The organism is Chroococcidiopsis sp. TS-821 (genome assembly GCF_002939305.1).
In the GTDB taxonomy this organism is placed as follows: domain Bacteria; phylum Cyanobacteriota; class Cyanobacteriia; order Cyanobacteriales; family Chroococcidiopsidaceae; genus Chroogloeocystis.
The window spans coordinates 1,556,197-1,671,539 of sequence record NZ_MVDI01000001.1 but is presented as its reverse complement, the minus strand read 5'-3'; the positions used below and the strand labels follow the sequence as shown (position 1 = coordinate 1,671,539).

The window sequence follows — 115,343 nt, the reverse complement described above, 5'->3', positions numbered from 1 at the left end:
TACGCTAACTTACCAGAAACTGGTGATGTGTCGCTCTTTTTACCAGAATTATCTTTTGGCGGGGTCAGAGGTTAGGGAACATTTTGCAACTAGAAATTGGATGCGAACGCGTTGCGTATCCATCTAAATATAATGCTCTCTTTACGACTAAAGCTACATCGAACCTCTGAAAATGAGTCTTTTCCTGACCTCTAACCCTTTATCCCTGACCTTGTTCTTGGTTATAACAAAAACTTTGGTGGAGTCAACCAAAATAACTGGGCTTGACCAATAAGTACTTCTGTTTCTGGTAGCGCTAACCCAATGATACCTGCTTTTTTTAGTATTAGCTTAGCACGGTCTTCTCCCCATACAAGAATTTCTGCCCATTGTCCTAAATTTGGTTGATGACCGACGAGGGCTAATTGTGTTGCTTGGGGGTATTGTTGCGCTTTGAACCAGGCTAACCAATCATAGATACTACCGTCAGGCGCAAGGAGAGCTGATTCAGTCATGTTCTGACTTAGTTTGTACTGATGCAAAATTTCTGCAGTTTGCCGCGATCGCACCAAAGGACTCGTCAATATCACATCAAACCGCACGCCTAACTCGTACAAGCGTGCTGCCACTTGTCGCGTTTTATCTTGCCCTTTAGTAGTCAGCGATCGCGCTTCATCGGGGATACCAATTTCTCTTTCTTGCGCGATGCCGTGCCGAATCAAATAGATTTCCACTGCTGTTATAGTCGTAGGCTACGGGTAGGACACTCAGCTTGTTTGTCTTACTTTATTCGGTTTGAATTGGATTATCTTTGGGGTTGACAAGCCGCAAGAGTTTTTGTTTGATTTGAGCGTCAAAGACTTCCCACTTTTTCTTAGCGTACTCTGATGTTTCGATATACCCCGACAGAAAACCAATTGGGATTTCAAAACCTCCCGCACTTGTCCGACCACCACCAAAAAAGCGTCCGTGACTATCTTGTCCAAATGCTTCTTTGATAAACTCATCAGGGTCTAGTGTTAGTTTTGTTGTGCGTAACGAACCGACAACAATTTCGAGTTCTTCGTCTTCGTCGTGCACAATTCCGTAAACAACTGCGGTGTGTACGTTTTCTTCTGTTACCAGAAAATCTGCCGCTTGGGGGATGGCGTCGCGGTCATCATAGCGTAGGTAACCTACACCTGCGATGGAGAAGTTATTTTGCACTATGCGGTTTTTTAGCGATCGCTCGATGACGTCCATGACGCGTTTTGAGCGATTTGCTTGTAAAATGGCGTTGAGTAACTGCGCGTCATAAAACCGACTGAGATAGGCAGCCGCTAAAAAATCTTCTTCTTGGGCTTGCATTAAGCGGTCTGTATCTGAACGCAAACCATGCATTAATGCAGTCGCACACTTGATGTGCTGGGCAACACTACTATCGAGTTTGAGTAATCCTGCTTGGAGATATTGCGTAAAAATTGTTGCTGTGGCGCGAACCGTCGGGCGCAAATCAATAAACTCGGCTTTTAAATCTCCCTGGAAACTATGATGGTCAATAATTGCTGTAATTGGAATTCCACTTTCTTGGACAACTGATAGTAGCTGGCTCGTTGTTCCCTGATTATCGATCAGAGCACAACCTGTGTACATTGATAAATCTTTGCTTTTAGCTGCCTGTACTGTCCAGCGTTGTGCAGGTAAGCCAGTCAACTTAACAAGCGCAATGTTTTCTTGATGACTGAGCGTACCAGCATAGACAATATCACAGTGAATTTCGTATTCCTGCGCGATTAATTGATAAGTCCAAGCACTCGAAAGCGCGTCTGGGTCGGGAAAATCCTGTAGAATGACAAGCTGACGCTCTTGCCGATGTTGTTCTAAGGTTTGCCGCAACGCATCTGCTTTTTGCATTATCAAAGAGTGATTGCGCTGGGCTTGATAGTTGCCCAGTTCACTCGTGGCAATTGGGGAGGTATCAGGAGCCGGTAATTCCACCGTTGCTACTAAATGAGGATCTTCTGTCAGCTCTTGAGGGTACGAACTATTTGACAAGTGAGACGAATTCAAATTCATAAACTGAATTTTTGTGAGTGTGAGGCGCGATTGAGGCAGTCAATAACTTTTTGATATTAACTAGCTATTGAGGCTACACACTACTAATTGTCGCAAAAATTTGGGCGTGCGACACTGATCCTTCAAGCCTATTTCTTTTTGGAGGTAAATTCTGTATTAAAAGTTGCGATTGACTTACACCGTAAATTGCTTTGTATTCAATCCCTTCTCCATTTTATTAAGTACTAATACTTAATTGAACTTAGCCAAGCATGATTAAGAATATAAAAACAACGAGCACTTAAAACTACAATTTATTTATGATTTAAAGACCAATAATGTATTTTTGCCATTCATCATGTAACCCACTTTTGAGATGCTTGCTAACTTCAAAATACAAGCTACTGTAAGGTTTACGGGGAAGATGATGAAGGTACATATGCGCTTCATGGGGAGTGCGATTGCCTTTTTTGACGTTGCAACGAACGCAGGCGGTAACGATATTTTCCCACGCATCACCCCCGCCGCGCGATCGCGGTACAACGTGATCCAGCGTTAGGTCATCTCCTGTATAGCCGCAATATTGACACGTATGGCTGTCACGGTGAAGAATATTACGGCGAGTTAAAGGAATTTCTTTATAAGGCACTCGTACGTAGTGACGCAGCCGGATAACAGTTGGCAGGGGAAAATCGGCATAGAGATGCTTACCGTTATGTTCTACCTGCTCAGCTTTGCCTTTGATTAACAGAACAACTGCGCGCCGCCAGCTCGTAATATTGAGCGGTTCGTAAGAGGCGTTCAGGACTAGAACCTTAGCCATTGATGGTCGCTCAAGCCAATATTTTTTACAGATAGTAACACAACTACACCACGCTATGCAGCCTTTAGCGGCAAGTCCGGTCAATTCTTTTACAGACATATTGCCAGGAAAACTTGCACTTACAGGTTTATAAATTCAAGCAGGACTTGTGACAATCACAGTTTGAAAGCTACACTTCCTAATCAAATCAACGAATAGCCGAGCGCTAAATGCCGAGTGCTTTCATTCGAGTGTGGATGTGGAGGAGCAAAAATGACTTTAAGTCAGCAGCAACCAATAGCAACGATGCGATGCGATCGCGCCTGGGTAGAAATTAGCCTAGGAGCTTTAGCACACAACGTCGATCAGCTAAAAAGTTTACTATCTACAAGAACGCAATTGATGGCAGTTGTCAAAGCAGATGCTTACGGTCATGGGGCTGTCACCGTAGCACAGACAGTGTTGCAAGCTGGGGCGAGTTGGTTAGGAGTGGCAACTGTTCCTGAAGGCATCGAGTTACGAGAAGCAGGAATTAGCGCACCAATTTTGATTTTAGGCGCAGTGCACGCGCCAGAACAAATCAAAGCGATCGCGCATTGGCAACTTCAGCCGACACTATGTAGCTTCAAGCAAGCACTTGTTTTTGCGGAGACATTGAAATCAACGAATCAAGCATTACCTGTACACCTCAAACTCGATACAGGAATGTCACGACTTGGACCACCTTGGCAACAAGCTGTCGAGTTTGTCCAGTTAATTCAAGGGTTACCTAACTTAAAAATTGCCAGTATTTATTCGCACTTAGCAACCGCAGAAAGCCTCGACCAAACAATTTTAAGGCAGCAACAGCAAAATTTTGAGCAGGCGATCGCGCGTCTCAAACGCTCAACTCGACAATTTCAGCACAAGCACGCTCAACCTGCGTTGCATTTGGCAAATTCAGCTGCGACGCTCACCGCCCCAGATTTACACTACGATATGGTTCGTGTTGGTTTAGCAATGTACGGACTGTATCCCGCTGCGCATCTATCGGTGATTGACCTCAAGCCGGTTATGCAAGTCAAAGCACGCATCACACAAGTCAAATCAATTCCTGCAGGAACCGGAGTCAGTTACGGTCATAAATTTGTGAGCGATCGCGCAATGCAGTTAGCTGTCGTTGGTATTGGTTATGCAGATGGAGTTCCGCGCAACTTATCGAATCACATGACAGTATTAATTCGCGGTCAGCGAGTTCCGCAAATTGGTGCAATTACGATGGATCAACTGATGTTGGATGTTAGTGCGATCGCAGATGTTCGCGAAGGCGAGGTTGTGACGCTACTTGGTGAGGATGGAGACGAAAAAATTTCAGCCGACGACTGGGCAAATCAGTTAAATACGATTTCGTGGGAAATTCTTTGCGGTTTCAAACATCGCTTACCACGCGTTGCTATGCCATAAAGTGGGTAAGCAAAAGAAAAGGTCAGAGTTTGGAACAACAGTGTTAACAGCTCTTTAATTGGGGAACTGCACCTGTTGGGCGAGTTTGGCAGTGAAGTATCTTTTTGTCTAGCTCCTAGTTTCCACAAGAAGGCAAGAATTTTGTTGTAGAAACTGGCGCGAACCTCCCGTCCACGCCAGGGTTGAGAAATTTGTTATCTAATCTACAAAATCTGTGGATATATCAGATAAAGCTTCGTCTGCGGCGATCGGACGGTTTCCATCAATGTTGAGTCTACCTTTGACTTCAAAATTATCTGCAGCAATCGGGCGTTCTCCATCCACATAAACAGTATCTTGTACTTTTAGATCGCTTGGGTCGATTGGACGTTTACCATCTATATTGAGCGTTTCCTGACCGCTAAATTCATTCGCAGCAATCGGACGTTCGCCGTCTTCCTCGTAGGTATCCTTGACAACAAAATTATTTGCTGTAATCGGACGTTCGCCATCATCAATAAATTTGCCTTGAATCTCAAGGTTATTTGTGTCAACGGGACGGCTATGAGAGTTTTGCTTAGAGGTTCGATCTTTTTCCATTTTTAGGAATTGCCTTAATGTTGAAGTTTTAACAGTTGGGTATCGCGCTCGCAACGTACCTGGAAAGTGGATTAGTAACTGGTCATTGGTTTGAATGTTGCTCAACTTTCCATTACCGATTACCGATCTCAACAAGCATGATGTTTGTCTTTAGATTTAACTTACATTGCTTTTTAGCTGTTTTTATGCTTGGTGGGGGTGACTAGCCGATAGTGCATCCCTGGCTCTGGAGTTGGTGGAAATGGTTCTCCCTTCGTTGCTGTAACTTCTTGTCCTTTGTGACCGCCGCGCGGACCTGTGAGTTCATACAAACCGCTTTCAGGAACTATTTCGCCAGGTTTATATAATTCATTGGCAATCGAGCTTGATTTATCAGTTGTGGCTGTAGAAGATTTGTAGCTAAGACGAAATTGGCGTTCTATTAAAAAACCAGGAAGAAAACCGCCATGGTAGCGAACTTCTTCTAGCCTGCCAAAAGCGCCTTTAATCTGCGTGATAGGAGAAAGTAGTTGTGTATTCTGCTGACTCCACGCGACTAAACAGTTATCGATCATTTCTTGAAACTCTATTGCCAAAATCATTGCATCATCAGCGCTAAGCTGAGGATCGACAATAATGGAGAACTTTAAAGTAATTGATAGCGTTATTTGTAATTGCGCTGCGCGATCGCCATTGACCTCAGTAGAAGATTCTTCTGCATGAAAACCAAACTGCGATCGGAAGTGAGCAAATTCATCAGTTGCGAGTCGGCGATGTATGTATGGCAATAAACCTTGTTCTGATGACAGGATTTGACGAACAGTTGAGCTAGCGGTCATAACTTCTTTTAGCCAATGAGTCTGTGTTGCAATGTTAACTTCAACAATTTCATAAACTGTACTGCAATGCTACCCCCCGATTGGATGAAGTCTGCACGCCAATTGGTATAAGCCTAAAAACAGAGAAAGCTACGCGCCTATCTTTGGCATATGTATAACCCTATTCAATAGAGTTAGGACACGATCAAAGCTCTGATTGATTTTCCTAAAGGAAGATTAATTCTGACCCTCGACCTCTGACTTCTAACTCCTGCTATATCTTGTTGCGATCGCCAAAACTCTCAATTCCAAAATAGTAGCTGACAACTATGTAGCTGCCAGCTAAAAACATAATATTAAAGCTATGAGTGCTGAATATTAAGTTGTAACGAGCGCAATCTAAACTAAAACTCAAAATTCAATGCTCATAGCTTCGCCTACGCTGTTGCTACAGCTTCATCTTTTGGGGAGACCGCCGGTTGTTCTAGGAGTTTGACATACAACTCGCTAAGTTGAGTAGCTACGCCATCCCAACTAAATTTGTCTTCTACGCGTTTTCTAGCAGCGCGACCTAGTTGATTTCGCCACTCAGGATGACTCAATATTCGGTCAATCGCAGCTGCAAAAGCATCGTTATCTTTTGGTGGCGCCAGTAATCCAGTTTCTTCTGGTACCACAGTGTATTGTAGACCTCCAACATCGCTGGCAATTACTGGCGTTCCACTTGCCATTGCTTCAATGGCGACTAAGCCAAAGGGTTCATAATGGCTAGGAACAACACAAACGTCAGCTGCTGCATAGTAAATAGGTAGATCTTCATCACCAAGTCGTCCAGGAAAGACTGTCATGTCTTGCATTCCTAGTTCATTAACAATTCCTTCGATGCGATCGCGTTCTTTGCCATCGCTTTGACCAGGACGGCTACCACCACCAATAATCAGCTTGAGATCCGCTTTACCTCTAAGTTGCGATTGGGCAACCGCGCGTACGAGTGTTTCTATACCTTTGCGAAAATCAAAACGACCTACATAAAGAATAACTTTAGTGTCTGCATTGATTCCGAGTTGTTGTCTTGCTTGTTGTTGGTCAACTTTACCGAAGCGATGAATGTCTGTTCCACAAGGAATAATGTCGATATTACCTTTTGTGGAGACGAGCGATCGCATGTGCTCTTGTTCTTGAGGACTTGTGGCAACAATGCAGTTTGCGGTTTCGAGAACTTCTTTTTCTACTGCTAAGCGCGTTTTCGCAATCAGTGGAATCGTGGAAACTGATTTGTACTTAACTGCCCCTAGCGAATGATATGTGTGAACCTGCTTACAACCCTGGATTTTCTTTAATTCCATTCCTACCCAGGCAGAAAGCCAATAGTTTGTATGGACAAGTTCGTACTCAATCCCTGATTCTTGCTGAAACTTGAGCATTTGCTGCACAAATTCAGGTGCGTGTTTAAATAAGTTGTCGCGCGGAATGAATTCTTCTGGACCTGCAGTAATCCGAATTGTCCGACAATTTGGAGCGTGTTCAACAATCTTTGCTTGATCTGCACTTGCTTTACGGGTAAACATATCAACTTGCCATCCCAATTCAGCAAGTGCTTCTCCTACTTGGCGTACATATACGTTTTGTCCTCCGGCTTCTTCCTTACCGATTTCAACCGCAGGGTCTCCGTGGACTGAAATCAGGGCAATATGCTTTTGGCTTGCAGAATTCATGATGTAGTTATTGCAACAATTTAGTTAGGTTTGAAGTGGTTTTCCTGGCAGTCTTACCTACCTCTAAAAAACCAAGAAAGAATATTGGATATTCTCAAGTTTAATTTATGCGATTGCATATTTCTTCACATCCCCTACGGGAAGTACTGTAATCCCCATAAAGATGAAATTACCTGCGATCGTCATTGCTCGCTCGCTCTATGCGACGATTGCGCTTCTACCTTTAGTTATATTTTTTCTAGAATGCCCTATTCTCTTCACAGCAAATGGAGGTAACTTTCTTTTGATTGCATGCCCGCTGATACTCGAGAATGTACGGATTTTATTCTGTACCTATACGTTACTCAATCTACTGATGAAATTCTGTACAATTCTTATACAAAGCTACTTTTAACTTTATCCTTCCAGTTAGCAGCTTGGGTTTAGAGTTTATTTTTACTTTTTAACGGTTTTGTCTTAATCAAGACAGTATATCTCAAGACAGAAAAGTAGTTTATCAACTAAGTTAATAGTAGCAATAAGATTTTCTTAATTTGTTTTTCTTGATAATTATTAACAACAAAAAAGGATACAGTTGCTCTGCCAGCTAACTGTTAAGTCAAACAAAGCTTGTGTATTTCCTATGGATATTAATAAGCAAACTTTGAGCCAGCGCTAGTCATCTCATTAATAACTGCTGTTATGCTGAAAGCACTGGCTACGTTTCGTTTCATATGGCAGCACAAGCAAAAGGAGCTAAAGCGTCAGCCTAAAATTTGTGGTCGCTACAACCCTTATTATCCAAACAAAATTTATCCATTACTTGTCTGAGCAGATAACATTTGCTTGAGTTTTTCTAGTTCAGACGCCCAACGCGGATCTGGCTGAATCGTATCGGATGTATTAGACGGCTGATTACTTGTGTTACTACTACGACGTGATTTTTTGTTGCTACGACGATTTGAGGTTTTTTCTTGGTTTCCTCCCTCTGAAGTATTGGTAGCAGTACTAGAGTGAGATTGCTCCTCATCTTCTTGACCCTTTGAGCGAGGTAGCGCTTTCTCAATTTTGAGAGGAGTGTCTTTGAACATATAACCATTGAATTTTTCAATGATTTGATCGGCTTGTTCGTCGCTATTAACGGTTACAAAGCCAAAGCCGCGACATTTACCCGTTTTTCGATCTTTGATAACTTTGGTAGTTACTGAGTCTCCGGCTTCTGCAAAAACTGCTTGTAGTTCTTGACGTTCTAACTCTTCTTTCGGCAAATTGCCAATATATAGACGAACTGACATGGAAGATACCTCCGGACTTGGGTGCGAATAGAATTGGTAACAAGAATGTTTACATGAGGAAGGCTAAATACCTACTGGAATTGACGCACATTGCAACAAACCAATTTTTCACTTTGATAATCGCCAACCTTTAAAATATAGTTCTTTGCCTAACTCAAGGCTATAGCTTTTTGTAACTAATCTGCTAGTCAACTGGTTTCTAAGTATATCTTCCACCAGTTAGCAGCTGTTTTGCTACGGGTGATGCTTTTGAGTTGCTGGCATATTGACACCATTCTTTACAGTATCACGGCTTTTGCTATACCAACACTTAAAAATTAACATTTCAGTCCTTAGCAATATTTTTAACTCGGTAGCAGCGTCGTTATCCCTCTGTAGCGAGGGATTTTCTATCTTTTTAGGATGAGAAATAAAAACCAGCCTATGGCTGGTTAAGCTGCTGTGTTGGAACAAGGAAAAGATAACCGTAAATTGAGCTATATCAGGCAATTGAACTAAGCTTGTCAGCTGTCATTTACCCTAATGAACTTTTGCTCTTACTGTTAAATAATGTAACACAAGCGAGCGATTGTTAGCAATATTTCTTTACACTAAAACGGCTCGCCACGTAAAATAATGTAAGTTCCCCAAATAGCAGCTGCACAAGCTAAAACTGCAGACAAGATTTGGTGCTCGCTACGTCCAGCGCTGCTTGGCGTACGCCAAGTGTCAAGATCTAACCAGAGTGTAGCTCCACGACGGCACCAACCAGTGGTGGCAATATCTTGACCAATCATTTTCTCAATCGCGCGTGCTTGATTGTTAAAGAATCGAGGCAACAATGTTAGCAGTGCTTGGTGGTGTAGTCGAATTAAACGAGTGTTTGATTGTAAAATCAAATCTTGTGCTAGCCAATTACTAATGCCATAGCGTCCTAGGAGTTTACCGTGAATGCGTGTAGGCTTGCTATCTAAGGGTAGTGTATTGGTATTAGCTAAGAACTCGCCAAGCTCTACGGAAGCTAAACTAGAAACTTTGATATCTGGAAAAAAAGCATTAAGGCGAATAAACGTGCCAATACTAAAGCCGATTGGTAAAGAGCCTAAAATTAAAGACCAGTCGCCATACATCCAAGCTATTTGCGGTGCTCTTAACCAAATTCCTACTCCACCCATTAGCCAAGTTAAACAGCCGAACATAAATCCTAGGATGATGCCTAAAAAAGGCGCAATTTGGAGAAAGAATGTTGAGCGAAAAGAAGTAGAAGGTGTTATGTGATTCTTGAGTAATGCTAATTCGGGTTCTAAACGCCAACTTTGAGCGATGCGTGCAAGACGTTGTAAGCGATCGCCCACAAGCGGATGAGTCTGAAGCAGATTGAACCAATAGCGATAAGGATTGTAACAGTCCCAAGCGAGCACAGACTCAAAGTCACTAGTCGTTTGACAGCCGCTCAGTGTCAGTGCTTGAGTACGATTGAGAGGAATGAGTAATTGCCAACTTTCTAATAGCCAACTTGTAGATTGTTGCTGACGAATATCTGTAGAAATACCTCGAGCAATTTTGAGTAAAGCACGGGTTAAGCCATTCGGATTTCCAGTAATTTCGGTTGCTAGGCGATCGCTGTAGTAAATTCGCACCTGCGATAGCCAAATTGCCGGAATGCAAAGAAGATACCAAACAACGTAGGCAAAATTAGCGATAACTCCAGCAATAAACTGTAAGTAGGAATAAGGAATTTTGTTACCCCATCGCGATATTTGAGAATAAACAACATAGGGGAGTTGCGTCACAACCATAACGAGAGACATCACCGCAACATCTTTATGGGTAATGTGTCCTAGCTGAGTTGCATAGATTGTGGCAATTTCATTCGCTGCTAATTGTTCGAGAAGTCCTTGAGTCACGACAAGCCGAGCATTTCTCGGTAAGTTACCATAGGTAAAAGCGAGTGGTACGGATATTGGCAATAGTTTGAGTTGAGGCGATCGCCAGTTTTGTCTTTGATAGTAACGTTCTAGTAATTGGCGGGCTTCTGGGCTATAGGTAGCCAGTGTATCGAGTGATAGCGGTTGCAAGTTATCGAATCGTAGCAATCCATCAAGTAACCAGGGAGAGAAGCCAAATAGTAAAAGCAGCGTGACGAGAACAAACTGTGTTGGATCGCGGTAGAAAAGTTGAATTGGTTCTAAATAGGGCAAGTTGACTAATAAGTCGTTGGTGACGCGCATGAACAAGCGTAGTAATTCGCAAATTAGCCAAAAAAAAGCGATCGCACATCCGGCTTGTAGCAACCACAGCGGTAGTAAATTTATTTTTGGCAACCGTTGTAGTTTTTTAAGTCGTTTGGCATGTCCTATTAGTGGTTTGGATAGTTGAACAGTGTTTTGTTGAGCTTCTGTTATTGGTTTGGATGGCTCGATCGAGCGTTTTAACTCTTTGTAATGACGTAGTGCCCATGCTTGAATTTGCGGATCGCGATGTTGTATCAAAGTTTCGCATAATGCGATCGCGCGTTCGTCCCCGACACTCTTATAGGCGATGACTAAACCCATCTGTACTTTTACAAGTGTTGTTGGATCGCTTGGCGTTTGGTATGCAGCTTCGAGTTGTGCGATCGCCTGACGATAGTCTCCTTGATTTAAAGCTGTTAGTCCAGCTACTACAGATGAGTTGGGAGAAGCCATGATCTTAATTGTGTCAAATTGATTAAATTGTGACGTTATGAATTTCTCTTGTAGCAGTGCGTTTGTCACATTGGCAGCTAGGGATTTAGAAAAGTTAGTGCTTTTCTACAGCAATTTACTAGACATAACACCACAGCAGTACACTCCCAATCGTTATGCTGAGTTTGAGTTACCAGGTTTGCGACTAGGTATTTTTCAACCAAAACAAACACGTCAACCTGAGTTTCAGAATTCCAGTAGCGCAATGAGTTTGTGCTTAGAAGTCAGCGACCTCGAAAATGCCATTGCACACCTTACTCATCTAGGTTACCCACCACCAGGCGAAACATTAACAGCTTCTCACGGCAAAGAGATCTATGTTTACGATCCAGAGGGCAATCGCTTAATTTTGCATCAGTTTAGCTAATGTCAATTTGATAGAAAAGGCTGAGCAGTCAGTAGCTGCAGCTACATAAGTAAAAAGCAGGGTTTGTGGAGCCGCGACTTTATTCGCTGGGCGTTCCCACCATTTTCAATACCAATTCAAAAATAGTGAATCACGTCTGCCAAGCCGTAGACACTGATAATCAGCATTAAAACTGCGGTGACTTGAGTCGCGCGGATATAAGGTGAAGGTGCGATTGCTTCGCGAATCAAAATTGAGACTGACGCACCAATCACGAAACTGAGACTCAACACTAAGTAAGGCCAGAACGGTAAAATACTCCAAACGGCGAGTAGGGCTAGCGCTATCCACAGCATCACAAGCTCTACAAAGCGGGGAGGGTTATACTGACTCGATAAAATTAAAGTATTCAGCCAAAAGCGCCAAATTGCCATTTTGTCCCTACCAGTCAAGAGATTTTAGCGACGTCCACTCATTTGAGCTATCCCGTTTGATTGGGCAGCCTCAGTAGTGTCTTCGATACCAAATACGCGATTGAAAGCTTTTTCTACTTTGTAACCAGAGTCAATTGCTTCCAAGGGATCTTTGCGTAAGCGGTGGCGCAGACATAAAGTAATAACGCGACGAATATCATCAACGGTGACTTCAGTACGTCCTTCAAAGGCGGCTAAAGCTTTTGCTGCACGATTTGTGACAATATCACCGCGCAAGCCATCAACATCAAGTTCGGAGCAGACTTCTGAGATTTTCACTCTCAAGTCGTAATCAATATGAACTGAGGGTAAAAGTGCTTGAGCTTGAATTAATTTTTGTTGCAATTCTTGCTGCTGCGGTTGATATTTTTCTATAAACTGCTGTGGATTTTGGTCAAATTCGGCTCGCTGTTCGACAATTTGGACGCGTAATGCAGGTTCTTTAACGGTATGAATTTCTGCGTGCATTCCAAAGCGGTCGAGGAGTTGCGGACGTAATTCACCTTCCTCTGGGTTGCCCGAACCAACTAAAACAAAGCGTGCAGGGTGACGAATCGAGATCCCCTCGCGTTCTACAGTATTCCAACCACCTGCTGCAGAGTCGAGAAGGACGTCTACCAAGTGATCGTCAAGGAGATTGACTTCATCGACATAGAGAATACCGCGATTTGCTTTGGCAAGCAGTCCTGGTTCAAACGCTTTGACGCCTTCTGATAGAGCTTTTTCAATATCAATCGTGCCACACACCCGGTCTTCGGTTGCGCCTAAGGGCAAGTCAACCATCGGCACCTTTTTGCGCGCGATCGGAATTTCAATTTGCTTTTCAAGTTTTTCCCTAACAGCGTCGCTCATAAGTTCAGGATCGCGCGGATCGCTATTAAAAGGGTCATCTGCAACCACTTCAATTTCTGGAAGCAAATCAGCTAGTGCCCGAATCGTTGTTGATTTACCAGTGCCGCGATCGCCCATGATCATGACACCACCAATTTTGGGGTCAATCACGTTCAACAACAAGGCAAGTTTCATTTCTTCCTGACCAACAATGGCAGTGAAGGGAAAAACGCGGCGGGTAGCTTGGGCAGTTGAACTCACAGAAAATTACCTGAAAATGTCGGGACACCGTTTTTCATTGTGCCATAGTATTAGGGTTTAGGGGTGAGGGTTAAAAACTTATCTTTAATTAAGGTAGCCAGAAGTTCGGCAGTACATTTTGCGCTAGGTTGCGGAAACTACGGTTGAGCGATCGCCCAAGCTGAATGTGTGGTTCGTCAGGTTCGACAGGAATAATTGCGGCTGGAATACCGCGTCCAAAACGAGAGATGACTAAGTTAGCAGCTTCTAACCCTGTGACATAAGCCTTTTCCTGCGACCAAGAACCGTGACGATTAATAATCCAGTCACCGCTCATAAAGACATTGTTGATACTCGTCGTTGCGGGCAACATATATCGGTAACTACCTGGGGCAAAATGCGTAACAGCGCGTGGTAAACGAATCACGTGACTGTCAATAACTTTTGCTGTACCAAATGCTGGAATACACGTTGCTAAGTCGCGTTGGACTAGGGAGACAATTTCTGTGTCGCTTAAAGGCAGAAATTGATTGGCGTGGTAAAAATCAGCTTCAACGACGGTACCCGGGGAATCGCGGTACTCATCATGCAGCGCATTTAAATCGAAGAATGTCCAGCCTGTTGTTGCATTAAACCCAAAACACGCATTTGAAGGACGCGGAATTGCAATTTTGCGGTCAAACCACAACCTTGTTGCTAGAACATCAATTGCACCTAAATTCATAACATCGCGGAATTCTTGACGACTTTGCAGGCTGCGACTATTGCTAATAATCTTTTGCATTCCACTAATTCCTACTGCAAAAATGACTGCATCAGCCCTAAAAACTTCCTCTCCACAAACAACACCTGTAGCTTGACCATTGTCATCAAGCATCAAATCGCTTACCCGCTGATTTGCCACCAATTTACCACCAGCTTGTTCGATGCGTTTGACCCAAGGCTGAAAAATCAGTTCGCCGACGGTTCCGCGACACCAAACGACGTCAAAATTTGGTTGATGCGCCAGGATAAAGTAATACAGCATTCCTAAAGTTGCTGCAGCAGAACACTGTTCGCCAGGGGCAAATAAACCAACTAAGAGCATCGGCTCAAAGGAATCGCGGTATAAACGTGCAGAAACACCAAAATCTTTAAATAACTCTCTAGCGGTGACAGAATCGTAGCGTCGCCACGCGGCGTCAGAGTTATCAAAATCAATCACAGCATAAAGTAGCGGTAAAGCACTCAAGCGATCGAGTAGCGGTAAACGCTGAAACTGTGTATACAAAAATGTTCCAAGCGGCGAAGGAAGTCGCGGTAAATCTTGAAAAATCGGCGATACGACTTCTAATCCGGCTGGAGAATATTGCGAGGAACGCGTAAACGGCGTAAACGGATTAATGCCTAATTCGCGGACGAGGGAAAAGGTATTACTGTAGGGATACCAAAAACCATGAATTCCGGCTTCTACTGAACGTTCTGCGGCTTTCCAGCCTGCAACAAGCCCACCAGGATAGGGACTTGCTTCTAAAAGCGTCACGTCGTAGCCTTGCTTTGCTAAATGATAAGTTGCTCCTAACCCAGCCCAACCAGCACCGACGACAATGATTTTAGGAGATGATTCTGATGTTGATTGCATATGTGGTAACGGGTAATTGGTGGTATGGCAATGGTCAATCTAGCTAGGACGCAATGGAAGCTTAGAACCGTTGTCTTGAAAACTCCCTGATGGAGGATAGCGCGCCTTTGCGGGTGTCCTCTGTTGTAGCAACTATTCTTGTTGACACAGCTGTAATAAGATCGTAACTCTTACTCGTACTCTGCTTTTTTGCTAGACATCTTTGTAGCCTCCTAGCTGCAAAATAATTATGCTTAAATTGGAAAACGCCTACGAGAAGTAAAGTTGGTGATAGAGTCGTGATGGATGAATCAGCCGCAACCGATACAGTAGCGGACACTACTTGTACGCCGCAAGATTTAGAGGAGTTGAATGCTTGCGTTCAAAGTCTAGGATTACCACAAATTCAACGACATATCTTTATTTGTGCCGATCAAACGCTTGCGCAATGCTGCTCTAAAGAAGCTAGCTTAGAATCTTGGGACTATCTCAAAAAGCGCTTGAAACAGCTAAAACTAGATAAGCCGACAGCAACCCGTCCGAGTTGTATCTTTCGTACTAAGGCAAATTGTTTGCGTGTTTGCACTCAAGGACCAATTTTAGTTGTTTATCCTGATGGAGTATGGTATCGACAAGCAACTCCGGACGTAATCGAGCGCATTATCCAAGAGCATATTATCGGCAATCGAGTTGTTACAGAATATGCCTTTTTGACGCATCCTTTACCTGAACCGACTGCTATGGTGCAGAATGCTGCGAGTGTTGAATAGTAGCAGCGATCGCTACCAATATTAGTCAACTTCAATTAAAACTCAGATAATTGCTGACTAGATACCTACAATTTCTGCGAATGCAGATATAATATCGCGTTAGATATACTGCCAAATCTTCGTATCGTTGTTAATATTTCACTGCCTCTGTCTCAGTTACGGCTTGTAAACCTTCTCAAAAAACATAATGTTAATATACTTTGTTCAGACAATAATATGATTAATAACATGCCAACAGGCAGAAAATATTGTAGAAAAGATTATTGATAAATACCTTTAGCTCAATTGTAGTGAGTAGCAGACACCATGAAAGAAACTACTGCCAAAGACAACAAGCGACTACTCCTGATTGACGATGACCCGAACTTAATTTTGCTCGTCAAAGATTACTTAGAATTTCGTGGCTACGAAGTGATTACTGCAGAAAATGGACGCGAAGCTTTGCAAATTCTAGAGCAAGAAATTCCAGATATGATTATCTGCGATGTGATGATGCCAGAAATGGATGGCTACACCTTTGTCAACAATGTCCGCCAAGATGAGCGCATTAGCTGGATTCCGGTTTTGTTCCTGTCGGCTAAAGGTCAAAGTCAAGATCGAGTTAAAGGTCTGAATACTGGTGCTGATGTTTACATGGTCAGGCCGTTTGAGCCAGAAGAACTCGTCGCACAGGTAGAAGCATCGCTGAAACAGGCATATCGGCGCACGCAGCAAACAAATAACGGAAGTGAAATTGCACCCAAAATTCAAGTTCCTTTTGACGTTCACTTGACGCAAACGGAGCTCAAGGTCGTGCAATTTGTTGCTAGGGGTTTGGCTAACCGTGACATTGCTGAAGAGCTCAATGTGAGTCAGCGGACGGTGGAAAGCCATGTTTCCAATATGTTGGGTAAAACGGGGTTACACAACCGAACCGAGTTAGCACGCTGGGCGATTGAAAATCAAATGGCGTAAGTCATTCCTAGGACTTGCTAAGTACGAAGTATGCGATCTACTACCCTAGTAGATCAATTTTTTGTCATGTGACAGCAGTGGTTACAACGGACTACAGTTGTCTACTTCCCCTGCACCTGATGCTTTCTAGCAAACTCATATTTTAGCTTGAGTGGAAAGCGCGATCGCGATCTACTCTTGCACGTCTTTGATACTTGTTTTGCGCTCTAGAATTTCTTTGAGTACCAAAGTGACTAATGCTAAACAAGCAAGTAGGACTGATGCAGCAAATGCCGCTTGAGATTCGTACTGTTTGTACGCTTCTTCAACGTATAGCGGCAGCGTTTGTGTTTTACGGATAATATTCCCTGAAACAACAGATACGGCACCAAATTCGCCCATAACTCTGGCATTCGTTAGAATTACGCCGTATAGTAGCCCCCAACGAATATTGGGAAGTGTGACGCGCCAGAATATCTGCCAATCTTTTGCGCCTAAGGTCTTAGCTGCTTCTTCTTGATCCGTACCAGCTTCTTCGAGTACAGGAATCACTTCTCTGGCGACGAAGGGCATAGTGATAAAAGCACTGGCAATAATCATCGCAGGAAGTGCAAAAATAATTCTGATATTTAGTGCTTCTAGCGTTGGTCCTAACCAACCACTTCTACCGTAGAGTAATACGAGCATTAAGCCTGCGACAACAGGAGAGACGGCAAAAGGTAAATCTATAATGCTAATAACTAAAGCTCGACCAGGAAATTTATGCCGCGTGATTGCCCAAGCTGCACATAAACCAAAAACAGTGTTGATGGGTACAACAATTAAAGCAATCAGTAGTGTGAGTCTAATTGCATTGATAAATGCTGGATCGGTAAAGTTGTGCAAGAATGGTCCAACTCCATTTCGGAAAGCCTGGTAGAAAACGTTAAGTGCTGGCAAAAATAGGACTAAGCCAAGATAACTAATGGCAATTCCAATTAATGCAATTCTTACCCAGGGGGCTTCTCGTGTTTGAGAACCTGCTTTATTTTGAGCAATTATATCGCCACCTAAGGCATTAGACTTCATAACGTCTCCTCCAAGCTTGTAACAAATTGATCCCCACGAGAATGAGGAGCGAAATTAGTAATAAAACGGTACCAATAACGGTTGCACCTGCATAGTCGTACTGTTCTAAACGCTGGAATATCAGTACAGATGCAATTAAATCTTTAAATGCAATATTAGAAGCAACAATCACAATTGAGCCGTACTCTCCCACAGCACGGGAGAAACCCAGGGCGACACCTGTTAACAAAGCTGGTAGTAATGGCGGTAAAACAACACGCCAAAAGGTTTGAATTCGAGAAGCACCTAAACTCCACGCGGCTTCTTCGACATCGATATCCAATTCTTGTAAAACAGGCTGTAGCGATCGCACGACGAATGGTAAGGAAATAAACAGCATTGCCACACCAACACCTAACCGTGTAAATGCGACTCTAATGCCTAAAGGCGCCAGTAAAGAACCGATCCAACCTGTTTCGCTATAAACTGATACCAACGTTAATCCGGCAACCGCCGTTGGTAAAGCAAAAGGTAAATCGATTGCTGCATCAATAAACCGCTTTAAGGGAAAATCGTAGCGGACTAAAACCCAAGCAATTAAAGTTCCAAATACGGCATTCACTGAAGCCGCCATAATTGCCGTAATAAACGTGACATCATAGGCTGAAAGCGCTATGGGGCTTGTTGCAATTTGCCAAAATTCTGCTGGTGATACTGTTGCTGCCCTTAAAAATAATGCGGCAACTGGTAAAAACAGCATAAAGGTCATGTAAGTTATCGTAATTCGCCAAGGCCATGACAAGTGAAACCGTTGGTTATTGCGCACAGGAACTGGGCGCGTAGAAGAGACAGCCATAAGTTGAACGAGTATAGGTAGAATTATGAGATGATTGAATGTCTGCGCGGTATTGTTAGTGTTGCAACTGCAAAAAGCGATCGCCCTTGGTAGAACTATCTTGCTCTAGCCAAACTTGCTTGAATCTTGTCAAACTCAGCGCCATCTTCAAAGAACTTCTGCTGTACGGTATTCCAGCCTCCAAGATCTTGCACTGTAAACAGCGTTTCAATCTTAGGATATTTGTTGGCAAATTCTTGTTCGACTGTTGGGTCAACTGGTCTAAATCCTACTTTGGCAAACTCGCGTTGCGCCGCAGGAGTAAAGAGAAATTGAACAAAAGCTTCTGCTACTTCGCGATTGCCGTGTCGGTCGACGTTTCTATCGACTACAGCAACGGGATTATCAATCGAAATGTTGACTTTTGGAACAACATATGGTAGCTTCTCTCCACGTTGTGCCGCTAATATGACTTCGTTTTCATAATTGATCAGAACATCGCCTTCTTCTTGGTTGAAAAAGACATCACTAGCTTCACGCGCGTCTCGCGGTAGTACAGGAGCGTTTTGATAAACTTCGCGAGTAAAGTTTAGAGCTTGCTCGTCACTTCCTCCAGATTTTTTAATTGCGCCCCATAATGCTAAGAAATTCCACCGCGCCCCACCAGAAGTCTTCGGGTTTGCTGTAATGACTCTAACGTTGTTTTTTGTTAAATCTGACCAAGTTTGAATGCCATGAGGATTGCCTTCCCGAGTTACTATAGCGGCTACAGACTTATGCACGATCGCGTTATTTGGTGCTTCTTTTTCCCATCCTGGTTGAATTAAGCCGGCTTTTTCAATTTTTTTCATGTCTAGCGCTAATGCTAACGCAACAACATCGGCGTCTAAACCATCTACTACCGCACGCGTTTGCGCACCAGAACCGCCGTAACTTTCGTTGAATAGTACGTTTTGGTTATGTTGCTGTTTCCACATTGCTGTAAACTGCGGGATGATTTCTTTGTACGCGGCTTTTGTCACGGCGTAGGAAACAAGTGTAATTTCTACATCGCGGTTTTGCGCACTCGAAGGCGCGCACGATGCGATTGCGACGCTCAAACCAACTCCTACGAGAAAGAGAGACACAATCTTCTTCCAGGATGCTCTTAGCCCCAGAAAATTTTGCCACAGCCCCATGCAATGCTCTCCTTTAAACCCCGGTTATTCGGTCGGGATACCGGATTTAATTCCCTGGAAGTCGATTATACACAGCAAATCACAGAAAAGCAACGAAACTTGGCACGGGCGATCGCTGAGTTTCTGTCATTAAAGTTCGGTTTAGCGTTAAGCGTTTGGAAAGGAACAACTCAGTTCTATTAAGGCTTCTCCATAAAAAATGCCTTTGGGCGATCGCGCAGGTCATCGATTTTTAAAAACAGCTATGGTTCTGATTCGCCCTGAATTTTGCGGTGAAAAGCTTCTTCCATAATTTTGAACCCTGCTTCATCCAAAGGCGCTGGATACTTTTTAGCATTTGGGTTACGACGATTCACGAACAACTCATAGATAGCTTCATCATCATGAGTAGCGATAATATAGGCTCTCAGTTCTGCTCTACTCATTTCTTTAAAGTTAAGTTTGTTCATCAGCAAACTCCCATAATCCGTTGCGATAAACGACAATTTCAAGATTTTCGTTAACTCTAGCCAAAATAGACACATTTCCAGTGGTGTCATCGTAGCGAAATAAATAGGCTGGAAGCAGTTAGAAAGCCTCTGACATACACGCAAACAAGCAAAAGCTTGTTCTACAGTCAGTTGAATGTGATTTACCTGCTACTATGTTAAAACTCTGCACTTAACGGAGTACGCGGGAAAGGAATCACATCGCGGATATTACCCATACCTGTCATAAATTGCACCAAGCGCTCAAACCCTAAGCCAAAGCCTGCATGCGGAACTGTACCATAACGGCGTAAGTCGAGATACCACCACAAATCAGCAGGATTCATACCTTGAGCCTTAATTCTCCGTTCTAGTATGTCTAATCTTTCTTCGCGCTGCGAACCGCCGACAATTTCGCCAATTTTGGGCGCAAGGATATCCATCGCTGCAACAGTTTTTTCATCATCGTTGAGCCGCATATAAAATGCTTTAATCTCAACAGGGTAGTCAGAAACAATGACTGGCTTTTTAAATAAGTGTTCGGCTAAATAACGCTCGTGTTCGGATTGTAAATCTAAGCCCCACTTGACAGGATACTCAAAGTGTGAGTCAGCTTTTTCTAAAAGTGCGATCGCTTCGGTGTAAGTAATGCGCTCAAACTCGTTGTGAATAATATTTTCAGCCGTGGCAATGACTGAGTTATCAATCCGCTGGTTGAAAAACTCCATATCTTCAGGGCAAGTTTCCAAAACATACTTAAAGATATGCTTGAGAAACGCTTCCGCTAAATCCATATTTCCTTGAAGATCGCAAAACGCCATTTCTGGTTCAATCATCCAAAATTCGGCTAAATGGCGCGATGTATTTGAGTTTTCAGCGCGGAAAGTAGGACCAAACGTGTAAACATTACTAAATGCCATTGCCATCACTTCGGCTTCGAGTTGCCCACTCACGGTGAGATACGCTTGTCCGCCAAAAAAGTCTTGGCTAAAATCAACTTCCTGGGTTTCTGTACGCGGAACATCTTTGAGATCAAAGCCTGTAACGGTAAATAATTCTCCTGCGCCTTCGCAGTCGTTGCGCGTGATAATTGGCGTATGTACCCATAAAAAGCCGCGTTCTTGAAAGAATTGATGTACGGCGGTTGCACATGCATTGCGCACGCGAAAAACAGCTCCTAAAGAGTTGGTACGCGATCGCAAATGTCCAATTGTGCGTAAAAATTCAAACGAATGACGTTTCTTTTGCAGCGGGTACGTTTCGGGATCGGCTTCTCCATAGACTTTCACGCTTTGCGCTTGTAATTCAATTCGCTGTCCTTTTCCTTGCGAAGCGACGAGTTTTCCAGTAACTTCAACCGACGATCCTGTATTGGCTTGCTTTAAAAGCGACTCATACTCTGGAAGTTCAGCATTGAGGACAACTTGCAGGTTTGCGAGTGATGAACCATCGTTCACTTCAATAAAAGCAAATCCTTTCAAGTCGCGTTTTGTTCTTACCCAACCTTGAATCATCACAGACTCATCTGGTTGACCGTGGCGCAAAATATCAATAATTCGTCGTTTCATGATCGCAAGTAGGGAGTGGAAAGTAAAGAAGCTTATTGTGCAGTAAAAACAGAAAAGGAGGGGGAGAATTAGTGAATAGTGACTAGTTGCTCGTTGTTAGCTGTAATAGCAAATTAAGTTAGCACGCGTGTCGAACTCTCAAAGCCTTGACTACTAAGTTTTCCGATCCTCAAAGCGTATGTCATTACAGTTAGCCACTCTTGACACTAACCTGTACAGGACTTTAACATCCAACCGATCAGCATTCCTAAGCCACCGAAGCGCACCGCTTGCCAAAATGGTTCTTTGAGACTTCCCCAAGAAAACAATTGACTTTCTAAATTTATTTCAATTTCGTCAAGTTCGGCTTGAATGCGCTTTAATTCAGCTTGAACCTCTGCGTTTTTAGTTTTACTGAGTTCTTGTTGACGCTGGTGAAGTGTTGCTTGACGTTGTAAGTCATTTTGCACTTGGGTGTATCGTTGCTTTAACGCAACGAGCGAGCGTTCGACCTTGGCAAGCGATCGCTCAATTTCACTTGATAATGGTTCTTGGGGCGACTGCGCCATCTTGGATTTTGAGTGAGGGTTCTGTGTATCTTGTATAGCAAACCTTAAACTAATTGGTATGCACTCAAAATTATAAGTAAGAATAAATAAAAATACCTTTTAATGAGTATGCTGCAAACTGACCAAGACAAGAAAGCTTCTCATATTCGAAACTTGAGTACTTTGGAATTGGCTCAAGCTTTGATGGAAAGACTTGCAATATCTCCCCAAGACTGGCATCAATTCAAGTCTAACCGCAAAGTACGTGCTAGCGAACAAGCGGCGGCGGCGATTGTATTTTTGCTAAAGGATCAACCTGAAGAAGCTCTACAACGGCTCAACCAAGCGTCAAGTTGGTTAGATCGCTCAATTTCCGCGCCACCTTGTCCTACACATGGACGCGCAACTAAGTCAGGATAGCTTGTTAGTGCAGCAGTGGTAGGCGGAAGCGATTATTAAAGTATTTACCGAGTCTTAATTCTGTTCCATCGGCGTTCCAATGAACGCGATCGAAAATTTTGTGTAGAATACATAATCCCCGACCATTTTCTGCTTCTTCTGGAGGTAAGTATTCGTGGGGATTGCCATTACATTCGCACGGAGGAGTAAACCCTCGACCTTCGTCGGAAATTAACCACCAATAGTGGTCGTCTTCGACCTTAAACTTAACGATGACTAGCTTACTAGGATCGAGATTGTTGCCGTGTTTTGCTGCATTAACTAATGCTTCTTGTAGCCCTAAACGTAGTTCTGCTTGCCATCTATGAGGTACTTCTGCCAAAAGTAAGTCCAAAATTGGACAAAGATAAAGAGTTGAGGCGAAACTTATTGTACCCCAAGGACGTCCTACTGGACGAGGTGAAATAGTAATCACAGATCAAAAACCTCGTAGCTTTTAGCTAGTAAATATCAGCTGATGTTTTGCCGATTTTAGTTACTTAAATCCAATTCACTTGGAGCAAAGATTAATTAGTTCTAAGGAAATTGGAACATTTCACTGAAAAGCCGTTTGCGATCTGATCGTGTAGTCTATTGCGATAAAGATGATTGTGCAGTCATTTAGTTGTATCAAGCTTTCAGCCCTCAAAAGCATAGATTCCCCGTCAGTTTTCTGCCAATCTAAAGTTGACTTGCTTGCGGATATACCCGTAAACCTTTTTTTCTAGCTAAAAAATGCAGGTTTAATTTTATTCTAACATTTATAAATGTAGAGACAATACTTGAAGTATTGGTATGTGCAATTGCAACTTGCGATAATGTTCAACAAAATTCAATTGTTGTCAATTACAAATTATGGTAACGCTGCAACTCAGTCAACTTGATATCTCACCAGGACAACGTATATTATTGCGAAATGTAAACTGGCAGCAATTTGAGGAGATTTTAGAAGATTTAGGCGAACATCGTGGCTCGCGAGTTGCCTACAGCCAGGGTACGTTAGAGATTATGTCACCGCTGCCAGAACATGAAGTAATTAAGGGAATCGTTGGAGATTTAGTAAAAATCTTACTCGAAGAATTAGAAATAGATTGTGAGTCTTTTGGTTCAACGACTTTTAAGCGACAGGATATGGAACGTGGAGTTGAGCCTGATGAGTCATTCTACATTGCGAATTACGTACAAATGATTGGTCGCAGTAGAATTGACCTGACGGTAGATCCTCCACCAGATTTAGTAATTGAGATTGACATCACTTCTAAAACTCAGCTAGAAGCTTACAAAGCATTACAAGTTCCAGAACTTTGGCGGTTTGAGAATGGCCAGTTACGAATTGATGTGCTGCAAAATGACCAATACAAAGAGTCTTCTATCAGTCCAACGTTTCCTGAACTGCCAGTTATAGCATTAATCACAGACTTTGTTGCGCAAGCACGTTCGCTGGGGAGAAGTCGTGCTTTAAAAGCATTCAGACAATGGATTCGGCAATGGCGCGCCGTTCGCGTTAATAAGAATAAATATGAATAATGACTCGTTATATTAGCCTTCTATATGCTTCTCAAACGCTTTTGATTCGGAAATAGAATTCGGCTGATGTTCTTAGTCAATTCAACTAACGACTAACTACTGACAAGAAAGGCTGCACATTCTACGTGCGATGTTTGTGGGAAGAAATCTGCGGGTTGGACGCGTACTAACTGATACATTCCTGTTTGACAGAGTAATTTGAGGTCGCGGGCGAGAGTTGCGGCTTTACAACTTACGTAGACAATTCGTGATGGTTGCACTTGCAATAAAGTTTCAATAACTGTGCGATCGCATCCTTTACGCGGCGGGTCGAGTAAAACAACATCAGGTACGATATCTAGCTGTGGCAGCAATTTTTCCACTGCACCTACTACAAAAGTGACATTATTGATGTGATTTAAATCTGCGTTGCGTTGTGCTTGCTGTACTGATGCTGGTTGTAGTTCTAAACCAATTGCTCGTCTAACTTGCTGTGCTAAAGGTAAAGTTAGCGTACCAATTCCACAATACGCATCGAGTAATATTTCGTGTCCTTGTAAATTGAGTTGCTGCGCGATTTCTGGCAATAAAGCTTCTGCGACTTCGGTGTTGACTTGAAAGAATGTCTCAGGGCGTATTTGAAATTGCAATCCAGCAAATTCTTCAATAAGATAGTTTCTACCTGCGACACACCGAGTTTCTTGCCCGAAAATTGCATTAGTGCGATCGCGGTTGCGATTGACGGCGACACCGACTAACTGGGGATAGCGATCCAACCATATTTGGGCTTGGGTTGCAACTTCTGGTAGCCAATCTTTGACGACAAGTGTGAGCAGCATTTCACCTGTGCGACGTCCAATACGTAGCGCTAAGTGACGAATTTGCCCTTGGTGGCGCTTTTCATCGTATATTTGCCACTTTTGGCGTTGAATATCTTGCTTAACTTCGCGTAGTAAGGGATTTAACCGCGAGTCTTGGATAGGACATTGATTAAGATTAATTAATTGATGGCTATTTTTTTGAAAGTAACCTGCTTGAACTTGTCCAGTTGCCGAAATTCCTAAAGGATAGGTCGCTTTATTGCGGTAGTTTAACGGTGAAGGTGCGGCGAGAACCGAATCAACAGGAGGGTTATTAAAGCCACCAATACGTTGTAAAGCCTGGATAACGAGATTGCGTTTAGCTTCTAATTGATATTTATAACTAATATGCTGCCACTGACAACCGCCACACTTATCTGCAACAATACAACTCGGACGAATGCGGTGTGGAGAGGATTCGAGTAACTTGTAAAGCTTAGCACGCGCGAATTCGGGTTTCGTATAAGTAAGGCGTACTAAGGCGCGATCGCCTGGCGCAGTATCAGGAACGAAAACAACGCGATCGCCAAATTTTCCTACGCCGTCGCCAGTATCGCTCAAGTCATGAATGACAACTTCGACTAAGTTACCTTGTCGCCACAAATTTTTTGACTGATTTTGAGCATCAATATTAGATAATTCTGTTATGGACACAGTATTCTCTCTCTTTCTTTGAGTGCCACTGACTCGTTAAACTACAAGTGATATTCTTTTGAAATTCTTTGAGATTCCCCTAATCATGAGTGTAGTTAGCCAAGTTATTCTTAAAGCCGACGACGAATTGCGTTATCCTAGCAGCGGCGAACTAAAAAACATCAAAGATTTTTTGCAAACCGGCGAACAACGGATGCGTATTGCGAGTACGCTAGCAGAAAATGAAAAGAAGATTGTTCAGCAAGCCAGTAAACAACTTTGGCAGAAACGTCCTGATTTTATCGCACCTGGTGGAAATGCTTATGGCGAACGCCAGCGGGCTTTGTGTCTGCGTGACTACGGTTGGTACTTGCGCTTGATTACTTATGGCGTGCTTTCTGGCGACAAAGAACCAATTGAAAAAATTGGTTTAATCGGTGTCCGAGAAATGTATAATTCGCTCGGCGTGCCTGTCCCAGGAATGGTGGAATCGATTCGTTGTCTTAAGGAAGCATCGTTGGGCTTATTAAGTTCAGAAGACGCTGCCGAAGCTGCGCCCTACTTTGATTATATTATTCAAGCTATGTCTTAGTGCTAATGTCAGTTCGACGAAAAAGTTGATTGGTTAAAACCGCAGCTAGAAAAACAAAATCTGTCTCTACAGATCTCTTTAGCACTAAATTTCGTTAGTTCACGCAGGTGAACTTTGTCTATCAAGCCGCGACTTTGGTCACTAGGCGACAATTCATTTCACCTAATACCCCACTATCTACGACTGCTGCTAGCATTTTTGTTAGAGCGATCGCAGTTGGTGGGGACTGTTTTTACTTACTCGATGTAGTCAAACAAGACGGTTGTCATATAGCGATCTGCCCATTCTTTGCCAAAAGCTTTTTCTAGAACCCGACGGGTTTTATCGTTTTGCTGCTGTTGGATGCAGTAGTTGCGTTGACCTGCTAAAATTTGTGCTTTTTGCGCTGCGGATACGGGTTGCGCTGCGATCGCCTGTGTTACGTGAATATCTAAGTAGTTTTGTACTTGCTGGAGAAAATGTGCTTCTTCGATTTCACCATTCGGGCGAACAAATAGACAAAATTGAGAGAAAATGTGTCCCCATTTTGGAAGTTCTCTTGGTTGTGAAAAATGAACTGCGGGAAGCGCAGCTAATGCTTGGGTATAGGTATTTGGTAAGTTACCATCCGCAACAGGAGATAGATCGGCGATCGCAGCACTAATTTGCCCTCTTCCGCCAACTAAATCGCAACCGAACATCGGTAAATTGTATTCGGCGCGAGGAAACATGACGCAATGCAAAATATCCAACGTTGTTCCTACTTTGGCGAGTTCGAGGTGCATTTTGCGAAATTGCGGCGCCTGATAGCAGCGATTTTCAATCGTGAGTTTTTCGCCTTCTAATCTTCCTTCCACATACCCAAACTCGTGCGGTAACTGGTAAGGCGAGAGTTCTAACCGCTGCCAAGTTGACTCGATGGTATCAGCTAATTGACGAATTAGGGGATGCTGTTGCGAGCGTAGCGAGTAAATGGTGGATGTCATAAAACAACACTTGCGTTTACTTGTCGTTTTAACTAGATTACCGCTAGCAGTCCTACCGCTCTCCTAAAAGTAAATTTATGAAACAACTTATGGCTGAAGCTGTACTTATGTATCATTGGTTACAGTATGTGTTTGAGAAATTTGAATAAGCGTAAATAGCACCGAGCCGACGCTGATAAAGGAACTTCTAATGCAGCTTGATGTGTAAGCAATTTCTAACGAACACTCGCAATGGTGGAGTATCAAACTTTTCTAAATCAAGTAAAGCCAGAAGAATTTACAGCAAATAGCTAGAACTACGCGAACTTCCTAGCGATTTTAGTCACAACGAAGCGTTGCTTTTGTGTCACTTATCCAGCGATGAATGAGTTGCATGGGTTGCGCACTACGGAGAAATTGTGCTTCACGCGCATCAGTGTTTATATATTGTTTATATATTTGTACTAATGCCAAAAATCCGTAACATCGTAGCCTAAGTCACTTAGCATATGGCGTAGTAGCGGCAAACTTAAACCAATGACATTGGTATGACACCCTTCTAGCTTCTCTACAAATAAACCGCCTTTGCCTTCTAAAGCAAAGCCACCAGCGCATTTAAGCGGTTCTCCTGTCGCAACGTAAGCTTCAATTTGACGATCGCTTGCTACAGCAAAATAAACTCGTGTCACTTGGCAGCGTACTAGTGTATGGCGTTGACGCAAGTCAATTAAAGCATGACCTGTATAGAGTTCGCCAACGTTACCCCGCATTTTTTGCCAGCGGGCGATCGCTTCAGAAACGTTAGCAGGTTTACCGTGAATTTCACCATTGATTAATAAAACCGAATCGCACCCCATAATTAATCCAGAATCAAATTGAGGTGCAACAGTTTCGGCTTTACTGCGTGCTAAAGTTTTGACTAACAATCGAGGATCGCGTTCTTTAACCTGCGATTCATCAAAGTTACTCGGCGCAACTGTAGGCTCAATTCCAACGCTTTGTAATAAACGACGTCGCGCTGGGGAAGCAGAAGCAAGTACAAATTGCATACCCATGGGTTAGAGGGGTGAGGAGTGAGAGATTAATAAACTGTAAATGATTTTACAATTGCATCGAAAGTTGGTTTAACTTTTGCCCAGCGTCGTTCGGGAGTAGAGGCGTTAAAAGTAAATAGCTTACCACGACTGACTGCGACACTGGCGATATTGTGGCGTTGTTGTTGGTTGGGAAGCTTGACTGTGTATTCGAGAAGGTAATACGTTTTTGCATCGGTTTCTAATTTTTCAGCGTTAACTAACTCAGCTTCTCGCCCAGATTCGGGAGGTGCGATCGCGCTTTTGCCTAGTTTGTAGCCTACTTCACTGGGGCTTCCGAGATCGCTTAAGGTTTTGCCTTGCGGAACCTCACTAATCACTACTGATACATTTTCGGTTGTTTCAATTAAATCGTGCAATACAATATCAGGACCATTTGAGACATTGACCGGAACCCAGCCATTCGGATACAAAAACTCATAGCCATCGGTGCTATCGACATAACTCTTCAAGCCGGAAACAGCTGACGAACAGCTTGTTAAACTGACGCTAAAAGCGATTAATAAAATTACCAGAATTCGTCTCAACATCTCTCCCTTTGAGGTTATGACACCCATTCTCTCTAAAATTTTCTGTGACAAAGAATTGCTCTTGCGCGGGACTAGCGAACAAATGTAGGTAGCAAAAATACTCCAGGCAATTTTCATTATCTCACCTTGGGATACTCGCGTTGAGAGATGTTGCTTGTCATGCTGAAGATAAAAAGTGCAATTGGGAATATTACTTATGCTGACAACAGCAGAATTACGCTGGTTTTATCCTGGTAAACTACCACAACACGTCTCTCAATGGTTTGAGCAAGAACAGCTTGGATATCTACCACCAGCGGAAAAACGCGAAGATATTTACTTGTATGTTCCTGAAAGTGATTTTGTAGGAATTAAACTGCGACAGGGAAGATTAGAAATTAAATGGCGCAAAGCACAATTGGGTGACTTGCAATTTGGCAAAATTACAGGCAATGCTGAGAAGTGGGCAAAGTGGTTGTGTGAAGATGCGAGTCATGAAAGCTTTCAGCCGCAAGCAGTTGTCGGTAAAAAAGCTTGGGTGAAGATAAAAAAGGTGCGTACTCAGCACAAATATCAACTTTCTCCAGAGCGGGAAGTCATCGCAATTGGGATCGATGAGGTAAGCGATCGCACTTGTAATGTAGAATTAACTGAATTAGAAGTCGATCGCGATCTTTGGTGGAGTTTGGCTTTTGAAGCTTCTACGACTGACGAATCTCTACTTGAAACTCTTAAATATGTCGCTGAATGGATTTTTAAGTCGTATCCTGGAGAACTGCATAGAAAAAATTCTTATGCTTATCCTACTTGGTTAGATCTTGTGTTGCAGTGAAGCAATCGCTGATTACTCTTAGCTAAATGCCTCTTTTAATTTTGGGTTTCTGAGAAACCTTCTAAATTCTGCACAGGGAACTTTGATAGATAGAGTATAATTTACTATTATTTCTCTACGAACGTTATATCAAGTAAATCAGCTTGAAAAACGATTTTGTTATTACGTTGTTTAATTAAGTCACTTAGCTTTAATTCCATACTGTTGCTAACCACAACGCGATCGTTTTCGTTACGCGAACCTGAAGAGATAGAAATCAGCCAATCTTTTAAATTACCATCAAATCCTTTATCAACTGCTTTTAGGTAATCGATACAGCGGCGGAAGAGTTTAGGTAAGATGAGTTGTCCGTTAGGTACTGTAATCGAAGTTTTGTCTTCTAACTCAAATTCATTTGTTGCATCTTCCGCCCAAATACCTAATTTATCTGTTCTCGCTTGTGTAGCTACTTTACGTAATAATTTTTGATGGCTCAAAGGTGTAGAAGTGTAGACGGTGTAGTAGGCGTTACCGTCTTGAATCATTTGGTAATTGATAGTTTTTTTTAGTCGCTTATCCTCGACTCGAATCCACTCAGCATCTTCTAGCTGTGCTGCATCTTCATCTAAAAAAATATAAGAAACTGGGCGACCATTAGCATCTGCAGCTTTTGATAAAATAGCTCCAGGTCTGCGGTCTGGATCGGTAGACTCTACACGGTTTCCTGTAAAGATGATATTTTTAAAACCCATCAAATCTAGGAGACGATCGCGGGCTTTATCGCCTAAGATTTGAGCGTCTCTACCATAATGCACTTCTGGTGCGTCAATACCTTCAAATCGTAGTTGTACGCTGCGATCGCGTGACAATTCAATACGATAACTGCGATGCAGTTCTTCATACAAGTTTGGATTATTAGCAATAAACCGAACAGAATCGCCGTCAGGTTCCTTACCTTTGATGACAAAGTTACCTTTAATGACACGATAAAATGGCGCTGACATGAGCAGGTATCCTACATCACAACTACTTCTTTCATCAACACGTTGTTACTATTTTCCGTACATTTGTTATGTATCTTTATAATTATGAAATTAATGATTATCGCAGTTTAACTTCAATTACTTTGAAAATTTTGAACACAAAGAGAATTCCTAACTAAATAATGACTGCATCAATAAAGAATACGTGAAAATAAATTTGTACGGGATATTTCCAAAGCGAGCTAATTCGAGTTTGCCAAGGAAAAAATGGTGGATAATATGCTTGGTTTTGAACAATAAAAGGAAACGGTAAATCAAACTTAACGCTCGCTAATTCTACTTGACTAAAAACTGTTGTAGGTAAATAAGTAGATAAAAATACCAGTATAATACTTGAAATAATGGCAATAGCTGTGACACGTCGCCTCATGAAAGTGGTTTTCCAGCTAATTGCGGCTCTGACTTAGATGTAACTTATACGCTGCTCTTAAAATTTGCCCAGCCAAAACTGCTGCACCGAAGCCATTATCGATATTCACAACACCAACTCCCGCAGCACAAGAATTGAGCATTGTCAAGAGGGGGGCTAATCCACCGAAACTTGCACCATAACCGATACTTGTGGGAACTGCAATCACTGGACAATCGGCTAAACCTGCAACAACACTAGGTAACGCGCCTTCCATTCCAGCGACGACGATTAAGACATCAGCAGACTCAACAACATGGCGATTACTCAGTAAGCGGTGAATTCCCGCGACGCCGACATCCCACAACCGATGAACGCGAAAGCCAGAAAGTTCGGCAGTTACAGCGGCTTCTTCTGCGACGGGTAAATCAGCAGTACCAGCGGAAAGAATACTGATCACGCCAGGGCATTGTGGTTCAATGGTCGTTGCGATCGCACAAATTCGTGCCATTGCGTAGTAGTGCAAATTTGGTACTTTTTCTTGGAGTTGGGCGTAAACTGCGGGTTCGATGCGCGTTGCCATCACAACTGAACCGCGATCGCGCATTGCGGTCATAATTTGAGCAATCTGATCGGGTGTTTTTCCTGGACCCCAGATAACCTCTGGAAAACCTGTTCGCAAGCGACGATGATGGTCAATTCGTGCAAAATCACCAACAGGTTCGTAGTTGAGATGTTTTAGTTTATCAAAAGCTTCTACTGGATTAACTTCACCAGCAGCAACAGATTCTAAGAGCGATCGCAAAGCTTCAGGTTGTGTCACTTTAAGAAATTAATACCAGATCCAACTATTTTTAATATAGCAAGTATACTTCTACCTTCTTAAGATTCTTATGCAACGTACTTCTTAGTTAGCGATCGTTATTTGAATATAAAAAAAGGCACTGCATTGAACCATGAAGTGCCGACAACCTGAAGCGAAACTCTTAAGTTTTGTTGTTCACTGCTTAGATACCAAATTAAATTTTTGCAGGAAATCGATATTTTCAGCTGGTAAAAGTTTTTGGAGAGCTGGAGTATTATTTAGGGTACTAATTTCTTCGTTACAAACTTGGCGGAGAATTTCTAGACAGCGATCGCGTTGAGAACCTGGAGGTAATTTCTTAACTAAAGACATTGCCATATTCAGTTTTGGTACGACGCTTGCTTTATTGCTAGCATAGTTTTCTAATTCTTGGACTTTTTGTTTCAAAGACTCAGCCCGTTCGCGTTCGTTATTATATTGTTGCATTACGACTTCTTGTTTAGCAAACCGAGAGGCGATCGCATTTAATAATTCTGTCCGTGAAAAAGGTTTAGTTAAATAGTCATCTGCACCTAATTCCATACCCCGTCGCATATCAGAACGATCTGCATTTGCTGTCAGAAAAATGAAAGGAATTGTAGCTGTGGCAACATCTTGACGTAATGCTGTGAGTACGTCATAACCATTTAATTCTGGCATTCTTACATCACAAATAATTAAATCAGGTAAATATTCTTGTGCCCATAAGGCTCCAAAAAAACCATTTTCTGCACCAACTACATGAAAATCTTCCGCTTCAAGCAGCTCAATAATATTAGCTCTAACATCTGCCTCATCTTCAATAACTAAAATCTTTTTCATTTTATTTATCCTTAATTATGTAATGGTAAAGTTACTGTAAAAGTTGTTCCGACGTTTACTTCACTATCTACAACAATTTTCCCCCCATGTAACTCGACAGATTTTTTGACAATCGCTAGCCCTAAGCCAGTTCCTGAGATGATCCCGACGTTACTCGCTCTATGAAAAGAGTTGAATAGTTGATTTTGTTCTGATTTAGGAATTCCAATTCCTTCGTCTTGAATAACAAAGATTACTTCGTCTTTTTGGAAAATTAAATCGAAATGAATAACGCCGCCTTGCGGAGAATATTTAATAGCATTTGATAACAAATTTGTCAAAATATGTCGTAACAACTTTTCATCTAAGCATGCCGAAAGCTTTTGCTCTTGAGCTTGAAAAATGATTTGATGTTTTGCCGTACTGATTTGTAATTCTTCTACTAAACTAGAACAAAATTGGATAAGCTCTAAAGGTTGAGGATTAAATTCTAATTTACCAGCTTCAGCTTTCCCAATTAATAAAACATCATTCAACAAACTCGTCATGTGATTAACAGCAGACTGAATTTTATGAATATGACTCAGCTTTTTTTCATCACTCCATTTATGACTGTAATGTTCAAGTAACTCTGCTGAAGATAAAATTGTCGCTAATGGAGTACGAAACTCATGTGATGTCATTGTCACAAAGCGCGATTTGAGTTCACTGAGTTCTCTTTCTTTTTTTAGGGCGTTGAATGTATCGCGCTCAATTCGTTTGCGTTCTGTAATATCATAAGCAATTCCTGTTGTTCCAATAATTTCATTATTTTCGTTATAAATTGGTGTTTTAATCGTTTCAAACCAAACTTCACTACCATCAGGGTTAGTTGAAAATTCTTCAAAATATTTTCTTTGACCTGTCGATAAAACTTCGCGATCGTCATTGATACATTTTTGAGCTAAATCAGGAGGAAACAAGTCATAATCAGTTTTACCAACAACGTCTTCTAATTTTTTATTGAATAGCTTTAGTAAAGGTTCATTAACTGCAATATACCTACTTTCGCTATCTTTCAGCCAAGCACTACCAGGAATATTATTTAAAATTGCTTTTAACTGACGTTCTTGCTGCTGTAGTAACTCTAAAAAAAGCTTAGTCTCTGTAACATCACGGACAATTGCCATGACTTCATTTTCGGCACTTACGACAATTCTAAATTCGTAGTAGCGTAACAGATTGTCTACATAAGCTTGCGATTCAAAAACTTGAGTTTCTCCAGTTGCAAGTGCTTTCTCAACACACGCCATTGCAGGTAAAGCAATATCTGAGGAGAGCACTTCGCATAAATGCTTTCCGACAAAATTGCTATCAGGTATTATCAGACTTTCATTTTTTGCGGCTTTGAAGTTAACAAAGTAGCCTTCTTTATTAATTCGTAGGAGAAGATCTGGTAAGGCATTAATTAGGGCACGGTTTGTCGCTACACTAGAACGTAATGCTTCTTCTGCTTGTTTATGTTGAATCAAAGAACCTAATTGAATTGCTACGGTTGAAATGATTTCAACTAATCGCTGATCCTCTTCATAAGCTTCGAACATAAAAAAGACGAGGATAGCTAAAACTTCGTTGCGATTAATAATAGGAATACCGACTCCTGCTTTAAATCCAACTTCTTTGACAAGTTGATAGCGCTGGCAAACTACCGGTGATGCATCAGAAACATCTTGAATCCATTCAGGATGCTTTGATTGCCAAACACGCCCTGGAATACCATCTCCTAGGGAAAAAGTAAATTGTTGACTTAATGTTCTAAATTGTTCTAATTCTGGACTAACACTATAACCAGCAGGACTGTATTCTAAGATGCGAGTTTTTGGGTTGGGAATCCATGCTTCACCAAAGATCCAACCTGTAAAGTCGCACACTTTACGTAAAGCAATTTCTAACGCTGACTGGAAATCTGTCGCTTCACCAATTGCTTGCGTCATTCTTTGTAAAAAAAGGACTTCTTCCTCTGCACGTCGTAAATCGATATTTTCTGCTTGCAATTGTTTATTAGCTTTTTCGAGTTCAACAATGCGTTGTTCGAGAATTTTATTATTAGAATTAATACTAGAGTGTATTGTCGTTATGGGGTGAGAATGATGGAGATCTGCCTGAGATTGTGCATCGACTAAGTTACATTGCTTTACTAGTTTGTGCTGTTGGTTTAGCGATTGATCTCTATCTACAATCATCATTTTACCCCTGCTACTGCTTTGGATGTCTCGAAAGGCAGATGAATTTATCAAAAGACTGAAACTATCCGCTCAATCGTATTCCGCAGATAGGCTAGTTGTAATCCGAGAAAACCAGTAGGTTATTTATTTGATAATCAGAGAATTTACTGAGATTCGGTGATAAGACTGGTATAGGTTAGGAAGTTAAGCTTGAGAAATTATTGTTTTAACAAGTCCTTTATTTCTACTTTTGTCTGAAGTTAATGCTTAAAAATTAAGTGATTAAAATCGTAGTAGGATTTTACTTATTGTTAATTGACGCACCCTTTGAACTTAGTTTTTAAGCTGCGACTTTAGTGGCAACTAAGATTGATTTACAAAAAAAAACAGGTTTTGATAACCTGCCTTGTATATTTGTATTCGAGACTTCAGTACTTTATTATTTGTTACCAATATTTGGCGCGCGGAAAGATAAAGTTGAAGCTTTTTGAGTCGCTATAGTTGGGACAGAATCGCGTAATCTCTCAGTAATTTGTATTGTTGTGGCATCGTAAACTTGAGTCAATATCTTGGGATACAGACCAATACCAATAATTGGTACTAACAAACAAGCAATGATAAAAACTTCACGCGGTTCGGCATCAATTAGGGCTTCGTGCGAAACTAGTTCTTTGTTTTCTGGTCCATAGAAAATTTCACGGAGCATTGACAGCAAGTAAATTGGCGTTAAGATAACGCCAACTGCCATGAGAAAGACAACGATGATTTTAAACGTGGGGCTGTAAGCATCGCTATTAGAGAAGCCAACGAAGACCATTAACTCAGCGACGAAACCACTCATTCCAGGCAAAGCTAACGAAGCCATCGCACAAGCTGTCCACATGGCAAACATCTTCCGCATTTTTTGCCCGACACCACCCATCTCATCCAACATAAGGGTATGGGTGCGATCGTAAGTTGCTCCTACTAAGAAGAACAGACTTGCACCAATCATGCCATGCGAGATCATTTGCAGCATTGCGCCATTCAAGCCCAAATCAGTGAATGAAGCAATACCGATCACAACAAACCCCATGTGCGAAATTGAAGAGTAAGCAATTTTTCGCTTAAGGTTACGCTGAGCAAAGGATGTTAACGCAGCGTAGATGATGTTGACAACACCTAAAATGACCAAAACTGGTGCGAAGTAGACGTGGGCATCGGGTAGCATTCCGGCATTCATTCGGATCAAAGCATAACCGCCCATCTTCAGGAGAATTCCTGCTAGTAACATATGCACTGGAGCAGTTGCTTCACCGTGAGCATCGGGTAGCCAGGTGTGTAATGGGAAAATGGGAAGTTTTACCGCGTAGGCAATCAAGAAAGCCGCATATACCCACAATTGAAAATTCAAGGCGTAGTCTTTAGCAGCGAGCGCCCGCATATCAAACGTCACGGTATCGCCGTAGAACGCCATTGTCAGGGCTGCAACTAAGATAAATAGCGAACCACCCGCTGTGTACAAAATGAACTTTGTCGCTGCGTACTGCCGCTTTTTACCGCCCCAAATTGCTAGCAATAGGTATACAGGAATCAGTTCGAGTTCCCATACCAGGAAGAACAGTAGCATGTCCTGGACGGCGAACACCGCGATCTGACCGCCGTACATTGCTAGCATCAAAAAGTAAAACAAGCGTGGTTTGAGCGTTACGGGCCAAGCTGCTAACATCGCGAGCGTTGTAATAAACCCAGTCAGAATGATTAATGGCATGGACAAGCCATCGGCGCCCACTGACCAATTTAAGTCTAGCTGCGGTACCCAAGAGTAACTTTCCACTAGCTGTAAATTGGGATTAGCTAAATCGTACTGAGAATAAAACGCCCAAACAATCAGTGCAAAATCAATCAACCCCACGACTAGGGAGTACCAGCGTACTGTTTTGCCGTCTTTATCAGGTAAAAACGGAATCAACAGCGACGCGATAATTGGCAACAGAATTATTGTCGTCAGCCAGGGAAAATTAGCGATATTCATAACAATCAGCGTTGAGCGATTAGCGTTTAGCAATTAGCAATTAACAATTAGCACTTTATTAAGCTAACAGTTAATGACTAACTGCCAAATGCTTATTTATGTCACACCAAAAACGATCGCCAAGCCTAACACAGCCCCAAACACGATCAGAGCATAGAATTGAGCGCGACCATTTTCCAGATATTTCAAGCCTTCACCGCTAATGAGTGTGAAGAAGCCTGTTAAGTTAACTGCACCATCAACAACGCGATAGTCAACTTCCATCACTTGTCGCGCAAGGCGGCGGCTACCTATGACAAAGAGTTGGTGGTAAATGTCATCAAAGTACCACTTATTGAGGGAAAGCTCATAAAGTGGTTTGATCGATGAGGCGATCGCTGCGGGGTCAATCTTACCGAATAAGTACATCAACGACGCTAAGGTGATACCGATCAAGGAAATACCAACTGAACTACCTGCCATGATGAAAAATTCAGTCTGGTTGAACTCGCTGACTTTTTCGATTACCTCAGCTAGCGATTCACTCGGAGGATAGATAAATTCCTCAAAGTAGTTAGCATACGGAGTACCTACCAAACCAATGAAGATTGAAGGAATGGCAAGCGCAACGAGCGGTAGCGTCATTGTCCAGGGTGACTCATGAGGGCGATCGCTATGTCCGCGATCGTGGGAGGATTCAGATAAAGCCTTGAGTTCGCGCGTGTCCATTGCCCCAGGACCAAAGTTCGGTGCTAGAGGCGAAGGACTCATCAATGTATTTGCTGCGCCAGATTTTAGCTTTTGGCGAATTTCAGTTTGATTACCACGAAATTTACCTTCAAACGTGGAAAAGTACATCCGAAACATATAGAAGGCGGTAATGCCTGCTGTTACCCAACCAACAAACCACAATAAGGGATTGGCAGCAAAGGCAGAGCCGAGAATTTCATCTTTGGACCAGAACCCTGCGAAGGGTGGAATACCGCTAATTGCCAACGTTCCGATCAAAAAGGTAATGGCGGTAATTGGCATGAATTTCCGCAGTCCTCCCATCATCCGCATATCCTGCGCTAAAGCAGGATCGTGTCCGACGACGGCTTCCATGCCGTGAATGACAGAACCCGAACCCAGAAACAACATCGCTTTAAAATAGGCGTGCGTCATGAGGTGGAATAACCCTGCACTATACGCGCCGACGCCCATTGCCATCACCATGTATCCCAACTGGGAAATAGTGGAGTAGGCTAAGCCTTTTTTGATGTCGTTTTGCGTGATGGCGATTGTTGCCCCTAAAAACGCAGTAAAGGCACCTGTAAAAGCAATAACATTCATTGCGGCGGGTATGCCTTCAAAGACAGGGTACATCCGTGCAATGAGAAAAACTCCAGCAGCAACCATAGTCGCAGCGTGGATTAATGCCGAGATCGGAGTCGGACCTTCCATAGCGTCTGGTAACCAGACATGCAGTGGAAATTGAGCTGATTTAGCAACAGGACCTAAGAAAACTAGAATGGCAAAAAGGGCAGCAAGGATGCTACTGAGCGAACCTGTTTCTACTAACGTTTGCAAGCGCTCGCCGATTGCTTCAAACTCAAAGCTGCCAGTTGCCCAGTACAGCCCAAGAATTCCTAGTAGTAAACCAAAATCTCCAACGCGGTTGGTAACAAACGCCTTTTGACAGGCATCTGCTGCTGCTGGGCGATCGTACCAGAATCCCACAAGTAGGTACGAGCACATCCCTACGAGTTCCCAGAAGATATAAATTTGGACGATGTTTGGGCTAACAACTAAACCTAACATCGACGAGCTAAATAGGCTCAGATATGCATAAAAGCGTACATACCCTGGGTCATGAGCCATATAGCCATCGGTGTACACCATTACCAAAAAAGCTACTGTGGTAACAATGACTAACATCAGAGCGGTAAGGTGGTCAATGGTGTAGCCCATTGTCAGATGAAAGTTTCCTGCGGCTGCCCATTCTAAAGTGCGGACGTAAGGCGCGTGTCCTTGGATTTGACTGACAAGCAATGCTACCGAATGAAACATTGCTGCACCTAACAAGGAGACAACAAATACCGCATTTAATTTTCGCGCGCGGTTCGTCACCTGATTGAACGAGATTAACCCAAGACCGACCAGCATTGCCCCGACTAAAGGTAACACCGGAACGAGCCAGGCATACTCATAGATTGCTTCCATCACTGACGCCTACTTTATATAATTCTTTTCTATTTTGACCAAACTGTTAACAATTGTGACACAAGGGTTTTACCATAAAATAGCCCACATGACTGAAATATCAGTGGGATTTCTCAAATCGTTGTTAGTTTTGAGCAACGCAACTAATGAGTAACTCAGCAAAGGATACGTAATATCTTTCTATCATCGCTTAAGCTGAGCGACAGTCCCACTCAGCGATTACGGATTTGCTGGCGCTAGCCATCGAACAGAGCTTTTTTTCCCGATTTTCACTAGATTGAAGTTGAATTTTTTCGAGTTCCGCACGTAGTTCTGCGTATCCGTGGAAACTCTCCCATCGGTGCTTGAGGTTTCCCTGGTCGACCAGAATCAATGTTGGCAGTGTCGTGAGCCGAAACGAATTAGCAAGTTTAAAGTTTTCATCAGCATTAACGCCGACAACTTTAACTTGATTTTTATTTTGTTCTTGGAATTGTAACAACAAAGGTTCAATGCTGCGGCACAGACCACACCAAGGTGCCCAAAAATGCACAAGAACAGGAATAGGAGATGCTAAAACTTCTTGAGTAAATGTCCGCTCACTAACCGACAACACCATGCTTCCTCTAAGTACCTGTATCGAGTTTTGCTATGAAATTAGCTACTTGACCTTAGCCGTTGAAATAATCTATTAAAAATTTGCCTTAATATAGCGCGCTGCCGCTAATTTTTAGTAGCTAGTTTGAACCATGCTACATCAATTTGGGATCAATTGGTAGACTAAGATTTTTGACTCGTGCTCGCTTGGCAAAAGAGCGGGATCGCTTGTTGTAGCGGTTTTGACAAATTTGCATAAAGTCAATGAACATGATAAATGAAAGCGTGCTTAGCAATCGCTTATAGTAAGCAATAGCTATCCTTTTGGGAGCTTATATCACCAATTGACTGTGCTACGCACTCACACAAAACTGGGTAAGACCACCACAGTAAAAGCACAAAATCAGCAATATTTGGGTAAGCAACACAGTGTAATTCTTGACGGTAAAGAACGATCGATAACGCTCAAAATTTCTTTGTAACGATTTGTAAAGGCACGGTCGCCACGCTAAATGCCAAATTTAATAAGGCAAGATGATTTCGCCGGAAGTTATGTATGTAGGTGCAGCGCCACAAATTATACCAGCTTCATCGAGATGAACGTAGGGGTTCTGAATGGTGGCAATTTCTAGTAGATTGAACGTAGCTGTATATAACTCAAAAGAAAACTGACAATACCCGAACGACTGATTTTACCCGCAGCCTCCTTGAAATTGCCCCACTTGCTAACTTCCACACTGTAAATAAAACCATGAATGATATACAGGACTAACAATGGCAAACTTACCAACGCAAAGACATCACAATAATAAACTCATACACCACCAAAGCGTTTTTTTGCCCAAAGCGGCAGTGCAGCTAGAGCACTGTAGGCGATCGCCGCGCAGAGAAGACCAAGAGCAAATTATCTCAATACAATTGTTAGAAGAAAACTAGCATGTGTTACAGCCGATAGCACAAAGTATTCAACAGGAGCGATTTAATCAGAATGAAATGAGTTGTGATAGTGTCAAGTTCTAGATTAAGTCTCCTACATAAGCAGGCTATGAACCATTTAGGTGTGACCGTTAAGCCAAAATTGGTTGCCTGAAGTCTCCTTTCATCTTCGTGGGTTTAGCCGTATGTCTGACCTTCCTTTTACTTTAGATCAGTTACGCATTCTCAAAGCGATCGCCGCCGAAGGGAGCTTCAAGCGTGCTGCTGATAGTCTATATGTCTCGCAACCAGCTGTCAGTCTTCAAGTACAAAACTTAGAGCGACAGTTGGATGTACCTTTGTTCGACAGAGGAGGACGCCGAGCACAACTAACCGAAGCAGGTTATCTTCTGCTGAGCTATGGAGAGAAAATTCTCACGCTTTGTCAGGAAACCTGTCGCGCCATTGAAGACTTGCAAAACCTCCAAGGCGGTACGCTGATCGTTGGGGCCTCGCAAACAACTGGAACGTATCTTTTACCACGAATGATCGGTTTATTCCGACAACAATATCCTGACGTTGCCGTACAATTACACGTTCACTCGACACGCCGTACAGCTTGGAGTGTCGCGAACGGGCAAGTCGATCTAGCGATTATTGGTGGTGAAGTTCCAACCGAATTGCAGGATTCGCTAGAAATTATTCCCTATGCAGAAGATGAACTAGCACTGATTCTGCCCACGTCGCATCCGTTTGCGAAGCTAGACACGATCTACAAAGACGATCTTTACAAATTACAGTTTATTGCGTTGGACTCGCAATCAACGATTCGTAAAGTTATCGATCAAGTTTTGACGCGCTGTGATATAGATACTCGTCGTCTCAAAATCGAAATGGAACTCAATTCGATCGAGGCTATCAAAAATGCCGTGCAATCCGGATTGGGTGCTGCTTTCGTTTCAGTTACAGCGATCGCCAAAGAATTACAAATGGGAGGATTACACTGTGCCAAGATTGAAGGTGTGGTTGTCAAGCGGACTTTATCGGTGATTGTTAATCCCAATCGTTACCGCTCAAAAGCCGCAGAAGCCTTCATTAACGAAATCTTACCGCAGTTTGCAAAACCAGGTTGGAACAAAGATGTGTTAAAACCGCAACGACCAATTGTACCTGAAACTTTTGATGAAGAAGAAATCACGCCCAACCCTACCGGAAGTTAATTGTGTGACGAGCATTTGGAGTGAAAACATGCCTAACCCCTAACCCTCGTTCATGGAAGTCTACTGCACTCGTTCGAGTTGTCCCCGCCCCCAAAACCAATTTGCAGATTTAGACGATAGCGCGACGCTAAAAACAATCCAACAAAAATACTGCATTACCTGCGGGATGCCGTTGATTTTGGTGGGGCGCTATTTGCCACTTCATCTGCTCGGAAAAGGGGGTTTCGGCGCAGCTTTTTTGGCACGCGATCGCTACACTCCTGGAATGCGCCGCTGTGTTGTCAAGCAATTTCAACCTGCTAGCTATTTAACGCCGACTCAACTCCAAATTGCGCAGCAATTGTTTGAACGGGAAGCCACAGTTTTAGAAGAACTTGGCAGTCAAAACGACCAAATCCCTGACTTGTATGCTTTTTTTGAAGTAACCGTACCGAGTTTGCAGCCTGGTGGACAAGATAAGTTTTTCTACTTGGTACAAGAATACATTGACGGCAAAAACTTAGAAGAGGAATTAGCAGAAAAAGGTAAATTTTCGCCCAATGAAGTGTTAGAAGTGTTGCAGGCAATTCTCCCTGTACTGCAGTTTGTTCACGAACACGGCTCAATTCATCGCGATATCAAACCTTCTAATATTATGCGCCATCGCAACGGGCGACTTTATTTGCTTGATTTTGGTGCAGTCAAACAAGTCACAACTGCAGCTACGCAAACAAAAGGTTCAACAGGAATATATTCGCAAGGATACGCGCCACCCGAACAAATGTCTGGTGGAGACATTTATCCATCAACGGATTTATACGCTTTAGCTGTTACTGCAGTTGTTTTACTTACGGGTAAAAAAACGATTGAACTATTTGATGTTTACAATAATCGCTGGAACTGGAGAGCGCACGCAGATATTGCTCCAGCGATCGCAGATATTCTCGATCGAATGCTGTCAATCGCACCTAATCAACGCTTTCATTCTGCTCAAGAAGTATTAACCGCAATTACCACCGCGACAGAGGCATCACCACCGGTAACACCACCGCCAACTACAGCTACCGTACCCTACTCCCATCAACCACCAGCTTTTTCGCTGTGGGAAGTCTTAGCAGGCGCTGGACTCAGTGGCTTTGCCGGAGGATTAATTGCGATCGCACTTTATAGCTTAGTACAATCGCCAGTTGTCACACTAGGGGTAGCCGGAGTCATTTTGGGGATGCTTATTTTTGCCCAAACTCGGCGTTGGCTTGATACTAAAGATGTATTAATTTTTATCGGTATTATATTAGCGCTCGTTTTGTTCGTACCAGCTTTGCAGAGTGAATTAACGATACCAACTATTTTGTTCTTTGCTTTAATCACAGGCGCAGCTGCGATCGCCCTAACAGCTTTATTTAGGCTGATATACAAACTACTTGCTGCAATCTTTTAACTCAATCGTGGCAAGACAAATTTTAGAGCAATGTTGATAGAGTTACATTGCCTGTTTCATCTCCCTCAAAAAAAACGCTGTCTAAGACTTGTTTGAGGTGTTGATATTGCTTGGGCAATGAAGTACCAATTTTCAGAAAAATTTACGATCGCACCTGCTGCTTTTGTGCTAGCGCCCAAACCTGTACAGGATAGTTCGGTTCATTGTGTAACGGTCTATACCATCCAAATAGTACCCAATCCTTAAAGTTTGCCTTAACACACTCGCGATTTCCCCATGAACTGGTTCTGATTGATTCGAGTGGAAAGCCGCACTCAGCCAATAGATATTTCAGACCTGTTTCAGTCCATCTAGAGCAGTCAACAGGGCAGTTGTGAATACGGACTAAAAATGGTGTAGAGATGAGAAAATATCCGCCTGGCTCTAACATATCATATACATTTTTGCCTGCTCTATAAGGCCATAGCAAATGTTCAAAGACTTGTTCAGCAATGATAATATTAAAAGTTTGTGGAAGCCGCTCTTTACAAATATCAAATTCTGGGTAATTTACTTGAGTATAAGATTGAAAACCTAATTGCCGGTATCGATTACCAGAAATTTCTAGAGCATTTAGTTTAGACAGTTCAAGTTCTTTCAAAAGCTTAAAACACTCTCGGTTAGTTATTATTCTTACCCACAAATTATAATCGTATCGAATCATTTTTAAAAATCTCATTACATAACTTTTATAAGGTTGTTGTAAAGATTTTAAAGAATTCTTCCCAATGTCTTGAAAGAAAATCACAAATTCACTCCTTAAAGTATAGATGTTTGGATATCTAAAGAAATTAGATGGAAGAGTTGAATGATAACCTGCTTTGCAACTTACTAATAAATGTAAGTATTACTTTAAGCGACCTCTAGATATTTTTATCCTCTTATGGAAGCTCCAATATGGCGATACAGAAAAGTTCATGAGTATTCAGTCAATCAGCATATTCTACGCTTTAATTACAAAACCACAATTTGTTAATGCTTGCAGCTGTGTAAATTGAAGGGAGGTATTTCAGAATTGTTGATGTGTTAATCTCAGTTTGGAAAGATAGTATCAGCAACTTTATTGGGAGTAGCCATAGCGGCATCATGTAGGTAAGCCTTAAAAGATGTTTGAGAAGTTGGAATCATTACGCTTGTTGCTTGAGCAGCAAGTGAATCATCTCTAAACAGGGATACTATAGTTGTATATAACTTTAGAGAGTTTGGGTACACTTGCGATAGTGATGGTAGCAAGCTAAAGCTTGATGAGTTCTGCGCCAGAAATATCAATCCAGGCAAAACTCCAAAGACAAGGGTGCAACTTTTGCAGATCTTGATATTCTTTGGCTGTCAACCATTCTATTTCTGCTTTGAGTTTTACTTGACGTGGTTTGGAATAATTGAAAGTCGCGTTGTCGTACGCTGATGTGCCTTACAAATAAATTGTTCGCTGAATTAGTTGACTATTACTTGCGGCTTGAAGGTGTGCTGTTTCTTTTTATGACTGTAAAATCTGTGTTTTTTCGGTCGTTCAATCAGACTTTCTGTCACATCCACTACTACTGCAATCTGGTACTTGTGGCTTTTTCCCTACCTTTTGCAAGAAGTCTAATTTCTTTCTTTTAGTACCCATGAGCTATTCTATTTTGCCAGTCCTTACTAGATAAGGGTTCTATCTTAACTTAGTGCCATTTTTGGTTAAACGTTATGTCACAAAAGAATGAAACTGCAGTTCTTGTATTAACCTTCTTGATTACGGTGGGAATCGTCGGTAGTGGTTTGTGGTGGTTTGCTAATCGTGGTATTAACCTGGGAATATTTGCGGACTCGCAATCGGAAGACACCGGTTCTGATATCAATGCACCACCGCCACGTTCAACCGAATCTACTAGTAATTTCGCGACCGTTCAAAATGTACCTAATGGATTATTCAACTATGGCGGTAGTACGACTTGGGCACCGATTCGCTTAGCAGTTGACTCAGCAATTCAAGCGGCGCGACCAGAGTTTCGCTTGCGCTACGTTGACCCTACTGGCGAAACACCAGGTTCAGCAAGCGGAATTCGGATGCTGATTGAAGGGAAAATTGCTTTTGCCCAGTCTTCTAGACCGCTATTAGATCGAGAAATTGCCCGCGCGCAACAACGCGGCTTTGGTTTAAATCAAATACCCGTTGCCATTGATGGATTGGCGATCGCGGTTAATCCGAATTTAGATATTCCTGGATTGACTATTGAACAAGTCCGCGCCATCTACACTGGCAAAATTGCCAACTGGAATCAACTCGGCGGTCCAAATTTAGCAATACTACCACTTTCGCGGCGAATGAGTGATGGTGGTACAGTTGAGTTTTTTGTGCAAGATATCCTTGCAAATCAATCATTTGGATCTAATGTAGAACTTGTTACCGACACGACTCAAGCGCTGCGTAGATTAGCGGTAACTCCTGGTGGTATTTACTATGCCTCAGCACCAGAAGTTGTCCCGCAATGTACTGTTAGAGCCCTACCTATAGGACGCGGATCAGGTGACTTTGTTCCGCCTTATCAAGAACCTCTCGTTCCTGTATCTCAATGCCCAAAATTACGCAATCGCCTCAATCTTGAAGCTTTTCAATCGGGTGATTATCCAATTACACGTAACTTGTTTGTCGTCGTCAAACAAAACGGTCAAATCGACGAACAAGCTGGAAATGCTTATGCTAATTTTCTCCTGACAGAACAAGGGCAAGAACTGATCGAGCAAACGGGTTTTGTCAGAATTCGATGACGTCATGCCTGTTGAGTACATTTATTTGCGCACAGAGATAATTTTACCGTTTAGCAATATTCACTGACTCAGCTGGCAAACAAATTAAATTATCGCCTTGAGTAATCAACAAATTACGTTGACGTAACTTACCCATTAACCGCGTAACAGTGACTCGTGTCGAACCAATCGCGCTCCCGATTTGGGCATGCGTGAGTGGAAATGGTAAGCAATATCCCCGCAGCACTTCCGGATCTTCTGGACTAAAAGACGGCTCGCCATACTCCTCAACTAAGAGTGTCAGAAATCCTAATAGACGATCGATGGTTCGTCTTTGCCCTAAGGCACTCAGCCACAATAATTTTCGTTGATGCTGATAACGAAAGGCATCGAGAACTTCGCGCCGGAAATGCGGCCAATTGTCTAGGTCGTGCCAGTACATCCACACTACCGAAGTTTGGTCAACATGAGCATAGGCTTGGAGTGTAAATGGCGATTGAGCAACGATTTCAAAGGGCTGTCCAGCACCAACAAAGCCTAAAAAAGCTTCCTCTGGAGTGCGGTTAACTCGGCGAGAAGTTAGCTGGCTAGCGGTGGCGCTGACTTGGGCAGTACCGACAAGTCTAATTGCACCGCGCTGTACTAGATACAGTAGCCCTGGTCGTGCAGGAATTCGCTCATCTTTGTTAAATGAACGAACTCGGTAGTGTTCTTGCGCCCAATCGAGAATTCGTTGCCAAGTTAGAAATGGTCTTGGTGTTTCTGAAAATGTTGGGGACTGCATAGATGGAGAATGCATAAGTCGAAGCATTTGGCTTTTAGCCGAAAACGTTACAACAAGATGCAGCCGTTACGGGTATGCTAATGCGATAAAGAGCACTTAACAGACCAGTGTAATTATCGGCTACTAGTTAGCTTAACTCTACATTTGTTTTATAGATCTTGCAAAGCAATCCTAGTATTAGATGTTACTTATTATTTACTAAATTTTGCAGTTTTTGATTTGAGCGATCGTGTATTTCAATTTTAAAGCAACATAAAGATTGCTAAAAGCGAAACATTCGCACGACAAGCAATGTCACTACAAAGAGTACAATATCTTGCCTGGAATATCTATCCTCAACAATTCTTCTGTCAGTGATCTTCGTCACAAAAACTATGTAACAAAAATCACAAAAATCTTTCAGTAAAATTTTGGTAGAGATTGTAACTAACTCAGTACGAAGTCACAACTGCGTTAACGATAGATTTGTACTAGCAATCAGCAGTGATACATTTAGACTAAATGTCATAGATGCTTGTCTTTAAAGAATTTTAGAGAGAACTTATTTGTCATCTGCTGACTACCTCACAACCAAACAAGTGTTATTGCCGCACCTGCAAGTAGCACTTAATTTATACCTATTAAGTTACAAGTTAACTCTACAACCGCAACTGAATGTTTCTTGGTGTCAAAAAAAAGACGGTGAATTCACTTATGTATGGGCGATCGCCTTACAGTTGAGTACTGCACAAAAAATACCGGCGATTCAAATCGCTACAAAAATAATTGGCATGATTAACACGCAGGCGATTGCGGATGATATACGGCAAAAATTAGCAACAGAAAATCTTGCTTGCTCAACCTTAATCGCTATCCGCGCAACACCATCAGGTTTAATTTATTTGGAATTAACAGATTGCGCGATCGCTGCTTGGCTACAGTACTCGATTGCGAACCCTCCAAAAATAGAAAAATATTGCTTGCAAAAAAACAAGACTTTGCTTCCCTTTATCCTTCAATACACTCATGCCCGCTGTTACTCAGTGTTACAGCTAGCTGCGCGTGAAGGGATTATTCCACCTGTGCTTACATCAATTTCTTTTCTAGATTCTCAACAGCAACTTCTTTGTCGTCATGCAGCTGAGCAAGCTTTAATTAAGCAATTATTAGTAACATCTGACAACTTATACGCTCCCAATGCTCATTTAAAACCGCACTGGCAAAAAATAGCTGTTGCTTTATGTCAATCTTGGCAAACCTTTTATGCCTACTGTCAGATTTGGGGCGAAGTCAAACGCAATAATCTAGATTTGGCACGAGTACGATTGGGTTTAACGCTATTGACTCAACGTCTTTTAGCTGTTTTGCTAAACGATAAGTTGGGAATTTATGCACCAACCGAACTATAGGAAAGAAGTGGTTAGGGATCAGAAAATATTGTCAAACTTATAAATTGTAAACAATAATCGCGTAAAAGTTTGAGTATTCTGATATGATGTTGGTAACTTCTGCCTTTAGGTAGAAAATTTTGTGCAAGGCAGTGACAAACAAATCGAGTTCATATAAGATTGCAAGTGTGTGAGGAGCGAACCAGTCAGGGTACCGAGACGAAACACGGCCAGTCGTCGGTACCCTTTCTGAGTTGGTAAGCATCATCACAAAGTTACATGCGCCTTTCAAAGCTTTTCCTTAATCAACTGCAACGATTAAACCCCGCCTTCTCGAGCAAAATGAACTCTTCAATTGCTGCTGCTACGCCATCTTCTTCAACAGTTGGCGCGACCCAGCGCGCAATATTTTTAACGGCTGATGGTGCATTACCCATCGCCACGCCAATTCCGGCATATTCTAGCATTTCCACATCGTTAAAATTATCGCCAATTGTCATCACGTTCGCCGCTTGAATACCCAAGCACTCTTCTGCTAAGTACCGTACAGCCGCAGCTTTGTTAACTAATGGATTGGTTGCTTCAAAAAAAGTCGCAACCGATTTTGTCATGTACAGTTCTGCTGGCGTATATCGCTGGCGCAAGCTTCCTAAAAGACGATCGATCAAAGCAACATCATCGCTAAGGGCTAGCACTTTTGTGGGTTCATCGGTGAGCACTTGACGCAAGTTGCCAACTGCAATTGGTTCAATTCCTGAACGTTCTGAGTAGAGTTGAGTTTCTGGGGTGAGTTCGCGCACATAAAGGCGATCGCGGATATAAAAGTGAACCGACAGCAGCGATCGCAATTGTGGTTGCTCAAAATAATCTAACAACTGATGCGCAGTGGCTTTGGCAACGGGTAAATGACGATGCATTTTTTGCGTATGCGGATCTTGAATCCAAGCTCCTTGGTATGCTAACAACGGCATTGTCGAACCAATATCGTGATGAAAGCGTAACGCAGAGCAATACATTCTTCCGGTCGCTAGTGCGACTTCCACGCCTTTAGCTTTTGCAGCTTGAATCGCATCGCGGACAGCAGGACGAATTGTATTTGATTCTCCGGCGATTGTACCGTCGATATCGAGTACCAGCAGTTTGATGTGAGTTTTGAGTTGGTAATTGGTCATTGGTAATTGAAACTCCCCATCACCTTGTTTCTTTATTCTCTAAGCTAAGAACAGGTGACATCATCAAGTAAATCATCTATTTACAGAAAAATTTTTGGGAAAGACTTTCACTGCCAAAGTATAAATTAACTTAGCTGTTACCTGCGATCGCTGACAATACATATTTTGTCAAAGTGTCATTTGTTTTGCGGCTCAAGTCGTTATTATCATTTTTTGTGCTCAAACTTACAGAAGTCAACTAGGCAAATTTGTGTGGATTAGGTGTAGTAGAAAATACTTAATATTGGCGTTTTTAATATAACAAAATCAGCTTAAAAGTAGATAAAAAAAAAAGTAGAGATAGATACACTGAAGCAATTGCTTTTTAGGTATAGGAATAAATTAGTATGCAGGGGATTGAGCGGATTGGGAAGCAAACAGCAGCCCACGCGAATGCATTGTTAGATGAAGCATCTATTGAGCCTTTAGTCATCGAGCCTCCTGCTACAGAATGTGAAGTATGCGTTGTTGTGCCGGTGCGCGATGAAGCTGAACATTTAGTTGCGACGCTCAATGCCTTGGCGCATCAAATTGATTTACAAGGAAAACCACTGCATCACAGCCGTTACGAAATTATTCTACTAGCGAATAACTGTTGTGATGATTCGGCAGCGATCGCGCGGGAATTTGCTCAGCAGCACCCATCATTAGCACTTCACGTTGTCGAAATCACTTTACCCAAGGCTGAAGCTTATATTGGTAAAGTGCGGCGGCTTTTAATGAACGAAGCGTATCGTCGATTGCAGAGTATAGGACGCGATCGCGGCGTAATTGCTTCAACCGATGGCGATACTCGCGTCGCCCCGACTTGGATTGCTGCCACTTTAGCAGAAATATCTCGCGGTGCGGACGCGGTTGGGGGGAGAATTATCACAGATCGTGCTGAACGCAGTCAATTAGATCCTTATGCGCGGTTGTGTCATTTACGTGAGGTAGGCTATCGCTATCTCTTAACCGAACTCGAAACTTATCTCGATCCTGAACCATACGAGCGCTGGCCGCGACATTATCAGCATTATGGTGCAAGTTTAGCCGTGACAGCCCAAATGTACGCTCGCGTAGGCGGAATGCCTGCGGTACGCACGCCAGAAGACGTTGCTTTTTATCAAGCATTAGTACGTGTTGATGCGAGGTTTCGTCATAGTCCAGCGGTAAAGGTCATCACTTCCGCACGACAAACCGGACGTGCCAAAAATGGTTTAGCACATCAATTGCGCGAATGGACGGCGATGGGACACAAACATCAACCATTTATTGTTGAGTCAGTAGCGCGAAGCGAACAAAAACTGCAAGCACGTCGGAAACTACGATTGCTGTGGATGCGATCGCGGCTTCACCAACTCAATGAATATGAAATTGCGCAATGCGCGCAAGAATGGGGAGTCTCGCTGGCTTGGCTCGCCGCCGAACTGTATCAATCGCCAACGTTTGGCTTGTTAAGAGAACGCGTCAGAGAAAAGCAAGTCATTGAATTAGAACGCGATTGTCACCAAGAAATTTCGCAGGCGATTGCCGAGCTGCGATCGCGTTTAAGTCATTTACGTAAAACCCCTCCCATTTATCTAAACCCGCTCGAACAAGTCAAGCCGATATTGCTCTTCCCGCTGTCCGTGCAAATGCCGCAAGTGCGAATCAGTTAATTCCATAAACGAGTCGTGAACTTCATCACCCCATAACGGGTAATCTTCGGCATATAGCGTCCAGTGAACAAGCAGCAAATGTCCTCCTGATTCTAGATGCTCTAGGATCAACTTTTGCGTTTTTCTTAAATCATCCCACGATAAGTAATAACCAACTTCAGAAACTAAAGTTAAATCAAAGGTTTCTTGCGGGTAATCGAGCGGCACTTGCATCAATTGAAATTTGACGTGAGGTTGATGCTGACAGCGTTTAATAGCGCGATTCAAGGCGATTTCTGACGCATCAATAGAAAACAGTGCATCGCAACGTTCGGCTAAACGCGAAGTGAGAACACCAATCGAACAACCAATTTCGAGCGCAGAGCGGTAGCGTTGTTTTGGTAGTGCGGCTAGAGTGTTTGCATATTTATTCGCCTCATATTCGCTCGTCTCAAATTGCCAAGGATCTTCATCAGCAGTATAGAGATCGTTAAAATATTGGGGCTGGAGTGACTCCATAGGTGGCTTCGGTTGATTCATCAAGTTTGCTCCAAGTAAAGTTCCCAAGGATGGGCAAAGTGTGCCAGCATTTCAGGTGTTAAACGAAAACCCTGTGGGTCGTCATCAATTAAATCAGTTGTTTGCGAACGGTATGCTGCGATCGCCTGTTGTTTTAAATCGAGTACCGTACTTATATCCAACCGCCACGGCTTAACATTTACAGGTAAGGTAGCATCTTTGCGTTGTAAAGGGTCCCAATCCCAAATTAGATATTCAATTTGCCGCAGCGATAAATTTGCCGTGTCGATTGCAGTTGTGAGCAGTTCCCAAGTCGCGCGGTGATCGGGGTGCGGATCGTATCGCCAAGGTAAAAAGACGGTTTGCAGACTGCGGCTTGAAAGGTATTTTTGCAAGCGAGTTACTACAAAATCAAAATCATTGCTATTTCTATTAGGAACCGCACCATCTTTGAGGCGGAAAAATGTTACTGCGACTTTATTACCAAGCACCGCGAGTGCAGCGAGAGTTTCTCGTTCGCGTAAGTCTCTCAATGCGGGTGCAGGGTAGCGAAGCGAGTTAGGATGCGATTGAGTTCCATCGCTAACAACAAGTACCTCGACAGAGATGCCAAGCTGATGTAATAAAGCGATCGCCCCACCACAACCAAGCGATTCATCATCAGGATGTGGCGCAACAATGAGCGTCGAACCAAAATCAGCAATCGCACTTGCAGGATATATTGAAATTTGCTCCGGATGAGCTAATAACGTTTGCGACACAATCTGAGTCATAGCATCCACAGCGAACTTGCAGGCTTTTCACTCCCTAACGCGTATTGCCCGACATTAGCGATCGCTGCATCAAACGCGGGTTGGCGTAGGTACAAAGTCAAGTCACGAATAACGCGTTCTATTGGATTTGGTGGAAGTAAGCCGCGAGTACCGACACAGCGTTCGCATAACTGCATGACATCCATACAAATTTGCTCAATCGCGGTACGTACCATATTGCTATAGGCGACAATTTTGCTGGCTTGGGGATGAACTTCAGAAGCATACCCGCCAAATACAGGCGCGTACTCATCGACTAAAGTTGCTGCACCGCGTAGCCAAAGATGACCACTTTCGAGGGCGATCGCCATTTTTCCTAAGCGTTCTTCCTGGTAAGGATCTTGCGTCCGATGGAGTGACTGGAGATATTCCCGCGTTAAATTAAACAATGCTTCTGCACCACCAAGTTGCACCGCCGCAAAGCGAATCACGCCACCTGTTAACCATGGTTGACGAAAGTAATCGCCAGGATTACCAATAACGTAAAGCGGCGCAAGTTCCACCCCTGTAAAGTCTACTTTGTAGCTCGCCGATGCGCGCATTCCTGAAGGTTGCCACCATGCGGGATCGACAACTGTCTCAACTTCATCCATCGGCACAATACACATTTGCCAGCTACCATCGGGTAATGCCCCATTCACAAACGGACGTTCGACAAAACCGCAACCCGAAGCAAAAGTTTTCGAGCCTTCTAGACGATAATTGCCATTGTCTAGCGGAATCACTTTGACTCCATCCGCAGCTTCAGCATTCCAGACGCCAAAGATTTTATGGCGATCGCGTGCAGCTTCTGCAAAGGTCTCAATTTGTTCTGGCGTACCAAACGTGTTAATCAGTTGTAGCGCGTTAACGTGACCTTCATAAACGCGTCCAACGGATAAATTACCGCGACCTAATTGTTTAAGTAACAGCAATAAAGGTAAAGTTCCCCCCGCTTGCGTTCCCAAACCTAATCCGCCTAATTCGCGAGGTAATGGTGCGCTCAAGAATCCTGCTTGCGTGATGAGTTCAAATTCTTTTGCGGGAAAGGCTCCATGACAATCTACCGTTGCAGCGTTAGCAAATGCAAAATCAGCGATCTCGACAACCCGTGCTAAAATTTCTGCGATTGCTGGCTCGTGCCAACTATCAGGGATAACGCTAAGTGAAAGTTGTGTAGTAATAATGTCCTCCTTCAAGTCCTTGCCATCATCAAAGAGCGCAAACCGCATACCCAAAAGCTTTTTGGTATCTATTATCCCTGTCGCACCGCAACTTATGTTCATTCCTGAGATAGAGCTTGTCTTGTAGTGAGGGTCAGGGAAATCACTACGAGCTTCTATAATGTTCTAACTCTGTTGACTAAGGCTATAACTAGCAGAGAAAATATTCTCCCCTGCTCCTCTGCTCTACCTCACGGAGTCACCGGCGTCGTCGGCGGTGGAGAAGGTTGAGCTTCTGGTGGGACTGGGCTGACGGGTTCAGGAGTTGTTTGAATCGCAGGCGTTTGTCCTTCTGGGATAAACGTAGGAGAAAGATTTCCTAGAGGATCGCTAGCATCGATACAACTATCCATCGCTTGGACAGGCGTCAAATTAATTTCGCTGCGTAAACCAACAACGCATTCAGCAAAGCGTACTGGCAATAAACTACGACCGCAGTAATCTAAAACATTTGCCGGTTGTTGTTCGCTCGTTTGGCTAATTCCGACGACACAGGCGGCTAAATCATCTTGACGGCGTACTTGTCTGCATGTTGCTAGTGCATCGGTTGCGGCGATATTTGTACGCTGATTAATGTTTAAAACACAACTAGATAGCGATCGCGGATTCAGTGCTGCGGCACAAGCGTTAGCTGCGGCGACATCAGCGATACCAACACTCAAAAGACGGGCTGTACAAACACGAAAACTATTGCGATAAGACGTGGTAATTGTCGCCGTAGCGCTAGGAACAGCAGACATGACGAGTACTGCAACAGCGAAAGGAGTAGCAGCTACACGGATACGCTTTTTTTCGATTGCCATATCACCTTCACTTAAATTAAGTCTTCCAAAGCGATAAAATTTTATTTTCCGCTATATTAAAGCCCAGATGAGCATTCGAGGAAGTTTAATTTACCCTTGATTTTGCCAATCTGATTATTACAGATTTATAATGGTCAATTTGGGAGAAGTTTGACAAGGTAGTAAAGAGGAACCCATGTCCCGATACAGAGGACCAAGACTAAGAGTTGTTCGCCGCTTAGGAGAGTTACCAGGATTAACTCGTAAAAGCGCTCGTCGTTCATATCCACCAGGACAGCACGGACAAAACCGTAAGAAGCGTTCTGAATACGCTGTCCGTCTCGAAGAGAAGCAGAAGCTGCGTTTTAACTACGGTTTAACCGAAAAGCAGTTGTTACGTTACGTCCGTCGTGCTAGACGCGTGACTGGCTCAACGGGACAGGTGCTATTGCAACTATTAGAAATGCGACTGGATAATACTGTTTTCCGGATGGGAATGGCTCCGACGATTCCCGCAGCTCGGCAATTAGTGAATCACGGTCATATTGTGGTGAACGATCGAGTCGTCGATATTGCAAGTTATCAATGTCGCCCAGGCGATGTGATTAAAGTTAGAGACCGCGAAGCTTCAAGAAAGTTAGTAGAAAATAATCTACAATATCCAGGACTTGCGAACCTTCCTAGCCATTTAGAGTTTGACAAAAACAAGCTCGAAGGTAAAGTTAACGGTTTGGTTGAGCGCGAGTGGGTGGCGCTACAAGTCAACGAATTGTTGGTCGTTGAGTACTACTCAAGACAAGCTTAACGATTTTAGATTTTGAATTTCGGATTATTAGCCTAGCGACTTCTGTCGCGGCTTAACAGCCTAAGTCCACCTTCGCAAACTAATAAGAATTAGTGCTTGAGAAACCTACGAAGGTAGGTATTGTCTGATTAGCTGCGGTTTCAACCGCTAGGTTTTCCATAATCGCAGTCAATCCAAAATCTAGAATTGAATTAACCTCCAATTTGTGACATTGTGCGACTATATGCACCAGTTGTCCCTGATTCGCGTTGTTTGAAATTGATTTCCGGTTTAATCGCAAGCAGTTGGCGCACTTCTTGGCGTAGTTGTGCCATACTAGCGCCAGCGCGCAAGGGTGTTTTCAAATCGATTTGATGACCTTCGTTGAGTAGGCACGGACGTAACCAGCCATCAGCAGAAAGCCGCATCCGGTTGCAGCGATCGCAAAAACATTCGGACATCTGACTAATGAACCCTATAGTACCCTTTGCACCAGGAATCTGAAAAACATCCGCAGGACCGTTACCACGTACCTGCGATTCTGTCAAGCCAAAAGAATTACGGATGCGTTGGCGAAGTTCTTCAGAAGCAATCCAGCCGCGATCGCCAAAAAGTTGAAAATTGCCAATCGGCATAAATTCGATGAAACGAACGTGCCATTGACGGTCAATTGTTAAGGCAGCAAGATCGAGCACTTCACGATCGTTCACGCCAGGGATGACTACTACATTCAGTTTTAAAGGATCGAAACCAACTTGATATGCAGCTTGAATACCTTGCCAGACTTGTGACCAGCGCGAACGACCGCGATTGCCAATGATTTGGTCAAACGTGTTGGGATCGAGCGAATCTAAACTAATATTAATCCGTCGCAGCCCTGCATCGTAAAGCGCTTGTGCCATACCTGCGAGCAAAAACCCGTTAGTTGTCATCGCCAAGTCTTGAGTTTGAGGAAAAGCAGCGATCGCGCGGACAATTTCAATGACACCAGGACGCAGTAACGGTTCTCCGCCCGTTAGCCGAAACCGCGTAAAGCCGACGGGAATAAAGACTTCTTCAATTAAACTGAGCAGTTCGGCATCAGTTAATAGCTGTTGCCGCAAAATATAATCTAACTCAGCACCTTCCGGCATACAGTATTGACACCGGAAGTTACAGCGGTCGATTAAGCTGATCCGGAGGTAGTCTACTGCATTCATAGTGATTAGTGGCTAGTTATAAGTTAAGTTTTGAAAGGTAAAGGGTGAGGGGTGAGTGACTAGTTATTATTAACTAGTGATGAGTTTTGAGTGATGTAGAAAGCACTATTCTTTCTGTGTTTCCTCTGCACCCCTGCTTCCTCTGCTCCTCTTTTCTTTAGCTTCCTGAGAGCTTATCCGCCTGACTCCTAATTCTTATTCTGTACGATCGCCAACTTCTCCAGCAGGAACAGGTGCGAGTTGTGGTTGAAAGGGAAGTAAGTTGCGCAAAATTTTGACCACTGATTGACTGCGGGGTTCGCGGACAAAAACGAGTGGCAATAGCGCGATTAAGCGGACGATAACTGAAAGTGCAAATAACCCTGGTAAACCACCAATCACAGATAGTTGGGCGAGAAAGCCGCCTGTGGTTGTGCCAAAAGCGCCACAAACGCCAGATATTGCTGCTGCGATCGCAAAGTATTTTGATGGGTGTTCGACGGGAGCAACTTCCATTTGGATATTGTTGTTACATAAATCAATTGCTGCCCAAGTTCCACCACTAAAGATATGAATTAACGGCAACCAGAGCCAGCGCGACAGAGAATCGCTACCAGCTCCCAACCAAAATATGGGTGTAATGGCGGCTAAAATGCCTACAAGAAGCAGTAAGGGACGATTACCTACGCGATCTGCCATTTTGCCCCACAACACTAACATGACGAGATTAGCTCCCGCGGTCAAACTCGTGTAAGTAGTGACCCAACTTAAATCTAAATGTAAATTATCTAACAGATATAAATTAAAAAACGGCGCGCTTAAGTTAACCGCAAACGTCCACAAGCCAAAGTAAAGCAAAAACTTTAAAAAATTAGTATCTTGACAAAGACTAGGCTGTAGACGGCTACTCTCATCAACGACGTTCAAAGTCTCTGCAGTTTTTGCCTTGGTGCGATAAGAAGCAGCATCTCTAGGTTGTAACGGGTTAACATCTGCCATCAAAAACTGGCATCCTAAGCTAATTAGCCCAGCCACGATACCTAAAAACAACACGATACCGTAACCTTGAACACTGCTATGAGGCCATGCGGAAACAGCAAAACCAAAGACTGGCACGCTTAACAAAGTTGTGAGGCTACTGGCACTGTTGCGCAAGCCGAAATAACGTCCGCGTAGGCGATGGGGAACTAGTGCTGCCATCCAACTTACCCAGCAAGAACTACCCAGGGCATTTAGGATGTGTGTCACCAAAATCATCCCCAGCGTCCAGCTGACCAGTTGATGTAAGTCGGCTCCCGACCAGCATACCCAACCAATACCCGCAACTAAAATTAACCACAGTAACCGAGATACGCCAAAAATACATAAGCAATAGTTATGACGGCTTGTGGTTCGGTCGGCAAAATAAGCCCCTAGAGGCTGCAGCAAATTGACTACCATCGGAATCGACGAGAGCATTCCGATCTCTACAGAACTTGCTCCTAGCTGTAATAAAAAATTGGTGAGCAAGACCCCACTGGTAATACTAGAGAAAATCGCTGCAAAGATTCCATCTAGCGTTGATGCTCTAAGACTTGTCCGAATTTCTTGTGCCGAAATTTTAGGCGGTAGTTCGCTGGGTGGGATCGCTACCGCGTGATGGTGTTCTCTAAGTTCTATGGTGGGATGAGAGATGGTTTCCACTAGGCATTATCCAACTTTGAGTTCGGCTTTGGGGTTAGCTAAATAAACAGCGACAGTGTCGCCAGATACGTTTCTCAATCTATTGAAACAAAAAATAAAGATAATATTCTCTCTGTCGCTGGTTACAATTCCAATTTTGAGGAGTGATGAGTTGCTGTTGACTAGAGAAAAACAAGCTTTCAGGCGTTAACACAATATCTCAACTGCCTCTAATTTACTTAGACCAGTTTTTGCGTATTTCAGCAACAGATTCAAACATACACCCTCCGGTTCTTATCTAAATTTCTTAAATTACGAATTACAAATCCGTGGGCTTAAGCCTACGGCAAATTACGAATTAGTAATAGTCTTTCTCAACCAAAAATGCTCTGATATGCCTATGAAGCGCTCTCAACTTCGTTCCGGATATACTTTGCCAGTATTTGCTTGTGCGGCGGCGATCGCAGCTTTACATTGGCTACACAAAAAGCAAGGCATGACATCCGTTAATGTCAATCTTATTCATCCTGCAGAAATTGTCAAAATTCCAATTGAACAAGTTGCAGGGGTTGCGCAAGGCGCATTGGCAATTACGCGGAGCGATCCTGGTGATAATCTCGATTTAACTCGAAATACGCCAATTTGGGCATTGGTAGAACCGCGTACAGAAGGGCAGGCGGTCGCGATCCGTGGCGGTGAAGGAATTGGCAAGATAAATGCCACAGGAGAAGCAGCGATTTATCGCTATGCACAGCAATTAATTCAAGAGAACTTGACGCAGTTGCTACAACCAGGCGAAAAGATCGCTGTGACGATTATTCTTCCCGAAGGAAGACAATTAGCCGAGCGGACATCGAATGCTGCGTTTGGTGTTGTCGAAGGACTTTCTTTGTTGGGAACGAGTGGAATTGCTCAACCCTTAAGCGCTCCTGAGCAACTAGAAGCCTTTCGCGAGGAATTACAAGCTAAAAGTCATTTGGATTGTTTGGTGTTTTGTATTGGGGAAAATGGCTTGGATTTAGCAACACAAATGGGAATTAATTCTGAGCGATTGGTGAAAACGGCAAATTGGCTGGGACCTTTACTTGTGGAAGCTGCCATGCAGCAAGTCGCCGCAATTTTACTGTTTGGCTATCACGGAAAGCTGATGAAACTCGCAGGAGGAATTTTTCACACGCACCATCACCTTGCGGATGGGCGCCGCGAAATTCTAACAGCATATGCCGCCAACGCAGGTTTACCAACACCAGTGCTGCAAACTCTGTTTACAAGTTCTACCGCAGAAGCTGCACTCAAGTATTTGCGGAAAGCGGACGCGCAAGCAGGAAGTAACTGGGTAAATACTGTGTACGGTGCGATCGCCCAGAGCATTGACCAACGCACTCAAGAATATATCTATAAACACAGTACTCGCCAACTTCAGGTTGGTTCAGTATTGTTTGACCGCGATCGCCAAATTATTGTCAAAAGTGAAATCGGCTCCACTTTGCTTGCCCATTTGTGTTAACTTAAGAAAAATATATATTCGATACCAATAAATAACTTTTTAAGGATCTATCGTCTGGTAGGTATTTAATAGTACGTACTACCGAGATAGAAGCTTTTAACCTTCATCGCTGCACACCTTCATCGGGAATTCATCTCTGTGACTATCCAGACACAAACACCGCCTCAATTGACTTCGGGGCAGCTGGATCGCCAAATGATTGTCATCTTGGACTTCGGCTCCCAGTACTCTGAACTGATTGCCCGTCGCATTCGGGAAACGCAAGTTTATTCAGAGGTGGTTTCCTATCGCACGACTGCTGAACAATTAAAGCAACTCAATCCTAAAGGAATTATCCTTTCAGGAGGACCAAATTCAGTCTACGACGTCGGCGCTCCGCAATGCGATCCCCAGATTTGGGAGTTAGGTATTCCAATTCTGGGTGTTTGTTACGGGATGCAGTTGATGGTCAATCAACTCGGCGGGAATGTCGTTCGTGCTGAACGCGGTGAGTATGGCAAAGCCTCTCTTTCGATTGACGATCCGACGGACTTACTGACAAACGTCGAAGACGGCACAATTATGTGGATGAGTCATGGAGACTCGTGTACCGTCTTGCCAGAAGGATTTGAAATTTTAGCACACACAGAAAATACGTCCTGTGCTGCGATCGCGCACCACGAAAAGAAACTTTACGGCGTGCAGTTTCACCCAGAGGTCGTGCATTCATTGGGTGGAATGGCGTTGATTCGTAACTTTGTCTATCACATTTGCGACTGCGAACCAACGTGGACAACAGAAGCTTTTGTTGATGAAGCAATTCGCGAGATTCGTGCCAAAGTTGGAAACAAACGCGTATTACTAGCGCTTTCTGGTGGTGTTGATTCTTCAACGTTGGCGTTTTTACTACACAAAGCAATTGGCGATCAGTTGACGTGTGTCTTTATTGACCAAGGCTTTATGCGCAAGCTAGAGCCAGAGCGGTTAGTTAAATTATTTCAAGAACAGTTCCACATTCCAGTCGAGTATGTTAATGCGCGCGATCGCTTTTTGGCAGCGATCGCCGGTGTTACCGATCCCGAAGAAAAACGCCGTCGCATCGGACACGAATTTATCAAAGAATTTGAAGAAGCTTCCAAACGCTTAGGACCTTTTGATTATCTAGCACAAGGAACTTTGTATCCTGATGTGATTGAATCGGCGGATACAAATGTTGACCCAAAAACAGGGGAACGTGTCGCTGTGAAAATCAAGAGTCACCACAATGTTGGTGGCTTACCCAAAGACTTACGATTTAAACTTGTCGAACCACTGCGCAAATTATTTAAAGATGAAGTGCGTAAGGTTGGGCGTTCAATTGGTTTACCTGATGAAATTGTGCAACGACAGCCGTTTCCAGGACCTGGTTTAGCAATTCGGATTTTGGGTGAAGTGACCGAAGAACGTTTAGAAATTTTACGCGATGCCGATTTAATTGTCCGTCAGGAGATTAACCGTAACGGTATCTACAATCAACTATGGCAAGCGTTTGCAGTTTTATTACCAATTCGTAGTGTTGGCGTAATGGGCGATCAGCGTACTTATGCGTACCCGATTGTTTTACGTTTAGTTTCTAGTGAAGATGGGATGACTGCGGATTGGGCGAGAGTTCCGTATGACTTGCTAGAGACGATTTCTAACCGCATTGTGAATGAAGTTCGCGGCGTAAATCGCGTCGTTTACGACATTACTTCCAAGCCACCAGGAACGATTGAGTGGGAGTAATTGATATTATGCTCCGGCTTTTGCCTACTCGTATTCAAGATTGAGATGTATAACAACATCGCTAGTCTTTATCATTTTGTTTATCCTAACTGGAACGAAGCGATCGCTAAGCACGGAACTGCACTCAACGGTGTAATTCATAATTTCGTGGGTGCAGCACCACTATTAATTCTTGATGTTTCCTGGGTATCGGAACCCAAGCACTAGAACTCGCGACTTTAGGACACAACAACGTTACAGCCTCTGATTTATTCGCAGCAGTCGTTGCACAGGCGCGCAAAGAAACTCGATCGCGCGAACTCGAAATGACATTCAAAGTAGCAGATATGCGTCAATGCGCCCAAACGCATGGTGTTTTAAGTACCGATAACTCCTTACTACACCTTTCTGGAGATAATGAAATTGGCGTTGCACTTCAGAGTTTCTATCAGTGTTTGCGACAAGATGGAGTGGCGATTGTGAGCTTGGGCGAGTATCTTGAGGATGAGGAAATATGGCAGTAGGTAGAGTGAGTGACCGGAATACCTACTAATGCTCAATTAGAAAGTTTATATGGGGTCAGCTACCAACTGATTTACATCATACTTGAGCTAATTGATCTTACTTCGTGTTGACGATCGAACTCGTAACGCATACATACTAGCTGGCTAGAACGAACTTGAGTTTCAAATCTTGCCTGCTGGGGAGCTTTCTAATGAACCGAGTTGACTATAATGCAACGGTTGATGATGAATTAAAGCAGTATTGTCTCAAATATCGTGGGAATCGAGATACTTTTTAAGCATACTTAGACAGAATCAATCAGCGTCCACCTAGAATTATTACAAGCCCCAGCGATCCTGATATTGATGAGAAAGTTCAAACGGCGATTCGCCAAAAGCTAGAAGCGGCGCGAAGTGACACCGATCAGCAGTTTAACACTGTGTTGGAACCGACTGATGAAAATTGAGTTTGTGCACGTCCAAATTTGCCGTAACAAAGTATTTCTTTTCTAATTTGGAATGTGAAAACACTACTATAGAATCAACAGCTTATAACTTAAGCTTCATAGCTGATGCGATCGCTTTGATAATCTGGTGGTTCAATATGAATAGAAATGCGTACAGGGCTAAATTTTTCTATCAGCCTGGCTTCGACTTCTTCGGTTATCTTATGCGCTGTTTCTACTTCTATGGCGTCAACGATTAAATGCATTTCAATAAAAACTTGTCGCCCGACAACGCCTCTTGAAGCAATATCGTGACAGTTAATGACACCAGGAACTTGCATGACAAGTTCATAAATTGCTTCAGGTGCGATCGCCATTTCATCAACAAGCCATGGTAAGTTTTCTCTTAATACTGACCAACCACTTTTGAAGACGAGTAACGCTACCGGAAAAGCTAAAATCACATCCAACCATTGCAGTTGTGGCAAGTTTAAAATGTTTCCCTGCCATATACCAACTAACCCTGCCATTACTGTAATCGTTACCCAAACATCACTCATGGTATGCTTGGCATCAGCAATTAAAATTGGACTGCCTACGCGTCGACCGACGGTACGTTCATAGAAAGCAACGAAAATATTAATTCCGAGAACAATTAGCAGTAACCATAATTCTGATGAAGAGATCCTGACAGGTTCACTAGTATTGAGGATTCGTTCTATAGTACTTTGAAGAATTTGAAAGCACGCAATACCTAAAAACGCTGCAATTCCTAACGCTCCTACGGCTTCAAATTTGAGATGTCCGTACGGGTGATCGCGATCGGGTTGCGGTGAAGAAAAACGACTGGCAATCAACCCTAAAATATTATTAGCCCCATCGGTAACGCTGTGTAAGGCATCAGCTTGCAAGCTTAAAGAACCTGTCCACCAACCTATTACAGCTTTTAATGTCATCACAGATATATTGAGTATCAATGTGATGAGCAACACTTTCCGCACCGTTGCACGGTTGTCTCTCATACAACTTTGTTATTTGATTTCCGTTAGAAAACCGGTAGACACATATATATTAGAGTTTTCAGCAGAAAGGAGTTTGCGTGCATAAGGAACTACACGGCAACAGGTAACATAAAGAAGCATGTTTGGATAAATTACGCTTATGTCCTCGAAGTTGACTTTGAACTTGGTTGAGGGTTCGGTTTCCTTTAGTTTCTCTCCAGAAGCAGCACGCGAGTTACAAAGTGCGATCGCCCAGTTGATGCAACGTCTTAAAGCAGTTAGTACTAAAACGTCTGCTGGTACCAAAGCGACTCCACAACAGCCTTTAGAATATCAGTACACGGGCGATGTGTTCTTAGAAATTTTTTGTAATCCTAATATTTGGGCAACACCTTTTGCCGCTAAAGTATTGATTACACTGCGCGACGCGCATATTCGCCTGACGACTGAAGCTGAACTGACTCGTATCAGTGAAGATATTAATTTCTACTTAGAACAAGTTAATTAAAATTTCAACGATTGCTTACGCAATGCGACTGTTGTGTTGCGATCGCTAGTTCTACTCAAACTTGTCAAATAAAAAATTGCTTTGCTCTAAGCAAAACAATCTATCAACTGATAAATATTTATAACAAGTCTCAGTTATTGTCAAGCGTGGTAGAACTTGGTAATAGGATGTAAATAGCGTATGTGCTAGACGGATTTATTGTATCAATTCGCTGGTGGGTTAGCGATCGCGACATCTCATTGATTTTTCTAGCCAAAGGACAAACAACTTAATCGTTGTCCCATTCCTCATGACCTAATAGATCGCCAATGCGATCGCGTAGCAGAAAATCACATTTTTCTAATTCTCCTTCCAGACATACCCATTCGCGGGGCGGAATGAATTGACACAATGTGTAGATTGGTTGTTGACGACTGATCACTCCTTTTTGCACCAGACGGCGTACCTCGTCTTGAATCACGTCTAACGAGTAACGAACAGGTGGCAATGTATTCACACTCATGATTTTTAACCCAGAAAAATAGTTGGGGAAACAGTGTTCAAAGCATTAAGACAGAACAAACTTTACTGTAATTTCGTTATTTGTATTTTACTATACTGATCTTTTTTTATTTTCGTCCTTTCCCTCTTACTATAATATTAATAAATATTGCTAGAGTCAAGAAAACATGACAATCTTACCTATAAAGTTATGCAGGTAAGACAATAGATAAGTTTGATTGCTAACACTATTGACAAGCAATAACCTATTAGCCATTCTGGGTATTCTATCTTTAGGTAAGGATGCGTTCTCAAAAATTTCTACCTATCGATAGAAAGCTTTATACATCGAATAAAGTATTCATAATTTTTAATTGAGCCGCAGGCATCTGCCCGTAGGAAAATAAACAAGGTGTAGCTGCGGGCAAAGCTGGTAGAAACTCGTTAACTATGTAAGGACTACCGTAAACGGTTAAAGCTTGCAAGTTTTCTAATTGTAATAATTTCTTCAACAAATTCTGCGCGACTTGAGTTAATCCGGCGCTACCGCGAAACGGATTACCGCGAATAAATAACTGTAATAAAGTGAGTTGAGTGCCGTCAAAACCTGTAATTGAAGTGTGACAATCGACAAGTTCTGTTGTGTAGCCAAACTGCTTTGGCAAGGCGATCGCGGGACTAATCTCACTCAAAAAATGACAGTTAAGTAGATTATCGACAACAATTAAGTTGCGTAAACTCCCCGAAGGTGTATTGACATTGATTGGTACAGAACCGTAAACAACCTGCGTTTCGCGCACAATCGCGTTCGCTGCTACTTCTGCTGAAGGTTGTGCTAATTCGGACAATCGGGGCGTGGTGGTATACTCAACTTGCTGTTTAGCGTGCCAAATCCGTTCTACAGAAGCACGAATTCGCTCTCTAGAAATGCGATCGCGCGCAACCGCTTCGCAGACAGCTTGAATTGCAGCTTCGGGTTCAAGAGGCATCAATAAAATATCTGCACCGGCTTCTACAGCTAATACTGCGGCTTCTTCGGTTCCATAGCGGTTTGCGATCGCGCCCATCACTAAGGCATCAGTGACGATCAATCCTTCAAATCCTAGCTGCTTGCGCAATTGTTGCGTTAAGATTTTTGGCGAAAGTGTCGCGGGGTATTCGCTATCCCAAGCGGGAATCAACAGATGCGCGCTCATCACTGCATCAACGCCAGCGGCGATCGCGGATTGAAATGGCGGTAATTCAATTTTTGCTAATCTTTCAGGCGAATGCGCTAATACAGGTAAATCGAGATGCGAATCGGTAGCGGTGTCGCCGTGCCCTGGAAAATGCTTGGCTGCGGTAAGTACGGGGAATTTTTTCGCACCTTGAATAAACGCTGTTGTTAATTGACTGACGATTTCTGGAGTTTCGCCAAACGCCCGCACGTTAATCACAGGGTTTGCTGGATTGTTATTTACATCCACAACTGGCGCTAATACCCAATTAATACCGATTGCTAACGCTTCTTGTGCGGTGACAGCACCCATTTGCGATGCGTATTGTACAGCAAGTGTGAGGTCTCGTTGGGCGATCGCACTTAGCGCCATCGGTGGTGGAAACTCAGTCGCGCCTGAAAATCTTTGTCCTACGCCTTCTTCAATATCGGCGGCGATCAGTAAAGGAAATTTTGCCCAAGTTTGGAGTTGCTGCGATCGCAGCGCAATTTCTCCTGCACTCCCTCCTAACAAAATGACACCACCAACACCCAGTTTTTCTAGCCAATATTGCAACTTGGCTGCGGGAGGTTCCCACTGTGGATATTGAATTTGGCGATCAAACAAATACCCAGAGGCGCGAACAACAACCATTTGAGCAACTTGTTCGGCAAGCGAAAGACTATTTATGTCAGGAAGCGATCGCATTATGGTAGATACTGCTAAAGTGTATGCTCTAGCTTATATTAGAAGCCATTAGCAGTTAACGCTTATTCATCATCAAACTCATCAATATCTTCGATTGCGATTGCATCATCCATTTGACGGCTTTGATTCAGTTGATTGAGCAGCGATAGAACCCTATCACCGCGCTCGATCGAACGATCTTCTTGAAAGACGATTTCTGGAGTTCGCCGTAAGCGGACTCTTTGCCCTAATTCACTACGGACGTATCCAGTTGCGGATTTTAAACCTGCCATTGTTTCGGCACGTGCTTCATCAGTACCATAGATACTGACAAAGATTTTGGCGTGTTGTAAATCGCCAGAAACATCGACTTCTGTAACACTCACCATTCCTGCGCCCACGCGATCGTCTTTGATGTCGTGGAGTAGCATTTGGCTGACTTCGCGTTTGATTAATTCGGCAACGCGAGAAACGCGACGACTAGTAGCCATTTGGGTTCTACTTCCTCACTCTAAATGTTGTCTTTACTTATTGTTCCTTGCTCGTGCTTAAATCGGATCTATCCCTAGCATGGCACGCAGTGTAAATGTGATAAAAACAATCGTCCCAATAAATATGCCTATGAGGGCGATCGCGGTGACTGGACGCTTAAATAGTGGTGCCAGTGGCGCAAACGCGTTTAAAAATATCCCTAGGACAATAGTAATAAAATAGCGGGGGTAGCGCGAGATGTTTTGCCAAAATCCATCAAACATCTTGTATTATTGAGATATTTTTGAGGTTTTCTTATTTGTTTAACATTATATAACAGTTGGTTTTGATTATAAAGTACTATTTTTTTTAACAAACCCCTAAGGCACAAAGGTCACAAAGAGGGGACAAAAGAGAAAATTTTATTGTTCTTCTATTGTTGCTCTTGGTGTTAAATTGAATAACTATAATCTTCTGTACAATTGAGTTAAGCTTCGCACTCAAATTGTTTTTTTATTAATGTTAACTCAAGAGCCTATTTACCCAAAACCATTTTTGAAGTGGGCTGGTGGTAAAACTAAGTTGATTCAACAGTATATTTCTTTGTTTCCACAAAAAATTATCAACTACTACGAGCCTTTTTTAGGGGGCGGTGCTGTCTTTTTTTATTTGTATAATCATTATTTTCTGAGTTCTGCCTTTCTTTCAGATATTAATCCTGAGTTAATTAATACGTACTTATGTATAAAGCATGATGTTGAAGCTGTTATTTCTTTATTGCAACAACATCAAGCAAACCATAATCAGGAATATTACTACTACATGCGCTCTTATAATACAGAAAATTCTGTAGAGCGAGCCGCACGATTAATTTATTTGAATAAAACTTGCTTCAATGGCTTGTATCGGGAAAATTCTAAGGGTGAATTTAATGTGCCGATGGGGAAATACAAAAATCCGCAGATTTGTAATCCTGAAGTATTGCGTGCTGTAGCAAAAGCATTGCAAGTAGCTCAAATAGAAGTAAAGCCATTTGAAACAGTTTTAAATTATGCGAAAAGTTCTGAAGATTTTGTGTACTTCGATCCTCCATATCATCCGCTAAGTGAAACTAGCAACTTTACTGCTTACAGCCGCGATTCTTTTAATAAAGACGATCAAATTAGACTAAAAAACGTCTGTGTAGAGTTAGCTCAAAGAGGGGTAAAACTCATCCAATCTAATTCAGATTGTCCTTTTATTCGAGAACTCTATAAAGATTTCAAAATTTATGAAATCCAAGCTGCTAGGGCAATTAACTCAAACGCCAGTAAACGAGGGAAGATTTCAGAAGTGTTGATTACTATATAGCGGGTATTTTGCTCGCTCCATATTGAGGCTGAGTAGCAAGTAATTATAATTGAACTACACCGCGATCGAAAACTTTGTTTTTCGTGTCGATTGCAGAAATTTCGATGCGATCGCGATACACTTCGTACGCTGCAAAGCTGAGTTTTTCGGCGGAATGTTCTGTCCATGCGGAACGTCCTACAGGGCGAACGCCAGCGCCAGCGCCGCAAGTTAAATAAGTTGTACCGTTAATTTCACGGGTACGTTCGTAGTTGTGATCGTGTCCATTGATATATAACGGCACATTGTATTTCTGAAAGAGTGGAGTTAATTCTTTGATTAACTTTTGATTTTCACCGTAATGACCAGAAGAATAAATTTGGTGATGTCCAAACACAATTTTCCAAGGTGCATCGCTGCGACTGAGCTCTGTTTCTAACCAAGCTAATTGTGACGTCCAATCAGCATTGTTGTTAGTATCTAAAGCAAAAAATTGCACAGCATCGCGCCGGAAGGTATAGTAGCGCCCTTGCATATTAAATCCTGGATACTTGACTTGCGGATCGCCATTTGCGGTGCGAATATCGTGATTTCCTAAACAAGCACGAAACTGAACGCCTTGTTTTAATAAAGGTTCGTAAGGACGTTCAAAAACTGCGCCTATTTTTTCGATTTCTCCATTGTTGTAAATATTATCTCCAGCTAAAACGGCTAAATCGAAAGTATTTTGCTTGTGATATTGTGTCATTGCCTGAGCAACTGCGTATTGACCTTTAGCACCAGTTCCTGTATCGGCTAGTGAAACGAATCGTAAAATTGGTTCGGATGCAAGCGGTTGAGCTTGAGAAACTAAGTTGAGATTAGGGTTGCGATCGCTGCTGCGGGGCTGAGTTTTATTCAACAACGCTAAACCAAAACCACTAATACCACTGAGAAAGACAAACTGACGACGCTTAAGAGGCATAATTCACACCATTGGGGAATCAAACCTCACAATGATAAATTAAGGCTGAGTAGGCAGCAACGTCATAATGCAACTTAATTGATGTGTCATTTACTGCCTTAGTATGGATTGATGTCACAACCACCCAATTCGCAACCGCCATCTTCACAACCGCAAAGAGCAAATCGAGGGTTTGTCAAAACACAGAGTGTGAGGCTCCTGCGGGGAACAATTAATATTTTAGAAAAATTGGTAACAAAACTTGAAGCTGAACCAACAGCACCGACGACACCCGTTTGGGAGCAACTGCAACGCGGATGGAGTCAAGTTTTAGCTACAATTCGCAATCTTTTACCCAGAAATACTTCAATCTCGGATACAGCGCTGACAGGTATTATTGCTGGAATTGCGATCGCTTTAGTAGGAACAACGGTCTTTTTTTTATCACCCAAATCACCGCCACCTGAAGTTGCAAAGATACCACCGAATGTTGTTCAGGAAGAACCACCAGAATCGCCGCGACCAATCGCTAAACCGATACCAGAAGCAGAACCTGAAATTCCTGCACCATCAGAACTAGTTGCACCAAAACCACCACAACTAATCGCTGAACCCACAGCAGAAGAAGAACCTGAAATTGCTGCACCATCAGAATTAGTTGCACCAGAACCACCACAACCACTTACAGAAATTCCTTCACCTGTGCTTCCAGAAAGTACTTCTGAGCCAATGACAGAACCGATGCTACCTGTGATAGAACCTACACCTGAACAGAGTTTGATTGCAGCTATTGAAAAGCAAGTTGCAGAAGTGAGCGATCGCTATGGTGATGGTTTTATTCAATCATTGCAAGCCAATTTTCCGGCGAATAGCCTAACGGTGACATTAAAAACTGATTGGTACAACCTAGAACCATCCCAACAAGACAAATTAGCCGCACAAATGTTTGAGCGAGCCAAGGAACTGGATTTTATCTACTTAGAAGTTATCGATCCCCAAGGAAATTTACTCGCACGTAGCCCAGTTATTGGGGAAAATATGGTGATTTTGAAACGACAAGCATGAGGAGCAGAGGAAGCAGAGGAGCGGAGGAGCGGAGGGAGCGGAGGGAGCAGAGGGAGCAGAGGAAGAATACTGTTTTCTATATAACTTGGAACTCATCACTAGTCAATAATAACTAGTTACTCATCCCCACCTCTCAAAACTTACTAACTAGTCACTAGCTTCTAACTGATCGCGGCTCGATATGCCTTTACTAAATAATCGATTCCGGTAATGGCTGTTCCCACAACGACGGCGTAGGCTCCAAGATCGAGTGCTTGACGTGCCATTTGGGGAGAAGCAATACCACCTTCACAAATTGCTGGGACTGCGACTTTTTCTACGATTTGTGTCAAAAGTTCAAAGCCAGGGGGAGATAAGTGTGTCGTTTGTTTTGTGTAGCCGTAGAGCGTTGTTCCCACAATATCTGCACCCGCAGCAACCGCCGCGATCGCTGATTCAATCGTATCGACATCTGCCATTACAGGTTTACCAAGTTCACGGTGAATTTGTTGAATTAAAGAACTTAGTGTCTCTCCCTCTGGACGTTGGCGTTGTGTGGCGTCAATAGCAATAATATCGGCTCCGGCGCGAGCGATCGCGGCAGCATGAGCAAACTGCGGTGTAATATACACGTCGTAGCCTGGGATTTGTTGTTTCCACAGTCCAATAATCGGTACTGTACAGCGCTGCTTTACTGCACTCACGTGTGCAGGCGTATCAATTCTAACGCCCACGGCTCCTTGATTCTCCGCTGCACGTGCAATCGCGGCAATAACTATTGGATCGTGTAATGGCGAGTCAACTGGCGCTTGACACGAAACAATTAAACCTTGTTTTAACTTGGCAATTACACTGTCGAATTTATATACCATATTATACTTTTAAAAAATCTGACATCTAGCCACTCACAGGCAACCAAACTGTAAAAATTGAACCATGACCGACAACGGATTCGACCGTGATATGTCCTTGGTGAAGTTCTACTAAGTGTTTGGTGAGGGCTAAACCTAGTCCTGTTCCTTCGTGTTGGCGGCGGTAGGGTGTATCTAGCTGTTGGAACTTCTCAAACAGTAGTGGTAACTGCTCTGTTGGAATGCCGATCCCTGTATCTTCTACTTGAAAGACAGCCGTATTTTGCTCTAGCCAAGCGCGTAAAGTCACTTGCCCGCCAGCTGGAGTAAATTTTACCGCATTGCTGAGTAGATTCCAGAGAATTTGCTGCACGCGTTTAAAATCTGCGGTAATGCGATCGCATGACGCGTCAATTCTTAAGTCTAAACGCAGATCGACGGCTTGTCGGGCGGCGATATTTCTAAACGACTGCAAACTCGCTTCGGCGATCGCGCTTAAGGAAAACTCGCTTTTCTCTAACAGTGTCTTACCCGCTTCAACTTCGGACAATGTTAAAATATCGTTGATCAGTGCTAATAAATGCTCGCCGCTATTGTGAATAGTTTCTAAATATTGTCGCTGACGCTCGGTTAATTTACCAAACGACCAACGTAACAGCGTCGCAGATAACCCGATAATTGTTGTCAGTGGCGATCGCAGTTCGTGACTCATTGTCGCTAAGAATTCACTTTTGGCACGGTTCGCAGCCTGCGCAGCGATTAAAGCATCTTGGAGGGCTTGAGTGCGTTCTGAGACTCGTTGTTCGAGTAACTGCTTTTCTCGCGTTAAAGATTGCATCAATTCAGCTTGATAAATCGCGATCGCCAGTTGTTCTGCGATTCTTTGCACTAAGTTTTTTTCGCTGTCGCGCCAATTGCGGGTTTCGTAACATTGATGCGCGATCAGTAACCCCCACAACTTTTCTTGAAAGACAATTGGTGCAACTAGCTTGGCGCGTACTTGACTCTCGCGCAAAAACTCAAGAAGACACTGCGAAAGGACGTAGGTTTTTTCGATATCATCGACAGCAAGGGTAAAGCCTTTGCGATACTTCTCCCAGCATTGTGAAGTTGGAATAAAACATCCTGCTTCACGGTAATTCAACATTGATGGAATTGATTCGGCTGCACGGGCTTCGTACACAACACACCCTGAATGTTTTTGCCAGGTATCGCTGCTAGAATAAAGCGCCTGCAACGAGGTCGCGCTTCCTTCGGGAGGGTTATCTTGTGCAAACTGATAAATTATCAAGCGATCCAATTGCAGAAAATTACGCACGTGGTTCACGGCTGTGGAAAGAATGACGGATAAATCTAAACTTTGACGAATTTGACTGGTAAGTTGATTTAGTAGCCGTTCGTGCGCAATCTGCTCTTTGAGCGCATCTTCTACTGGTTGACAAACAGATACGTGCGGATATTCTATGTGTGGTGCAGATGCTTTCTCTTTATTAAAGATAGATAACAGTAAGAGTGTAAAGTAACTTTGCAACCTAGCATCATTAGGTTCTAGGCTTTGACAATACTGCGCCAGTGTTTGGTATGCTTGAGCGTCGTGCTGAAAATTGTAACTGAGCTGTCGCATGAACTCAGCGATCGCATTGCGGTCAAACGTAAGATTCACGTCAAGCAATGACTCTTGTCCGTTAAATGATAAAAATTCCGCAGCCAATGATGAGATGTAGGCGGCATCATCAGGATCTGACATAATTGGATTCTGAAGGTTTGATTGTTCAGGTTCCTCTGGAAATCCCAACAGCAGCGCACTAAATCCTTGAGATATGATGACAACAAATTGTTGCTGCTTCTGAGGAACAGGAATTGACAAAAGAATGTCTTGTGTCAGCACCACAGCTTCTGTTTCTACGACTTGAGCCATTTGACACAACAATTGCCTTAGTTGTTCAAAAACTGCTGAGGGCAAAGTGCCGCGAAAACTCAAATCTTCAGGGTGAATCATGCTCTGAGGTTTATTAAAACATGGCTAGATAACTTTTCACTGCCGCTTTTTTCCTGTTGCAAATCATAAATCTATATTATGCATTCTATAAAACAAAACTATGCATCGTATCAATGGCACGCCAGGAGGTTGGAATCCTCAATCAGAAGGCGTAATTTTTCTAGAACAAACTCCAGCACCACTTGTGTTTCTGACTGCGGCAGATACCGATATTCAAACCATAGCAGCAGCAATTTCTAAGTTACCAGTGGGGTTTCCTGCCCTGCGCGTTGCTAATTTGTTACAGCTACAGCAACAACTCACAATTGATACCTATGCTGAGGAAATCTTAGAAAAAGCTCAAATTATCATATTGCGGTTATTAGGAGGGCGATCTTACTGGTCTTACGGCTTAGAAGTCGTGCAGGAAACTGTACAGCGTACCAAAGCATCACTGATTGTGATTCCTGGCGATGACGTTTTCGATCCTCATTTAATTGGACATTCTACTGTTTCTTTGACCGTTGTTAATCAAATTTGGCGCTACTTCAGCGAAGGCGGTGTAGAAAATATTGTCAATGGCTTGCAGTTCGTCTGCGATGCGTGTCTAGGAACTAGCTATTATCCGCCACAACCCCAAGCTGTACCGCGTGTAGGTTTTTATCAGGGGTCAGGGTTTAGAAATCGGGGAGCAGGAGAAAAGCCAAAGGTTGGGATTTTGTTTTATCGCGCGCATTACTTAGCAGGCAATATAAGTGTAATTGATGCTTTTTGTCAAGCATTACAGGACAGAAATTTAGAACCTGTGCCGATTTTTGTGTCTTCGTTACGCGATCGCGATGTACAAGACGAGCTAATATCCTATTTTCAACCAAAAGATGAACCAAAAATTCAACTGTTACTCAATACAACGAGTTTCTCCCTAGCGCGGCTAGAAGCAACACTGCAACTTGATTTTTGGGAAAAACTAGACGTTCCTGTATTGCAGGCAATTTTGAGTAGTAGTCCTGTAGATGTTTGGGAATCGCAATTTCAAGGACTGTCGCCGCGCGATATGGCGATGAATGTGGCGCTACCTGAAGTAGATGGGCGAATTATTAGCCGTGCGGTTTCGTTTAAAGCTGTGCAAACTTGGAATGCTGATTTAGAAACGGATGTTGTCGTGTATGAACCATACGGCGATCGCATTGCGTTTGTTGCGGATTTAGCTGCAAATTGGGTACGTTTGCGTTTGTTACCACCACGACAAAGAAAAATTGCGCTGATTTTGGCAAATTACCCAAATCGTGATGGACGTTTGGCGAATGGTGTGGGGTTGGATACTCCCGCAAGTTGTGTAGAAATTTTGCAGGCTTTGCAAGCAGCTGGGTATCAGGTGGAGAATTTACCGCACAGTGGCGATGAGTTGATGCAGCGCTTGACGAGTGGGGTGACGAACGATCCGGAGGGGAGATTGCGTCGGGTGTTGCAAAGTGTGAGTTGGGAGGAGTATCAGGAGTATTTTAGGAGTTTGCCATTAGGGGTGCAACAAAGGATTTGCGAACGGTGGGGGGATGCGAACTACGGAGAAAGAAAGGAAGCGATCGCGGTTTCTGGAATTTGTTTGGGGAATGTGTTTGTGGGGATTCAGCCAGGGCGGGGGTATGATGTCGATCCGGCGTTGAATTATCACGCGCCGGATTTGGAGCCTACGCACGAGTATTTAGCATTTTACTATTGGGTGCGAGAATGTTTTGGTGCTGATGCGGTGGTTCATGTCGGGAAGCATGGCAATTTGGAGTGGCTACCAGGAAAGAGTGTGGCGTTGTCGCAGGAGTGTTACCCAGAGGTAGCTTTGGGGGCTTTACCACATTTGTATCCGTTTATTGTGAACGATCCTGGTGAGGGTTCGCAGGCGAAGCGTCGCGCGCAAGCTGCGATCGTAGACCATTTGACGCCGCCGTTGACTCGTGCAGAATTACATGGTTCTTTACAGCAGTTGGAGGGGTTGGTTGATGAGTATTATGAGGCGCAGAGTTTAGACCCAACGCGGTTAACGTTGATTCGCGATCGCATACTCGATCTCGTTCTGCAAGAAAATCTCCACCTCGATCTTGGTGTCGCAAGTGATGAACAATTAAGCATTAGCAATATCGATGGCTATCTTTGCGAACTCAAAGAAGCGCAAATTCGCGATGGTTTACACATTTTTGGTCAATGTCCGCAAGGAAGACAACTGAGAGATTTAATTGTAGCGATCGCCCGTATGCCGAGTCGCGATCGCTGTGGACTTACGCAAGCAATCGCGCAATCCTGGGGGCTAGATTTCGATCCGCTTACCGCAGATCTTAGCCAAAAGCTCTCTGTAAATGAAATCGAATTACTTTCAACAAAAACACAACAACCCTGTCACACCATCGGCGATGCGGTAGAAGCCCTAGAACACCACGCCACTAACTTAATCGAACAAATACTACAAAATGTCTCTTCTCTATCCACTAACCACCAGCCACTCACCACTAATCTCACCTGGATACGCGATCGCCTGCTACCTTCTTTGCAACAAACACAACAAGAAATCACGAACTTATTACGCGGTTTAGATGGGCGGTATGTTCCAAGTGGTGCTGCGGGGGCGCCGACTCGCGGTCGTCCCGAAGTGTTACCAACTGGTCGCAATTTTTATTCTGTGGATATTCGGGCAATTCCGACAGAAACAGCTTGGGATATTGGGCGCAAAGCTGCGGAAGCTTTGATTGAACGTTATGCACAAGAAAATGGCGAATATCCTAAAACTTTGGGTTTATCAATTTGGGGAACTTCGACAATGCGGACGGGTGGCGATGATATTGCCGAAGCATTAGCATTACTCGGAGTGCGACCTGTGTGGGATGGTGTTTCGCAGCGGGTGGTCGATTTGGAAGTTTTACCGCTATCGGTGTTAGGACGTCCGCGCGTGGATGTCACTTTGCGAATTTCGGGCTTTTTCCGCGATGCTTTTGCAAATTTAATCGATTTATTCGATACTGCTGTTGCTGCTGTAGCTGCACTCGATGAACCACCTGAACAAAATCCATTAGCAGCGCAAGTTTCTCACGAGACAGAACTATGGCAAACAGCGGGGTTAACTTTAGAACAAGCTTCGGCGCGATCGCGTTACCGGATTTTTGGCTCGAAACCTGGTGCTTATGGTGCAGGACTCCAAGGCTTAATTGAAGCACAAAACTGGCACGACGACGAAGATTTAGCGCGTGCTTATATTAACTGGAGTTGCTACGCTTACTCGCGATCGGCACAAGGATCTGCCGTTCCGGAAGCATTTGCACAGCGTTTACAGCAAATGCAAATCGTCTTACACAATCAAGACAACCGCGAACACGATTTACTCGATTCGGACGATTATTACCAGTTTCAAGGCGGCTTAACCGCAGCAGTACGATCTTTGCAGGGAAAAAACCCGCAAACTTATTTTGGTGACAACTCAATTCCAGCAAACCCTCGCGTGCGTCAACTCAAAGAAGAAATAGCCCGCGTTTATCGTTCCCGCGTGATTAACCCGAAGTGGATTGCAGGAGTGATGCGCCACGGTTACAAAGGTGCATTTGAAATGGCGGCGACTGTAGATTATTTATTTGCCTACGACGCGACTGCAAATTGTGTGGAAGATCATATGTATCAAGGAATCGCTAACGCGTACTTATTCGATCCCAATGTTCAGCAGTTTATCCAAGAAAAAAATCCTTGGGCACTGCGCGATATGGCAGAAAGATTATTAGAAGCACATCAACGCGGGTTGTGGCAGAATGTCGATCGCGAAATGCTAGAGAATTTGAGAGCGCTCGTTCATCATGCTGAAGCTAGCATTGAGAAAACCTTGTAATGATTAGGTTGCCATTTTTAGCCAGTCAAAAACCTGCGCCGTAGTCAACTCTAGAGGAATTTCTGCTAGTACAGGTAAGCGATCGCTATCTTGTTTCAGTTCTGGTTGCTGACCTGGCAAGAAAACTAATACACTGCGATCGTCGGGGTCAATAAACCAAGCTAATCGACTACCATGTTGTAAACAGTGAAGAATATTACCAATAACTTGATTTGGCTGTTGATTTGGAGACAGAATCTCTACTACCCAATCAGGAGGTAATTCAAAGTTATCAGGGACTTCTCCACTCGTATTGAAAGGAATTCGTTGCCACTGAAAGACAGCAATATCTGGAACAATTGAGCGATCGCCAAAGCTACAACGCAGTTCAGGAAAAGCATAAGCAATTTTTTGTTCTTCTGTAATGTCGTTAATTACGTTACACAGCTTACTTTGCAAGCGGCTGTGTCTTCCTTGGGGCATTGGCTTTTGAACGATCTTGCCACTAATATATTCACTTGCTGGTTTCGTCTCAGGCAGCTTAAGGAACTCTGCTAAAGTGATTTTGGTTGTTGTAGAGGTCACTGTCTCACCTCTTTTTCATTGGTTGTTCAATATTAACGTCAATTCCTAGTTGAAACAGATAGAAGTTGTTAGCGGTTAATACTTATGGTGTGTACCAATCAATTTTCTGTGACTCACGCCATTCGGCTGCTTTTGCATTCATCTGTTGAATAAATTCATGCTTCCCATCCATGTAACTGTCAATGTCGTATGGATACTTTCTAGCTAACTCGCGCTTCAAGTCGCTATACTGCTGTGCATCTTCCCAATGAGCGATCGTGTAGTCTCTAAATGCCAAATGCTTCGCTACTTCTGGTTCGCCTGCTTCAAATGCATGAACATGGTGTGTTCTGACACCTGCTGCGTTGTTCTTGCGAAAGTAACGGCGACCTGGAATACCAAACTCGCCCATCGCTTCATAGCCTAAGGCTTCCATTGATAAATTGTATTGATCTATTTTTGCAATTTCTTTTACCTCCACTAACAAATCAATAATCGGTTTGGCGTAAATACCAGGTATTGCAGTACTACCAATATGATGAATCGCAACTACATTGTCACCAAGCGCTTGCCAAACTTGCTGCTTTTCTCGTGCAAAGGCGTCTCGCCACTGGGGGTTATAGGGCACAACTTCGACTTTTCTCATAGGAATGACTGATTCTACGGTGAGTGCCAACACAAAACTTATTAATTGATCGCTCCTTCTGAAGCTGGATCGAGACTGAATTAAGGGTGCGATCGCCAACGCCCTTATGCTGCTCTCAATTACAATATCCTTGAGAGCAATTCATAGCAGATACTGTTTAATCTAGAGGCATATGCCAAGAACTCAACGTAACGATAACTTTATCGATAAATCTTTTACCGTCATGGCGGATCTGATTTTAAAGATCTTGCCTACGAATAAAAAAGCCAAAGAAGCTTTTGTCTACTACCGCGATGGTATGGCGGCTCAAGCCGATGGCGACTACGCGGAAGCGTTAGATAACTACAACGAAGCTTTAGAGTTAGAAGAAGACCCCTACGATCGCAGTTATATTTTCTACAATATTGCCTTAATTCACGCAAGTAATGGCGAACACGAAAAAGCGCTAGATTACTATCACCAAGCTCTAGAAACGAATCCGCGTCTAATCCAAGCGCTCAACAATATCGCGGTGATTTATCATTACCAAGGCGAAAGAGCTAAAGAAGCAGGCGATAACGACAGTGCAGAAGCTTTATTTGACAAGGCAGCCGATTATTGGAGAAGAGCCATCAGCATTGCTCCCAACAACTACCTAGAAGCGCAAAACTGGCTGAAGACGACTGGTAGAATGCACGAAAACTTTTAGTGAGTGGCTTGTGACTGGTGGCTAATGACTAGCGAGTAGAAAGTTCAGTCTAATTTCATTACCCATCACCAATTACCAATTACCGATTACCCATTACCTCCTATCTATGATTGATCGCGAACAAGTCCGCAAAGTAGCGCTTTTAGCTCGATTAGAATTAACTCCTGAAGAAGAGGAGCAATTTACTAAGCAGTTAAGTAGTATCTTGGACTACTTCGAACAACTCAGCGAACTTGATGTCACTGACGTACCGCCAACAGCAAGAGCAATTGAAGTTACGAATGTGACCCGCCCTGACGAACTACAACCTTATGAAGAACGCGATGCAATTCTCAGCAGTGCGCCAGAACAAGAAGGCGAATACTTTAAAGTGCCACAAATTTTGAATGCTGAAGAGTAATTACAGCTTTCAATATATGAGGGTGGGGAGTAAGAAATTGTGTCTTTCCTTAAAACTCTCATCTAGTGTGCGCAAGCACACTTTGTACTGATAGCCCCGACTTTTGTCGGAAGGCTTTGAAAGCAATTACAGGAGATTTTCATAATGGGTTTAGGTGTTCTCATTGATGGCAAATGGGTGCCAGAACGCGAACAAGAAGATGAAGGCGGGCGGTTTGTACGTCCTTCAACTACCTTCCGTGACACCATTACTGCTGATGGTTCGAGTGGCTTTAAAGCTGAACCAGGACGTTATCATCTTTATATCTCCTGGGCTTGTCCTTGGGCGCATCGTACCGCGATTATGCGACGGTTGAAAGGGTTAGAAGATGTCATTGGTCTTTCGGTTGTTGCACCAGTGATCGATCAAAATAGTTGGGAATTCTCTGAGGAGGAACCAGGGAGTATTCCTGACACGGTAAACCACACGAATTACTTGTGGGAAATTTACCTCAAAGCCGATCCTAATTACAGCGGTCGAGTGACGGTACCTGTTTTGTGGGATAAGGAAACTAGCACAATTGTCAATAACGAATCCCGCGAAATTATCCGGATGTTGGATACTGAGTTTGAAGCTTACGCTAAACAAGATATTCATTTTTATCCGCAAGAACAGCAGCAAAAAATTGACGAAACGATTGATGCAATTTATCAACCGATCAACAATGGAGTTTATCGCGCTGGTTTTGCAACGACGCAATCTGCCTATGAAGAAGCCGTCACCGAGTTGTTTGAAGCATTAGATTATTGGGAACATGTCTTATCCGAACAACGTTATTTGTGTGGCGATCGCTTAACTGAAGCTGATTGGTGTATGTTTACCACACTACTGCGCTTCGATCCTGTTTACTACGTGCATTTCAAGTGCAACTTACGACGAATTGCCGATTATCCCAATCTCTGGAATTATCTAAAAGACCTTTACCAGCAAAAGGGCGTCAAAGAAACGTGTCATTTTGACCATATCAAAAAGCATTACTACATGAGTCATCCCAAAGTGAATCCGACACGTATTGTTCCCAAAGGACCGGTTTTAGATTTAGATGCACCGCACAATCGCTATCGGTTAGGCGCAACTTTACAAGTGTAAAAAGACTCGCGTTGATTGTTGATAGATCTACTTCTAGTCCAGCAGCAATCAATAAATTAGCTATCAAGACGATCAGTAATAACACTTACCTACCACATCTACATACAACAAACTTGCTCGAGTGTAGGCACAAAATCTGGGTAGGAAATAGCTGCTGCTTCTGCACGATTAATTGTTGTCGTTCCGGTACTATTGAGCGCGGCGATCGCTAAACTCATGGCAATGCGATGATCGGTATGACTATCGACATCTGTACCCGTTAATGGAGTTCCGCCAACAATTTCTAAGCCATCGGGAAGTTCAGTGACTTTAGCCCCCATGCGTTGCAGTTGATTTGCCATAACAGCAATGCGATCGCTTTCTTTCACGCGCAATTCCTCCGCGTCGCGAATCACGGTTGTTCCTTGTGCAAACACGGCGGCGACTGCAAGAATCGGGATTTCATCAATCAATCGCGGAATTAAATCGCCAGCGATCGTACAACTTTTGAGTTGACTCGAACGTACGCGCAAATCGGCGACAGGTTCGCCTGCAACTATACGCTGATTTTCTAACTGAACATCCGCGTTCATCATCGATAACGCTTCTAAAATACCCGTGCGTGTAGGATTTACGCCGACATTTTCAATAATTAATTCGGAATCGGGAACAATTGCTGCTGCAACTAGCCAAAAAGCCGCCGAACTAATATCGCCAGGAACAATTACAGTTTGTCCTTGTAGTTGCGCAGGTCCTGTGACTGTGACACTACGCGTATCAGGATCGACGCTAAGTTTTGCCCCAAAAGCTTGTAGCATTCGTTCGCTATGATCGCGCGACAATGCTGGTTCGGTGACAGTTGTTTCACCTTCAGTCGTTAATCCGGCTAGGAGAATACACGATTTAACTTGTGCAGATGCGATCGGTGAATGGTAATGAATGGGTTTGAGCGATCGTCCTTGTATTGCTAGCGGTGCTAGCGAATTATCTTTGCGTCCCCAAATTTGCGCTCCCATTTGTTGCAAAGGTTTGACGACACGCGACATTGGACGCGATCGCAACGAACTATCCCCAGTAACAGCAAAAAACCGCCCAGGATGCGCCGCTAAAATTCCCAGCATTAACCGTAGCGTTGTCCCAGAATTTCCGGCGTTGAGGACATCGACAGGTTCTTGCAACTGTCCTAATCCAATACCTTTTACGGTAACTAATTCAGTATTTAACTCAGAAATTTCCGCCCCCAACGCTTGAAAACAGCTTGCTGTACTGCGCGGATCTTCGCCTAGCAGTAGCCCTTGAATGTGCGTTTCACCAGAGGCGATCGCGCCTAGCATCAAAGCCCGATGCGAAATCGATTTATCTCCTGGAACTCGGATACAACCGTGTAAGGATAGTCCAGTAGTACGATTAATAACAAGATGTTGGTGACGATTCGTTTCTTGCGTGATAACAACCGACATGGAGACTCACGTAATGCGTGTAATTTATCCTACCGCAGTATTCGCACTTAAGTAATAAAGTCCTAGATAAACTCAATTGCATCAGTTTTGGTAAGACTTTCTATGAGCTTGCTTCTCTAATACTGATCGAGATATCAATTGTTTCACTAAAAATTTATAAAACTGTCAGCAATATAAAGGCATTGTTTAAGTATAAGTATCGTGCTTTACTTTTTTGAGTATAACTGTCAGGATATTCGCGTATAGTTACTTAAAATACAATTTATTCAGTTTAAAGTGTTAGCGATCGTCAAATCAGTTGTTGAGGATATTTGATGAATCAGCTAAAAATTTAGTTAAAAATTTAAATCATATCAAGAAGATACGTATATCGCCTATTAATAATTAATATAAAAAACTAACAAACCAACTAAAAAGATGAAGATAAGTGTTATTATCCCTTGCTTTAATGCAGCAAAAACGATTGCAGTACAGTTAGAAGCACTTGCTAAACAAACATGGACAGAATGGGAAATCATTGTTGTTGATAATGGTTCAACAGATGAATCTGTGGCAATCGTTAAAAACTATCAAAAACACATTCCAAATCTGCGGTTGATTCAGGCTAGCGATCGCCCTGGTGCGGCTCACGCACGCAACGCTGGTGCTAAAGTTGCAACTGGCGAAGCACTCCTATTTTGTGATGCAGACGATCAGGTTGAGCCTGGCTGGTTAACCGCAATGGGCGAAGCACTTCTCAAATATGATTTTGTCGCTGGGCGTTTTGATTACACGCAACTTAATGAACCTTGGTTATTGAATACTGGTATCTTTCAAGTTCAAAAACTAGGACTTTCGCAGTATGAATTTCCCCCTTATCTACCTTTTGCAGGAAGTGGAAATCTTGGTATTAAAAAAGCACTGCACGAAGCTGTAGGTGGATTCAATGAAGACTTGATATATGCAGAAGACACGGACTATTGTTTCCGAGTTCAACTATTAGGTGCTCAACTGTATTTCATTGAAGAGGCAGTTGCTCAAATTCGCCTAAGACATACATTTCAAGATATTTATAAGCAAGGCAAATGCTGGGCTGAAAGCCATATATACCTCCGCTCGCTTTACGGAATAACAGCCAATAAAATTAATACTTTTGGTTATTTAATAAAAGTTTTAGTATATCCAATTAAAATTATTTTTTATCTTCAAAATAGAAGTAAATTTGCTGAATGGTTGTGGGTACTTAGCTGGAATATAGGACTTTTCAAAGGCAGTCTTAAGTATTCTCAAGCTCTAAGAAGTAAAAACGACCTATCAATAAATAAATCTAGTGAAGTTGAAATTGTTACAGTTAACTAGGAAATCTATTTATGAATAGATATTATCAAAAAATTAAGCAGCGATTGCTCTCAAAATTAAGGTTTATCTACTTGTGGTGGTTGTATCAGAAAAGCAAAACGATCGCCTCGAATCAGAAATCGGCAATTGTCTTTGCACCACATCAAGATGACGAAACCTTGGGTTGTGGTGGCACAATTGCACTCAAGTGCGATCGGGGAGTTGCTTTAGATGTCGTATTTCTCACTGATGGTAGGGCTTCCTACGCAGAGTATCCCCAAATTTCTCCCGATCAGCTTGTGCAAATTCGCCAGCAAGAAGCTATTCAAGCCTTGAAAACTCTCGGTGTTGCACAATCAGCCATTCACTTTCTAGGGAAACCTGATGGTGGTTTAGCCACGCTATCTGCTGTGGAACGTCAAGCGACGATTAATCAATTAGTGCAATTATTACGCGATCGCCAACCGCAAGAGGTATATGTACCTTACAAAGAAGATATTCATCCTGACCATAAAGAAACTTATGCTTTAGTGCAAGCCGCAGTTCAAGAATCTAACTTACCCATTGAAGTGTTGCAGTATCCTGTGTGGGCACGCTGGATACCACATCAACTTGATTTTAAATCTCCAGAGCTTGCCCATGTTTACAGATTACCAATTAACAAAGTCCTTAAGAAAAAAATAGCAGCTTTGGCAGCTTATCAATCGCAATATTCTAGTATGGTTCCTGGTATTGAGCCAATCCTACCACCAGGATTCATAGAGTACTTCTTTTCTCCTTACGAAATATTTTTTAAAACGTCGCACGTCAAGTAAAAGTTGATTTATGGGCTAAAAAGTAGCAATTGGGAAACCGCCACATACTTGTGCGTAGTTTCTCAAATGAAACGACAGTTATAGCGCTCCTAAATCGTGCATGAAAACCCCCTATTATTCTCTGTGCGTTCTCTGTGTCTAGAAAGGTTCGTTTAGAACAATAACTTTCGCCAATCTAATAAGAGTTCACCCAAGTAATATGGAAAGTCAAAGCTTATGTATTTGCGTTCATTGTATGTATATATGTAGATGTTACCTTATTAAGCTTTGCTTTAAGAACAATGGCGTAAGCCTTGTTTAAGATAAACTAGCGCTGTACCAGCCAGGCGGTCTTTTTACTCATGCTGACTCGTTACCGTCAACCAGTCTTGCTTTCATTAATTTCTACAGATTTACCCTTACGGTACGTTGTGCAAACTGTAGCTACGCTAGAACAAAAAGATCGCGAGAGCTTTCATTTATTAATAACAGAACCTTCACCTGTCAGTACCAGTCTTCTTTGGCTCGAAATTTCACCTTATCGAGTTATTATGACCAAACAAGCGGAAAATCAAGTATGTTATCGTCATTTTTGGGAGCGCGGAGTTTACGGAATTAGTCGCTATTGGTTAGGAAATGGATTTTTTCAGGGTAGCGAAAATATACTGCAAATGCGTAATTTTACGCAGCAATTAAATTTAGTTAGCCGCCCCTTACCGCAGCAACTTCAAATTGAATATGAATTATGGTCGCAAGTGCAACTTGGACGCTATGTTTTAAAGCTAGAGATCCACTACTGAGCAACAAATTAAACAGAACCACTACCCAAAATAAATAAACTTAAAAGCGTGCCACTATTCCAAAGACTGTGGAGAAGCATCGGTGCGAGGAGATTGCGCGATCGCGTATAAACAACCCCTAAGACAATTCCTAAAACTGTCAATGGCAGAATTTCAGCAACACTCAGGTGCGCCACTGCAAACAACAACGAACTCAAAACAATCGCACTCCAAACCGACATGTAACGAGTAAGTGAAGGTAAGAGAAAACCACGAAACAGTAATTCCTCGAAAATCGGTGCGGCGATCGCAGCGGTAAAAAAGAAAATAGCCAATGCTACTTGGTCTTGTGCCTGCAATGCTAAAGATAATAGTGGATTACTACCACCCTGTCCTTGCCAGATTTGTTGATTAATCAACGACACAATTACCACCAGTGGAAGTGCAGCACAGTATCCTCCCAATCCCCATAAAAACCAGTTTCCCTGCAAATTAAAGCGAAACCAATCTTTAGGTAGCGGGAAGAATGGCTTAATTGAAAAGTAAAGCACTGCCAAACCGCCCACAGCAACTGTTAGGTAAGTCGTCAGAATATAAAAAGCCTGAACGCGCACCCCCGCACCGGCTGGTGGTCTAATTTGCAGTAACGTCAAACCCAAAGGAACAACGATTTGACCCATGAGAAAAAAGCCGAGGATAAATACCTGCCAAACAGTTTCTCCTGTCCACGGAGTTGACCACCGCGCATCTTCGTTTCGTGCAAGTAGCGCTTCTTTTCCTTTCAATAAACGTTGAGCGCCTAGAATGAGCAGTAGCCCGACACCAACAATACCACCAAATGCAGGTAGACTACCAATAAACGCAAGTTTGATTAAAGCTTGCTGGGCTGTTTGTTGCTCGGTAGCTTGTAACTGTCTCAGCGCGTCTTGGCGTTGTTGAAGTTGATACAGTCGAGATAAAGCACGATAGCGAAACCAACCATCTAAATTATTCTGAATCAGTTGTTCGGCATCGGGAAATATCCGAGGCGGTTCGCTCCAAAGTCCAATTAAAACTGCTGCGGTGTCAGCGAGTACAGCTTGCTGTTGATTGTTAACTTGCTGTTGAAATTTTGTCCAAGTTTGAATTGCTGCATCAGTTTGTCCTTGCTGCACCTGTAATAGTCCTAGCCGCAGATCTAACTCGGCAATCAATTGTTGTAACTGAGCGCGCGATCGCTGTATTTGTTGCTGCTGTCGCAAGCGAGAAGTATCCGTGATTGGTGCAATTTCTGATTGTGGTCTGGGAGTTGCAGGAGTAGTTACAGGTTCTGACTGTAACTGTTTTAGTTGGTTATTAGCTTTATCTAAGTTAATTTGCGCTGATATTCTTGCTTCTTGATATTGCTCAAACGCGGAATTCAGCGGTCGTTCTCCAAGCAAAGCACTGCGGGCATTACTAAGACTTGCGTCTTTGTCATTTTGGGGTTGCCACTCTTGCGCGTGTAGAAGAAGATTAGCTTGGTAAAGTTCCAAACGACTTTGAATTTGTGGTTGTTGCCAACTTTCCCATAAAGACGCACCAGCAAACAAAATTGCGACTACTGTCAGCAAACTTAAGACGATCCGCTTGAATGTCATCAATCTCCCCCGTTACAGCCAGCTTGAGCGCGCGATTTGCACCCTTGTGGAATCATAGCAAGGATTGAGAGAGGGCACAGGGGTAGAAAAGCAGAGGAGCAATAATACTATGCGAACTTCTTTTACACTAACCACAAGTTTCGAGCCACTAATCACTTTCACGATTCTATTGTTAACTTTGGTTCATCACACGTTAAAATAACGCTGGCTCGTCTGTATTGCGCATATGCAGTGAACGATTTACTAAAAGTGCTGTTGGAGGATAAGTAGATTGACCACTCGTGTCATTATCGTGCGTCACGGTCAAAGCAGCTATAACACCGAAAAGCGCATTCAAGGTCGTAGTGATGTGTCAACTTTAACTGAAAAAGGGCAAAACGATGCCCGTAAAGTTGGTGCTGCGCTAAGTCACTTAAATTTTGCTGCGGTTTATACTAGCCCTCTACAGCGAGCAAAACTTACAGCAGAAACAATTTGTAGTTGCTTAACAACACCGCTAAAACCGCAAGCTGCGAGTAACTTAATGGAAGTTGACTTGCCTTTGTGGGAAGGAATGCTGTCAGCAGAGGTTCGCGAGAAATTTCCTGAGGCTTACCGCCTTTGGCACGAACATCCGGATCGACTAGTGATGGTAGTAGGAGAAAACCGCGAACACTTCCCGATTCTGAGTTTGTTTGAACAAGCAAAACAGTTTTGGGAAGAAACTTTGCCGCGTCATGTTGGAGAAACAATTCTCATCGTTGGGCATAACGGTATTAATCGTGCTTTAATTAGTACCGCTTTGGGAATTTCACCGCAACGCTATCACTCAATTCAGCAATCGAATTGTAATGTTACAGTCTTAAATTTCGACCCAGCGACTCCTTCGCATCAAAAAGATAGCAAGTGGGGAGCAGTACAGCTAGAATCGCTAAATCAAACAGCGCATTTAGGCGAGGTTTTGCCGTCACTGCGACCAAATCATCGAGGACAGCGCCTTTTGCTCGTACGTCATGGTGAAACCGAATGGAATCGTCAAACGCGTTTTCAGGGACAAATTGATGTCCCGCTCAACGATAATGGTCGACAACAGGCACAAAAAGCTGCAGAATTTCTAAAAAATGTCCAGCTTGATTTTGCCGTGAGTAGCCCGATGTTGCGTCCCAAGGAAACTGCAGAGATTATTTTGCAGCATCACCCTGAAATTCAACTACAATTACACGCAGATTTGCAAGAGATTAATCACGGACTTTGGGAAGGTAAATTAGAGTCAGAAATTGAGCAAACTTTTCCAGGAGAATTACAGCGATGGCGGACAGTACCAGCAGAGGTGCAAATGCCACAAGGAGAAAATTTACAGCAAGTGTGGAAACGTAGCGTCGCAGCGTGGCAAAGTATTCTTGATTCCGCAGCAAGTCAAACGACTGGATTAGTTGTGGCGCACGATGCCACGAATAAAGTTTTGCTGTGTCATGTTTTGGGTTTGTCGCCTGCGCATTTTTGGAACTTCCGCCAAGGAAATGGGGCGGTCAGCGTTATTGATTATCCGCAAGGTGCAGCGGGTTTCCCTGTGGTGCAAGCGATGAATATTACGACTCATCTTGGAGGAGGTGTGCTGGATAAAACTGCCGCAGGCGCATTGTAAGGTACTGGTAACTGGGTAATTGGTAATTGGTGTCAGGTGAGTCTGTCCCAATCAAAATTCATGAAGAGTGAACTGCTACAACAAGTTCGGGTGATTGATCCTGTATCGAGTACTGATCGGGTAGCTGATGTTTTAGTTATTGATGGTGTGATTCAGGCATTGCAGGAAACGATCGCTGACTATCCAACTGATACGCAGGTGTGTAATTGTCGCGGACTTGTGTTAGGTCCTGGATTGGTCGATTTGTACAGCCATTCCGGCGAACCAGGTTTTGAAGAACGCGAAACTTGGCGATCGCTGCAAGCTTGTGCAACCGCTGGCGGGTTTACTCGATTGCATATTTTGCCGGATACGATGCCCGCAATTGATAATGTGTCGGTGGTAACGCGGCTACAGCAAAAACTGGCAACAGCCACTGTCAAATTTAACTTTTGGGCAGCGCTGACAGTTGGTGCCAAAGGGCAGCAAATGACCGAGTTGGCAGAGTTAGCAGCTGAACCGAATATCGTAGGTTTTGCTGATGGCCGCGCAATTGAGAATTTAGCATTACTGCGGCGCTTGCTAGAATACATTAAACCCATCAATAAGCCAGTGGCGCTGTGGGCGTCAGACGCGCAGTTGGCGGGCAATGGAGTGATGCGCGAAGGCACGCAATCTATTTGCTTAGGCTTGCCAGGAAATCCCGCGATCGCAGAAACAGCTGCACTAGCTGCAATTTTAGAAGTTGTCGCCGCGATTGGCACTCCGGTACATATCATGCGAATTTCGACAGCGCGCGGTGTTGAATTAATTCAAGCGGCAAAAGCCCAAGGTTTACCTGTGACGGCGAGCACGACTTGGATGCACTTGCTCCTCGATACGCAAGCGCTGAAAAGTTACAGTCCCTCACTGCGATTAGAGCCACCTTTAGGCAATACCAACGATGTTCAGGCACTGCGTCAAGGAGTTCGTTTGGGAATTATCGATGCGATCGCTGTTGACCACACTCCTTACACCTACGAAGAAAAAACTGTTGCTTTCGCTGAAGCTCCTGCGGGGGCGATCGGCTTAGAGTTAGCCTTACCTTTACTATGGCACAACCTTGTAGAAACAGGTGAATGGTCAGCTATCGAATTATGGCGCAGTCTCAGCACTTACCCATCGCAGTGTTTAAAACAAAGTCCGAGTACGATTTCGCCTCATAGTTCGGTAGAAATGGTTCTTTTCGACCCGCACGAAACATGGCAAGTACACATGCATACTTTAAAATCTTTGTCAAGCAATACACCATGGTTAGGACAAACGCTACGAGGACGCATTGTGCAAACTTGGTACGAGACCTGAAAATCGACGTCTCTCTATATGAGAAAGCTTTTCTTTAGTTCAATTCCCCCATGCGATGCGGAGGCCAAAAGCGAACTATGGCACGTCCGATGATTTTGTCGCGCGGGACAAAGCCCCAATAATGGCTATCGTAGCTATTATTACGGTTATCACCTAAGACTAGATATGAGTCTTCTGGCACAATGACAGGTCCATACACGTACTGCGGCGGGGCTTCGATGTAGTTCTCACGCAACGGCTGGTCGTCAATATAAACGCGTCCACCCCTAACTTCTACCTTATCGCCAGGCATGCCAATAATTCTTTTGATAAAGGCATCTTTAAGATTTGGGTTTTCCTGGATGATTCCTTCAGTAGGAGAAAATACGACAATATCGCCTCGCTGCGGGTCCGTGAAACGATAACTCAACTTATCGACAATCAACTTGTCATACTTTTGCAGCGTTGGCAGCATGGATTCAGAAGGTATCCAACGCGCTTCGGCAACAAAAGTCCGAATTCCCAACGCCAGAACGATACTTAATATAATTGTTCTTCCTAGTTCGCCGATCCAAGAACCTTCAGTGTCTTGTCGCGATTTTTGATTTGAAACTTGACCTGGCACACGAGACATAGAGCTTTGTTTAAAACAACCGAAAGACGCTAATAACTAATTTAACGAGCGAAAATACTTTGATTTATTAATTCTAGCTAGAAAAAGCTTACATTAATGTAACACTAATGTAACACTGGTATCCTAAAAAGTTTCATTGCAGTTTGAGAACGTGGATATGAAGACGCGATCGCAATGCAGTTTGCACTTGCCGCTTGCTTTCCCAGTAGAGTAACGTGCTTTTATGCTGCCACTGTTTATCAGTCTTGCTATTTTCAAAGTATCGTCACCTGTTACACTCAACATTAACTGTCATGCCATCTACAGATCTTTTGATTCGCCATGCCCAAATTCTGTTACCGAATGGTGACTTTTTAATCGGAGATGTGCTTGTCCGCGATCGCCAAATTGCGCAAGTCGCACCAGAGATCGCACTTCCAGCGAATGCCGCAGACTATATAGAGATAGACGCATCTGGTTTAACTTTGTTGCCTGGTGCGATCGATCCTCAAGTTCACTTTCGCGAACCAGGGTTAGAACACAAAGAAGATTTGTTTACTGCTAGCTGTGCTTGTGCCAGAGGTGGTGTCACTTCGTTTCTAGAAATGCCGAACACTCGTCCGCTGACGACGAATCAGCAGGCTTTAGACGATAAACTCGAACGCGCTAAGCAAAAGTGTTTAGTCAACTACGGTTTTTTCATCGGAGCTACGGGAGACAATACGCCTGATTTACTCGCAGTAAATCCTACGCCAGGAATTAAAATTTTCATGGGTTCGATGCACGGTCAATTACTCGTCGATAAAGAAGCGGCACTAGAGCAAATTTTTGCGCAAGGCGATCGCTTAATTGCCGTTCATGCGGAAGATCAAGCCCGAATTAATCAAAGAAGACAAGAGTTTGCCGGAATTAAAGATCCCGCAATTCACTCGCAAATTCAGGATACAACAGCGGCTTTAAATGCCACGAAGCTCGCGTTAAAACTTTCTAAAAAATATCAGCGACGCTTACATATTCTGCACATGTCAACTGGAGAAGAAGCCGAACTGTTACGTCGAGACAAACCCACCTGGGTAACGGCGGAAGTGACTCCACAGCACTTACTATTAAATACGGATGCTTATGCCAAAATTGGCACTTTAGCGCAAATGAATCCCCCCCTGCGATCGCCGCATGATAATGAAGTGCTATGGCAAGCTTTACTCGATGGCGTGATTGACTTTATCGCTACCGATCACGCGCCGCATACCTTAGAAGAAAAAGCACAAGAGTACCCGAATACACCATCAGGAATGCCTGGAGTAGAAACGTCTTTAGCATTGATGCTGACACAAGCAATGCAAGGACGCTGTACAGTTGCCCAAGTTTCGCACTGGATGTCTACCGCAGTTGCTAAGGCTTATCGAATTCCGAATAAAGGTGCGATCGCGGTTGGTTATGACGCAGATCTTGTCTTAGTCGATCTCAACACTTACCGCCCTGTTTTGCGCGAAGAGTTACAAACTAAGTGCGGTTGGAGTCCTTTCGAAGGTTGGAATCTCACCGGTTGGCCTGTGACGACAATTGTTGGCGGTCAAATTGTCTACAACAAAGGCAAACTTGATACAAACGTTAGAGGTGAGGCATTACGTTTTGATGCTCACCTCTAGTTAACTATTGAAGTTTTACTCTCGATTAAAATTATCCACCGCGTCGCAACATGCCGTTGCCCTCGACAATCTTCATCACGCGATCGACAGGGAGATTATACATTTTTTGAACAACTCCTGATGGCCAGTAAACTTCAATTCGGTCAATGAGCGTATTGTTTTTCAACCCAAAATGAAGACGTTGATGATTTTGACCATACAGGTGCATTCCTCCTCCCTGTTCTCGCACTTGAGTAACACCGCCCGCTGTGAGTAGCACCCTAGTACCAATACCGTCTCGGTTAGATGCGATTCCTTGCAAGTCAATTTCCAGCCAATGGTTTTTATTGCCAAGGTTACGGAAAAGTTGATGTGGAGTTCCCGTGTAAGTTTTTTGTGTAGCTCTTAATACAGTACTACCCATGAATAAATCTAAAAAACCATCAACGTTATAATCTGCGACTGCAACACACGAACCAAACATCGTTCTTGTCATCTGAGTCACAACATGAAAGCCTGGATGACGTCCTGCAGCACCACCGGCATTAGGAACAACTCTAAAGGTTCCATTACCTAAATTTTCATATAGAACACTTGGTAAGCTGTAAGATTCATAACCCCGCAATACATATAGATCGACATCCATGTCATTATCAAAATCTCCAGCAACTACCGAGTGTGCTAAGAGTGGGTTACCAATTCCAGAGCCTTGCGTGCGATTAACATACTGTTTAGTTTTAGGGTCATAGAAAAGCAAAACATCTGGTAAGTCAAATTGAGAGAGATCGAGTGGTCCAAAACCAATGCGAGTTAAGTGAGACATTGGTTGAGGTGTTTCAATCACTAAATGAACTAATTTATATTTGGGAGAAGAAAGTCGTACTGTCCAAGTTTGGGTAGCTGGCTCATAACCAATGTATAACCCAGTATCAACTCCAGCCTTGTGTGGTTTAATTCCCCTCACTGTTGGATCTTGCGGCGATAACGAAAATCCCAACTTCCCTGGTTGTCTGCCTTGGGAACCAATAAAGATTTCTGGTCTACCTATCTCTGTGACAATCTCTGTAACAGGTGTGGTACGGAAATCAAAGCTGACATTCCCACTTGTCTTAAAACTGACTCCCACCTCCCGTTGGAAGGCTAGTAACTTTGCTAAGGCTAACTTTGCATTTATTTGATGTACGCTAGGAACGCGAATGAGACGATTTCTGGGCAGAAACACATCTAGATAGGTGTCATTATTAAAGTCAGCAATGACAGCGTCGGAAACAAACTGATGAGCAGGTAATCTCCCAGTTATATCTCGAAAAGGAATTGTTGTTGAATCGTAGATCTTCTGCGGGTATCTAGATGGACTTTGAATGACGATATCCTGCTTACCATCGCCAGACACATCTGCAAGTTGGGCAAAGTCAGAGGCTTGGTTTGTTTGCAAGCCAACTTGTGCATTGGCATTTTGAAAAGCATTTGTCATTCTTCTAAACAAGGTACTAGGAGCTTTTCCGTCAGGTCGGATGTCATTTAACTGAAGAACATCCAAAAGTCCATCTTTGTTCCAGTCTAGCCATAGCGGGGCTCGACCTCTTCCTAATGGGAAATTTAAACCCCACTTAGTTGCTTGCTCCTGTAGCTTTCCTTGATGATTGACAAGGAAAAAATTGTTTTCTTGACCGTAGCCAGCTTGCGCTCCTGTGACGACAAATAAGTCAGGATCGCCGTCATTATCAAAATCACCCCAGGCTGAACCGTGAGAATCGCCTGTTACACCGCTTTTGGGCCAAACTTGCGAAATAATATCTTTAAATTTACCGCCACCCATGTTGAGATAAAGACGAGGAAATTTTGCTCCTTTGGGACGATCTGAGCTTCTGTAGCCGTGCGGTGTAATCCATAGATCGGGCTTACCGTCGCTGTTGTAATCTAACCAAGCAACACCATGAGTTTCGTCTTGGGATGACACTATTCCAGCATTTGCGGTGGCTTCTTGGAACTTAATTGTGGAAGCTTGACTAGTAAAACTTAAACTAACTTTAGTCGTAAAACTAAAAACGAGTGTCGCTATGCCAAAACATAATAGTATTTTTAGCCGTTTATGAAGTCGCACATGCACCCCCTTCTGCTGAACTTGACAGCAGCTCTATGTGGTGATAGAAATGAGAGAGTACTTGGTGCAGAGAATGATTTCTCTGAGCAAGAGTTCGGTTTGGGGATCATCTATCAAACTAGATGACCATATGCATCGTTGCTATAGAATGAACAGCAGGTTATAGATAGCGAAGTTAAAAGCTGTTGGCAAGGGTGAAGAATTGTTAGGTTGTTAGTAGCTAAAGAGAGCAAAATCTAAAATCAGAGGTAAAATAGACAGATGTATAGCTACACCATATAGATTTACCTCAAAAGAAGTAAGTTAGAATTTGCGCTTTTTTATAACTTTAAAAAGCGTGAAATGGAAAATATATTGATAGAAGTATGACTAAAATTGGGTCTGATGCAGATCTAACTAGCTAGATAGATTAGTAGTAACATCTCCTTTCCATTATGTTAATTTAGATAGGCTGGTAAGTTAATACAGTAAAGTTACGCTCAGTTCAGTAATTTTGCCTTAGTTTTATTCAATAAAACAAGGAAATCTGTACCCTGAGTGAAGGTATAAGAGTATAAGTGCTATGCGTGAACTTCATCGCTAATCACTGTTTAATGAGCGATATACAAGGTCATAAAGCCTAGGTATTTCAGACTAATAATATATCAGTCAAAATCCCTTGGTTAACTTGTAAAAGTATGTATAAGAGATAGAAATATAAATTCTACCTATATATTCCTTTTAAACTACTTTCAAAGGTAAGAGCAACAACCTAAATATAACTTTACAAAAACTTTATTATAGATAGATTGAGCAGCTTTCTTTACATTGAAAGTAAATTATTTGTATCTATCAAAAGACAGAAATAACTAATATTTAGTACAGAATTATCGATCGCAAACGCAAGGAAAACATTGCTTCAGGTTGTGAAATTTTCTAAAAAATCGAGTTGAATGCCTACCGCAGATACGTCTACTTGACGACCATGAGTGTTATGGTGGCTAAAGCGGATATTAATATAACTCGATGGTAGATATGGCAAGCGTTCTGCCCATTCAATTGCTGTAATACCTAACTCTACATCGATACCTTCCCAGTAAGCTTCTGGGTATAATGCAGCAACTGACTCTGGTTCTAAACGATATAGATCTAAGTGATAAAGTGGCAAGCGCCCTTCTCTATACTCATTGATTAAAGTAAATGTAGGGCTAACAATTTGCTCCTTAATTCCTAGCCCGCTACCAATTCCTTGAACTAATGTAGTTTTACCACTTCCTAAATCCCCTTGTAATAACAACACACTACCTGCATTCAAAGTTTGCCCTAAAAATTTACCTAAGCGCAGCGTTGCTTGTGGATCTACAAGCAAAGTACGAATTTGTCTTTTATTCATAATCTAAATCTGAGTCTTGAGCTAACAGTTTGAAATCATAATTTATTGATCTGCCTCTGCAAGTTAACTTCCTAAAATAAAGCTATTATTCTTTGAGTTAACTGTAAAAAACTCATTTTAAATATTACTGAATATAGTGTAACTGATTTAATATGATTTTTATGAAATTGAGAGGGCAAACCTTTTAAAAATAATTAATTCGTCTTTAGTAAGTGTACTTAAATCTGTTAAATAGAAAAGTAATTTTTAAGTTATAATTTTTAACAATCGCTCACTTTAAATGAACTATAATTCTCAACGTTTGCAAAAGTTGAATGGCATTCTTAAAAGTAAATTGCGATGAATAACTTAGAAATATTAAGCTGCAGCTATCCTCTAATTTCTTACTAACTATGAAGGAGCGTAGTAGCCGAGCCATTGTGCGTACGAAGTTTTCGTTATAAAATTTTCTATGACTAGGAAGCTAGAACAAAAATAATAATTTTTCATCAAACAAATCAAAAATCGCTATTACAATTTGAGAAATATAAAATGGATTTTTTATTCAGCGCATGTCATATTATACTGAGATTACCAGCAATTTGAACTGCATAGATACATGCAAAGTAATTGTAGAAATTTTTAAAAGAATAAAATTACACTTACTTTGGCAAGAAGCGCGACTGTATTAGTTTGTCCAAGACATCCTAGAAAATAATCTTACTTATGTGCGAGCGCGACCATACCAGCGTAAGAGCACTTGTGCTAATGCCCGAGGATTATGCCGCACTAGTCCAGTTTCTTCATCTTCATCGATCACGTTGGCTAAAATAATCCGTCGTCCTAAGCGAGCAACAACTTCGCGATCTAGAAATACAGGATGCGAATTTTCTTGTGCATAGCGCCTCAGGCTTTTTTCTGAGGGAGTTCGTCGATGAACCAGGACAGCACTAAATAATTTTTGTCCGCACGCAGCGTCGATCGCGCGAATATGATCCGAGACAGTATAACCTTGGGTTTCACCTGGTTGTGTCATGACGTTACAAACGTAGATACAAGGAATTGGCGGGGTTTTACCTCCTTTACAGCGGGCGGCGATCGCGTTGGCAATTTCTGGTACTAGTAAATTCGGAATAACGCTTGTATAGAGACTTCCAGGACCAATGATAATGTAGTCAGCTTCATGAATCGCTTGTAGTGCTTTGGGTAGTGCGGGAGGTTCGGCGGGAGTACAGCCGATTTTGAGGATACAGCCGCCTGCTTTGGTAATATTAGATTCACCTTCAATACGACGACCATCAGCTAATTCTGCCCACAAGCGCACATCACTGAGCGTTGCGGGAAAAACTTGTCCGCGAATTGCGAGAACTTGCGAACTTGCGGCGATCGCCCGTTCTAAATCACCAGTAATTTCACTCATTGCGGTGAGGAATAAATTCCCAAAACTATGCCCAACTAAACCATCACCAGCTCGGAAGCGGTACTGAAAAAGCTCAGTCAATAATTTTTCCTCGGAGGCGAGGGCGGCTAAACAGTTGCGAATATCGCCTGGGGGAAGAACCCCTATTTCGCGCCGCAGCCGTCCTGAAGACCCGCCATCGTCTGCTACAGTGACAATGGCAGTGATGTTCGCGCTATACGCCTTGAGTCCGCGCAGCAACGTTGATAAACCTGTCCCACCGCCAATGGCGACAATTTTAGGTCCGCGATGCAAGCGGCGGTGTGTTAAGAGTACATCGATCAGTTCTTCATCGCCACCTTCTGGTCGTAATACCTCAGTAATTGAGCCGACGGTGCGGGTTTGTCCCCAGAAGATCAACAATGCGCCCAGAAGCAATACCAAAGGACCGCTAATATAATTAGGAACAAAATTCGCGATCGTGCCGACAATGTCCTGGATTAATTGCAATGCATGAAAAATTGGCGTTAATTTGACCCAGATTGCCAAACCTAAGCCAACTAACACCACTCCGCCAGCGCTTAACAGTAACCAGCGTTTGACAAATATCCCAGGAGCTAACCATTTGAACCACTGTCCAACTCGATGGGGAGCGCGATGGAGCGATTCCTGCTTGATACTTCGTAAGGATTTTTTAAAAGGAGCAAATCGCATATGCAACTTTTTAGCAGGGAGATACCAAAATGTATACCAAACCCTTGTTACTTTAGTAGGTGATCTAACTGTGTCTAGTAGCTTGACTAAGTGAATTTATAGCCTTAATTCCGATTGGAGATTGCATAATTTTATGTATTTTCATGTAATATCGCTGAAATTCAACGTATTTGACTAGAACTTTACGATCAAAGTTGCATCTACTTTTACACAAGTTGGGTACGAGGTGTTAGTGACAACTTGGCGATTGAGAAATCAATATGGAAAAGCGAATTTTGGGAATCGATCCTGGTCTAGCGATTTTGGGATTCGGTACAATTAGGGCAACGCAGCGGGATTTCAATTCTGCTGGGGCGATCGCTTCCCAAGCTGCTAACGCAGAAGTTATTACCAAACCAGAATTAACATTACTTGATTTTGGTGTGATTCAAACTTCAGCCGATATCGAGATGGGGAAAAGACTGTGCACGATTTACGAAGACTTAAATGTCTTGCTCGAACAGTCGCAACCTAACCTAGTTGCAATTGAAAAGCTCTTTTTCTATAAGATGGGCAATACGATTTCTGTAGCTCAGGCGCGTGGCGTAATTATGCTGGTGTTGGCACAGCACGATATTCCATTTGTCGAGTTTACGCCAGCCCAAGTCAAACAAGCACTTACAGGTTGGGGTAACGCCAAAAAGTATGAAGTTCAACAAGCTGTCGCACAACAACTAGATTTAGATTATATTCCGCGTCCTGATGATGCTGCAGATGCGCTGGCAGTTGCCCTAACAGCATGGTATTGCAATAGTAGAATATTCTCCTAAAGCTCCCCTATATCGCTGCACTAATGTCTCTGTGCATCTTCTACTCACTACCTAACTTTGCGATCGCGTCTAGGTCGTAAATTGCTTTCTCAATTGCCCAGGCGATCGATTGGTGAGGATGATTGAGTTTACTCTTAAAAGAGTTCAACGTAAATCCTCAGATCTCACACTTCTAGCTCTTCTGTCTCACTACTTTTAAAGTGCTTAGGCTTGGATCGGCACAACCACTAATAAAACCTCCCGTTACTAGGATTTGCTGGAGGTAATCTAGTGCTTGCCTGTTGATGATTTCTCCTGGCATTAAGACAGGAATTCCTGGGGGGTAAGGACAAACTAATTCTGCACAAATGCGATCGCTTGCTTGGGATATCGGTACACTTTCGGTTTCTGCAAAATATGCTTGTCGCGGTGAAATTTGCACGGTATATCCCATCTTATAAACAAAATCTTCCCACATAGGCTTTTTATAAGTCAAGTGTTCTTTTTGATATCTTTGAGATACCAAATTGAAAGCTGATACTAACTTTTCAATATCTTCTTGCGCGTTGCCAAAGGAAATAATAAAAGTTAGGTGTTGCAATGAGGGTAATTCTGCTGTCACACTGAGTTGTTCGTGTAAGATTTCATCCGCCTCAAAGCCTGTTAAACCCAACCCTGAAACTGTAACCGTGAGTCGCGTCGGGTCTAAACGGCAAAAACCTGGAGTAGATTGGCATTCCAAAACTGATAATCCAGGAATTTGATGAAGGTGGGTGCGTGCTTCTGCGGCAAGTTGTAAAGTGCGTGACATTAAAGATTTTCCATGCAGTGCCATTTGTTGGCGTGCGGCATCGAGGGAAGCTAAGAGTAAATAACTAGGACTTGTAGATTGCACAAGTTGTAAAGCTTTAGAGAGGCGATCGCGGTCTATCCTATTACCTTGGACGTGGAGCATCGATGCTTGAGTCATTGCTCCGAGAACCTTATGCGTTGATTGCACAGTTAAATCGGCACCAGCTGCCAACGCAGAGATAGGTAAGTCAGGATGAAAAGCAAAGTGTGCGCCGTGCGCTTCGTCTACGAGTAAGGGGATGTTGTGTTTGTGCGCGAGAGAAGCGATCGCACCTATATCACCACACGCACCGTAGTACGTTGGGTAAAGGATCATCACGGCTTTCGCGTCAGGATGCTGTTGGAGTGCGGTTGCTACACTTTCTAAAGTAATACTATGTGCAATATCTAGTTCTGAGTCATACTCAGGATTAATGAAAACAGGAATCGCACCAGAAAGAATTAAGCCAGCGATGGCGGACGAATGTACATTACGCGGCAGAATAATTTTATCTCCAGCATTGCAAGTTGCTAAAATTGCGGCTTCAACTCCACACGTAGAACCGTTAACTAAAAACCAAGTTTGTTCCGCACCGAAAGCATCTGCTGCTAATTCTTGGGCTTCTTGAATCACACCTTGAGGAGCAAACAAATTATCTAATTCAGGAAGTTCTGGTAGGTCAAACTTAAAAATATTTGAATTGAAATTACGCGCTAAGGAAGAGGAAATTCCTTGCCCTCGTTTGTGTCCTGGCGTGTAGAAAGCTGCATGGTTGTCGTTAGCACATTCACGTAAAGCATCTAATATTGGTAAGTTTATTTGGTATTGCTCAGAAAAATGCATAAAATAAGTAATTAACTTTAAAATAAAAATCCTTCTAGTGGAAGAATTCAACTAAATTACTCGACGCAAATAGCCGATCGCAATCAGTATAGTTACCACAAAGCACAACTCTCCTCTACTAACCTAGTTGTAGTGACTCTGAAGTAAAACAATATTGGGCGATCGCACTGAGTCTAAATATCTAGATAGATGTATTGAATAACAGTTGTTGTCTAGGGTGGTAGAGTCACGTCGATGGAATGGCAATGATTAATCCCAATCCTAACCCTTTACCGCAACCAGAAATTCCCGCACCAGTTCCCAATCCTTTACCAGACCCCACACCACCTACACCTGCACCACAACCGACCCCAGAACCTGCGCCGCAGCCAGTACCAGCACCAATTCCTCAGCCAGTACCAGCACCAATTCCCCAACCAATTCCTGAACCAGTATAGGTACCCTTTTAGATTTGGTACTAACTGAATCAAGGCTTGAGCTTTGCAGAAAGTACGCTTAACTTGGATGCTAGTATCATAGTTTTGATAGGATGACTATAGTTCAAAATGCCTAAACTCAACCTAACCAAACTTCGTTAAACTAGTTAAGCTGACCGTTCACCTGCAAGAATATATGCTCAGAGCCGGAATCGTAGGGCTACCCAACGTTGGAAAATCAACTTTGTTTAATGCTTTGGTTGCCAATGCCAAAGCGGAAGCTGCTAATTTCCCGTTTTGTACGATTGAACCGAATGTAGGTGTTGTTGCAGTTCCAGACGAACGATTACAAGTTCTAGGAAAAATCTCAGCTTCGGCGCAAATTGTACCGGCGCGAGTTGAATTTGTTGATATTGCAGGTTTAGTCAAAGGTGCAAGCCAAGGCGAAGGTTTGGGCAATCAGTTTCTTTCACATATTCGCGAAGTTGATGCGATCGTTCATGTCGTGCGTTGTTTTGAAAACGACGATATTATTCATGTCGCGGGTTCGGTCGATCCTAAACGAGATATTGAAATTATTAATTTAGAATTGGCATTGGCTGATTTAGCTCAAATTGAACGACGTATCGAACGTACGAAAAAGCAAGCTCGTACGAGTAAAGACGCCCAGTTTGAAGTCAGCGTTCTAGAAAAATTAAGTGCTGCATTAAACGAAGGCAAATCAGTAAGACAAGTCAGTTTAACCGAAGAAGAAGCAGCAACAATTAAAGGATTAGGATTATTGAGTGGTAAACCAATTATTTATGCAGCAAATGTCTCTGAAGAAGACTTAGCAACGGGTAACGAATATGTCGAACAAGTGCGGCAAATTGCTTCGCAAGAAAATGCTCAAGTTGTAATTGTTTCTGCGCAAGTTGAAGCCGAGTTAGTAGAATTACCCGAAGAAGATAAAGCTGAGTTTCTTGCATCTTTAGGTGTTGCAGAGGGCGGGCTAAAATCGTTAATCCGTGCTACATACAAACTTTTAGGATTGCGTACCTATTTTACGTCAGGACCTAAAGAAACTCGTGCGTGGACAATTCATGCAGGAATGTCTGCACCGCAAGCCGCTGGCGTGATTCACTCGGATTTTGAACGCGGATTTATTCGAGCAGAGACAGTTGCTTACGAAGACCTAGTCGCGACTGGATCGATGAATGCAGCTAAAGAGAAAGGTTTGGTGAGAAGTGAAGGAAAAGATTACGTCGTCCAAGAAGGTGATGTAATGCTATTTCGATTTAATGTTTAGTTATTAGATGGGTAATCCCCAGTCTGTAACTTAGTTTGGTGGGTCGAAACGATTGACAAAAATCGACTAAAGAATCATTGGTAAACCAACAGCAAGACAGAATAACCAATGATGAAAATCAAGAGGCGCGGTTGCGAAGATGGTATTGATGATTGATACATAGCAGAAAACCATTTGCAAAATAATCGCGCCAATAATGCCAAATGCGATCGCAGGAATATCAACTTCTGCCGCTGTACCCTTGATTTTTGCCATCAAATCTGGTGTCAACTGACTCAAACTCAAAAGGTAAAAATCCTGCCAGCATATGAGTGCACTAATTGCCATAGTGCGCGCTAAATTCATGTCTCCTGTCGTTGCCCGAATATACTCAGAAACTCCAAGGATGACAATCCAATTAAACAGTGAAATTGCTAAAATACGCTGAATTCGACTTTTTGAAAGTATAGCTTCGTTGCTAAACGTTGCTTGGCTTCATGTTCCCCAATCCTTGTGCAGCGTTCTGTTTCGAGAATACTAAAGACTGCTGCTGTCGCAGCCTTGGCGCTAGCGTCTATGTCATATTTCTTAATCATTTATTTAGTGCTATCTAATCAAGCACCAAAAAATAGTGTTTAGCAAAAATTGACACTAATAGTTCTTCATGGTAACTATAGGTTGCCTTCAAGTTGGTGAAATCACCACTTAGCTTTGTTCTATCCAACATTGAGACAAGCACGTGAATGTAAATGTGTCTACTTCAATTGAAATCGTTGGACGTTCGGCTCAATTTCAACAGATTGTAGAAGTTCTCGCCCGCGATGGAAATCTTTTGATTGCGGGAGTACCAGGGTGTGGAAGGCGAACTTTGGTAAGAACGGCGGCTTTAGAAGTAGGCGCGATCGCTTTAGAGGTAGATTGCATCCGCGCGATCGCAGCAAGGCAATTCATCGAATTACTCGCAGAAACAATTAGTCAAAACTTTGACTCGACGCTGCTGCAAACGTGGGTTAATACAATAGCCAAAGATTTGTTCGCAATCCACGTCAGCGAAAACAGCACTCACTTGAAACTCGCACCTGCGGTAACGCCAAAGCAGCTATGGCAAGCTTTTGAAAGATTAATTCAGCTACCGCAACTTTTAGCCGAAGTCGTTGATAAACGCGTTGTACTGATTTTACAGAGTTTTCCGCACCTCCGCGCATGGGATCGCAATAGCGAATGGGAAAACACGCTAAGACGAGAAATTAAGTCGCAGACGCGTGTCAGCTACGTACTCGTTGCCACAATTGCAGAAGTTACGCACAGCGAAGACCCGTTAGAAGTTGTCGAACTTACGCCTTTAGCAGATGATGTATTGGCAGTGTGGGCGAGAGAAATTTTACATACCCACGGGCTAACATTCGATTCGCGATCGCCTGCAATCGACACTTTCATTGATGCGGTTCAGGGACATATTGGCGATGCATTGACACTGATTCGTCGCCTTGTCGTCATGCATCCTACTGACAAACTCATTCGCGATGAACAAGTACATCAAGCAATTCAAGAGTTATTACAAGACTTATCAATCACCTTTGAGTCATTACTCATGCTTTTACCTGCAACTCAAGTGCAACTTTTAGAATGTCTTGCGTTAGACCCCACAAGTAAACCGCAAAGTCGAGAATACATTCAAAAACACGGGCTTTCGCGTGGCGGAAGTTTACAAGGTGCTTTGATAGGATTACAACAAAAAGGCTTAATCTACGGTTCTGAACAAAATTATCGCCTGGCGCTTCCCTTTTTTGCTTTATGGCTTCGTCAACGGTTAAGTGAGTAGTATCAGCAATCAAGTAGCAGATACAAGTTCGCGTTGCTTCGCTTGTTTGATCGTCGCAAGTTGCGCTTGCAATTGTTCTCGAACTTGATAGCGGTAGTGGAAGAAGTGTTCGCCAGCGCCTAAGGCAATGAGGTAGTCGTATACCAGTCGCGGTTTTGTCAGTGCGATCGCGCCTAATTGCCACCAAAAACGAAATCGCGTTGAACGTAATAAACCCTGTCGCCAACAAATCGCAGCAAATAACCGCAATTCAGTCATCGTTATTGGGCGTTTTGTCTTCCCTCGCCAGCCATTCATCATTTGAAAGTGACGAAATGTACGTTTCATGTATGGCATTGGTTCATAAATATGCCAGAATGCATCAATATACTCCTCCGTCAGTTCTTCCACCGGACGAGTTGGCACAAAATTCATAATTGCGCCTTGATGAATTGTCCCTAACCCATCCACTAATCGTCCTTCTTTTTGCAGGCGATTCCACATTGCTGTGTTTTGCAATGCTTGCAATAAACTAAATTGACACTGCGGAATTCCTGTCTCTTCAATAAATGCTTGAATTCGCTTGCCTGCACCAGGACGTTCATTATCAAACCCCATAATAAAGCCAGACATAATTTGCAATCCGGCACGAGTAATTTTATGACAAGATTCAATTAAGTCCTGGCGAGTATTTTGTAATTTGTGAATGCCGACTAAACTATCTGTATCTGGGGTTTCTATTCCCATAAAGACAATCGTAAAACCAGCTTTCACCATGAGTTCAATTAATTCATCATCTTCAGCTAAATTTAGTGAGGCTTCGGTTAACAAAATAAAGGGATAATGATGTGCTTCCATCCACGGAATCAATGCCCTTAAAAATACTTTGGCATTCCGTTTGTTGCCAATAAAATTATCATCGACAACAAAAACATATCGCCGCCAACCCAAGTCGTAAAGAACTTGAAATTCTTGCAACATTTGTTCTGGAGTTTTTGTACGGGGCTTGCGTCCATACAAGTTAATAATGTCGCAAAATTCGCACTGAAAAGGACAACCACGAGAAAACTGAACTGTAATTGCTAAGTAGGCATTCAAATCCAGTAAGTCATACCGCGCAATTGGTGTTTGCGTCACATCCGGTTTTTCTGGCGAACGAAATATCCCGCGTGTTTCGCCGCGTGCCAAAGCTTTTAGAAACATGGGAATCGTGCATTCACCTTCATCTAAAATCAGATAATGCGCTCCTGCCTCTAAAGCAAACTCTGGTACGGATGTCGGGTATGGTCCACCTACAGCAACTTTTTTACCGAGTGCTACACCTTTTTGGATAAGTTCGCGAAAGTCTTGTTTTTGGATAATCATTGCTGATATGACGACCAAGTCGCACCAAGCCCAATCATCCTCAGTTTCAAAACGAACATTGCGGTCTACAAAACGAATTTCCCACTCGGTTGGCAACATTGCGGCGATCGTAATGAGACCAAGCGGAGGATTAGTTGAACGTAAACCTGCTAAATTCAGTGTCTCCTGGTACGACCAGAAAGAATTAGGCATAACAGGCCATAGCAGTAATGCTTTCATGAGCACGCACTCCAAATTTACAAGGAATGAGTGAAGTGATGCATTCCCTTTTGAGGGAGTAATAACCTCAAAATTACTGCTGTAGGCGTCAAAAATTCCTAAAAATTCACCAATATCAATATTTATAAAAATTTATTCATGAAGTGTAGAGAAGGGCTAGTGGTTAATTTTGAATATAAAGAGAAAACATTATTCTTCCTCTGCACCTCTGCTTCCCCTGCACCTCTGCTTCCTCTGCCCTCTTCTCTACATCTCCTGCATCAGACGTAAGTAATTTTGGCGTAATTGTGCCAAATTTTCCATCATCCGATTACTTAAGTCTTTTTCCACATTGCTCATCTCGTGCCAAAAATCAGCCGAACGTCGTGCAGCAATGACTTCTTGCCAGAGTATATCCATCAATTCTGCTGCTTGTGGGTTCGTCGCCGCTATACCGTCACGCAGCTGGGCAAACTCTTCATTTGCTTGGCGATGGGTAGAAACTTCTTGTGCTAACTTGATGCATTGGCGCAGTAGAGTCGTCGGATTTGAGGAAGATTGAGTCATAATTGAAAACTAGTAAATATAAAGAGACTTACTATAGTTTGTGGGCAGTTACTGCTTTAACAATCAACTAAAATCAATGGCTAAACAGCGGGTATTATCTGGAGTTCAACCAACTGGTAATTTACACTTAGGTAATTATCTAGGTGCAATTCGCAATTGGGTAGAAGGGCAAAGCGAATACGAAAATTTCTTTTGTGTAGTGGATCTACACGCTATTACAGTACCGCATAACCCAGCAACCTTAGCAGCAGATACGTATACGATCGCTGCACTGTATCTTGCCTGTGGCATTGACTTAGAATACTCAAATATCTTTGTCCAATCCCACATTTGCGCCCATAGTGAGTTGACATGGTTACTTAATTGCATTACGCCCTTGAACTGGCTGCAAGATATGATCCAGTTTAAGGAAAAGGCAATCAAGCAAGGCGAAAACGTCAATACGGGCTTACTCGATTATCCTGTATTAATGGCAGCAGATATTTTGCTGTATCAAGCAGATAAAGTTCCTGTGGGTGAAGATCAAAAACAACACTTAGAACTAACTCGTGACATTGCAGCACGATTTAACTACCAGTTTGCTAGAGAAAATCCAGTACTTAAACTCCCAGAGCCGCTGATTCGCAAAGAAGGAGCGCGAGTTATGAGTCTTACAGATGGTACGCGCAAAATGTCGAAATCCGATCCTTCTGATGCGAGTCGAATTAATTTACTCGATACTCCAGAACAAATTCAACAAAAAATCAAACGCTGTAAAACTGATCCAATCCGAGGATTAACATTTGATGACCCAGAGCGTCCAGAATGTCATAATTTGTTGACACTATATATGCTGCTTTCGGGTAAGTCTAAAGCCGAAGTTGCTGCGGAGTGTCAAGATATGGGCTGGGGACAATTTAAGCCACTACTCGCAGAAACAGCGATCGCCCACCTTAAACCCATTCAAGACAAATATCATGAAATCATGAACGATAAAGGCTATCTAGAGTCAGTTTTACGTTCAGGACGAGAAAAAGCAGAAGCGATCGCGATTTCAACACTGAACAAAGTGAAATCTTCTTTGGGCTATTCTATGCCAGTGTAATTGCTAGAAAAATATAAAATTTAATTTACACGCTCTAATGCTAAATAATTTAAACGGAACTTCTTTAAACTCATTACGCACAGCCATTATTCAGGGTGACTTTCTAGTTACAGCTGAAGTTGCACCTCCTAAAGGTAGCAATCCCGCGCATATGGTGCAAATGGCACAACAACTCAAAAGTCGCGTTCATGCGGTGAATATTACTGATGGTAGCAGGGCAGTTTTGCGGATGTCTTCGCTCGCTGCTTCGGTAATCCTGTTACAACACGGTATTGAGCCAATTTGTCAAATTGCTTGTCGCGATCGCAACCGCATTGGACTGCAAGCCGATCTGATGGGTGCTTATGCGCTCGGTATCCGCAATATTCTAGCGCTCACAGGCGACCCTGTAAAAGCAGGCGATCATGTTGATGCCAAAAGTGTCTTTGACCTTGAATCGATCCGACTGCTCAAATTAATTCATAAAATGAATTCTGGGACGGATTGTTGCGACCAACCTCTCACCGATGGTGCAACTGATTTATTTCCAGGTGCAGCGGTCGATCCACAACTTGCCAGCTGGTCTGGGTTGCAAAGTCGGTTTGAGCGTAAACTTGAAGCTGGGGCGCAGTTTTTCCAAAGTCAGCTAATTACAGATTTTGACCGTCTAGAAAAATTTATGGATCAAATCGCCAAAGGTTGTGGTAAACCAATCATGGCGGGAATCTTTTTATTAAAATCTGCCAAGAATGCCCAATTTATTAATCGCTGCGTTCCTGGTGTCAACATTCCTCAACATATTATCGACCGCTTAGAACAAGCAAAAGATCCTCTGCAAGAAGGAGTCAAAATAGCCGCAGAACAAGTACAAATTGCTCGCGAATTATGTCAAGGTGTCCATATGATGGCAGTCAAGCGTGAAGATTTGATTCCCCAAATTTTAGACTTAGCTGGCGTTGCACCAGTAAAAAAAGAGCCAGTCCTGTCAATGACAACTCAGGTAAAATAGCACAAAATTGTTAAATGAATTAGTTTAGGCAATACTCGCGGCTAAAAATTTTACTACAAAGTTCTTGGCTTATGCCTTGCTAATTTTAATGCTGATATTAATAAAATCGTGCCTAGAATGAGGTACAGCAGCGAAGCTGATACGTACCTCAATAAAATACTGCCAATAAATGCACCTAATATTGAACCAACTGCCATAAAACTAATAAATTTTTGCTCTGATTTTATTCCTGTTAATTGTTGTAAACTTCTATATTTAAATAAACCCATCAAAATTGTAGGAAGGCTGATTGCTAAACTTAAACTTCCTGCTAATTTGATATCAACAGCAAACACTAAAATAATAGTAGGGATAATCAACTCTCCCCCTGCTACACCCAGCATACTGCTGAAGATACCAATAATAATTCCTGCTAAGAATCCTGCGATGATTCTTAACAAATATGGTATTTGTAAAACTCCAATACTAAAAATGAGATCGTGTCCAATTAATACGATACTTAGAAACATTAAAAAAACGACAACAACTCGATTCAAAACTTTTTCATTGACTTTAGTTGCATAATGAACTCCAACATATGAGCCAATTAAAGAACCTGCCAGAATATTAATGATTATTGCCCAGTTGGCAGTTACGTTTTCAAGACCAACAACACCACTACGAAAAATGAATGAAAATGTTACTGTCACCAGGCTCACGATGAGATTAATGACGATCGCTTGCAGAGTACGGTAGTGAAAAACACTCACTAGGATGGGTAGGCGAAACTCTGCACCTCCTAACCCAATTAATCCACCAAGTACTCCTACTACTGCACCCCAAACAAGTGCCCAAAAATTTCTCATCTAGAGTCTCCATGTTAGTAATACTAATTCACTAAATATAGAGCTACAAACCATTTCTCCCCTGCTCCCCTACTCCCCTGCTCCCCTGCGTCCTCTGCCCCTCTGCTCCCAAAATTGTTAAGCCCTTCACCCTTAACAATTCACCAGTCTTGCGAACAACTGTGGCGATCGCTAAGTAGGCTACAAAAAACGTGCAAGTATATTGGCATTGTATAGATAATACTTGCCTAGGGTTTCCAGTGATAGAGAAATTGCGAGCAAACCATGAAAAAGTACTTGCGGTTTTTAGTTCTTGCTCTGATCAGTTGCTTAGCAGCGTGCCAAGTTTCGACTGTCAATACATCACCAGTAGCTGATGAGCCAATCACCTTGACTGTCTCCGCAGCCGCAGACTTAAACTACGTATTTACAGAGATTGGTAAGCTTTGGGAACAAGAAACCGGAAATCAAGTAACGTTTAACATGGGATCGACAGGACAACTTGCCCAGCAGATTGAGCGAGGAGCACCTGTAGATTTGTTTGCAGCAGCTAATAAGCAATTTATTGAAGATTTAGACCAAAAAGGGTTAATAATTTCAGAAACAAAGGCATTGTATGGAGTAGGGCGGATTACACTCTGGCAGCGAGAAGATAGCCCCTTCAATGTTCAAGATATTAAAGACTTGACTCAACCACAGATTCAGCGAGTTGCGATCGCCAATCCCGATCGCGCACCTTATGGTGTCGCCGCGCGGGAAGCTTTGCAATCAGCAGGCATTTGGGAAGAACTGCAACCGAAACTTGTCTTTGGCGAAAACATCCGGCAAACACAGCAATACGCAGAAACAGGAAATGTAGATGTTGCGATCGCCGCGCTTTCTATCAGCGTGAATAAACCAGGCAAGTGGACTTTAATTCCTGATGATTTACATCAACCTCTCGAACAAATGCTGGCAGTTCCCAAAAGTGCCCGTCATCCAGAGCTAGCCAAGCAATTCGCTGCTTTTATTAATGGCGAACAGGGAAGACCTTTAATGCGCGAATATGGCTTCATTTTACCAGGGGAGGAACCAGTGTCATGATCTGGCAGCCGTTTATGTTGTCTTTGCAAGTGACAATTGTTGCCAGTGTTTTAATTCTGGTATTTGGTTTAAGCTTAGGAATTTGGCTTGCTAGAAAACAATTTCCAGGGCAGATTTTTGTTTCCACACTGCTGAATTTGCCGTTAGTGTTGCCACCGAGTGTCGTAGGTTATTTCTTATTGTTGGCGTTGGGAAGAGGTAGCCCAATCAGAGAATGGTTTGGTATTGATTTATTATTTACCTGGCAAGCTGGAGCGATCGCCTCTGCGGTTGTGGCATTTCCTCTGATGGTTGAATCAACTAGAGCCGCGATCGCCAACGTCGATCCTGAATTAGAAGCCGCAGCGCGTACGCTTGGTTCCACAGAACTAGAAGTCCTTTGGCGGGTGGCAATTCCTGTAGCTTACCGAGGCATTTTAGCTGGTTTTGGGTTGAGTGTGGCAAGAGGACTTGGAGAATTCGGAGCCACCTTGATGGTTGCAGGTAGCATCCCTGGAAGAACGCAAACTTTACCCTTAGCGATCTACGACGCAGTACAAATGCAACGGTATGAATTAGCAAACATCATGGTACTCATCATGAGTGCGATCGCCTTTGCTGTGCTGTGGTGGGTGCGATATCTAGAATCACAACAACCCCAGAGTCAAAGAAAACAGTACAAGAAACAGCAAGCATTCAATGCAACTCATCGTCGATATCCAAAAGCAACTTTCTAGTTATTCTCTAGAAGTCGCTTTTAAAGTTGAGCAAGAAACGTTAGGAATTTTGGGGAGTTCAGGTTCAGGCAAAAGTATGACTCTGCGTTGTATTGCCGGAATCGAAACGCCTGATAGGGGAGTCATTGTACTTAACGACCGAGTTTTGTATGACTCTCGTAAAGGAATTAATTTGCCAAGTCGCGATCGCAACGTCGGTTTCCTTTTCCAAAACTATGCTCTATTTCCTCATCTTACTATTGCCCAAAACATCGCCTACGGTCTAAAAGGCTTACCTAAGAGTGTGCAAGCCAGACGCGTTGCCACTCAATTAGAACAAGTCAAACTAACAGGGTTTGAGCATCGCTATCCTCATCAGTTATCAGGTGGACAACAACAGCGAGTAGCGCTAGCTAGAGCATTAGCGACTAATCCAGAGATTTTACTATTAGATGAGCCATTTTCTGCCCTTGATACTCATTTACGCAGCGAACTAGAAAAGCAACTTATTAAAACCTTATCTAGCTACCAAGGATTAACTTTATTTGTGAGTCACAACTTAGAGGAAGCTTACCGAATTTGTCAAAAATTGATTGTTCTCTCGGCTGGCAAGATTGTTGCAGATGGAAATAAACAAACCATTTTTGAACATCCCAACACGTTGACTGTCGCACGACTCACCGGCTGTAAAAATATTTCCCGCATTCGACAGATAGACTCTCAGCAAATTCAAGCACTAGATTGGAACTGCACTCTGCAATCTCCTGAACCTGTGTCTTCACTGCATACCCATGTAGGTATTCGTGCCCATCAAATTACCTTTCCCAATCAATATCAGGAAAATACGTTTCCCTGTTGGTTAGTTTGGACGAGTGAAACGCCTCATCGCCTGACTGTGTATTTGAAGTTGCAAGAACCACCTATTGACACAGATGATTATCATCTTCAGGCAGAAGTCTTTAAGGACAAATGGGAAAGCATAAAAAACCGTCCTGCACCGTGGTTTGTTTGCCTAGATTCACGTCGTTTGTTTTTACTCATCGATTAACACAACTGTTATACCGTTTCACTTTGAAGTTGTTACAAATAGGCAGTAGAGGGGCAGAGGAGTAGAGGAGCAGAGGGGCAGAGGACGCAGGGGAGCAGAGGAAGCAGAGGAGAAATGATTTGTAGCTTTTATTTAGTGAAATGGTATTACAATGCGTGTAAAGAATTCATTACTGAGCAAAAATATTACATTTTAGTCGGGTGAGGCATGCCTAACTACAAAGGCTGAATTAATCTGAATTTGTAGAGTGGGTGTCCTCACCTACCCATGATTGCAATAAGTCTAATAACCATTGATAGCTTTCAGGTTATGTGGAATCTGGTAATGTAAAAAGCAGCTTTGTGCCAGTTTTCAAGGAATTTAGTCAAGTAGTGTGAAGCAACACGATCTTTACAACAACCTTAAGCAAGTGCGGCTGCGATTGGGTTTGAGCCAGCAAGACTTAGCTGATATTGCCGGAGTTTCTCGACAAACTATTGGAGGTGTGGAATCAGGACAATATGCCCCGTCAACTACCATAGCACTTCGTTTAGCAAAGGCATTAGGATGTCAAGTTGAAGATTTGTTCTGGTTGGAACAAGACACTCCTGAAATTGAAGCAATTCCCACACAGCATACTCCTACCGGCAAAACACTACGCTTGAGCCTAGCGCGAGTTGGCGGACGCTGGATAGCTTATCCGCTGTTGGGCAATGATGCTTTCCGCATGGAAATGATTCCTGCTGATGGAGAAGGATATGATTCATCTTCATCGATACAAGTTAAGTTACTTGACGATCCAGAAAAACTTCATCAAACCGTTGTTTTAGCAGGTTGTACGCCAGCCCTCTCGCTATGGGCACGGGCAGCAGAACGCTGGCATCCTGAATTACGAGTTCATTGGACATCTGACAACAGTATGACAGCCTTGCATCGGCTCTGTCGCGGGGAAGTTCACATTGCTGGTATGCATTTATACGATCCTGTGACTCAGGAACACAATGTTCCTTTCGTGCAGGCTGTTTTGCAAAATAACACAGCAGTCTTAATTAATTTGGGAAGTTGGGAAGAGGGATTAATGATTCAGCCAGGAAATCCCCTCAATCTCAAATCTGTAGAGGATTTAACGTTGCCTGGCGTTACGATTATCAACCGAGAAGAGGGATCGGGTAGCCGCCAGTTGTTAGAGCGATCGCTTCAGCAAGCAGGTATTGAATTTGATTCTGTCAAGGGTTTTGAGCAAATTGTCGGCGGACACTTGGAAGTCGCGCAGGCGATCGCCACAGGTAAAGCAGCTGCGGGAGTCAGCACTGCATCAGTCGCTGCTGCCTTTGGTTTAGAATTTCTACCACTGCATCGTTCCCGATACGATCTAGTTATTCTTAAACCTTACCTAGATGAAGCCCCCGTACAACAACTACTGAGTACCTTAGGGCATCGGCGAGTTCTCTCACAACTAGAAGCCTTAGGTGGATATGACACCAGCCAAACGGGAGAGGTAATCGCAACAGTTGAGCCAACCTTGTCAAACACTAGCTCAAAACGAGTAAAACACTAGATATCACAATCCTTGCCACACTTCACTAATAAATATATAGATTTCATGTTGTGCCTTTATTATTTGTTCAATTGCCCAAAAGCCCAAGCCATTCACGTACATCTTCAAACAGGTGCGCTTGACAGTTTAGAAATTAGCAGATCGTGCCGCTCCGGCAACAACGTCGCGCTACGACCGTCGAGGGGAAGAAACGCTGCGTCGTGCTGTGCAGTCTTTGAAGATTCTTGGTACGGATAGAAGATAAAAAGTAGCGAACGCTCGCAGCAAACCATATACGAGATGTTGCTCGACCAAGTTGCCTAAGTACTCCTCATTAAAAAACGCCATGCTGTAAAAGCACATTTATCTAGGATTTTGTAGCTCAACCTACACTTTTTTGCTGTCCGCAAGCCATATACTCAACCGCAAACTCTCCAGGAAAGATGTTGTGAGGCTGGCAAACAAAGTTTGTACGATCACTGGGGTAGGATCTGGAATTGGACGAGCAACCGCTGTACAGTTTGCCCGCAACGGCGCGACAGTTGTTGCCATCGACCACAATACCGCAGAACTTGAAAAAACTTGTCATCTGATTGAACAAGCAGGCGGTATCTGTCAGGCGATCGCTGCTGATGTCAGTTGCGAAGCTGAAGTAGAAAAGGCGATCGCGCAAGCTGTTGAAACTTTTGGCAGACTCGATGTCTTGCACAACAATGCTGGAATTTCAATTCTCAAACTCGCTACTGAAATGACTGAGGAAGAATTCGACCGATTGCTGGGCGTGAATCTCAAAGGCGTCTTCTTCGGTTGCAAGCACGCTATCCCGCAGATGTTGCGGCAAGGCGGCGGCACGATCGTCAATACGGCTTCAGAGTTGGCGCTAGTAGCTCAACCATTCTACGCTGCTTACTGTGCTACAAAAGGTGGCGTCATACACAAGTCCCGCGTTGAGCTAACATGACTTACTGCGCCAAACTTGCTGCGCGAGTATTTTGCAAAGCACAACAATGGAAGCGATCGCTCAAAAAAATAGTGAAAAAAGCCATCTGCTTCTCAAACCAGAATAGTCCCATTAGTACATGAAGTGAATAAACATGTTACAAATTGTTTTCTACCCGCACCAAACCAATTCAGAGTTAAGTACGGGTTGTGGGTTACTGAAAGTTTTGTCAATCAGCAGGAGCATCGTTAGTTCTGGGAACCTCCGATTCTTCTGAAATAGGATCTTCTGGATTTTCGCTATCGTCAGAAGCAGAGGTATCAACTTCTACCTCCGGTGCCACTTTTTGTTTGCCTTCTAAGATAACTTCACCTTGTTCTTGGTTTGTCATAAATCCCCCGTTTTCCAATGCTTCTAAAAAATATTGGCAATCGCCTAAAATTCCTATAGCTAAACAACTACGAAAAGTGCAAGCAGTGAATTGAAGGTAGCCCAGACGCAAGTTGCTTCCATGTTGAACCAGCATCCTCTGACACAAAGATTTGACCGTCACTCGTGCCAAAAGCTGCCTTATCCTTCAGTGCAGCAAGGCTGCCCGTGTTGATATTATTTGAAAACCATTGTGGCAGACCTTGTTCGCACTTCTCAAATGTTCCTGGTTGGTCGAGCGATCGCCGATAAACTGCCGCTTTAGCACCGGATGGACCTACCGAAGTACTCATCAAGATTGTTTCACCGCAAACTGCTACAGCACGAGAATAAGTAGCGTGTAAGTTAGCTCGATCGAAGCTCCATGTATCTCCTGCATTCGTGCTAATTGCCAGTCCCTTTGCCGTAGCTGCTAGTACCAAACCAGGACGCTCTTGAACAGTTATTACTTGATGAACGTCCGAGTCCAGGTCAATAGTAGATTGCCACGAGCGTCCGTTGTCTTGAGAGCGCAAGATACCGCCAACATGGACGTTTGCGTAAAGTTCGCCTGAATGTCCTACCGCAAGCGAACGAACCGCTGGCAAACCGCCCCAAGGCGTGTACCATTCATCTCTTCCTGGGGCTAAGTCAAAGCTATCGATAAATTCAATGTTGTCACGCGCAATCCATAGAAGATGAGCATCAGATGTGCCAACAAGAACTTTTCCGTTAAGAGGTTCAATGCAGTTGAGTTGTAAGTTTTGGATGTTCGAGGCTACTACTTGCCACTCACTGCGATCGTCGCGATGCCATATTGACTTACGATCTACCACCACCCACAATCCGTTGAAACTTGGAGCAATGGCAGTAATGTTCTGTCCTTCCAGTTCAATTCTCTGCTCGGAATTTGAGAGCAACAATAAACCTTCGTTCGTTCCTACTATTAGTCGCTCGTCATGGCTGATGCCAATTCCAGACGATTCTATCGTTTGTTGAATAAATGCAGTCATCTCCAAACTTCCTTTCTCTATTGCTCAAGTTTTCTCGAACACGAACAATAGAGAGTTAAAGGGTTGACTTTCTCAATAAGTTTCTTCAATTTCTATTATAAGACTATGCTATCGGATGAATGTCTAAACGGTTGTGTTACCGAATGTACGATTAGTTTGTAAAGCGATTGTTGTTTTTGTATAGAAATATTTATCTATCAAATATAAAGGAATATCTTTTTAAAATCTCCCTAATCCTAGTTTTCCAATAACTAGATAAAGCATCTAGCTATTGTCCTACTTTACGTGCAGTACGTTACTGGTTTTTACTAAGGAGATGCCATTGGAGCCGAATCAGCTAAGTCTATTTTCTAAGCTTGAAATCAACCGTACTTCAGTTCGCAAGCAAAACACGCTGGTGATGAACTCTGATACTTTGAGCAATTGGAAATCTCAAATATTTACTCATCAACAACGTGCTAGACAAAGCAAGCATACATTACAGACAACACAGACAACGCTGTTTGATATTACACTGACGCACGCTGACTTAGATGCAGAAGCAATAAATCCATTTAATCTGCCTCTACATTCAATATCGTTTTATCGGTTGCCAGCAAATACTTCAGGAGAAGCATGCATCTATTTTGTCATAGACAATGCTGCTCAATTGCTTCTGTATATTGGCGAAACTTGTCGCTCGAATATGTGTCGGAAAGGAACCCGCGACTGCAAGCGCTACATCGAGAACTATCAAAGTCTACATTATCACAGCCCAAACTCAACCCAGGCAGTAGCTAGAACAAACACTAATCCAAAAGTAGCGATCGCCTTTCAACAAAGAAAATTGGATTTTTGGGGTGCATTTTTTATTTAAAGTTCATCACTTTCTGAATGTTGGTGCTTATACTCTTGATATTGTCTATCCTTCACTTGCCAATACTTATCCACTGTTGTTTTCGCAGCAACAGCTTGTTCGTATTCTACGCCCTGCTCTGCTAGCAACCGCTCTTTTACCTTCTGCCGCAAGTCAGACACAGCTTTACCATTGACGCCACGAGTCTGCGACCAATTGAGTATCGGTGCAGGATACAAGCCATCATTCAAATGCACGCCGTTAAGTATTTCTGCTAAGTTATACCCTCGTAGTTCTGGTATCCAGTAGTAAATAAACTTTAGATCAGAATCTTTTTCTTGCAAATTCTTATTTGGATTATAGATGCGAAAAGTATCTGACAGCGGATTGGTTACTCCCGACTGCATCTGCCACTGCCAATTATCAATTGCTAAATCGC

The 115,343-nt window shown here is 43.0% G+C and carries 109 protein-coding genes and 3 pseudogenes (1 of these 112 running past the window's edge); 47 read left to right on the top strand and 65 right to left on the bottom strand.

Annotated elements, in window-relative coordinates; translation table 11 throughout:
* Window positions 1-221: 221 nt before the first annotated feature.
* The 3 genes from sixA to B1A85_RS07570 all read right to left on the bottom strand — a co-directional run bounded on the left by sixA (window position 222) and on the right by B1A85_RS07570 (window position 2,836).
* Window positions 222-713, bottom strand: coding sequence for a phosphohistidine phosphatase SixA (gene sixA, locus B1A85_RS07580; protein ID WP_104546234.1), 492 nt, complete (start codon window positions 711-713; stop codon window positions 222-224).
* Between the two features lie 52 nt (window positions 714-765).
* The gene (locus B1A85_RS07575) at window positions 766-2,034 is read right to left on the bottom strand and encodes a bifunctional oligoribonuclease/PAP phosphatase NrnA (RefSeq protein ID WP_104546233.1); all 1,269 of its coding nucleotides are present in this window, start codon (window positions 2,032-2,034) and stop codon (window positions 766-768) included.
* A gap of 304 nt (window positions 2,035-2,338) precedes the next feature.
* Window positions 2,339-2,836: an HNH endonuclease gene (locus B1A85_RS07570; protein ID WP_104546232.1), complete on the bottom strand. Its 498-nt coding sequence runs from the start codon at window positions 2,834-2,836 to the stop codon at window positions 2,339-2,341.
* 252 nt (window positions 2,837-3,088) lie between these two features.
* On the opposite strand from B1A85_RS07570, the gene alr reads away from it, so the two are divergent.
* Window positions 3,089-4,258 carry an alanine racemase gene (alr, locus tag B1A85_RS07565; protein ID WP_104546231.1) on the top strand — a complete coding sequence of 390 codons (1,170 nt, stop codon included), beginning with the start codon at window positions 3,089-3,091 and terminating at the stop codon, window positions 4,256-4,258.
* A 198-nt stretch (window positions 4,259-4,456) separates the two neighbouring features.
* Here the strand turns inward: alr and B1A85_RS07560 are convergent, their stop codons facing one another.
* The 5 genes from B1A85_RS07560 to B1A85_RS07540 all read right to left on the bottom strand — a co-directional run bounded on the left by B1A85_RS07560 (window position 4,457) and on the right by B1A85_RS07540 (window position 11,289).
* Complete coding sequence (locus tag B1A85_RS07560; RefSeq protein WP_104546230.1) at window positions 4,457-4,837, bottom strand: hypothetical protein; 381 nt, start codon at window positions 4,835-4,837, stop codon at window positions 4,457-4,459.
* Between the two features lie 173 nt (window positions 4,838-5,010).
* Window positions 5,011-5,655, bottom strand: coding sequence for a hypothetical protein (locus B1A85_RS24385; protein WP_210404223.1), 645 nt, complete (start codon window positions 5,653-5,655; stop codon window positions 5,011-5,013).
* A gap of 416 nt (window positions 5,656-6,071) precedes the next feature.
* Window positions 6,072-7,349 (bottom strand): glycosyltransferase family 1 protein, encoded by a 1,278-nt coding sequence (locus B1A85_RS07550; RefSeq protein WP_104546229.1) that lies wholly within the window; start codon window positions 7,347-7,349, stop codon window positions 6,072-6,074.
* Between the two features lie 791 nt (window positions 7,350-8,140).
* Window positions 8,141-8,623, bottom strand: a complete 483-nt coding sequence (locus B1A85_RS07545) for an RNA-binding protein (protein ID WP_104546228.1) — start codon at window positions 8,621-8,623, stop codon at window positions 8,141-8,143.
* Between the two features lie 590 nt (window positions 8,624-9,213).
* Complete coding sequence (locus B1A85_RS07540) at window positions 9,214-11,289, bottom strand: zinc metalloprotease HtpX (RefSeq protein ID WP_104546227.1); 2,076 nt, start codon at window positions 11,287-11,289, stop codon at window positions 9,214-9,216.
* A 37-nt stretch (window positions 11,290-11,326) separates the two neighbouring features.
* Here B1A85_RS07540 and B1A85_RS07535 point away from each other — a divergent pair, with 37 nt between their 5' ends.
* Window positions 11,327-11,695, top strand: a complete 369-nt coding sequence (locus tag B1A85_RS07535) for a VOC family protein (protein WP_104546226.1) — start codon at window positions 11,327-11,329, stop codon at window positions 11,693-11,695.
* A 116-nt stretch (window positions 11,696-11,811) separates the two neighbouring features.
* Here B1A85_RS07535 and B1A85_RS07530 read toward each other — a convergent pair whose 3' ends face one another.
* The 3 genes from B1A85_RS07530 to B1A85_RS07520 form a co-directional block, all read right to left on the bottom strand.
* Window positions 11,812-12,108, bottom strand: coding sequence for a hypothetical protein (locus B1A85_RS07530; protein ID WP_104546225.1), 297 nt, complete (start codon window positions 12,106-12,108; stop codon window positions 11,812-11,814).
* Window positions 12,109-12,132: 24 nt separating this feature from the next.
* Window positions 12,133-13,239 (bottom strand): magnesium chelatase ATPase subunit I, encoded by a 1,107-nt coding sequence (bchI, locus tag B1A85_RS07525; protein WP_104546224.1) that lies wholly within the window; start codon window positions 13,237-13,239, stop codon window positions 12,133-12,135.
* Window positions 13,240-13,327: 88 nt separating this feature from the next.
* Window positions 13,328-14,839, bottom strand: coding sequence for an FAD-dependent oxidoreductase (locus B1A85_RS07520; protein WP_104546223.1), 1,512 nt, complete (start codon window positions 14,837-14,839; stop codon window positions 13,328-13,330).
* Window positions 14,840-15,120: 281 nt separating this feature from the next.
* On the opposite strand from B1A85_RS07520, the gene B1A85_RS07515 reads away from it, so the two are divergent.
* Entirely contained in the window at window positions 15,121-15,588 is a 468-nt protein-coding gene (locus B1A85_RS07515; protein ID WP_104546222.1) for a ferredoxin, read from the top strand.
* Between the two features lie 306 nt (window positions 15,589-15,894).
* On the top strand, window positions 15,895-16,542 hold the full coding sequence (locus tag B1A85_RS07510; protein ID WP_104546221.1) for a response regulator transcription factor: 648 nt from the start codon (window positions 15,895-15,897) through the stop codon (window positions 16,540-16,542).
* Window positions 16,543-16,713: 171 nt separating this feature from the next.
* Here the strand turns inward: B1A85_RS07510 and cysW are convergent, their stop codons facing one another.
* The 3 genes from cysW to B1A85_RS07495 form a co-directional block, all read right to left on the bottom strand.
* A complete protein-coding gene (gene cysW / locus B1A85_RS07505; RefSeq protein WP_104546220.1) occupies window positions 16,714-17,589 on the bottom strand; it encodes a sulfate ABC transporter permease subunit CysW in 876 nt (291 codons plus the stop codon).
* Window positions 17,579-18,424 (bottom strand): sulfate ABC transporter permease subunit CysT, encoded by an 846-nt coding sequence (cysT, locus tag B1A85_RS07500; RefSeq protein ID WP_104546219.1) that lies wholly within the window; start codon window positions 18,422-18,424, stop codon window positions 17,579-17,581. The genes cysW and cysT overlap by 11 nt, the downstream gene beginning before the upstream one ends.
* Window positions 18,425-18,519: 95 nt before the next feature.
* A complete protein-coding gene (locus B1A85_RS07495) occupies window positions 18,520-19,581 on the bottom strand; it encodes a sulfate ABC transporter substrate-binding protein (protein WP_104546218.1) in 1,062 nt (353 codons plus the stop codon).
* Window positions 19,582-19,584: 3 nt separating this feature from the next.
* On the opposite strand from B1A85_RS07495, the gene B1A85_RS23555 reads away from it, so the two are divergent.
* A complete protein-coding gene (locus B1A85_RS23555) occupies window positions 19,585-19,764 on the top strand; it encodes a hypothetical protein (protein ID WP_146087146.1) in 180 nt (59 codons plus the stop codon).
* Between the two features lie 59 nt (window positions 19,765-19,823).
* On the opposite strand, the gene B1A85_RS26025 is transcribed toward B1A85_RS23555, so the two are convergent.
* The 4 genes from B1A85_RS26025 to B1A85_RS07475 form a co-directional block, all read right to left on the bottom strand.
* The gene (locus B1A85_RS26025; RefSeq protein WP_371681639.1) at window positions 19,824-20,006 is read right to left on the bottom strand and encodes a hypothetical protein; all 183 of its coding nucleotides are present in this window, start codon (window positions 20,004-20,006) and stop codon (window positions 19,824-19,826) included.
* A 10-nt stretch (window positions 20,007-20,016) separates the two neighbouring features.
* Window positions 20,017-20,148, bottom strand: a complete 132-nt coding sequence (locus B1A85_RS26020) for a hypothetical protein (protein WP_371681638.1) — start codon at window positions 20,146-20,148, stop codon at window positions 20,017-20,019.
* 79 nt (window positions 20,149-20,227) lie between these two features.
* A complete protein-coding gene (asnS, locus tag B1A85_RS07480) occupies window positions 20,228-21,619 on the bottom strand; it encodes an asparagine--tRNA ligase (RefSeq protein WP_104546216.1) in 1,392 nt (463 codons plus the stop codon).
* 203 nt (window positions 21,620-21,822) lie between these two features.
* A complete protein-coding gene (locus B1A85_RS07475) occupies window positions 21,823-22,164 on the bottom strand; it encodes a DUF2203 domain-containing protein (protein WP_104546215.1) in 342 nt (113 codons plus the stop codon).
* A 108-nt stretch (window positions 22,165-22,272) separates the two neighbouring features.
* Between B1A85_RS07475 and B1A85_RS07470 the strand changes: the two genes are divergently transcribed.
* A complete protein-coding gene (locus B1A85_RS07470) occupies window positions 22,273-22,563 on the top strand; it encodes a DUF6439 family protein (protein WP_104546335.1) in 291 nt (96 codons plus the stop codon).
* Window positions 22,564-22,567: 4 nt separating this feature from the next.
* Here the strand turns inward: B1A85_RS07470 and B1A85_RS07465 are convergent, their stop codons facing one another.
* Window positions 22,568-23,017, bottom strand: a complete 450-nt coding sequence (locus B1A85_RS07465) for an anti-sigma regulatory factor (RefSeq protein WP_104546214.1) — start codon at window positions 23,015-23,017, stop codon at window positions 22,568-22,570.
* A 419-nt stretch (window positions 23,018-23,436) separates the two neighbouring features.
* Here B1A85_RS07465 and B1A85_RS07460 point away from each other — a divergent pair, with 419 nt between their 5' ends.
* Window positions 23,437-24,108: a Uma2 family endonuclease gene (locus tag B1A85_RS07460; RefSeq protein WP_104546213.1), complete on the top strand. Its 672-nt coding sequence runs from the start codon at window positions 23,437-23,439 to the stop codon at window positions 24,106-24,108.
* Between the two features lie 92 nt (window positions 24,109-24,200).
* Here the strand turns inward: B1A85_RS07460 and rlmD are convergent, their stop codons facing one another.
* Window positions 24,201-25,601, bottom strand: a complete 1,401-nt coding sequence (gene rlmD, locus B1A85_RS07455; protein ID WP_104546212.1) for a 23S rRNA (uracil(1939)-C(5))-methyltransferase RlmD — start codon at window positions 25,599-25,601, stop codon at window positions 24,201-24,203.
* A gap of 85 nt (window positions 25,602-25,686) precedes the next feature.
* Here rlmD and B1A85_RS07450 point away from each other — a divergent pair, with 85 nt between their 5' ends.
* Complete coding sequence (locus B1A85_RS07450) at window positions 25,687-26,172, top strand: allophycocyanin subunit alpha-B (RefSeq protein ID WP_104546211.1); 486 nt, start codon at window positions 25,687-25,689, stop codon at window positions 26,170-26,172.
* Window positions 26,173-26,286: 114 nt separating this feature from the next.
* A complete protein-coding gene (locus B1A85_RS25525) occupies window positions 26,287-26,421 on the top strand; it encodes a hypothetical protein (protein ID WP_256387431.1) in 135 nt (44 codons plus the stop codon).
* Here the strand turns inward: B1A85_RS25525 and B1A85_RS07445 are convergent.
* From B1A85_RS07445 to psbP, 3 genes are all read right to left on the bottom strand, one after another.
* Entirely contained in the window at window positions 26,409-27,137 is a 729-nt protein-coding gene (locus B1A85_RS07445; protein WP_104546210.1) for a phycocyanobilin:ferredoxin oxidoreductase, read from the bottom strand. The two genes, B1A85_RS25525 and B1A85_RS07445, sit on opposite strands and share 13 nt — an antisense overlap.
* Window positions 27,138-27,580: 443 nt before the next feature.
* Window positions 27,581-28,171: a nucleoside triphosphate pyrophosphatase gene (locus tag B1A85_RS07440; protein WP_104546209.1), complete on the bottom strand. Its 591-nt coding sequence runs from the start codon at window positions 28,169-28,171 to the stop codon at window positions 27,581-27,583.
* Between the two features lie 26 nt (window positions 28,172-28,197).
* Window positions 28,198-28,740, bottom strand: coding sequence for a photosystem II reaction center PsbP (gene psbP, locus B1A85_RS07435; RefSeq protein WP_104546334.1), 543 nt, complete (start codon window positions 28,738-28,740; stop codon window positions 28,198-28,200).
* A 196-nt stretch (window positions 28,741-28,936) separates the two neighbouring features.
* Here psbP and B1A85_RS07430 point away from each other — a divergent pair, with 196 nt between their 5' ends.
* Window positions 28,937-29,551: a hypothetical protein gene (locus B1A85_RS07430; protein WP_104546208.1), complete on the top strand. Its 615-nt coding sequence runs from the start codon at window positions 28,937-28,939 to the stop codon at window positions 29,549-29,551.
* Window positions 29,552-29,658: 107 nt separating this feature from the next.
* On the opposite strand, the gene B1A85_RS07425 is transcribed toward B1A85_RS07430, so the two are convergent.
* From B1A85_RS07425 to B1A85_RS07390, 8 genes are all read right to left on the bottom strand, one after another.
* Entirely contained in the window at window positions 29,659-30,534 is an 876-nt protein-coding gene (locus tag B1A85_RS07425) for a thermonuclease family protein (protein WP_104546207.1), read from the bottom strand.
* Window positions 30,535-30,688: 154 nt separating this feature from the next.
* Window positions 30,689-30,943, bottom strand: a complete 255-nt coding sequence (locus B1A85_RS07420) for a hypothetical protein (RefSeq protein ID WP_104546206.1) — start codon at window positions 30,941-30,943, stop codon at window positions 30,689-30,691.
* Between the two features lie 16 nt (window positions 30,944-30,959).
* A complete protein-coding gene (gene larB, locus B1A85_RS07415) occupies window positions 30,960-31,745 on the bottom strand; it encodes a nickel pincer cofactor biosynthesis protein LarB (RefSeq protein WP_104546205.1) in 786 nt (261 codons plus the stop codon).
* A gap of 177 nt (window positions 31,746-31,922) precedes the next feature.
* Window positions 31,923-32,588: a response regulator transcription factor gene (locus B1A85_RS07410; protein WP_104546204.1), complete on the bottom strand. Its 666-nt coding sequence runs from the start codon at window positions 32,586-32,588 to the stop codon at window positions 31,923-31,925.
* An 11-nt stretch (window positions 32,589-32,599) separates the two neighbouring features.
* Window positions 32,600-34,792: an ATP-binding protein gene (locus B1A85_RS07405; protein WP_104546203.1), complete on the bottom strand. Its 2,193-nt coding sequence runs from the start codon at window positions 34,790-34,792 to the stop codon at window positions 32,600-32,602.
* A 418-nt stretch (window positions 34,793-35,210) separates the two neighbouring features.
* Window positions 35,211-36,779, bottom strand: coding sequence for a photosynthetic/respiratory NAD(P)H-quinone oxidoreductase subunit D1 (ndhD1, locus tag B1A85_RS07400; RefSeq protein WP_210404290.1), 1,569 nt, complete (start codon window positions 36,777-36,779; stop codon window positions 35,211-35,213).
* Window positions 36,780-36,881: 102 nt separating this feature from the next.
* Window positions 36,882-38,966: an NAD(P)H-quinone oxidoreductase subunit 5 gene (locus tag B1A85_RS07395; protein ID WP_104546201.1), complete on the bottom strand. Its 2,085-nt coding sequence runs from the start codon at window positions 38,964-38,966 to the stop codon at window positions 36,882-36,884.
* A 190-nt stretch (window positions 38,967-39,156) separates the two neighbouring features.
* Window positions 39,157-39,564 carry a co-chaperone YbbN gene (locus tag B1A85_RS07390; protein WP_104546200.1) on the bottom strand — a complete coding sequence of 136 codons (408 nt, stop codon included), beginning with the start codon at window positions 39,562-39,564 and terminating at the stop codon, window positions 39,157-39,159.
* Window positions 39,565-40,316: 752 nt separating this feature from the next.
* Between B1A85_RS07390 and B1A85_RS23880 the strand changes: the two genes are divergently transcribed.
* From B1A85_RS23880 to B1A85_RS07380, 3 genes are all read left to right on the top strand, one after another.
* Window positions 40,317-40,478: a hypothetical protein gene (locus B1A85_RS23880; protein WP_168192360.1), complete on the top strand. Its 162-nt coding sequence runs from the start codon at window positions 40,317-40,319 to the stop codon at window positions 40,476-40,478.
* A gap of 185 nt (window positions 40,479-40,663) precedes the next feature.
* Window positions 40,664-41,677 (top strand): LysR family transcriptional regulator, encoded by a 1,014-nt coding sequence (locus B1A85_RS07385; protein ID WP_104546199.1) that lies wholly within the window; start codon window positions 40,664-40,666, stop codon window positions 41,675-41,677.
* Between the two features lie 52 nt (window positions 41,678-41,729).
* Window positions 41,730-43,094, top strand: a complete 1,365-nt coding sequence (locus B1A85_RS07380) for a protein kinase (protein WP_104546198.1) — start codon at window positions 41,730-41,732, stop codon at window positions 43,092-43,094.
* Window positions 43,095-43,236: 142 nt separating this feature from the next.
* Here the strand turns inward: B1A85_RS07380 and B1A85_RS07375 are convergent, their stop codons facing one another.
* Both B1A85_RS07375 and B1A85_RS07370 read right to left on the bottom strand, forming a co-directional pair.
* Entirely contained in the window at window positions 43,237-43,881 is a 645-nt protein-coding gene (locus B1A85_RS07375) for a class I SAM-dependent methyltransferase (protein ID WP_210404221.1), read from the bottom strand.
* Window positions 43,882-44,576: 695 nt separating this feature from the next.
* A pseudogene (locus tag B1A85_RS07370) lies at window positions 44,577-44,675 on the bottom strand (IS5/IS1182 family transposase); the annotation flags it as partial.
* 144 nt (window positions 44,676-44,819) lie between these two features.
* Between B1A85_RS07370 and B1A85_RS07365 the strand changes: the two are divergent.
* The gene (locus B1A85_RS07365; RefSeq protein ID WP_104546197.1) at window positions 44,820-45,881 is read left to right on the top strand and encodes a PstS family phosphate ABC transporter substrate-binding protein; all 1,062 of its coding nucleotides are present in this window, start codon (window positions 44,820-44,822) and stop codon (window positions 45,879-45,881) included.
* Between the two features lie 43 nt (window positions 45,882-45,924).
* On the opposite strand, the gene B1A85_RS07360 is transcribed toward B1A85_RS07365, so the two are convergent.
* The gene (locus B1A85_RS07360; RefSeq protein WP_015187219.1) at window positions 45,925-46,644 is read right to left on the bottom strand and encodes a Crp/Fnr family transcriptional regulator; all 720 of its coding nucleotides are present in this window, start codon (window positions 46,642-46,644) and stop codon (window positions 45,925-45,927) included.
* A gap of 545 nt (window positions 46,645-47,189) precedes the next feature.
* On the opposite strand from B1A85_RS07360, the gene B1A85_RS07355 reads away from it, so the two are divergent.
* Complete coding sequence (locus B1A85_RS07355; protein WP_146087145.1) at window positions 47,190-48,032, top strand: DALR anticodon-binding domain-containing protein; 843 nt, start codon at window positions 47,190-47,192, stop codon at window positions 48,030-48,032.
* Between the two features lie 284 nt (window positions 48,033-48,316).
* Here the strand turns inward: B1A85_RS07355 and B1A85_RS07350 are convergent, their stop codons facing one another.
* Entirely contained in the window at window positions 48,317-49,183 is an 867-nt protein-coding gene (locus tag B1A85_RS07350; RefSeq protein WP_104546195.1) for a Cof-type HAD-IIB family hydrolase, read from the bottom strand.
* A gap of 386 nt (window positions 49,184-49,569) precedes the next feature.
* Between B1A85_RS07350 and B1A85_RS07345 the strand changes: the two genes are divergently transcribed.
* On the top strand, window positions 49,570-50,862 hold the full coding sequence (locus B1A85_RS07345; RefSeq protein ID WP_104546194.1) for a glycosyltransferase: 1,293 nt from the start codon (window positions 49,570-49,572) through the stop codon (window positions 50,860-50,862).
* Here B1A85_RS07345 and B1A85_RS07340 read toward each other — a convergent pair.
* The 4 genes from B1A85_RS07340 to B1A85_RS07325 all read right to left on the bottom strand — a co-directional run bounded on the left by B1A85_RS07340 (window position 50,785) and on the right by B1A85_RS07325 (window position 54,177).
* Complete coding sequence (locus B1A85_RS07340; protein ID WP_104546193.1) at window positions 50,785-51,381, bottom strand: class I SAM-dependent methyltransferase; 597 nt, start codon at window positions 51,379-51,381, stop codon at window positions 50,785-50,787. The genes B1A85_RS07345 and B1A85_RS07340 overlap by 78 nt on opposite strands.
* Window positions 51,381-52,133, bottom strand: a complete 753-nt coding sequence (locus B1A85_RS07335) for a PIG-L deacetylase family protein (RefSeq protein WP_104546192.1) — start codon at window positions 52,131-52,133, stop codon at window positions 51,381-51,383. The genes B1A85_RS07340 and B1A85_RS07335 overlap by 1 nt, the downstream gene beginning before the upstream one ends.
* Window positions 52,130-53,350, bottom strand: a complete 1,221-nt coding sequence (locus B1A85_RS07330; RefSeq protein WP_104546332.1) for an acyl-CoA dehydrogenase — start codon at window positions 53,348-53,350, stop codon at window positions 52,130-52,132. Before B1A85_RS07330 ends, B1A85_RS07335 begins: the two co-directional genes overlap by 4 nt.
* A 215-nt stretch (window positions 53,351-53,565) precedes the next feature.
* On the bottom strand, window positions 53,566-54,177 hold the full coding sequence (locus B1A85_RS07325) for a hypothetical protein (protein WP_104546191.1): 612 nt from the start codon (window positions 54,175-54,177) through the stop codon (window positions 53,566-53,568).
* A gap of 175 nt (window positions 54,178-54,352) precedes the next feature.
* On the opposite strand from B1A85_RS07325, the gene rpsD reads away from it, so the two are divergent.
* Window positions 54,353-54,961, top strand: a complete 609-nt coding sequence (gene rpsD / locus B1A85_RS07320) for a 30S ribosomal protein S4 (protein WP_104546190.1) — start codon at window positions 54,353-54,355, stop codon at window positions 54,959-54,961.
* 191 nt (window positions 54,962-55,152) lie between these two features.
* Here rpsD and moaA read toward each other — a convergent pair whose 3' ends face one another.
* Together moaA and B1A85_RS07310 are read right to left on the bottom strand one after the other, a co-directional pair.
* A complete protein-coding gene (moaA, locus tag B1A85_RS07315) occupies window positions 55,153-56,139 on the bottom strand; it encodes a GTP 3',8-cyclase MoaA (RefSeq protein WP_104546189.1) in 987 nt (328 codons plus the stop codon).
* 195 nt (window positions 56,140-56,334) lie between these two features.
* Window positions 56,335-57,801, bottom strand: a complete 1,467-nt coding sequence (locus tag B1A85_RS07310; protein ID WP_104546188.1) for an MFS transporter — start codon at window positions 57,799-57,801, stop codon at window positions 56,335-56,337.
* A gap of 379 nt (window positions 57,802-58,180) precedes the next feature.
* On the opposite strand from B1A85_RS07310, the gene cbiD reads away from it, so the two are divergent.
* The 5 genes and pseudogenes from cbiD to B1A85_RS26015 all read left to right on the top strand — a co-directional run.
* Entirely contained in the window at window positions 58,181-59,287 is a 1,107-nt protein-coding gene (cbiD, locus tag B1A85_RS07305; RefSeq protein WP_104546187.1) for a cobalt-precorrin-5B (C(1))-methyltransferase CbiD, read from the top strand.
* 195 nt (window positions 59,288-59,482) lie between these two features.
* Window positions 59,483-61,030, top strand: coding sequence for a glutamine-hydrolyzing GMP synthase (gene guaA / locus B1A85_RS07300; RefSeq protein WP_210404286.1), 1,548 nt, complete (start codon window positions 59,483-59,485; stop codon window positions 61,028-61,030).
* A gap of 45 nt (window positions 61,031-61,075) precedes the next feature.
* Complete coding sequence (locus tag B1A85_RS24380; protein WP_210404219.1) at window positions 61,076-61,237, top strand: hypothetical protein; 162 nt, start codon at window positions 61,076-61,078, stop codon at window positions 61,235-61,237.
* Window positions 61,213-61,533: a class I SAM-dependent methyltransferase gene (locus B1A85_RS07295; RefSeq protein WP_210404285.1), complete on the top strand. Its 321-nt coding sequence runs from the start codon at window positions 61,213-61,215 to the stop codon at window positions 61,531-61,533. The genes B1A85_RS24380 and B1A85_RS07295 overlap by 25 nt, the downstream gene beginning before the upstream one ends.
* A 290-nt stretch (window positions 61,534-61,823) precedes the next feature.
* Window positions 61,824-61,979 (top strand): annotated as a pseudogene (locus B1A85_RS26015) (hypothetical protein); the annotation flags it as partial.
* A gap of 89 nt (window positions 61,980-62,068) precedes the next feature.
* Here the strand turns inward: B1A85_RS26015 and B1A85_RS07285 are convergent.
* Window positions 62,069-62,980 (bottom strand): cation diffusion facilitator family transporter, encoded by a 912-nt coding sequence (locus tag B1A85_RS07285; protein ID WP_104546185.1) that lies wholly within the window; start codon window positions 62,978-62,980, stop codon window positions 62,069-62,071.
* Window positions 62,981-63,119: 139 nt separating this feature from the next.
* Here B1A85_RS07285 and B1A85_RS07280 point away from each other — a divergent pair, with 139 nt between their 5' ends.
* Window positions 63,120-63,467: a hypothetical protein gene (locus B1A85_RS07280; RefSeq protein WP_104546184.1), complete on the top strand. Its 348-nt coding sequence runs from the start codon at window positions 63,120-63,122 to the stop codon at window positions 63,465-63,467.
* Window positions 63,468-63,735: 268 nt separating this feature from the next.
* On the opposite strand, the gene B1A85_RS07275 is transcribed toward B1A85_RS07280, so the two are convergent.
* The 4 genes from B1A85_RS07275 to B1A85_RS07260 all read right to left on the bottom strand — a co-directional run bounded on the left by B1A85_RS07275 (window position 63,736) and on the right by B1A85_RS07260 (window position 66,585).
* Entirely contained in the window at window positions 63,736-63,969 is a 234-nt protein-coding gene (locus B1A85_RS07275; RefSeq protein ID WP_015187198.1) for a DUF4327 family protein, read from the bottom strand.
* A gap of 319 nt (window positions 63,970-64,288) precedes the next feature.
* Window positions 64,289-65,851: a glycoside hydrolase family 3 N-terminal domain-containing protein gene (locus B1A85_RS07270; RefSeq protein WP_104546183.1), complete on the bottom strand. Its 1,563-nt coding sequence runs from the start codon at window positions 65,849-65,851 to the stop codon at window positions 64,289-64,291.
* 62 nt (window positions 65,852-65,913) lie between these two features.
* Entirely contained in the window at window positions 65,914-66,321 is a 408-nt protein-coding gene (rbfA, locus tag B1A85_RS07265; protein ID WP_104546182.1) for a 30S ribosome-binding factor RbfA, read from the bottom strand.
* A gap of 57 nt (window positions 66,322-66,378) precedes the next feature.
* The gene (locus B1A85_RS07260) at window positions 66,379-66,585 is read right to left on the bottom strand and encodes a DUF751 family protein (RefSeq protein ID WP_104546181.1); all 207 of its coding nucleotides are present in this window, start codon (window positions 66,583-66,585) and stop codon (window positions 66,379-66,381) included.
* A 235-nt stretch (window positions 66,586-66,820) separates the two neighbouring features.
* Between B1A85_RS07260 and B1A85_RS07255 the strand changes: the two genes are divergently transcribed.
* A complete protein-coding gene (locus B1A85_RS07255) occupies window positions 66,821-67,651 on the top strand; it encodes a DNA adenine methylase (protein WP_104546180.1) in 831 nt (276 codons plus the stop codon).
* Between the two features lie 43 nt (window positions 67,652-67,694).
* Here B1A85_RS07255 and B1A85_RS07250 read toward each other — a convergent pair whose 3' ends face one another.
* A complete protein-coding gene (locus tag B1A85_RS07250; protein ID WP_104546179.1) occupies window positions 67,695-68,594 on the bottom strand; it encodes a metallophosphoesterase in 900 nt (299 codons plus the stop codon).
* 111 nt (window positions 68,595-68,705) lie between these two features.
* Here B1A85_RS07250 and B1A85_RS07245 point away from each other — a divergent pair, with 111 nt between their 5' ends.
* Window positions 68,706-69,638: a hypothetical protein gene (locus B1A85_RS07245; protein ID WP_104546178.1), complete on the top strand. Its 933-nt coding sequence runs from the start codon at window positions 68,706-68,708 to the stop codon at window positions 69,636-69,638.
* A gap of 161 nt (window positions 69,639-69,799) precedes the next feature.
* Here B1A85_RS07245 and B1A85_RS07240 read toward each other — a convergent pair whose 3' ends face one another.
* Together B1A85_RS07240 and B1A85_RS07235 are read right to left on the bottom strand one after the other, a co-directional pair.
* Window positions 69,800-70,489 carry an N-acetylmannosamine-6-phosphate 2-epimerase gene (locus tag B1A85_RS07240; protein ID WP_104546177.1) on the bottom strand — a complete coding sequence of 230 codons (690 nt, stop codon included), beginning with the start codon at window positions 70,487-70,489 and terminating at the stop codon, window positions 69,800-69,802.
* A gap of 25 nt (window positions 70,490-70,514) precedes the next feature.
* Window positions 70,515-72,467 carry a GAF domain-containing sensor histidine kinase gene (locus B1A85_RS07235; RefSeq protein WP_104546176.1) on the bottom strand — a complete coding sequence of 651 codons (1,953 nt, stop codon included), beginning with the start codon at window positions 72,465-72,467 and terminating at the stop codon, window positions 70,515-70,517.
* A 100-nt stretch (window positions 72,468-72,567) separates the two neighbouring features.
* On the opposite strand from B1A85_RS07235, the gene cobN reads away from it, so the two are divergent.
* Window positions 72,568-76,305: a cobaltochelatase subunit CobN gene (gene cobN, locus B1A85_RS07230; RefSeq protein ID WP_104546175.1), complete on the top strand. Its 3,738-nt coding sequence runs from the start codon at window positions 72,568-72,570 to the stop codon at window positions 76,303-76,305.
* 3 nt (window positions 76,306-76,308) lie between these two features.
* Here the strand turns inward: cobN and B1A85_RS07225 are convergent, their stop codons facing one another.
* The gene (locus B1A85_RS07225; RefSeq protein ID WP_104546174.1) at window positions 76,309-76,869 is read right to left on the bottom strand and encodes a Uma2 family endonuclease; all 561 of its coding nucleotides are present in this window, start codon (window positions 76,867-76,869) and stop codon (window positions 76,309-76,311) included.
* Between the two features lie 82 nt (window positions 76,870-76,951).
* Window positions 76,952-77,494 (bottom strand): GrpB family protein, encoded by a 543-nt coding sequence (locus tag B1A85_RS07220; RefSeq protein ID WP_104546331.1) that lies wholly within the window; start codon window positions 77,492-77,494, stop codon window positions 76,952-76,954.
* 172 nt (window positions 77,495-77,666) lie between these two features.
* Between B1A85_RS07220 and B1A85_RS07215 the strand changes: the two genes are divergently transcribed.
* The 3 genes from B1A85_RS07215 (at window position 77,667) to B1A85_RS07205 (ending at window position 79,710) form a co-directional block, all read left to right on the top strand.
* Window positions 77,667-78,182: a photosystem I assembly protein Ycf3 gene (locus B1A85_RS07215; RefSeq protein ID WP_104546173.1), complete on the top strand. Its 516-nt coding sequence runs from the start codon at window positions 77,667-77,669 to the stop codon at window positions 78,180-78,182.
* Window positions 78,183-78,288: 106 nt separating this feature from the next.
* Window positions 78,289-78,582 (top strand): Asp-tRNA(Asn)/Glu-tRNA(Gln) amidotransferase subunit GatC, encoded by a 294-nt coding sequence (gene gatC, locus B1A85_RS07210; protein WP_104546172.1) that lies wholly within the window; start codon window positions 78,289-78,291, stop codon window positions 78,580-78,582.
* 144 nt (window positions 78,583-78,726) lie between these two features.
* Window positions 78,727-79,710, top strand: coding sequence for a glutathione S-transferase family protein (locus B1A85_RS07205; RefSeq protein ID WP_104546171.1), 984 nt, complete (start codon window positions 78,727-78,729; stop codon window positions 79,708-79,710).
* 98 nt (window positions 79,711-79,808) lie between these two features.
* Here the strand turns inward: B1A85_RS07205 and aroA are convergent, their stop codons facing one another.
* Window positions 79,809-81,149, bottom strand: coding sequence for a 3-phosphoshikimate 1-carboxyvinyltransferase (gene aroA / locus B1A85_RS07200; RefSeq protein WP_104546170.1), 1,341 nt, complete (start codon window positions 81,147-81,149; stop codon window positions 79,809-79,811).
* 417 nt (window positions 81,150-81,566) lie between these two features.
* Here aroA and B1A85_RS07195 point away from each other — a divergent pair, with 417 nt between their 5' ends.
* From B1A85_RS07195 to B1A85_RS07185, 3 genes are all read left to right on the top strand, one after another.
* Window positions 81,567-82,487 (top strand): glycosyltransferase family 2 protein, encoded by a 921-nt coding sequence (locus tag B1A85_RS07195; RefSeq protein WP_104546169.1) that lies wholly within the window; start codon window positions 81,567-81,569, stop codon window positions 82,485-82,487.
* A gap of 11 nt (window positions 82,488-82,498) precedes the next feature.
* Entirely contained in the window at window positions 82,499-83,281 is a 783-nt protein-coding gene (locus B1A85_RS07190) for a PIG-L deacetylase family protein (RefSeq protein ID WP_104546168.1), read from the top strand.
* A gap of 341 nt (window positions 83,282-83,622) precedes the next feature.
* Window positions 83,623-84,060 (top strand): hypothetical protein, encoded by a 438-nt coding sequence (locus B1A85_RS07185; RefSeq protein WP_104546167.1) that lies wholly within the window; start codon window positions 83,623-83,625, stop codon window positions 84,058-84,060.
* Between the two features lie 8 nt (window positions 84,061-84,068).
* Here the strand turns inward: B1A85_RS07185 and B1A85_RS07180 are convergent, their stop codons facing one another.
* Complete coding sequence (locus tag B1A85_RS07180) at window positions 84,069-85,658, bottom strand: type II CAAX endopeptidase family protein (protein WP_104546166.1); 1,590 nt, start codon at window positions 85,656-85,658, stop codon at window positions 84,069-84,071.
* A gap of 271 nt (window positions 85,659-85,929) precedes the next feature.
* Here B1A85_RS07180 and B1A85_RS07175 point away from each other — a divergent pair, with 271 nt between their 5' ends.
* Both B1A85_RS07175 and B1A85_RS07170 read left to right on the top strand, forming a co-directional pair.
* Window positions 85,930-87,282, top strand: coding sequence for a histidine phosphatase family protein (locus B1A85_RS07175; RefSeq protein ID WP_104546165.1), 1,353 nt, complete (start codon window positions 85,930-85,932; stop codon window positions 87,280-87,282).
* Window positions 87,283-87,342: 60 nt separating this feature from the next.
* Window positions 87,343-88,605, top strand: a complete 1,263-nt coding sequence (locus B1A85_RS07170) for a dihydroorotase (RefSeq protein WP_104546164.1) — start codon at window positions 87,343-87,345, stop codon at window positions 88,603-88,605.
* A 34-nt stretch (window positions 88,606-88,639) separates the two neighbouring features.
* Here B1A85_RS07170 and lepB read toward each other — a convergent pair whose 3' ends face one another.
* Window positions 88,640-89,218 (bottom strand): signal peptidase I, encoded by a 579-nt coding sequence (gene lepB / locus B1A85_RS07165; protein WP_104546163.1) that lies wholly within the window; start codon window positions 89,216-89,218, stop codon window positions 88,640-88,642.
* A 293-nt stretch (window positions 89,219-89,511) separates the two neighbouring features.
* On the opposite strand from lepB, the gene B1A85_RS07160 reads away from it, so the two are divergent.
* The gene (locus tag B1A85_RS07160; RefSeq protein ID WP_104546162.1) at window positions 89,512-90,846 is read left to right on the top strand and encodes a dihydroorotase; all 1,335 of its coding nucleotides are present in this window, start codon (window positions 89,512-89,514) and stop codon (window positions 90,844-90,846) included.
* A gap of 31 nt (window positions 90,847-90,877) precedes the next feature.
* Here B1A85_RS07160 and B1A85_RS07155 read toward each other — a convergent pair whose 3' ends face one another.
* From B1A85_RS07155 to yvcK, 3 genes are all read right to left on the bottom strand, one after another.
* Window positions 90,878-92,929, bottom strand: a complete 2,052-nt coding sequence (locus B1A85_RS07155) for a CRTAC1 family protein (protein WP_168192359.1) — start codon at window positions 92,927-92,929, stop codon at window positions 90,878-90,880.
* 898 nt (window positions 92,930-93,827) lie between these two features.
* Window positions 93,828-94,301: a tRNA (adenosine(37)-N6)-threonylcarbamoyltransferase complex ATPase subunit type 1 TsaE gene (gene tsaE / locus B1A85_RS07150; RefSeq protein WP_210404218.1), complete on the bottom strand. Its 474-nt coding sequence runs from the start codon at window positions 94,299-94,301 to the stop codon at window positions 93,828-93,830.
* Between the two features lie 703 nt (window positions 94,302-95,004).
* The gene (yvcK, locus tag B1A85_RS07145; protein WP_104546160.1) at window positions 95,005-96,393 is read right to left on the bottom strand and encodes a gluconeogenesis factor YvcK family protein; all 1,389 of its coding nucleotides are present in this window, start codon (window positions 96,391-96,393) and stop codon (window positions 95,005-95,007) included.
* Window positions 96,394-96,653: 260 nt separating this feature from the next.
* Here yvcK and ruvC point away from each other — a divergent pair, with 260 nt between their 5' ends.
* Window positions 96,654-97,202, top strand: a complete 549-nt coding sequence (ruvC, locus tag B1A85_RS07140) for a crossover junction endodeoxyribonuclease RuvC (RefSeq protein WP_104546159.1) — start codon at window positions 96,654-96,656, stop codon at window positions 97,200-97,202.
* Between the two features lie 172 nt (window positions 97,203-97,374).
* Here ruvC and B1A85_RS07135 read toward each other — a convergent pair whose 3' ends face one another.
* Complete coding sequence (locus B1A85_RS07135; RefSeq protein WP_104546158.1) at window positions 97,375-98,856, bottom strand: aminotransferase class I/II-fold pyridoxal phosphate-dependent enzyme; 1,482 nt, start codon at window positions 98,854-98,856, stop codon at window positions 97,375-97,377.
* 239 nt (window positions 98,857-99,095) lie between these two features.
* On the opposite strand from B1A85_RS07135, the gene B1A85_RS07130 reads away from it, so the two are divergent.
* Window positions 99,096-99,293: a hypothetical protein gene (locus B1A85_RS07130; protein ID WP_210404217.1), complete on the top strand. Its 198-nt coding sequence runs from the start codon at window positions 99,096-99,098 to the stop codon at window positions 99,291-99,293.
* 175 nt (window positions 99,294-99,468) lie between these two features.
* Window positions 99,469-100,560: a redox-regulated ATPase YchF gene (gene ychF / locus B1A85_RS07125; protein ID WP_104546157.1), complete on the top strand. Its 1,092-nt coding sequence runs from the start codon at window positions 99,469-99,471 to the stop codon at window positions 100,558-100,560.
* 66 nt (window positions 100,561-100,626) lie between these two features.
* Here ychF and B1A85_RS07120 read toward each other — a convergent pair.
* Window positions 100,627-101,016: pseudogene (locus B1A85_RS07120) on the bottom strand (cation transporting ATPase C-terminal domain-containing protein); the annotation flags it as partial.
* A 262-nt stretch (window positions 101,017-101,278) separates the two neighbouring features.
* On the opposite strand from B1A85_RS07120, the gene B1A85_RS07115 reads away from it, so the two are divergent.
* A complete protein-coding gene (locus B1A85_RS07115; RefSeq protein ID WP_104546156.1) occupies window positions 101,279-102,361 on the top strand; it encodes an ATP-binding protein in 1,083 nt (360 codons plus the stop codon).
* 9 nt (window positions 102,362-102,370) lie between these two features.
* Here the strand turns inward: B1A85_RS07115 and B1A85_RS07110 are convergent, their stop codons facing one another.
* Complete coding sequence (locus B1A85_RS07110; RefSeq protein WP_104546155.1) at window positions 102,371-103,924, bottom strand: B12-binding domain-containing radical SAM protein; 1,554 nt, start codon at window positions 103,922-103,924, stop codon at window positions 102,371-102,373.
* A gap of 246 nt (window positions 103,925-104,170) precedes the next feature.
* Window positions 104,171-104,470 carry a hypothetical protein gene (locus B1A85_RS07105; protein ID WP_104546154.1) on the bottom strand — a complete coding sequence of 100 codons (300 nt, stop codon included), beginning with the start codon at window positions 104,468-104,470 and terminating at the stop codon, window positions 104,171-104,173.
* Between the two features lie 76 nt (window positions 104,471-104,546).
* Here B1A85_RS07105 and trpS point away from each other — a divergent pair, with 76 nt between their 5' ends.
* Together trpS and B1A85_RS07095 are read left to right on the top strand one after the other, a co-directional pair.
* A complete protein-coding gene (gene trpS, locus B1A85_RS07100) occupies window positions 104,547-105,554 on the top strand; it encodes a tryptophan--tRNA ligase (protein ID WP_104546153.1) in 1,008 nt (335 codons plus the stop codon).
* A 37-nt stretch (window positions 105,555-105,591) separates the two neighbouring features.
* Window positions 105,592-106,542: a methylenetetrahydrofolate reductase gene (locus B1A85_RS07095; RefSeq protein WP_104546152.1), complete on the top strand. Its 951-nt coding sequence runs from the start codon at window positions 105,592-105,594 to the stop codon at window positions 106,540-106,542.
* Between the two features lie 53 nt (window positions 106,543-106,595).
* Here the strand turns inward: B1A85_RS07095 and B1A85_RS07090 are convergent, their stop codons facing one another.
* Window positions 106,596-107,387, bottom strand: coding sequence for a sulfite exporter TauE/SafE family protein (locus B1A85_RS07090; protein ID WP_104546151.1), 792 nt, complete (start codon window positions 107,385-107,387; stop codon window positions 106,596-106,598).
* Between the two features lie 264 nt (window positions 107,388-107,651).
* Here B1A85_RS07090 and modA point away from each other — a divergent pair, with 264 nt between their 5' ends.
* The 5 genes from modA (at window position 107,652) to B1A85_RS07060 (ending at window position 112,669) form a co-directional block, all read left to right on the top strand.
* The gene (gene modA, locus B1A85_RS07085) at window positions 107,652-108,449 is read left to right on the top strand and encodes a molybdate ABC transporter substrate-binding protein (protein WP_104546150.1); all 798 of its coding nucleotides are present in this window, start codon (window positions 107,652-107,654) and stop codon (window positions 108,447-108,449) included.
* Window positions 108,446-109,165, top strand: a complete 720-nt coding sequence (gene modB / locus B1A85_RS07080; protein WP_104546149.1) for a molybdate ABC transporter permease subunit — start codon at window positions 108,446-108,448, stop codon at window positions 109,163-109,165. Before modA ends, modB begins: the two co-directional genes overlap by 4 nt.
* Window positions 109,128-110,192: a sulfate/molybdate ABC transporter ATP-binding protein gene (locus B1A85_RS07075; protein WP_104546148.1), complete on the top strand. Its 1,065-nt coding sequence runs from the start codon at window positions 109,128-109,130 to the stop codon at window positions 110,190-110,192. Before modB ends, B1A85_RS07075 begins: the two co-directional genes overlap by 38 nt.
* Window positions 110,193-110,565: 373 nt before the next feature.
* A complete protein-coding gene (locus B1A85_RS07070) occupies window positions 110,566-111,729 on the top strand; it encodes a substrate-binding domain-containing protein (RefSeq protein ID WP_104546147.1) in 1,164 nt (387 codons plus the stop codon).
* Between the two features lie 427 nt (window positions 111,730-112,156).
* Entirely contained in the window at window positions 112,157-112,669 is a 513-nt protein-coding gene (locus tag B1A85_RS07060) for an SDR family NAD(P)-dependent oxidoreductase (RefSeq protein WP_104546146.1), read from the top strand.
* A 208-nt stretch (window positions 112,670-112,877) separates the two neighbouring features.
* Here the strand turns inward: B1A85_RS07060 and B1A85_RS23875 are convergent, their stop codons facing one another.
* Window positions 112,878-113,039 (bottom strand): hypothetical protein, encoded by a 162-nt coding sequence (locus B1A85_RS23875; protein ID WP_168192358.1) that lies wholly within the window; start codon window positions 113,037-113,039, stop codon window positions 112,878-112,880.
* Window positions 113,040-113,106: 67 nt separating this feature from the next.
* On the bottom strand, window positions 113,107-114,069 hold the full coding sequence (locus B1A85_RS07055) for a hypothetical protein (RefSeq protein WP_104546145.1): 963 nt from the start codon (window positions 114,067-114,069) through the stop codon (window positions 113,107-113,109).
* Window positions 114,070-114,385: 316 nt separating this feature from the next.
* Here B1A85_RS07055 and B1A85_RS07050 point away from each other — a divergent pair, with 316 nt between their 5' ends.
* A complete protein-coding gene (locus tag B1A85_RS07050) occupies window positions 114,386-114,925 on the top strand; it encodes a hypothetical protein (protein WP_210404215.1) in 540 nt (179 codons plus the stop codon).
* Here B1A85_RS07050 and B1A85_RS07045 read toward each other — a convergent pair.
* On the bottom strand, window positions 114,922-115,343 hold the final stretch of the coding sequence (locus B1A85_RS07045) for an FAD-binding domain-containing protein (protein ID WP_210404214.1). It continues 1,138 nt past the right edge of the window; the window shows 422 of its 1,560 coding nt (coding positions 1,139-1,560); its start codon lies beyond the right edge, outside the window; the stop codon is at window positions 114,922-114,924. The genes B1A85_RS07050 and B1A85_RS07045 overlap by 4 nt on opposite strands.

Excerpts from the sequence above, each read along its gene's own strand:
- B1A85_RS07090 (WP_104546151.1), bottom strand. The coding sequence starts at position 107,387 with ATGAGAAATTTTTGGGCACTTGTTTGGGGTGCAGTAGTAGGAGTACTT.
- B1A85_RS07405 (WP_104546203.1), bottom strand. The coding sequence starts at position 34,792 with ATGATGATTGTAGATAGAGATCAATCGCTAAACCAACAGCACAAACTA.
- B1A85_RS07540 (WP_104546227.1), bottom strand. The coding sequence starts at position 11,289 with ATGGCTTCTCCCAACTCATCTGTAGTAGCTGGACTAACAGCTTTAAAT.
- moaA (WP_104546189.1), bottom strand. The coding sequence starts at position 56,139 with ATGAATGCAGTAGACTACCTCCGGATCAGCTTAATCGACCGCTGTAAC.
- B1A85_RS07235 (WP_104546176.1), bottom strand. The coding sequence starts at position 72,467 with ATGATTCACCCTGAAGATTTGAGTTTTCGCGGCACTTTGCCCTCAGCA.
- B1A85_RS07365 (WP_104546197.1), top strand. The coding sequence starts at position 44,820 with ATGTCACAAAAGAATGAAACTGCAGTTCTTGTATTAACCTTCTTGATT.
- cysW (WP_104546220.1), bottom strand. The coding sequence starts at position 17,589 with ATGAAGTCTAATGCCTTAGGTGGCGATATAATTGCTCAAAATAAAGCA.
- B1A85_RS07420 (WP_104546206.1), bottom strand. The coding sequence starts at position 30,943 with ATGAGGCGACGTGTCACAGCTATTGCCATTATTTCAAGTATTATACTG.
- B1A85_RS07130 (WP_210404217.1), top strand. The coding sequence starts at position 99,096 with ATGGCAATGATTAATCCCAATCCTAACCCTTTACCGCAACCAGAAATT.
- B1A85_RS07215 (WP_104546173.1), top strand. The coding sequence starts at position 77,667 with ATGCCAAGAACTCAACGTAACGATAACTTTATCGATAAATCTTTTACC.
- B1A85_RS07190 (WP_104546168.1), top strand. The coding sequence starts at position 82,499 with ATGAATAGATATTATCAAAAAATTAAGCAGCGATTGCTCTCAAAATTA.
- B1A85_RS07385 (WP_104546199.1), top strand. The coding sequence starts at position 40,664 with ATGTCTGACCTTCCTTTTACTTTAGATCAGTTACGCATTCTCAAAGCG.
- B1A85_RS07445 (WP_104546210.1), bottom strand. The coding sequence starts at position 27,137 with ATGACATCCACCATTTACTCGCTACGCTCGCAACAGCATCCCCTAATT.
- B1A85_RS07350 (WP_104546195.1), bottom strand. The coding sequence starts at position 49,183 with ATGACCAATTACCAACTCAAAACTCACATCAAACTGCTGGTACTCGAT.
- B1A85_RS07560 (WP_104546230.1), bottom strand. The coding sequence starts at position 4,837 with ATGGAAAAAGATCGAACCTCTAAGCAAAACTCTCATAGCCGTCCCGTT.
- rpsD (WP_104546190.1), top strand. The coding sequence starts at position 54,353 with ATGTCCCGATACAGAGGACCAAGACTAAGAGTTGTTCGCCGCTTAGGA.
- cysT (WP_104546219.1), bottom strand. The coding sequence starts at position 18,424 with ATGGCTGTCTCTTCTACGCGCCCAGTTCCTGTGCGCAATAACCAACGG.
- B1A85_RS07575 (WP_104546233.1), bottom strand. The coding sequence starts at position 2,034 with ATGAATTTGAATTCGTCTCACTTGTCAAATAGTTCGTACCCTCAAGAG.
- modA (WP_104546150.1), top strand. The coding sequence starts at position 107,652 with ATGAAAAAGTACTTGCGGTTTTTAGTTCTTGCTCTGATCAGTTGCTTA.
- B1A85_RS07095 (WP_104546152.1), top strand. The coding sequence starts at position 105,592 with ATGCTAAATAATTTAAACGGAACTTCTTTAAACTCATTACGCACAGCC.
- B1A85_RS07510 (WP_104546221.1), top strand. The coding sequence starts at position 15,895 with ATGAAAGAAACTACTGCCAAAGACAACAAGCGACTACTCCTGATTGAC.
- B1A85_RS07160 (WP_104546162.1), top strand. The coding sequence starts at position 89,512 with ATGCCATCTACAGATCTTTTGATTCGCCATGCCCAAATTCTGTTACCG.
- lepB (WP_104546163.1), bottom strand. The coding sequence starts at position 89,218 with ATGTCTCGTGTGCCAGGTCAAGTTTCAAATCAAAAATCGCGACAAGAC.
- B1A85_RS07170 (WP_104546164.1), top strand. The coding sequence starts at position 87,343 with ATGAAGAGTGAACTGCTACAACAAGTTCGGGTGATTGATCCTGTATCG.
- B1A85_RS07570 (WP_104546232.1), bottom strand. The coding sequence starts at position 2,836 with ATGGCTAAGGTTCTAGTCCTGAACGCCTCTTACGAACCGCTCAATATT.
- B1A85_RS23875 (WP_168192358.1), bottom strand. The coding sequence starts at position 113,039 with ATGACAAACCAAGAACAAGGTGAAGTTATCTTAGAAGGCAAACAAAAA.
- B1A85_RS07535 (WP_104546226.1), top strand. The coding sequence starts at position 11,327 with ATGAATTTCTCTTGTAGCAGTGCGTTTGTCACATTGGCAGCTAGGGAT.
- B1A85_RS07380 (WP_104546198.1), top strand. The coding sequence starts at position 41,730 with ATGGAAGTCTACTGCACTCGTTCGAGTTGTCCCCGCCCCCAAAACCAA.
- guaA (WP_210404286.1), top strand. The coding sequence starts at position 59,483 with ATGATTGTCATCTTGGACTTCGGCTCCCAGTACTCTGAACTGATTGCC.
- B1A85_RS07245 (WP_104546178.1), top strand. The coding sequence starts at position 68,706 with ATGTCACAACCACCCAATTCGCAACCGCCATCTTCACAACCGCAAAGA.
- B1A85_RS07475 (WP_104546215.1), bottom strand. The coding sequence starts at position 22,164 with ATGGCGCAGTCGCCCCAAGAACCATTATCAAGTGAAATTGAGCGATCG.
- B1A85_RS07260 (WP_104546181.1), bottom strand. The coding sequence starts at position 66,585 with ATGTTTGATGGATTTTGGCAAAACATCTCGCGCTACCCCCGCTATTTT.
- B1A85_RS07495 (WP_104546218.1), bottom strand. The coding sequence starts at position 19,581 with ATGGGGCTGTGGCAAAATTTTCTGGGGCTAAGAGCATCCTGGAAGAAG.
- B1A85_RS07220 (WP_104546331.1), bottom strand. The coding sequence starts at position 77,494 with ATGAGAAAAGTCGAAGTTGTGCCCTATAACCCCCAGTGGCGAGACGCC.
- B1A85_RS07530 (WP_104546225.1), bottom strand. The coding sequence starts at position 12,108 with ATGGCAATTTGGCGCTTTTGGCTGAATACTTTAATTTTATCGAGTCAG.
- cbiD (WP_104546187.1), top strand. The coding sequence starts at position 58,181 with ATGAAGCGCTCTCAACTTCGTTCCGGATATACTTTGCCAGTATTTGCT.
- modB (WP_104546149.1), top strand. The coding sequence starts at position 108,446 with ATGATCTGGCAGCCGTTTATGTTGTCTTTGCAAGTGACAATTGTTGCC.
- B1A85_RS07050 (WP_210404215.1), top strand. The coding sequence starts at position 114,386 with ATGCCATTGGAGCCGAATCAGCTAAGTCTATTTTCTAAGCTTGAAATC.
- B1A85_RS07255 (WP_104546180.1), top strand. The coding sequence starts at position 66,821 with ATGTTAACTCAAGAGCCTATTTACCCAAAACCATTTTTGAAGTGGGCT.
- gatC (WP_104546172.1), top strand. The coding sequence starts at position 78,289 with ATGATTGATCGCGAACAAGTCCGCAAAGTAGCGCTTTTAGCTCGATTA.
- B1A85_RS07515 (WP_104546222.1), top strand. The coding sequence starts at position 15,121 with ATGGATGAATCAGCCGCAACCGATACAGTAGCGGACACTACTTGTACG.
- B1A85_RS07340 (WP_104546193.1), bottom strand. The coding sequence starts at position 51,381 with ATGAATCAACCGAAGCCACCTATGGAGTCACTCCAGCCCCAATATTTT.
- ruvC (WP_104546159.1), top strand. The coding sequence starts at position 96,654 with ATGGAAAAGCGAATTTTGGGAATCGATCCTGGTCTAGCGATTTTGGGA.
- B1A85_RS07335 (WP_104546192.1), bottom strand. The coding sequence starts at position 52,133 with ATGACTCAGATTGTGTCGCAAACGTTATTAGCTCATCCGGAGCAAATT.
- alr (WP_104546231.1), top strand. The coding sequence starts at position 3,089 with ATGACTTTAAGTCAGCAGCAACCAATAGCAACGATGCGATGCGATCGC.
- B1A85_RS07460 (WP_104546213.1), top strand. The coding sequence starts at position 23,437 with ATGGTAACGCTGCAACTCAGTCAACTTGATATCTCACCAGGACAACGT.
- B1A85_RS07205 (WP_104546171.1), top strand. The coding sequence starts at position 78,727 with ATGGGTTTAGGTGTTCTCATTGATGGCAAATGGGTGCCAGAACGCGAA.
- B1A85_RS07180 (WP_104546166.1), bottom strand. The coding sequence starts at position 85,658 with ATGACATTCAAGCGGATCGTCTTAAGTTTGCTGACAGTAGTCGCAATT.
- B1A85_RS24380 (WP_210404219.1), top strand. The coding sequence starts at position 61,076 with ATGTATAACAACATCGCTAGTCTTTATCATTTTGTTTATCCTAACTGG.
- B1A85_RS07110 (WP_104546155.1), bottom strand. The coding sequence starts at position 103,924 with ATGAAAGCATTACTGCTATGGCCTGTTATGCCTAATTCTTTCTGGTCG.
- aroA (WP_104546170.1), bottom strand. The coding sequence starts at position 81,149 with ATGTCGGTTGTTATCACGCAAGAAACGAATCGTCACCAACATCTTGTT.
- B1A85_RS07285 (WP_104546185.1), bottom strand. The coding sequence starts at position 62,980 with ATGAGAGACAACCGTGCAACGGTGCGGAAAGTGTTGCTCATCACATTG.
- B1A85_RS23880 (WP_168192360.1), top strand. The coding sequence starts at position 40,317 with ATGGCAAACTTACCAACGCAAAGACATCACAATAATAAACTCATACAC.
- B1A85_RS07430 (WP_104546208.1), top strand. The coding sequence starts at position 28,937 with ATGCTGACAACAGCAGAATTACGCTGGTTTTATCCTGGTAAACTACCA.
- B1A85_RS07250 (WP_104546179.1), bottom strand. The coding sequence starts at position 68,594 with ATGCCTCTTAAGCGTCGTCAGTTTGTCTTTCTCAGTGGTATTAGTGGT.
- B1A85_RS07075 (WP_104546148.1), top strand. The coding sequence starts at position 109,128 with ATGCAACTCATCGTCGATATCCAAAAGCAACTTTCTAGTTATTCTCTA.
- yvcK (WP_104546160.1), bottom strand. The coding sequence starts at position 96,393 with ATGCGATTTGCTCCTTTTAAAAAATCCTTACGAAGTATCAAGCAGGAA.
- B1A85_RS07360 (WP_015187219.1), bottom strand. The coding sequence starts at position 46,644 with ATGCAGTCCCCAACATTTTCAGAAACACCAAGACCATTTCTAACTTGG.
- B1A85_RS07105 (WP_104546154.1), bottom strand. The coding sequence starts at position 104,470 with ATGACTCAATCTTCCTCAAATCCGACGACTCTACTGCGCCAATGCATC.
- B1A85_RS24385 (WP_210404223.1), bottom strand. The coding sequence starts at position 5,655 with ATGACCGCTAGCTCAACTGTTCGTCAAATCCTGTCATCAGAACAAGGT.
- B1A85_RS07395 (WP_104546201.1), bottom strand. The coding sequence starts at position 38,966 with ATGGAAGCAATCTATGAGTATGCCTGGCTCGTTCCGGTGTTACCTTTA.
- B1A85_RS07520 (WP_104546223.1), bottom strand. The coding sequence starts at position 14,839 with ATGCAATCAACATCAGAATCATCTCCTAAAATCATTGTCGTCGGTGCT.
- B1A85_RS23555 (WP_146087146.1), top strand. The coding sequence starts at position 19,585 with ATGCTCTCCTTTAAACCCCGGTTATTCGGTCGGGATACCGGATTTAAT.
- B1A85_RS07195 (WP_104546169.1), top strand. The coding sequence starts at position 81,567 with ATGAAGATAAGTGTTATTATCCCTTGCTTTAATGCAGCAAAAACGATT.
- B1A85_RS07425 (WP_104546207.1), bottom strand. The coding sequence starts at position 30,534 with ATGTCAGCGCCATTTTATCGTGTCATTAAAGGTAACTTTGTCATCAAA.
- B1A85_RS07390 (WP_104546200.1), bottom strand. The coding sequence starts at position 39,564 with ATGGTGTTGTCGGTTAGTGAGCGGACATTTACTCAAGAAGTTTTAGCA.
- B1A85_RS07450 (WP_104546211.1), top strand. The coding sequence starts at position 25,687 with ATGAGTGTAGTTAGCCAAGTTATTCTTAAAGCCGACGACGAATTGCGT.
- B1A85_RS07135 (WP_104546158.1), bottom strand. The coding sequence starts at position 98,856 with ATGCATTTTTCTGAGCAATACCAAATAAACTTACCAATATTAGATGCT.
- B1A85_RS07325 (WP_104546191.1), bottom strand. The coding sequence starts at position 54,177 with ATGGCAATCGAAAAAAAGCGTATCCGTGTAGCTGCTACTCCTTTCGCT.
- rbfA (WP_104546182.1), bottom strand. The coding sequence starts at position 66,321 with ATGGCTACTAGTCGTCGCGTTTCTCGCGTTGCCGAATTAATCAAACGC.
- B1A85_RS07280 (WP_104546184.1), top strand. The coding sequence starts at position 63,120 with ATGTCCTCGAAGTTGACTTTGAACTTGGTTGAGGGTTCGGTTTCCTTT.
- B1A85_RS07470 (WP_104546335.1), top strand. The coding sequence starts at position 22,273 with ATGCTGCAAACTGACCAAGACAAGAAAGCTTCTCATATTCGAAACTTG.
- B1A85_RS07410 (WP_104546204.1), bottom strand. The coding sequence starts at position 32,588 with ATGAAAAAGATTTTAGTTATTGAAGATGAGGCAGATGTTAGAGCTAAT.
- B1A85_RS07055 (WP_104546145.1), bottom strand. The coding sequence starts at position 114,069 with ATGACTGCATTTATTCAACAAACGATAGAATCGTCTGGAATTGGCATC.
- B1A85_RS07275 (WP_015187198.1), bottom strand. The coding sequence starts at position 63,969 with ATGAGTGTGAATACATTGCCACCTGTTCGTTACTCGTTAGACGTGATT.
- B1A85_RS07345 (WP_104546194.1), top strand. The coding sequence starts at position 49,570 with ATGCAGGGGATTGAGCGGATTGGGAAGCAAACAGCAGCCCACGCGAAT.
- cobN (WP_104546175.1), top strand. The coding sequence starts at position 72,568 with ATGCATCGTATCAATGGCACGCCAGGAGGTTGGAATCCTCAATCAGAA.
- B1A85_RS07550 (WP_104546229.1), bottom strand. The coding sequence starts at position 7,349 with ATGAATTCTGCAAGCCAAAAGCATATTGCCCTGATTTCAGTCCACGGA.
- psbP (WP_104546334.1), bottom strand. The coding sequence starts at position 28,740 with ATGTTGAGACGAATTCTGGTAATTTTATTAATCGCTTTTAGCGTCAGT.
- B1A85_RS07545 (WP_104546228.1), bottom strand. The coding sequence starts at position 8,623 with ATGTCAGTTCGTCTATATATTGGCAATTTGCCGAAAGAAGAGTTAGAA.
- B1A85_RS07240 (WP_104546177.1), bottom strand. The coding sequence starts at position 70,489 with ATGGTATATAAATTCGACAGTGTAATTGCCAAGTTAAAACAAGGTTTA.
- ychF (WP_104546157.1), top strand. The coding sequence starts at position 99,469 with ATGCTCAGAGCCGGAATCGTAGGGCTACCCAACGTTGGAAAATCAACT.
- B1A85_RS26025 (WP_371681639.1), bottom strand. The coding sequence starts at position 20,006 with ATGAGTAGAGCAGAACTGAGAGCCTATATTATCGCTACTCATGATGAT.
- B1A85_RS07440 (WP_104546209.1), bottom strand. The coding sequence starts at position 28,171 with ATGGGTATGCAATTTGTACTTGCTTCTGCTTCCCCAGCGCGACGTCGT.
- B1A85_RS07270 (WP_104546183.1), bottom strand. The coding sequence starts at position 65,851 with ATGCGATCGCTTCCTGACATAAATAGTCTTTCGCTTGCCGAACAAGTT.
- trpS (WP_104546153.1), top strand. The coding sequence starts at position 104,547 with ATGGCTAAACAGCGGGTATTATCTGGAGTTCAACCAACTGGTAATTTA.
- B1A85_RS07185 (WP_104546167.1), top strand. The coding sequence starts at position 83,623 with ATGCTGACTCGTTACCGTCAACCAGTCTTGCTTTCATTAATTTCTACA.
- tsaE (WP_210404218.1), bottom strand. The coding sequence starts at position 94,301 with ATGAATAAAAGACAAATTCGTACTTTGCTTGTAGATCCACAAGCAACG.